General features: G+C 70.1%; 96 protein-coding genes, 2 pseudogenes and 2 riboswitches. Of the genes and pseudogenes, 33 read left to right on the forward strand and 65 right to left on the reverse strand.

Going from position 1 to position 107,331, the window contains the following annotated elements; translation table 11 throughout:
• Positions 1-124: 124 nt before the first annotated feature.
• Positions 125-694, reverse strand: coding sequence for a dienelactone hydrolase family protein (locus tag ACZ7NC_RS31435; protein ID WP_471492916.1), 570 nt, complete (start codon positions 692-694; stop codon positions 125-127).
• Between the two features lie 94 nt (positions 695-788).
• Between ACZ7NC_RS31435 and ACZ7NC_RS31440 the strand changes: the two genes are divergently transcribed.
• Positions 789-1,910, forward strand: a complete 1,122-nt coding sequence (locus ACZ7NC_RS31440) for a mechanosensitive ion channel family protein (protein ID WP_471492918.1) — start codon at positions 789-791, stop codon at positions 1,908-1,910.
• A gap of 5 nt (positions 1,911-1,915) precedes the next feature.
• Here the strand turns inward: ACZ7NC_RS31440 and ACZ7NC_RS31445 are convergent, their stop codons facing one another.
• From ACZ7NC_RS31445 to ACZ7NC_RS31470, 6 genes and pseudogenes are all read right to left on the reverse strand, one after another.
• Entirely contained in the window at positions 1,916-2,659 is a 744-nt protein-coding gene (locus tag ACZ7NC_RS31445) for an SDR family NAD(P)-dependent oxidoreductase (RefSeq protein WP_471492920.1), read from the reverse strand.
• A gap of 37 nt (positions 2,660-2,696) precedes the next feature.
• A complete protein-coding gene (locus tag ACZ7NC_RS31450; RefSeq protein ID WP_471492923.1) occupies positions 2,697-4,283 on the reverse strand; it encodes a Na+/H+ antiporter in 1,587 nt (528 codons plus the stop codon).
• Positions 4,284-4,369: 86 nt separating this feature from the next.
• Positions 4,370-4,850, reverse strand: a pseudogene (locus ACZ7NC_RS31455) (GNAT family N-acetyltransferase).
• On the reverse strand, positions 4,847-5,791 hold the full coding sequence (locus ACZ7NC_RS31460) for an RluA family pseudouridine synthase (RefSeq protein ID WP_471492925.1): 945 nt from the start codon (positions 5,789-5,791) through the stop codon (positions 4,847-4,849). The pseudogene ACZ7NC_RS31455 and the gene ACZ7NC_RS31460 overlap by 4 nt, the downstream one beginning before the upstream one ends.
• Before the next feature lie 43 nt (positions 5,792-5,834).
• Positions 5,835-6,482: a signal peptidase II gene (gene lspA, locus ACZ7NC_RS31465; protein ID WP_471492927.1), complete on the reverse strand. Its 648-nt coding sequence runs from the start codon at positions 6,480-6,482 to the stop codon at positions 5,835-5,837.
• Positions 6,483-6,551: 69 nt separating this feature from the next.
• Positions 6,552-7,844 carry a TraR/DksA family transcriptional regulator gene (locus tag ACZ7NC_RS31470; RefSeq protein WP_471492929.1) on the reverse strand — a complete coding sequence of 431 codons (1,293 nt, stop codon included), beginning with the start codon at positions 7,842-7,844 and terminating at the stop codon, positions 6,552-6,554.
• 602 nt (positions 7,845-8,446) lie between these two features.
• On the opposite strand from ACZ7NC_RS31470, the gene ileS reads away from it, so the two are divergent.
• The gene (gene ileS, locus ACZ7NC_RS31475; protein WP_471492931.1) at positions 8,447-11,593 is read left to right on the forward strand and encodes an isoleucine--tRNA ligase; all 3,147 of its coding nucleotides are present in this window, start codon (positions 8,447-8,449) and stop codon (positions 11,591-11,593) included.
• A 209-nt stretch (positions 11,594-11,802) separates the two neighbouring features.
• Here the strand turns inward: ileS and ACZ7NC_RS31480 are convergent, their stop codons facing one another.
• The 16 genes from ACZ7NC_RS31480 to rsmH form a co-directional block, all read right to left on the reverse strand.
• Complete coding sequence (locus ACZ7NC_RS31480) at positions 11,803-12,945, reverse strand: DivIVA domain-containing protein (RefSeq protein WP_471492934.1); 1,143 nt, start codon at positions 12,943-12,945, stop codon at positions 11,803-11,805.
• 55 nt (positions 12,946-13,000) lie between these two features.
• Positions 13,001-13,288, reverse strand: a complete 288-nt coding sequence (locus tag ACZ7NC_RS31485; RefSeq protein WP_030950525.1) for a YggT family protein — start codon at positions 13,286-13,288, stop codon at positions 13,001-13,003.
• 58 nt (positions 13,289-13,346) lie between these two features.
• Positions 13,347-13,988 (reverse strand): cell division protein SepF, encoded by a 642-nt coding sequence (locus ACZ7NC_RS31490; RefSeq protein ID WP_471492936.1) that lies wholly within the window; start codon positions 13,986-13,988, stop codon positions 13,347-13,349.
• 125 nt (positions 13,989-14,113) lie between these two features.
• On the reverse strand, positions 14,114-14,833 hold the full coding sequence (locus ACZ7NC_RS31495; RefSeq protein WP_471492938.1) for a YggS family pyridoxal phosphate-dependent enzyme: 720 nt from the start codon (positions 14,831-14,833) through the stop codon (positions 14,114-14,116).
• Between the two features lie 6 nt (positions 14,834-14,839).
• Positions 14,840-15,568, reverse strand: coding sequence for a peptidoglycan editing factor PgeF (gene pgeF / locus ACZ7NC_RS31500; RefSeq protein ID WP_471492941.1), 729 nt, complete (start codon positions 15,566-15,568; stop codon positions 14,840-14,842).
• A gap of 10 nt (positions 15,569-15,578) precedes the next feature.
• Entirely contained in the window at positions 15,579-16,775 is a 1,197-nt protein-coding gene (ftsZ, locus tag ACZ7NC_RS31505) for a cell division protein FtsZ (RefSeq protein WP_403455930.1), read from the reverse strand.
• A 287-nt stretch (positions 16,776-17,062) separates the two neighbouring features.
• Positions 17,063-17,860 (reverse strand): cell division protein FtsQ/DivIB, encoded by a 798-nt coding sequence (locus ACZ7NC_RS31510; protein WP_471492943.1) that lies wholly within the window; start codon positions 17,858-17,860, stop codon positions 17,063-17,065.
• Between the two features lie 26 nt (positions 17,861-17,886).
• Positions 17,887-18,978 (reverse strand): undecaprenyldiphospho-muramoylpentapeptide beta-N-acetylglucosaminyltransferase, encoded by a 1,092-nt coding sequence (gene murG, locus ACZ7NC_RS31515; RefSeq protein ID WP_471492946.1) that lies wholly within the window; start codon positions 18,976-18,978, stop codon positions 17,887-17,889.
• Positions 18,979-18,984: 6 nt separating this feature from the next.
• Entirely contained in the window at positions 18,985-20,346 is a 1,362-nt protein-coding gene (gene ftsW, locus ACZ7NC_RS31520) for a putative lipid II flippase FtsW (protein WP_471492948.1), read from the reverse strand.
• A 102-nt stretch (positions 20,347-20,448) separates the two neighbouring features.
• Positions 20,449-21,873: a UDP-N-acetylmuramoyl-L-alanine--D-glutamate ligase gene (gene murD / locus ACZ7NC_RS31525; protein WP_471492951.1), complete on the reverse strand. Its 1,425-nt coding sequence runs from the start codon at positions 21,871-21,873 to the stop codon at positions 20,449-20,451.
• The gene (gene mraY, locus ACZ7NC_RS31530) at positions 21,855-22,928 is read right to left on the reverse strand and encodes a phospho-N-acetylmuramoyl-pentapeptide-transferase (protein ID WP_471492953.1); all 1,074 of its coding nucleotides are present in this window, start codon (positions 22,926-22,928) and stop codon (positions 21,855-21,857) included. Before mraY ends, murD begins: the two co-directional genes overlap by 19 nt.
• Positions 22,925-24,331, reverse strand: coding sequence for a UDP-N-acetylmuramoyl-tripeptide--D-alanyl-D-alanine ligase (locus ACZ7NC_RS31535; RefSeq protein WP_471492955.1), 1,407 nt, complete (start codon positions 24,329-24,331; stop codon positions 22,925-22,927). The genes mraY and ACZ7NC_RS31535 overlap by 4 nt, the downstream gene beginning before the upstream one ends.
• Positions 24,332-24,335: 4 nt before the next feature.
• Positions 24,336-25,865 (reverse strand): UDP-N-acetylmuramoyl-L-alanyl-D-glutamate--2,6-diaminopimelate ligase, encoded by a 1,530-nt coding sequence (locus tag ACZ7NC_RS31540; protein ID WP_471492957.1) that lies wholly within the window; start codon positions 25,863-25,865, stop codon positions 24,336-24,338.
• 172 nt (positions 25,866-26,037) lie between these two features.
• Entirely contained in the window at positions 26,038-28,002 is a 1,965-nt protein-coding gene (locus tag ACZ7NC_RS31545; RefSeq protein ID WP_471492959.1) for a peptidoglycan D,D-transpeptidase FtsI family protein, read from the reverse strand.
• Positions 28,003-28,007: 5 nt separating this feature from the next.
• Positions 28,008-28,610: a cell division protein FtsL gene (gene ftsL, locus ACZ7NC_RS31550; protein WP_471492961.1), complete on the reverse strand. Its 603-nt coding sequence runs from the start codon at positions 28,608-28,610 to the stop codon at positions 28,008-28,010.
• Between the two features lie 78 nt (positions 28,611-28,688).
• Positions 28,689-29,645, reverse strand: coding sequence for a 16S rRNA (cytosine(1402)-N(4))-methyltransferase RsmH (gene rsmH, locus ACZ7NC_RS31555; protein WP_471492963.1), 957 nt, complete (start codon positions 29,643-29,645; stop codon positions 28,689-28,691).
• Positions 29,646-30,060: 415 nt separating this feature from the next.
• Between rsmH and ACZ7NC_RS31560 the strand changes: the two genes are divergently transcribed.
• The 4 genes from ACZ7NC_RS31560 (at position 30,061) to ACZ7NC_RS31575 (ending at position 35,665) form a co-directional block, all read left to right on the forward strand.
• Positions 30,061-30,609: a beta-class carbonic anhydrase gene (locus tag ACZ7NC_RS31560; protein WP_471492965.1), complete on the forward strand. Its 549-nt coding sequence runs from the start codon at positions 30,061-30,063 to the stop codon at positions 30,607-30,609.
• A 258-nt stretch (positions 30,610-30,867) separates the two neighbouring features.
• Complete coding sequence (locus tag ACZ7NC_RS31565; RefSeq protein ID WP_471492967.1) at positions 30,868-31,908, forward strand: AAA family ATPase; 1,041 nt, start codon at positions 30,868-30,870, stop codon at positions 31,906-31,908.
• Positions 31,908-33,281 carry a DUF58 domain-containing protein gene (locus ACZ7NC_RS31570; protein ID WP_471492969.1) on the forward strand — a complete coding sequence of 458 codons (1,374 nt, stop codon included), beginning with the start codon at positions 31,908-31,910 and terminating at the stop codon, positions 33,279-33,281. Before ACZ7NC_RS31565 ends, ACZ7NC_RS31570 begins: the two co-directional genes overlap by 1 nt.
• Positions 33,278-35,665 (forward strand): transglutaminase TgpA family protein, encoded by a 2,388-nt coding sequence (locus ACZ7NC_RS31575; RefSeq protein WP_471492971.1) that lies wholly within the window; start codon positions 33,278-33,280, stop codon positions 35,663-35,665. Before ACZ7NC_RS31570 ends, ACZ7NC_RS31575 begins: the two co-directional genes overlap by 4 nt.
• A gap of 283 nt (positions 35,666-35,948) precedes the next feature.
• Here ACZ7NC_RS31575 and ACZ7NC_RS31580 read toward each other — a convergent pair whose 3' ends face one another.
• The 3 genes from ACZ7NC_RS31580 to ACZ7NC_RS31590 all read right to left on the reverse strand — a co-directional run bounded on the left by ACZ7NC_RS31580 (position 35,949) and on the right by ACZ7NC_RS31590 (position 38,276).
• On the reverse strand, positions 35,949-36,341 hold the full coding sequence (locus ACZ7NC_RS31580; RefSeq protein ID WP_471492973.1) for a DUF3040 domain-containing protein: 393 nt from the start codon (positions 36,339-36,341) through the stop codon (positions 35,949-35,951).
• A 291-nt stretch (positions 36,342-36,632) separates the two neighbouring features.
• Entirely contained in the window at positions 36,633-37,460 is an 828-nt protein-coding gene (locus ACZ7NC_RS31585; protein ID WP_471492975.1) for a methyltransferase, read from the reverse strand.
• 243 nt (positions 37,461-37,703) lie between these two features.
• On the reverse strand, positions 37,704-38,276 hold the full coding sequence (locus ACZ7NC_RS31590; RefSeq protein ID WP_471492977.1) for an SAV_6107 family HEPN domain-containing protein: 573 nt from the start codon (positions 38,274-38,276) through the stop codon (positions 37,704-37,706).
• 183 nt (positions 38,277-38,459) lie between these two features.
• Between ACZ7NC_RS31590 and ACZ7NC_RS31595 the strand changes: the two genes are divergently transcribed.
• The 5 genes from ACZ7NC_RS31595 (at position 38,460) to ACZ7NC_RS31615 (ending at position 44,546) form a co-directional block, all read left to right on the forward strand.
• Positions 38,460-39,245 carry an ATP-binding cassette domain-containing protein gene (locus tag ACZ7NC_RS31595; RefSeq protein WP_471492981.1) on the forward strand — a complete coding sequence of 262 codons (786 nt, stop codon included), beginning with the start codon at positions 38,460-38,462 and terminating at the stop codon, positions 39,243-39,245.
• Complete coding sequence (locus ACZ7NC_RS31600) at positions 39,217-41,301, forward strand: YhgE/Pip family protein (protein ID WP_471492983.1); 2,085 nt, start codon at positions 39,217-39,219, stop codon at positions 41,299-41,301. Before ACZ7NC_RS31595 ends, ACZ7NC_RS31600 begins: the two co-directional genes overlap by 29 nt.
• A gap of 23 nt (positions 41,302-41,324) precedes the next feature.
• Complete coding sequence (locus ACZ7NC_RS31605; protein WP_471492985.1) at positions 41,325-41,954, forward strand: TetR/AcrR family transcriptional regulator; 630 nt, start codon at positions 41,325-41,327, stop codon at positions 41,952-41,954.
• Positions 41,955-42,361: 407 nt separating this feature from the next.
• Positions 42,362-42,976: a DUF4126 domain-containing protein gene (locus tag ACZ7NC_RS31610; RefSeq protein ID WP_471492987.1), complete on the forward strand. Its 615-nt coding sequence runs from the start codon at positions 42,362-42,364 to the stop codon at positions 42,974-42,976.
• A gap of 55 nt (positions 42,977-43,031) precedes the next feature.
• Positions 43,032-44,546: a phytoene desaturase family protein gene (locus ACZ7NC_RS31615; RefSeq protein WP_471492989.1), complete on the forward strand. Its 1,515-nt coding sequence runs from the start codon at positions 43,032-43,034 to the stop codon at positions 44,544-44,546.
• Positions 44,547-44,574: 28 nt separating this feature from the next.
• On the opposite strand, the gene ACZ7NC_RS31620 is transcribed toward ACZ7NC_RS31615, so the two are convergent.
• The 5 genes from ACZ7NC_RS31620 to ACZ7NC_RS31640 all read right to left on the reverse strand — a co-directional run bounded on the left by ACZ7NC_RS31620 (position 44,575) and on the right by ACZ7NC_RS31640 (position 49,275).
• Positions 44,575-45,516, reverse strand: coding sequence for an SCO2102 family sporulation regulator (locus tag ACZ7NC_RS31620; protein ID WP_471492991.1), 942 nt, complete (start codon positions 45,514-45,516; stop codon positions 44,575-44,577).
• A gap of 57 nt (positions 45,517-45,573) precedes the next feature.
• Positions 45,574-46,497, reverse strand: a complete 924-nt coding sequence (metF, locus tag ACZ7NC_RS31625; protein WP_471492993.1) for a methylenetetrahydrofolate reductase [NAD(P)H] — start codon at positions 46,495-46,497, stop codon at positions 45,574-45,576.
• A 195-nt stretch (positions 46,498-46,692) separates the two neighbouring features.
• On the reverse strand, positions 46,693-47,355 hold the full coding sequence (gene thiE / locus ACZ7NC_RS31630; protein WP_471492995.1) for a thiamine phosphate synthase: 663 nt from the start codon (positions 47,353-47,355) through the stop codon (positions 46,693-46,695).
• A 259-nt stretch (positions 47,356-47,614) separates the two neighbouring features.
• Positions 47,615-47,980, reverse strand: a complete 366-nt coding sequence (locus ACZ7NC_RS31635) for an Rv2175c family DNA-binding protein (RefSeq protein ID WP_031483328.1) — start codon at positions 47,978-47,980, stop codon at positions 47,615-47,617.
• A 77-nt stretch (positions 47,981-48,057) separates the two neighbouring features.
• Entirely contained in the window at positions 48,058-49,275 is a 1,218-nt protein-coding gene (locus ACZ7NC_RS31640) for an NAD(P)/FAD-dependent oxidoreductase (RefSeq protein WP_471492998.1), read from the reverse strand.
• Between the two features lie 673 nt (positions 49,276-49,948).
• Here ACZ7NC_RS31640 and ACZ7NC_RS31645 point away from each other — a divergent pair.
• Positions 49,949-51,283: a hypothetical protein gene (locus ACZ7NC_RS31645; protein ID WP_471493000.1), complete on the forward strand. Its 1,335-nt coding sequence runs from the start codon at positions 49,949-49,951 to the stop codon at positions 51,281-51,283.
• Between the two features lie 1,215 nt (positions 51,284-52,498).
• Here the strand turns inward: ACZ7NC_RS31645 and ACZ7NC_RS31650 are convergent.
• Together ACZ7NC_RS31650 and ACZ7NC_RS31655 are read right to left on the reverse strand one after the other, a co-directional pair.
• Positions 52,499-53,749, reverse strand: coding sequence for an XRE family transcriptional regulator (locus tag ACZ7NC_RS31650; RefSeq protein ID WP_471493002.1), 1,251 nt, complete (start codon positions 53,747-53,749; stop codon positions 52,499-52,501).
• 159 nt (positions 53,750-53,908) lie between these two features.
• Positions 53,909-54,244, reverse strand: coding sequence for a GntR family transcriptional regulator (locus ACZ7NC_RS31655; RefSeq protein ID WP_471493004.1), 336 nt, complete (start codon positions 54,242-54,244; stop codon positions 53,909-53,911).
• 210 nt (positions 54,245-54,454) lie between these two features.
• On the opposite strand from ACZ7NC_RS31655, the gene ACZ7NC_RS31660 reads away from it, so the two are divergent.
• The 5 genes from ACZ7NC_RS31660 (at position 54,455) to ACZ7NC_RS31680 (ending at position 60,244) form a co-directional block, all read left to right on the forward strand.
• A complete protein-coding gene (locus tag ACZ7NC_RS31660; RefSeq protein ID WP_471493006.1) occupies positions 54,455-55,597 on the forward strand; it encodes a GntR family transcriptional regulator in 1,143 nt (380 codons plus the stop codon).
• Positions 55,594-56,157, forward strand: coding sequence for an HNH endonuclease (locus tag ACZ7NC_RS31665; RefSeq protein ID WP_471493008.1), 564 nt, complete (start codon positions 55,594-55,596; stop codon positions 56,155-56,157). Before ACZ7NC_RS31660 ends, ACZ7NC_RS31665 begins: the two co-directional genes overlap by 4 nt.
• Positions 56,158-56,204: 47 nt before the next feature.
• On the forward strand, positions 56,205-57,830 hold the full coding sequence (locus tag ACZ7NC_RS31670; RefSeq protein ID WP_471493010.1) for an ATP-binding protein: 1,626 nt from the start codon (positions 56,205-56,207) through the stop codon (positions 57,828-57,830).
• Between the two features lie 251 nt (positions 57,831-58,081).
• The gene (locus tag ACZ7NC_RS31675; protein WP_471493012.1) at positions 58,082-58,321 is read left to right on the forward strand and encodes a helix-turn-helix transcriptional regulator; all 240 of its coding nucleotides are present in this window, start codon (positions 58,082-58,084) and stop codon (positions 58,319-58,321) included.
• A gap of 657 nt (positions 58,322-58,978) precedes the next feature.
• Positions 58,979-60,244, forward strand: coding sequence for a tyrosine-type recombinase/integrase (locus ACZ7NC_RS31680; protein WP_471493014.1), 1,266 nt, complete (start codon positions 58,979-58,981; stop codon positions 60,242-60,244).
• A 92-nt stretch (positions 60,245-60,336) separates the two neighbouring features.
• Here the strand turns inward: ACZ7NC_RS31680 and ACZ7NC_RS31685 are convergent, their stop codons facing one another.
• A complete protein-coding gene (locus ACZ7NC_RS31685) occupies positions 60,337-60,687 on the reverse strand; it encodes an avidin-fold protein (RefSeq protein WP_471493016.1) in 351 nt (116 codons plus the stop codon).
• A gap of 52 nt (positions 60,688-60,739) precedes the next feature.
• Positions 60,740-60,851: riboswitch (TPP riboswitch) on the forward strand.
• Between ACZ7NC_RS31685 and thiO the strand changes: the two genes are divergently transcribed.
• From thiO to ACZ7NC_RS31715, 6 genes are all read left to right on the forward strand, one after another.
• Complete coding sequence (gene thiO / locus ACZ7NC_RS31690; protein WP_471493018.1) at positions 60,849-62,015, forward strand: glycine oxidase ThiO; 1,167 nt, start codon at positions 60,849-60,851, stop codon at positions 62,013-62,015. Its footprint overlaps the riboswitch before it by 3 nt.
• Positions 62,012-62,212, forward strand: a complete 201-nt coding sequence (gene thiS, locus ACZ7NC_RS31695; RefSeq protein ID WP_471493020.1) for a sulfur carrier protein ThiS — start codon at positions 62,012-62,014, stop codon at positions 62,210-62,212. Before thiO ends, thiS begins: the two co-directional genes overlap by 4 nt.
• A gap of 3 nt (positions 62,213-62,215) precedes the next feature.
• A complete protein-coding gene (locus ACZ7NC_RS31700) occupies positions 62,216-63,010 on the forward strand; it encodes a thiazole synthase (RefSeq protein ID WP_471493022.1) in 795 nt (264 codons plus the stop codon).
• A gap of 118 nt (positions 63,011-63,128) precedes the next feature.
• Positions 63,129-65,066 carry a Stk1 family PASTA domain-containing Ser/Thr kinase gene (pknB, locus tag ACZ7NC_RS31705; protein ID WP_471493024.1) on the forward strand — a complete coding sequence of 646 codons (1,938 nt, stop codon included), beginning with the start codon at positions 63,129-63,131 and terminating at the stop codon, positions 65,064-65,066.
• A 57-nt stretch (positions 65,067-65,123) separates the two neighbouring features.
• On the forward strand, positions 65,124-66,017 hold the full coding sequence (locus ACZ7NC_RS31710; RefSeq protein ID WP_471493026.1) for a deoxyribonuclease IV: 894 nt from the start codon (positions 65,124-65,126) through the stop codon (positions 66,015-66,017).
• Positions 66,018-66,126: 109 nt separating this feature from the next.
• Positions 66,127-66,612, forward strand: coding sequence for a DUF4396 domain-containing protein (locus ACZ7NC_RS31715; RefSeq protein WP_471493028.1), 486 nt, complete (start codon positions 66,127-66,129; stop codon positions 66,610-66,612).
• 21 nt (positions 66,613-66,633) lie between these two features.
• On the opposite strand, the gene ACZ7NC_RS31720 is transcribed toward ACZ7NC_RS31715, so the two are convergent.
• Positions 66,634-67,266, reverse strand: coding sequence for a sulfite oxidase-like oxidoreductase (locus ACZ7NC_RS31720; protein ID WP_471493030.1), 633 nt, complete (start codon positions 67,264-67,266; stop codon positions 66,634-66,636).
• A gap of 176 nt (positions 67,267-67,442) precedes the next feature.
• On the opposite strand from ACZ7NC_RS31720, the gene bfr reads away from it, so the two are divergent.
• Positions 67,443-67,919, forward strand: coding sequence for a bacterioferritin (gene bfr / locus ACZ7NC_RS31725; RefSeq protein ID WP_384769993.1), 477 nt, complete (start codon positions 67,443-67,445; stop codon positions 67,917-67,919).
• On the opposite strand, the gene ACZ7NC_RS31730 is transcribed toward bfr, so the two are convergent.
• Together ACZ7NC_RS31730 and ACZ7NC_RS31735 are read right to left on the reverse strand one after the other, a co-directional pair.
• Entirely contained in the window at positions 67,916-68,173 is a 258-nt protein-coding gene (locus ACZ7NC_RS31730; protein WP_471493032.1) for a (2Fe-2S)-binding protein, read from the reverse strand. The genes bfr and ACZ7NC_RS31730 overlap by 4 nt on opposite strands.
• Positions 68,174-68,304: 131 nt before the next feature.
• Complete coding sequence (locus ACZ7NC_RS31735; RefSeq protein ID WP_471493034.1) at positions 68,305-69,657, reverse strand: class II 3-deoxy-7-phosphoheptulonate synthase; 1,353 nt, start codon at positions 69,655-69,657, stop codon at positions 68,305-68,307.
• Between the two features lie 96 nt (positions 69,658-69,753).
• Here ACZ7NC_RS31735 and ACZ7NC_RS31740 point away from each other — a divergent pair, with 96 nt between their 5' ends.
• On the forward strand, positions 69,754-69,810 hold the full coding sequence (locus ACZ7NC_RS31740) for a trp operon leader peptide (RefSeq protein ID WP_443044093.1): 57 nt from the start codon (positions 69,754-69,756) through the stop codon (positions 69,808-69,810).
• Between the two features lie 95 nt (positions 69,811-69,905).
• On the forward strand, positions 69,906-71,786 hold the full coding sequence (locus tag ACZ7NC_RS31745; protein WP_471493036.1) for an anthranilate synthase family protein: 1,881 nt from the start codon (positions 69,906-69,908) through the stop codon (positions 71,784-71,786).
• Here the strand turns inward: ACZ7NC_RS31745 and ACZ7NC_RS31750 are convergent.
• The 5 genes from ACZ7NC_RS31750 to ACZ7NC_RS31770 all read right to left on the reverse strand — a co-directional run bounded on the left by ACZ7NC_RS31750 (position 71,738) and on the right by ACZ7NC_RS31770 (position 76,742).
• Positions 71,738-72,733 carry a 2-hydroxyacid dehydrogenase gene (locus ACZ7NC_RS31750; RefSeq protein ID WP_471493039.1) on the reverse strand — a complete coding sequence of 332 codons (996 nt, stop codon included), beginning with the start codon at positions 72,731-72,733 and terminating at the stop codon, positions 71,738-71,740. The two genes, ACZ7NC_RS31745 and ACZ7NC_RS31750, sit on opposite strands and share 49 nt — an antisense overlap.
• 93 nt (positions 72,734-72,826) lie before the next feature.
• Positions 72,827-73,855, reverse strand: a complete 1,029-nt coding sequence (locus ACZ7NC_RS31755; protein ID WP_471493041.1) for a 6-phosphofructokinase — start codon at positions 73,853-73,855, stop codon at positions 72,827-72,829.
• A gap of 138 nt (positions 73,856-73,993) precedes the next feature.
• Positions 73,994-74,686: a response regulator gene (locus tag ACZ7NC_RS31760; protein WP_471493043.1), complete on the reverse strand. Its 693-nt coding sequence runs from the start codon at positions 74,684-74,686 to the stop codon at positions 73,994-73,996.
• Positions 74,683-75,912 carry a MacS family sensor histidine kinase gene (macS, locus tag ACZ7NC_RS31765; RefSeq protein WP_471493045.1) on the reverse strand — a complete coding sequence of 410 codons (1,230 nt, stop codon included), beginning with the start codon at positions 75,910-75,912 and terminating at the stop codon, positions 74,683-74,685. Before macS ends, ACZ7NC_RS31760 begins: the two co-directional genes overlap by 4 nt.
• A 98-nt stretch (positions 75,913-76,010) precedes the next feature.
• Positions 76,011-76,742: a lysophospholipid acyltransferase family protein gene (locus ACZ7NC_RS31770; RefSeq protein ID WP_471493047.1), complete on the reverse strand. Its 732-nt coding sequence runs from the start codon at positions 76,740-76,742 to the stop codon at positions 76,011-76,013.
• Between the two features lie 191 nt (positions 76,743-76,933).
• On the opposite strand from ACZ7NC_RS31770, the gene ACZ7NC_RS31775 reads away from it, so the two are divergent.
• Together ACZ7NC_RS31775 and ACZ7NC_RS31780 are read left to right on the forward strand one after the other, a co-directional pair.
• On the forward strand, positions 76,934-77,713 hold the full coding sequence (locus tag ACZ7NC_RS31775; RefSeq protein WP_471493048.1) for an alpha/beta hydrolase: 780 nt from the start codon (positions 76,934-76,936) through the stop codon (positions 77,711-77,713).
• Positions 77,706-78,338: a hypothetical protein gene (locus ACZ7NC_RS31780; RefSeq protein ID WP_471493050.1), complete on the forward strand. Its 633-nt coding sequence runs from the start codon at positions 77,706-77,708 to the stop codon at positions 78,336-78,338. The genes ACZ7NC_RS31775 and ACZ7NC_RS31780 overlap by 8 nt, the downstream gene beginning before the upstream one ends.
• A gap of 1 nt (position 78,339) precedes the next feature.
• Here ACZ7NC_RS31780 and ACZ7NC_RS31785 read toward each other — a convergent pair whose 3' ends face one another.
• The 6 genes from ACZ7NC_RS31785 to ACZ7NC_RS31810 all read right to left on the reverse strand — a co-directional run bounded on the left by ACZ7NC_RS31785 (position 78,340) and on the right by ACZ7NC_RS31810 (position 83,548).
• Complete coding sequence (locus tag ACZ7NC_RS31785) at positions 78,340-79,089, reverse strand: endonuclease/exonuclease/phosphatase family protein (RefSeq protein WP_471493052.1); 750 nt, start codon at positions 79,087-79,089, stop codon at positions 78,340-78,342.
• A 139-nt stretch (positions 79,090-79,228) separates the two neighbouring features.
• Positions 79,229-80,182, reverse strand: a complete 954-nt coding sequence (locus ACZ7NC_RS31790; RefSeq protein ID WP_471493054.1) for an ROK family glucokinase — start codon at positions 80,180-80,182, stop codon at positions 79,229-79,231.
• 111 nt (positions 80,183-80,293) lie between these two features.
• Positions 80,294-80,800 carry a DUF5304 domain-containing protein gene (locus ACZ7NC_RS31795; RefSeq protein WP_471493057.1) on the reverse strand — a complete coding sequence of 169 codons (507 nt, stop codon included), beginning with the start codon at positions 80,798-80,800 and terminating at the stop codon, positions 80,294-80,296.
• A gap of 57 nt (positions 80,801-80,857) precedes the next feature.
• Positions 80,858-82,036 carry an ArsA family ATPase gene (locus tag ACZ7NC_RS31800; protein ID WP_471493059.1) on the reverse strand — a complete coding sequence of 393 codons (1,179 nt, stop codon included), beginning with the start codon at positions 82,034-82,036 and terminating at the stop codon, positions 80,858-80,860.
• A gap of 130 nt (positions 82,037-82,166) precedes the next feature.
• Entirely contained in the window at positions 82,167-82,607 is a 441-nt protein-coding gene (locus ACZ7NC_RS31805) for an SRPBCC family protein (protein WP_471493061.1), read from the reverse strand.
• Between the two features lie 143 nt (positions 82,608-82,750).
• Positions 82,751-83,548, reverse strand: a complete 798-nt coding sequence (locus ACZ7NC_RS31810; RefSeq protein ID WP_471493063.1) for a metallophosphoesterase family protein — start codon at positions 83,546-83,548, stop codon at positions 82,751-82,753.
• Between the two features lie 296 nt (positions 83,549-83,844).
• Between ACZ7NC_RS31810 and ACZ7NC_RS31815 the strand changes: the two genes are divergently transcribed.
• Positions 83,845-85,641, forward strand: a complete 1,797-nt coding sequence (locus tag ACZ7NC_RS31815) for an AMP-dependent synthetase/ligase (RefSeq protein ID WP_471493065.1) — start codon at positions 83,845-83,847, stop codon at positions 85,639-85,641.
• A 29-nt stretch (positions 85,642-85,670) separates the two neighbouring features.
• On the opposite strand, the gene ACZ7NC_RS31820 is transcribed toward ACZ7NC_RS31815, so the two are convergent.
• Positions 85,671-87,308, reverse strand: a complete 1,638-nt coding sequence (locus ACZ7NC_RS31820; RefSeq protein WP_471493067.1) for a GMC oxidoreductase — start codon at positions 87,306-87,308, stop codon at positions 85,671-85,673.
• 52 nt (positions 87,309-87,360) lie between these two features.
• Positions 87,361-88,503, reverse strand: a complete 1,143-nt coding sequence (locus ACZ7NC_RS31825) for a glycosyltransferase family 4 protein (protein WP_471493069.1) — start codon at positions 88,501-88,503, stop codon at positions 87,361-87,363.
• A 121-nt stretch (positions 88,504-88,624) separates the two neighbouring features.
• Between ACZ7NC_RS31825 and ACZ7NC_RS31830 the strand changes: the two genes are divergently transcribed.
• On the forward strand, positions 88,625-89,860 hold the full coding sequence (locus ACZ7NC_RS31830; RefSeq protein WP_471493071.1) for a glycosyltransferase 87 family protein: 1,236 nt from the start codon (positions 88,625-88,627) through the stop codon (positions 89,858-89,860).
• 33 nt (positions 89,861-89,893) lie between these two features.
• Here ACZ7NC_RS31830 and ACZ7NC_RS31835 read toward each other — a convergent pair.
• The 6 genes and pseudogenes from ACZ7NC_RS31835 to ACZ7NC_RS31860 all read right to left on the reverse strand — a co-directional run.
• A pseudogene (locus ACZ7NC_RS31835) lies at positions 89,894-90,121 on the reverse strand (MATE family efflux transporter); the annotation flags it as partial.
• 21 nt (positions 90,122-90,142) lie between these two features.
• Positions 90,143-91,336, reverse strand: coding sequence for a hypothetical protein (locus tag ACZ7NC_RS31840; RefSeq protein WP_471493073.1), 1,194 nt, complete (start codon positions 91,334-91,336; stop codon positions 90,143-90,145).
• A gap of 32 nt (positions 91,337-91,368) precedes the next feature.
• Positions 91,369-92,391, reverse strand: coding sequence for a C40 family peptidase (locus tag ACZ7NC_RS31845; RefSeq protein WP_471493075.1), 1,023 nt, complete (start codon positions 92,389-92,391; stop codon positions 91,369-91,371).
• Between the two features lie 243 nt (positions 92,392-92,634).
• A complete protein-coding gene (locus tag ACZ7NC_RS31850; RefSeq protein WP_471493104.1) occupies positions 92,635-93,666 on the reverse strand; it encodes a C40 family peptidase in 1,032 nt (343 codons plus the stop codon).
• 211 nt (positions 93,667-93,877) lie between these two features.
• Positions 93,878-95,221 carry an NYN domain-containing protein gene (locus tag ACZ7NC_RS31855; protein WP_471493077.1) on the reverse strand — a complete coding sequence of 448 codons (1,344 nt, stop codon included), beginning with the start codon at positions 95,219-95,221 and terminating at the stop codon, positions 93,878-93,880.
• 70 nt (positions 95,222-95,291) lie between these two features.
• Positions 95,292-95,531, reverse strand: coding sequence for a hypothetical protein (locus tag ACZ7NC_RS31860; RefSeq protein WP_471493079.1), 240 nt, complete (start codon positions 95,529-95,531; stop codon positions 95,292-95,294).
• A gap of 163 nt (positions 95,532-95,694) precedes the next feature.
• Between ACZ7NC_RS31860 and ACZ7NC_RS31865 the strand changes: the two genes are divergently transcribed.
• Together ACZ7NC_RS31865 and ACZ7NC_RS31870 are read left to right on the forward strand one after the other, a co-directional pair.
• A complete protein-coding gene (locus ACZ7NC_RS31865) occupies positions 95,695-96,462 on the forward strand; it encodes a rhomboid family intramembrane serine protease (RefSeq protein WP_471493082.1) in 768 nt (255 codons plus the stop codon).
• Complete coding sequence (locus ACZ7NC_RS31870) at positions 96,459-96,740, forward strand: Lrp/AsnC family transcriptional regulator (RefSeq protein WP_190070406.1); 282 nt, start codon at positions 96,459-96,461, stop codon at positions 96,738-96,740. The genes ACZ7NC_RS31865 and ACZ7NC_RS31870 overlap by 4 nt, the downstream gene beginning before the upstream one ends.
• Before the next feature lie 302 nt (positions 96,741-97,042).
• Here ACZ7NC_RS31870 and ACZ7NC_RS31875 read toward each other — a convergent pair whose 3' ends face one another.
• The 6 genes from ACZ7NC_RS31875 to ctaE all read right to left on the reverse strand — a co-directional run bounded on the left by ACZ7NC_RS31875 (position 97,043) and on the right by ctaE (position 104,121).
• A complete protein-coding gene (locus tag ACZ7NC_RS31875; RefSeq protein WP_471493084.1) occupies positions 97,043-98,410 on the reverse strand; it encodes an aminotransferase class V-fold PLP-dependent enzyme in 1,368 nt (455 codons plus the stop codon).
• 126 nt (positions 98,411-98,536) lie between these two features.
• Positions 98,537-98,653, reverse strand: a riboswitch (SAM riboswitch).
• 75 nt (positions 98,654-98,728) lie between these two features.
• Positions 98,729-99,793, reverse strand: a complete 1,065-nt coding sequence (trpD, locus tag ACZ7NC_RS31880) for an anthranilate phosphoribosyltransferase (RefSeq protein ID WP_471493086.1) — start codon at positions 99,791-99,793, stop codon at positions 98,729-98,731.
• A gap of 135 nt (positions 99,794-99,928) precedes the next feature.
• Positions 99,929-101,566 carry a cytochrome bc1 complex cytochrome b subunit gene (gene qcrB, locus ACZ7NC_RS31885; protein WP_471493088.1) on the reverse strand — a complete coding sequence of 546 codons (1,638 nt, stop codon included), beginning with the start codon at positions 101,564-101,566 and terminating at the stop codon, positions 99,929-99,931.
• Positions 101,563-102,612: a cytochrome bc1 complex Rieske iron-sulfur subunit gene (qcrA, locus tag ACZ7NC_RS31890; RefSeq protein ID WP_471493090.1), complete on the reverse strand. Its 1,050-nt coding sequence runs from the start codon at positions 102,610-102,612 to the stop codon at positions 101,563-101,565. The genes qcrB and qcrA overlap by 4 nt, the downstream gene beginning before the upstream one ends.
• Complete coding sequence (gene qcrC / locus ACZ7NC_RS31895) at positions 102,609-103,421, reverse strand: cytochrome bc1 complex diheme cytochrome c subunit (protein WP_471493092.1); 813 nt, start codon at positions 103,419-103,421, stop codon at positions 102,609-102,611. Before qcrC ends, qcrA begins: the two co-directional genes overlap by 4 nt.
• Before the next feature lie 79 nt (positions 103,422-103,500).
• Positions 103,501-104,121: an aa3-type cytochrome oxidase subunit III gene (gene ctaE / locus ACZ7NC_RS31900; RefSeq protein ID WP_471493094.1), complete on the reverse strand. Its 621-nt coding sequence runs from the start codon at positions 104,119-104,121 to the stop codon at positions 103,501-103,503.
• A gap of 145 nt (positions 104,122-104,266) precedes the next feature.
• Here ctaE and ACZ7NC_RS31905 point away from each other — a divergent pair, with 145 nt between their 5' ends.
• Positions 104,267-104,668 carry a response regulator gene (locus tag ACZ7NC_RS31905; RefSeq protein WP_471493096.1) on the forward strand — a complete coding sequence of 134 codons (402 nt, stop codon included), beginning with the start codon at positions 104,267-104,269 and terminating at the stop codon, positions 104,666-104,668.
• Between the two features lie 77 nt (positions 104,669-104,745).
• Here ACZ7NC_RS31905 and ACZ7NC_RS31910 read toward each other — a convergent pair whose 3' ends face one another.
• From ACZ7NC_RS31910 to ACZ7NC_RS31920, 3 genes are all read right to left on the reverse strand, one after another.
• On the reverse strand, positions 104,746-105,993 hold the full coding sequence (locus ACZ7NC_RS31910) for a L,D-transpeptidase (RefSeq protein ID WP_471493098.1): 1,248 nt from the start codon (positions 105,991-105,993) through the stop codon (positions 104,746-104,748).
• Positions 105,994-106,123: 130 nt separating this feature from the next.
• The gene (locus ACZ7NC_RS31915; protein ID WP_471493100.1) at positions 106,124-106,522 is read right to left on the reverse strand and encodes a cytochrome c oxidase subunit 4; all 399 of its coding nucleotides are present in this window, start codon (positions 106,520-106,522) and stop codon (positions 106,124-106,126) included.
• Positions 106,519-107,331: cytochrome c oxidase subunit I (locus tag ACZ7NC_RS31920; protein ID WP_471493102.1), on the reverse strand; the 813-nt coding region annotated here is incomplete at its 5' end. The genes ACZ7NC_RS31915 and ACZ7NC_RS31920, both read right to left, overlap by 4 nt.

Raw genomic sequence — 107,331 nt, forward strand, 5'->3', positions numbered from 1 at the left:
GCTGCACGCTCCCCCACGCTCGAACCGGCTTCGCTCGGCTCGCGCGGGGGCACCCCCATCGCCCCCGCTCGGGTCGGTTGAGAGGCGCAGTCTCTTTCAGCCGACCTGATCCAAACGACAGGCCCTAGAGGGACTCCAGGAAGCCGAGCGCCACCCGCCAGGTGGCCTCGGCGGCCTCCTCGTCGTAGTCCGGCAGATCGGGGTCCGTGTAGAGGTGGCCCGCCCCCGCGTATCGGTACACCTCGACATCGGCGCCCGCTCTGCCCATCTGCAGATACCAGGCGCTCAGCCAGTCGTCCGTCTCGAACGGGTCCGGCTCGGCGACATGCAGCTGCCCCGGCAGACCGTCCGCCGAGGCGCTCGCCGCGATGTCCGACGTGCCGTGCAGGAGCAGCAGCCCGCGCGCCTTCTCGTCGCCGAGCGCGAGGGTCTGGGCGACGGACGCGCCGAGCGAGAACCCGGCGTACACAAGGCCTCGCTCCGAGTAGGGCGCGGCGGCGAGCACCGCCCGCTTCAGCAGCTCGTCCTTGCCGATCCGCTCGTTGAACTCCATGCCCTCCTCGACCGTCTCGAACGTGCGCCCCTCGAAGAGGTCCGGCGTCCACACCTCGTGTCCGGCGGCGCGCAGCCGGTCCGCGGCCTGGCGCACCGCCGGCCTGAGTCCGAAGGTCGAGTGAAACAGCATGATGTTCATGAGGCCATGGTGCCAGCCGGGTACGACAGCACAGTGACCACCGCCTCACGGGCGCGGATGTTCATGACCCCCCTCGGGTGGTTACGTTCGGAGGATGGAGAACATACTCCGCCCGCTGATCGTGATCGGCGGCTCGGTCCTGCTCACCCTGATCATCGGGTGGGCCACCGACCGCCTGCTGCGCAAGGTCGACGACCGGCACAGCGAGACCCCGCTGTGGGGTCTGCTGCGCCGCGCCCGGATTCCTTACCAGCTCGTGCTGTGCGCGGCCCTGCTCAGAGGGTCGTACGACGAGGCCCAGGTCCTCCAGGAGTTCCGGGTCGCGATCGGCCGGGTGCTGACGCTGGTGCTGATCGGGGCGGCCGCCTGGCTGGCGATCGGTATCGCCGCGGCGGTCGTGGAGACGACGTACAGCCGCTACGCCCGTGTTCACCGGGACCCCGCCCGGGTGCGCCGGGTGCGCACGCAGGTGACGTTGATCATGCGCGTCGTGTCGGCGGTCGTCGGCGTGGTGGCTGTCGCGGCGATGCTGCTGACGTTCCCGGCGATGCGCGCGGCCGGTGCCTCGCTGCTGGCCTCGGCCGGCATCCTCGGCATCGTCGCCGGTGTCGCCGCGCAGTCCACGCTGAGCAACATGTTCGCCGGGCTGCAGATCGCCTTCGGCGACATGGTGCGCATCGGGGACACGGTCGTGGTGGACGGCGAGTGGGGCACGGTCGAGGAGATCACGCTGACGTTCCTGACCGTGCGGACATGGGACGAGCGCCGGATCACGATGCCTGTGTCGTACTTCACGTCGAAGGCCTTCGAGAACTGGTCGCGCGGCGGCGCCCAGATGACCGGCACCGTCTTCCTCCATGTCGACCACTCGGCCCCGATGGAGGCGATGCGCGAGCAGCTGCGCGACATCCTGCGCGCGTGCCCGGCATGGGACGGCCGCGACTACGGCCTGGTCGTCACCGACTCCACGCCGAGCACCATGGAGGTGCGGGCCCTGGTCACCGCGAAGGACGCGGACGACCTGTGGACGGTACGGGTCGCGGTGCGCGAACAGCTGATCCGCTGGCTGACCGAGAAGCACCCCTACGCGCTGCCGCGCGTCAACGCCACGGACGCGGCCCTGCCGCCGGGCTTCCCCGTCCCCGGGCGTATCCCGACGGCCCGCCGCACCCATCAGCACGACCATCAGCCGGCAGCGCGCCCGGATCGCTCCTGACCGAGTCAGTGACCGCGCTCGGCCCCACCGTTGACCTGGATGATCTGCGAGGTGATGTGCCCGGCGCCGTGGGACGCCAGCCAGTGCAGGGTCGCGGCGACGTCCCCCGGCGCACCGGCCCGCCCGGTCGAGGTCTCCGCGACGAGCCGTGCCCGCCGCTCCTCGTCGATGCCGTCGCCGCCGAAGAACTCGGTGTCCTCGACATAACCGGGCGCGACCACGTTCACGGTGATGCCGCGCGGCCCCAACTGCCGGGCCAGATCATGGGCGTACGGATGCAGCGCGGCCTTGGACGCCGCGTACGCCCCGCTGCCGGACCCCCGGAAGGCGGCGATGGAGCTCAGGAACAGCACCCGCCCGCCGGGGTCGGCGAGCCGGTCCTTCAGGGCCTCGGTGAGCAGGGCCGCCGTCAGGGTGTTGAGGCCGAAGTTGAGGGTCCAGTTGTGCAGGACGACATCGAGGGGCTCGTCGCTGTCCACCTTGGGCTCCAGGTATCCGGAGCCACCCGCGCTGTGGATCAGTACGTCCACGGTGCCGAGCTCCGACGCCACGAACCGCTCCACGCCCCGCACACCGCGCGGCCTGCTCAGATCCGCCGCGTAGATCAGGGCGTCCGGCACGCCGGCCTGCTCCAGCACCTCGGCACGTCTGCCGAGCAGCAGCACCCGGTCCCCGTCCGCCGCGAACAGCTGCGCCGCCGCGAGCCCGATTCCCGTACCGCCTCCACTGATCACCACGTTGCGAGCCATGATCAGATCCTACGAAAGGGGCGCACCGGCAGCGCGATCACCTGAGGCTGCGCACGTCCAAATGCCGCAGCACCCGATCCACCACCTCCGGATCGGCCCCCGCCTCACTGCGCGCCGCCAGCACCTCGTGCCGCGCCGCGCTCAGCATCTCGCCCTGGATCCGCCGCACCCGCTTCAGCCGCCGCACCCGCTGCTGATGGGCCTCCCGACGCTCGTCCTCCCCCATCTCCGGGCTGATCCGCACCCCGATGTCGAACGCCCGCCGGAGCATCTGCTCGGACAACTCCTCCGGCAGGTCCTCGACAGCCTCGATCTCCCGCAGCCTGCGCTTCGCCGCCTTGGCCGCGCGCACCGCAAGCTGCTTCTCGAAATCCTTCTCCCGCTCGCTGTCGGCACGCACCCCGAGCCTTTTCACCAGCCACGGCAAGGTCAGCCCCTGCACCACCAGCGTCGCCATGATCACGCCGAACGCGATGAACACGATCTCGTTCCGGTCGGGGAAGGGGGCGCCCGAGTCGGTCTCCAGGGGGATGGCCAGCGCCAGGGCCACGGACGCCACGCCGCGCATCCCCGACCACCACATCACGACGGTCTCGCGCCAGCTCACCGGGATCTCCTCGTCGACGTCCCGCTTGGCGTGCATCCGCTTGGTGAGCCAGGTGGCCGGCAGCAGCCACAGCAGCCGCACCAGTACGACGACACCGACCACCGTGCCCGCCCAGCCGAGCATCTCCTGCCAGCGCCCGGACGCCGTGCCCACCGCGATGTGCAGTTCGAGCCCGATCAGCCCGAACGCGACGCCGGTGACCAGCGTGTCGACGATGTCCCAGAAGGTGTGCCCGGCGAGCCGTGTCATCACGTCGTCGGCGTCGGTGGCGTACTCGGCGAGGAACAGGGCCGTGACGAGCACGGCGAGCACACCGGAGCCGTGGAGCTCCTCGGCCAGCACGTAGGAGGCGTACGGCACGAGCAGCGAGAGCCCGATCTGCAGGGTCGCGTCCCCCAGAATGTCCATCAGCTTGTTGGCGCCCCACCCGAGGGCGAGCCCGACGGCCAGCGCGACGACGGCCGAGAGAACGAGATCGAGCCCTGCCTCCCACGCGGTGAAGCTGCCGCTCACGGCGGCGGCGATGGCCACGTGGTACAGCACGATGGCCGTCACGTCGTTGAAGAGCCCCTCGCCCTCCAGGATGGACACCAGGCGCCTCGGCAGCCCGAGTTGCCCGGCGACCGCGGTCGCGGCGACCGGATCGGGCGGCGCGACGAGCGCGCCCAGCGCCACGGCGGCGGCGACCGGCAGCCCCGGCACGATGGCATGGGCGACCGCGGCCACGCACAGCGTCGTGACGAACACCAGCGCCACGGCCAGCAGGAAGATGGGCCGCACATTCGCCGCGAACTGCCGCCACGAGGTCCGTCGCACGGCCGCGTACAGCAAGGGCGGCAACAGCAGCGGGAGGATCAGATCCGGCGGCACGTCGACGTTCGGCACGAAGTCGAGCAGCGCGAGGACGATCCCGAGCAGGGTCATCAACACCGGCGCGGGCAACCCGAACCGATCCCCCACCGGGACACTCACCACGGCCCCGAGCAACAGCACGAACAGCAGGGCCAACTGATCCACGGTCAGCGCTCCGGTGACATCGGCATCCACAAGGCAGGCCTCAAGCCTGCCACGCCGCCCTTCTCACCAGCGCCTACGGGCCCCGGCTACAGAGCGCGCCGCATCGCCCGGTGCGGTATCCCGGCGTCGGGGAACTCCGGCCCGTAGGCCACGTATCCCAGCCGCTCGTAGAACCCCAGCGCATGCGTCTGCGCGTGCAGATCCACGGCTGTGAGGCCACGCGCGCGTGCCGCCTCCTCGATCGCCCGCACCAGGGCCGCCCCGACGCCGAGCCCACGCGCTGCCTGGTTCACCGCGAGCCGCCCCAGCGAGCCGACCGACGGATCGCCGTCGACCTTGGCCGCGGCCGCCTCGCCGTACAGCAGCCGCCCGGTCCCGAGCGGCAGCCCGTCCTCCCGGACCGCCAGCACATGCACGGCCTCGGCGTCGTAGGCGTCGTACTCGATCTCCTGCGGGACGCCCTGCTCGACGACGAACCTCCTTGCGCACCGCGAAGCACGCCTCGCGGTCGGCGGGGTCCTCGGCGACCCGCACGGCATACGACGGGACGCTCGACGGGGAGGTCATGCCCACGTCTCCTCGCGGACCTGGTCCAGCGCCTCCTGAAGATCGGCCGGGTAGTCGCTCTCGAACTCGACCCACGTCCCGTCCCCGGGGTGCTCGAAGCCGAGCCGCACGGCGTGCAGCCACTGGCGGGTCAGCCGGAGCCGCTTGGCGAGCGTCGGGTCGGCGCCGTACGTGAGGTCGCCGACGCAGGGGTGGCGGTGGGCGGCCATGTGGACGCGGATCTGGTGGGTGCGGCCCGTCTCCAGCTTCACGTCGAGCAGCGAGGCCGCGCGGAACGCCTCGATGAGGTCGTAGTGCGTGATGGACGGCTTGCCTTCGGCCGTGACCGCCCACTTGTAGTCGTGGTTGGGGTGGCGGCCGATCGGCGCGTCGATGGTGCCGCTGGTCGGGTCGGGGTGGCCCTGGACGAGCGTGTGGTAGCGCTTGTCGACCGTGCGCTCCTTGAACTGGCGCTTGAGCGACGTGTACGCGTATTCGGACTTGGCGACGGCCATCAGTCCCGAGGTGCCCACGTCGAGCCGGTGCACGATGCCCTGGCGCTCGGCGGCCCCGGACGTCGAGATCCGGTACCCGGCGGCGGCCAGCCCGCCGATGACCGTCGGTCCGGACCAGCCGGGGCTCGGGTGCGCCGCGACGCCGACCGGCTTGACGATCACGACCACGTCATCGTCGTCGTGCACGATCTCCATGCCCTCGACCGGCTCGGCGACGATCTGCACCGGCGCGGGCGCGCCCGGCATCTCGACCTCCAGCCAGGCCCCGCCGCGCACCCGCTCGGACTTGCCGACCACGGCGCCGTCGACCTGGACCTTGCCCGCCGCGGCGAGCTCCGCGGCCTTGGTACGGGAGAAGCCGAACATGCGGGAGATGGCGGCGTCGACGCGCTCGCCCTCCAGGCCGTCCGGCACGGGCAGGGTTCGGATCTCGGGAATCGTGCTCACCCGACGAGTATGCCGGACGGGTGAGACAGACCCGACCGCGCGCTCAGTCCTTGTGGACAGTGCCGTCCGGGTCGAGCCCCCGGAACGACAGCAGCACGATCAGGATGCCGCCGCACACGATCGCCGAGTCGGCGAGGTTGAACACCGCGAAGTGCTTGGGCGCGATGAAGTCCACGACCGCGCCCTCGAAAACGCCCGGCGAGCGGAAGATCCGGTCGGTGAGATTGCCGAGCGCGCCGCCGAGCAGCAGGCCGAGCGCGATGGCCCAGGGCAGGCTGTACAGCTTGCGGGCGAGCCGGGCGATCACCACGATCACGGCCGCCGCGATCACCGTGAAGATCACGGTGAAGGCCTCGCCGAAGCCGAAGGCCGCGCCCGCGTTGCGGATCGCCTCGAACTGCAGCCAGTCCCCGATGATCTCGATCGGCGGGTGGTGCTCCAGCGTGGCGACCACGACCATCTTGCTGACCAGGTCGAGGGCATACGCGAACGCGGCAACCCAGAACAGCACGGCGATCCGGCGCTTGCCCCGAGGCCGCTCGGCCGGAGCGCCCTGCGCGGCGTCACCGTCGGCCGACACCGTGGTCCCGGCGTCGCCGGCGGCATGCGCGCCCGCGTCGGACTGCTCCGGCTCGGCTCCCGCCGGCTCTGGGGTATCCGGCGTACCGATGATGCGCTCCGCCTCTGCCACGTGAGTCCCTCAACCTAGTACCTGACTGAGGACGAGAGTACGGCACGTCCCGCGGCACCCGGAGACCGGTCAGTACCGCCGTTCCTGCTTCTGTTTGCACTCCACGCACAGGGTCGCGCGCGGGAAGGCCTGCATACGTGCCTTGCCGATCGGGTTGCCGCAGTTCTCGCACAGTCCGTAGGTGCCCGCGTCGAGCCGCTCCAGGGCCCGCTCGGTCTGGGTGAGCATCTCCTGCGCGTTCGCGGCGAGCGCCAGCTCGTGCTCGCGCGTGATGTTCTTGGCACCGGTGTCGGCCTGGTCGTCGCCCGCGCCGTCCCCGGAGTCCCGCATCAGGCCGACCAGGGACTGCTCGGAGGACGTGATCTCGTCGCGGAGCCGCATCACCTCGGCCATCAGCTCGGCCCGTGCCTCCTCGACCTCCTCCGGGGTCCAGGGGTCCTCACCGGGGCGCACCGCGAGCTCGCCGGGCTCCACCGCCGCGGCGAGGCGTGCCTTGGGAACAGCGGTCTTCGCCGCCGTGGCCGTGCCAGGGGTCTTCTTCGCAACCACCGTCGTGGCTCCCGTCTGCTCCGCGGCCTGCGCCGCGCCCACCTTCTTGACCCTGCTGTCGGCGACCGCACCGGACCCGGCCGCCCCGTGCGCGCCCATGCTCTTTCCGGAGGCGCTCTTCCCGGCCGCGCTCTTCCTGGCCGCGCTCGGTTTGGCGACGCTCTTCTTGGCTGCGCTCGGTTTGGCGACGCCGGCGCCCTGTTCACTTGAGACCCTGTTGCCGGCCGTCTCCTTTCCGACCCGTGCTTTGCCGGCCACGGTCCCGGCCGTCTTCTTGGCAGCGCTCTCCTTGGCCTGCTCGGCCGCCTTGCCCTTGGCAGCGCTCCCAGCGCCCTTGGACGCAGCCGCCTTCTTGGCCGCGGCCTTCTCGACTCCGCCCTTCACAGCGCTGCCCTTCTGAGCACCGCTCTCCTCAGCGCCGCCTTTCTGAGCACCGCCTTTCTGAGCACCGCCCTTCCTGGCAGCGGTTTCCTTGGGAGCGCTCTTCGATACGGCAGCCTTCTTCTTCCCGGCCCCCTTGGGCGCCTCTGCCACCACCTCGGCAGCGACCGCTTTCTTCCCAGCCGCCTTCCCGGCAAGCTTCCCGGCCGCCTGCGCGCCTTCCTCCTTCTTCGCGGCCTTCCGCGCAGCCGTCCCGCCCCCGGCGGCCGCCTGGACCGTCTTCACCGGCTTCCCGCCCCGCGCCCCCTCAGTACCCCCCTGCGTGCCCTTCTTCGCGCCCGCATCCTTGGCCGCCCCGCCGGAAGCATCCGCACGCGCATGTGTGGACCTGCTCGACGCCGACTGCCGTACGGCGGTCTTCTTCGCCACCATGCCGCGGCCCCTTCACATATTGTGATCTTGCTCGCGAATCGTGCTGGGACGATAAATCGACTTGAGTCCCGCGGCAACGGGGCACACCGCCCGATTCGCCCGCCTCGCGCATGTCGCGCGGCAGACCTGCATGCGTTGTGCCCAGCTCCCCGCCGGGTATGCCGCCAAGCTGAACGTCCCAGAATCCGAACAGGCGTACCGCACCATTCGGGTCACCGCAGCCCGAAGCCGCGCCCCGCCCCACGCCCCGGAAATCCGGTCGGCCGCTGTCCGTGCGGCGCCGTACACTGGGCGGAGCGAAAAGCGTGGATGGGGACGAGTAGCGACGTACGCAGCCCATAGCGACCCGGGGACGGTGGAAGCCCGGGGGCGAGCGCGACGTGAAGATCACCCCGGAGCCGTCGGAAGAAAGCCGCAGCTGAACAGCAGCGGTCAGTAGAACCGGCATCGCGACCCCAATGAGGGGGCTCATCGGCGCACACCCCGCGCCGGAGGGCCAAGGAGGGTGGTACCGCGGGAGCGCGCCGAAACCGGCGTAGGGAATGACTCGGCTCTCGTCCCTCCGGACGGAAGGCAGCAAGTCCGCCGGAGGAAGCTCGCTGATGACAACGCCGACGTACCGCCAGGTGCCCGCCCAGGTCGACCTGCCCGCCCTCGAGCACGCGGTGCTCGACTTCTGGCGCGAGCAGAAGATCTTCGCCAAGAGCCTGGAGCAGTCCGAGGGCCGCCCCGAGTGGGTGTTCTACGAGGGCCCGCCCACCGCCAACGGCATGCCCGGCGCCCACCACATCGAGGCCCGCGTCTTCAAGGACGTCTTCCCCCGCTTCCGCACCATGCGCGGCTACCACGTGGCCCGCAAGGCCGGCTGGGACTGCCACGGCCTGCCGGTGGAGCTGGCGGTCGAGAAGGAGCTCGGCTTCTCCGGCAAGAAGGACATCGAGGCGTACGGCATCGCCGAGTTCAACGCCAAGTGCCGCGAGTCCGTGCTGCGCCACACCGACGCCTTCTCCGACCTGACGACGCGCATGGGCTACTGGGTCGACCTCGACGACGCCTACGTCACGATGGAGCCCGAGTACATCGAGTCCGTCTGGTGGTCGCTGAAGGAGATCTTCAACAAGGGCCTGCTGGTCCAGGACCACCGCGTCGCCCCCTGGTGCCCGCGCTGCGGCACCGGCCTGTCCGACCACGAGCTGGCGCAGGGCTACGAGACGGTCGTCGACCCCTCGGTGTACGTCCGCTTCCCGCTCACCTCCGGTCCGCTCGGCGGCGAGGCCGCGCTCCTGGTGTGGACGACCACGCCCTGGACGCTCGTCTCCAACACGGCCGTGGCCGCGCACCCCGAGGTCACCTACGTCGTCGCGAGCAACGGCGAGGAGAAGCTCGTCGTCGCCGAACCGCTCGTCGCCAAGGCCCTCGGCGAGGGCTGGGAGACCACGGGCCAGTCCTTCACCGGCGCCGAGATGGAGCGCTGGACATATCAGCGCCCCTTCGAGCTGGTCGAGTTCCCGGAGACCGAGGGCGGCACCCACTACGTGGTCAACGCCGAGTACGTCACCACCGAGGACGGTACGGGTCTGGTCCACCAGTCCCCCGCCTTCGGTGAGGACGACCTCAAGGTCTGCCGCGCGTACGGCCTGCCCGTGGTGAACCCGGTCCGCCCCGACGGCACCTTCGACGAGGACGTCCCGCTGGTCGGCGGCGTCTTCTTCAAGAAGGCGGACGAAAAGCTCACCGAGGACCTCCAGCAGCGCGGTCTGCTCTTCAAGCACATCCCGTACGAGCACAGCTACCCGCACTGCTGGCGCTGCCACACCGCGCTGCTGTACTACGCGCAGCCGTCCTGGTACATCCGCACCACCGCGATCAAGGACCGTCTCCTCCAGGAGAACGAGGACACCAACTGGTTCCCGGAGACGGTCAAGCACGGCCGCTACGGCGACTGGCTGAACAACAACATCGACTGGGCGCTGTCCCGCAACCGCTACTGGGGCACCCCGCTGCCGATCTGGCGCTGCGAGGACGACCACCTCACGGTCGTCGGCTCCCGCGCGGAGCTCACCGAGCTGACCGGCACCGACCAGTCGGGCCTCGACCCGCACCGCCCGTTCATCGATGACGTCACCTTCGCCTGCCCGCAGTGCGCCAAGACGGCCACGCGCGTACCGGAGGTCATCGACGCCTGGTACGACTCGGGTTCGATGCCGTTCGCGCAGTGGGGCTACCCGTACAAGAACAAGGAGCTGTTCGAGGCCCGCTACCCGGCGCAGTTCATCTGCGAGGCCATCGACCAGACCCGCGGCTGGTTCTACACGCTGATGGCGATCGGCACGCTGGTCTTCGACAAGTCGTCGTACGAGAACGTCGTCTGCCTCGGTCACATCCTTGCCGAGGACGGGCGCAAGATGTCCAAGCACCTGGGCAACATCCTGCAGCCGATCCCGCTGATGGATCAGCACGGCGCGGACGCGGTGCGCTGGTTCATGGCGGCCGGCGGCTCCCCGTGGGCGGCACGCCGTGTGGGCCACGGCACGATCCAGGAGGTGGTGCGCAAGACCCTCCTCACCTACTGGAACACGGTCGCCTTCCAGGCCCTGTACGCCCGTACGTCGAACTGGGCGCCGTCCGCGGCCGACCCGGCCCCGGCCGACCGCCCGGTCCTGGACCGCTGGCTGCTGTCCGAACTGCACGCGCTGGTCGACCAGATGACCCAGTCCCTGGACGCATACGACACCCAGCGCGCCGGCAAGCTGCTCTCGGCGTTCGTCGACGACCTGTCGAACTGGTACGTCCGCCGCTCGCGGCGCCGCTTCTGGCAGGGCGACAAGGCGGCGCTGCGCACGCTGCACGAGGTCGTCGAGACGGTCACGAAGCTGATGGCCCCGCTGACCCCGTTCATCACCGAGCGGGTGTGGCAGGACCTGATCGTCCCCGTGACCCCCGGCGCCCCGGAGTCGGTCCATCTCGCCTCCTGGCCGGAGGCGGACCTGACGGCGATCGACCCGGAGCTGTCGAAGCAGATGGTCCTGGTCCGCCGGCTGGTCGAGCTGGGCCGCGCCACGCGCGCGGAGTCGGGCGTGAAGACCCGCCAGCCGCTGTCCCGGGCGCTCATCGCCGCGGCGGGCTTCGCCGCCCTCGACCGTGAGCTGCACACGCAGATCACGGAGGAGCTGAATGTGAGCTCGCTCGCGTCCCTCTCCGAGGTCGGCGGCAGCCTGGTGGACACCACGGCCAAGGCCAACTTCCGCGCCCTGGGCAAGCGGTTCGGCAAGCGCGTCCAGGACGTGGCGAAGGCCGTCGCGAACGCCGACGCGGCGGCGCTGTCCCTGGCCCTGCGCGAGGGCACGGCGTCGGTGGAGGTCGACGGTGAGACGGTCACCCTCGCCCCGGACGAGGTGATCATCACGGAGACCCCGCGCGAGGGCTGGTCCGTGGCCTCGGACTCCGGCGCGACGGTCGCCCTCGACCTGGAGATCACGGAGGAGCTCCGCCGGGCGGGCCTCGCCCGTGACGCGATCCGCCTGATCCAGGAGGCCCGCAAGAACAGCGGCCTGGACGTGGCCGACCGGATCGCCCTGCGCTGGACGGCGACGGATCCCGCGACCATCGCGGCCCTGAGCGAGCACACCGAGCTCATCGCCGACGAGGTCCTGGCGACGGACTTCGCCCAGGGCGAGGCGGACGACAGCTACGGCTCCCCGTTCACGGACGAGGGCCTGACCCTGACGTTCCGCCTGCGCAAGCAGTAGCGAGCCTCAGCCGGACGACCGAAGGCCCGGGACCACCAAAGAATCTTGGTGGTCCCGGGCCTTCGGCGTTGCGTACGTCGGACACCGCACCCAACGCCGAACAAACACCGCAAACCTCGTGAACACGCGTAGCAAAAGGACGGGGCCCCGGATCAAAATCCGGGGCCCCGCCCTGAACGCTGCCGACGCCTATGGCGTACTACCAACCGTCAGTTGTCGTCCTCGTCGATGAGGAACCCGCGCATCGGCGACGGGGCCTGGCCCATGGGGCCGGGGCCCTGCGGCCGGACCGGTGCCATCGGCTGGGTCATCGCCGGCGACATCTGCTGCTGACCGCCGTAGGACGGAGCAGCCGGAGACGGGGCGCCGCCCATCGTCTGGTTGCCGCCGTACGACGGGGCACTCGCGCCGGCCGGTGCCATGGAAGGCGCCGGGGACGGCGGGAGGGACGCGGTGGCCGGGGTGCGCGGCGGGGCGAGCGAGTCGTCCGACTGGGTCTCCAGCTGGCGCAGCTGGGACTCCAGGTAGGACTTCAGCCGCGTGCGGTACTCGCGCTCGAAGCCACGCAGGTCCTCGACCTTGCGCTCCAGCGTTGCGCGGGCGGACTCCAGGGAGCCCATCGCGACGCGGTGCTTCTCCTGCGCGTCCCGCTCCAGGGCGTCGGCCTTGGCACGGGCGTCACGCTCAAGACCCTCGGCACGCGAACGCGCCTCGCCGACGATCTTGTTGGCCTCGGAACGGGCCTCGGCGATCGCCTGGTCGGCGGTCTGCTGGGCGAGCGACAGAACGCGCGCGGCGCTGTCGCCACCGGGGCCGCCCTGACCGGGACCACCCATGGGGCCGCCCATCGGACCACCCATCGGGCCGCCCATCTGCTGCATGGGGGGCTGGCCCATCGGCCCCGGACCCTGGCCCATCGGACCGGGACCCTGCGGGCCACCCTGACCGCCGGGACCGGCGGGCAGCTGCGGGGCACCGCTCGGCAGCTGGGGCGGACCACCCATGGGGCCACCCATCTGCTGCTGCGGCGGGCCCGATATCCCAGCGGGGACAGGAGACCCGGGACCGCGCATGCCCTGCGGCATACCGCCCTGCTGGGGCATGCCACCCTGCTGCTGGTCCTGCGGACCGCCGGGCCCCTCCGGAGGCTTGCGCATGTTCTGCTGGTTCTGGGCAGCAGCACGCGTGGCCGCGGCCAGCTTGGCGCGCAGGTCCTCGTTCTCGCGGAGCAGGCGCGTCAGTTCGGCTTCGACCTCATCGAGGAAGGCATCGACCTCGTCCTCGTCATAGCCTTCTCGGAGGCGGACGGTCGTGAACTGCTTGTTCCGCACGTCCTCGGGGGTCAACGGCATCTCTTCACCTCAACGTAGTCGTCGGCAGTCGGCAAGACCGTATCTGTCACATCGTTCACATCGCGCTCCGTACAACGGTGATCAGGATGTAGACGATGATCATCAGTACGAAGAAGGACAGGTCGAGCGCCACGCCCCCGAGACGCAGCGGCGGGATGAACCGCCGCAGAAGCTTCAGCGGTGGATCAGTGACAGTGTAGGTGGCCTCCAGAACGACCACCATCGCCTTGCCGGGTTGCCATGAGCGGGCGAACTGGAAGACGTAGTCCATGACCAACCGGAAGATGAGCACGATGAGGAACACCATCAGCGCGATGTAAAGAACCTGCAAGACCACGCTCATGACTGGTGTTTCCCTCTCCCCTGTTCCCTGTTCCGTGCTGTTCTTCCGGTGGTGCGTCTCAGCTCTGGTTGAAGAACCCGCCCTCTGCGATGCGGGCCTTGTCCTCCGCCGTGACATCGACGTTAGCAGGAGACAACAGGAACACCTTCTGGGTCACCCGCTCGATGCTGCCGTGAAGACCAAACACCAAACCTGCCGCAAAGTCGACAAGTCGCTTCGCGTCTGTGTCATCCATCTCAGTCAGATTCATGATCACCGGGGTGCCCTCACGGAAGTGTTCCCCGATGGTACGGGCCTCGTTGTAGGTCCGCGGGTGAAGTGTGGTGATCCGGTACGGCTCTCGTTCCGACACGACCTTGGGCATGATCACCGGTGCGTTCTTCTCCAGGCTTGCGCGTTCTTGTGTGATGGACGCCACGGGCGCGATGCGCGCCGGGCGGCCGGATTCCGCGGGTAGCGAAGCCGCACGAGCCAGCGGTTCGCGCGGCGCGGGCGGCTGAGCGATTCGCACCTCTTCGTCCCTTTGGGACTGATGTGCGCCGTGTGACTGATGTGACGGCTCGTGCCGTCGGTGGTCCCGCTCGGGCTCCGGGTCCAGTTCGGGCTCGAAGTCGTCATCGGGGTCGAACCCCCGGCCGTCGTACCCATCGTCCTCCACGAGGCCGAGGTAGACCGCCATCTTGCGCATCGCGCCGGCCATGCTCTGAGTCCTCCGCTCTGTGGTGGATCGGCGACTGCCAAGTGCCTGTGATCCACACGGTCGTTACGCCCGCCTTTCGGCGACATTGACCATATTTTCTGCTGTGGTCCGACTTCTTGGCGACGTTACCCGAGCCTGGGGCGGACTCCGAGTACCGCAGTGCCGACGCGCACATGTGTCGCACCCGCCGCCACCGCCTCTTCGAGATCCGCACTCATCCCTGCCGACACCATGTTCGCAGCCGGATGAGCTCGGCGCAGGTCGGTCGACAAATCCATCAACCGCTCGAACGCCGCCTGTTGGCGCCCCGCGTACTCCCCGGCGAGCGGGGCGACGGTCATCAGCCCGTCGAGCCGCAGCCCCGGAGCCGACGCGACGACGTCGGCCAACTCTTCGATGCCGCCGGGCGCCACACCACCCCGTTCGCCCCGCTCGCTCGTTCCCGCGTCCAGGGCCACCTGGATGAGGCAGCCCACCTCACGCTCCTGCCGTACGGCCTCCTTCGACAGGGCCGTCACCAGCCTGGACCGATCGACGGACTGTACGAGGTCCGCGTAACCGACCACGGATCGCACCTTGTTGGTCTGCAGCTGGCCGACGAAGTGCCAGGCGAGGGGCAGATCCGAGCAGGCGGCGGCCTTCGGCGCCGCGTCCTGGTCGCGGTTCTCGGCGACATGGCGCACACCGAGCTCCGACAGGATCCGCACATCGCTCGCCGGGTAGGTCTTGGTGACCACGATGAGGGTCACCTCCTCGCGCTTGCGCCCTGCGGCGACGCACGCGGCGGCGATGCGTTCCTCCACCTTCGCCAGGTTTGTGGCGAGTTCGCCCTTGCGGTCCGTCATGCTCTCTCAGTCCAACCAGACATATCCCGCGAGTCGCCCCGTGCTGCGCTCGCGGCGGTAAGAGAAGTGGTCGCTCGACTCCAGGGTGCAGACCGGGGACTGTGCCCGGTCGTGCACCCCGAGGCGCGCGAGTTGGGCGTGCACGCCGGCGGCCACGTCCACCGCGGGCGTGCCCCAACTCGTCTCGGCGTACGCCGTCGGCTCCACCGCGGCCACCTCGGCGCGCATCGCCTCCGGCACCTCGTAGCACCGGCCGCAGACGGCCGGGCCGGTGCGGGCGACGATCCGGGCCGGGTCGGCGCCGAGTTCGGTCATCGCGCGTAGCGCGGCCGGGACCACCCCGGCGATCATGCCCGGCCGTCCCGCGTGGGCCGCCGCGGCGATCCCGGCGACCGGGTCGGCGAGCAGAACCGGCACGCAGTCGGCCGTGAGAACGGCGAGGGCGAGACCCCGCCGCGCCGTGACGATCGCGTCGACGTCGGGCACCGGACGTTCCCGCCACGGTCCGTCGACCACGACGACGTCGTTGCCGTGCACCTGGTTCATCCAGACGACGTCGCCCGGAGCGAGCCCGAGCGACTTGGCGGCCAGCTCGCGGTTGGTCCGTGCCGTCTCGGGGTCGTCGCCGACCGCACCGCCGAGGTTGAGCTCCTCATACGGAGCGGCGCTCACCCCGCCCCACCTGTCGGTGAAAGCGAAGTGCGCGCCGCTCACGGTGTCGCGCTGTCCTATCACGTCTGAAGGATCACTTAAGGAAGTCCGGGACGTCCAGCTCTTCCGCCGCGCTGTCGGCGTAGGTCCGCGACGGCGGGACCGGCGGGGCGACCGGGATGTCGGCCACCGGCTCCGGCGCGGGCTCCGGCTCCTCCTTCGGCGTGACACTGCCGAGCGAGCCGAAGGACGGGCGGCTCTCGGGCTGCCGTACCGGAGTGGGCTCCTCGCGGCGGGCCGAGGACGAGGTCGAGCCGAGGACGTTGTCCCGGCGGGCCGGCGGCTGGCCGCCGTCGAAGCCGGCCGCGATCACGGTGACCCGGACCTCGTCGCCGAGGGCGTCGTCGATGACCGCGCCGAAGATGATGTTGGCCTCGGGGTGGGCGGCCTCGCTGACCAGCTGGGCGGCCTCGTTGATCTCGAACAGACCGAGGTCGGAGCCACCGGAGATGGAGAGCAGCACGCCCCGGGCCCCGTCGATGGAGGCTTCCAGCAGCGGCGAGGAGATCGCCATCTCGGCCGCGGCCACCGCACGGTCGTCGCCGCGGGCCGAGCCGATGCCCATGAGCGCCGAACCGGCCTCGGACATGACCGACTTGACGTCGGCGAAGTCGAGGTTGATGAGACCAGGGGTGGTGATGAGGTCGGTGATGCCCTGGACACCGGAGAGCAGGACCTGGTCGGCCGACTTGAAGGCGTCGAGTACCGAGACCTGGCGGTCCGAGATGGACAGCAGCCGGTCGTTCGGGATGACGATGAGGGTGTCGACCTCTTCGCGGAGCTCGGCGATGCCGTCCTCGGCCTGGTTGGCGCGGCGCCGTCCCTCGAAGGTGAACGGGCGGGTGACCACACCGATGGTGAGGGCGCCCAGGGAGCGGGCGATGTTGGCCACGACGGGCGCGCCGCCGGTGCCGGTGCCGCCGCCTTCACCGGCCGTCACGAAGACCATGTCGGCCCCCTTGAGGACCTCCTCGATCTCCTCGCGGTGGTCCTCGGCGGCCTTGCGGCCGACGGCCGGGTTGGCTCCGGCGCCGAGTCCGCGGGTGAGTTCACGGCCGACGTCGAGCTTGACGTCGGCGTCGCTCATCAACAGAGCTTGCGCGTCCGTGTTGATGGCGATGAACTCGACGCCCTTGAGACCGACCTCGATCATCCGGTTGATGGCATTGACACCACCGCCGCCGACACCGATGACTTTGATGACTGCGAGGTAGTTCTGCGGTGCTGCCACGTCGAAGGCCTCTCGCCTCGAGTTACGGGTCGTCGGATCGCGGGGAGCGATGTGCTTCGCGAACCGGCGACTGATGCCGAATGGGACGGTCCGTAGCGCCGACCCGAACCCTAACCCTGAAGTTTAGGGTTACCAGTGTGTCTGTTCCTTGAAGTCTTCTGAACAGGACACTAAGTCGACAAGTGGCGCACGTTCAACGAACACGCCGAACCTCCCGTTTTTCTTTTCACCCTATGTGATCAGCCATGTCGCTGCCCAACCAGGGTGCTGGCCTGCGCGAATGTGCGTCAACTCCCCGCTGACGCAGGGGCGGTGGGAACGCTGACGTCGAAGTGCCGCGCATCCGGCGAGGCTTTCATGAGAGCGTTGAGTGCGCGAGCTTTCGCGGCCCCCTTCTCACCGCTTCCCCAGTCGACGGTCGTGCCGCCGCTCAACACCAGCGAGATGTCGTCGTAGGAACGGACCTTGACGACCTGGGTGCCGCGCGCCACGGCTGCCGGAAGTGCGTCGGCGACCCGCACGGCCTCCCGCACCAGACGGGCCTCGCCGAAACGGCGCAGGCTCGCGGCGGCGGAGCTCGACCGGGACACCGTCAATTCCAATGTGGGAACGTCTTTCGGAGCCTCAGAAACTGTGGCGAAACGGACACCTTCATCGTCCACTTCGATGAACTTTCCGCCGTTTTGAACGACCAGAACCGGAGTACGCTCCATCACTTTCAGGCCGATTCCATGGGGCCAGGAGCGGACGACGTCGACCTCGTCAATTCGGGGCAATTTCCGGCGCAGTCGCGCCTCAATCGCATCGGTGTCGACGGAAATCAACGGCGCCCCGACGGGGACGTCGGCCGCCTCCAGGACCTGCTCGGACGTAAGAACCCGCGTCCCGGCCACCGATACGCGCTCCACGCGCAGCCACTGGGAGCCGTACAGCACCCATACGGAGCCTGCGCCGAGGAGTGCAAGGACGACAACAAGAATGATCATCGTACGAAGGCGCGGCAGTCCCAACCTCCGCCGGGCGAGGGGCGGGTCGGACGACTCCTGCTGGCGTTCACCGCGCTCGGCGGTCGTCGGTCCGGCCACGCTCCCTGCCCTCCGTCATACGGTTCCTAACGGCGGTGCGAGGCGATCGCCTCGTACACCATGCCGACGAGCAGGTCGTCGGCGTCCCGGCGGCCGAACTCGCTTGCGGCGCGGGACATCTCGTACAGCCGATGCGGGTCGGCGAGCACGGGCAGTACGTTCTGCTGCACCCACTCGGGCGTCAGTTCCGCGTCGTCGACCAGCAGTCCGCCGCCGGCCTTGACCACCGGCTGGGCGTTCAGCCGCTGTTCGCCGTTGCCGATGGGCAGCGGGACATAGGCGGCCGGGAGTCCGACGGCGGAGAGTTCGGCGACGGTCATCGCACCCGCGCGGCAGAGCATCATGTCGGCCGCGGCGTACGCGAGGTCCATCCGGTCCACGTACGGTACCGGGATGTACGGGGGCATTCCCGGCATCTGGTGTACTTGCGGCAGTTCGTTCTTCGGGCCGACCGCGTGCAGGATCTGGATCCCGGCCTGCTGGAGATAGGGCGCGACCTGCTGGACGACCTCGTTGAGACGGCGGGCGCCCTGCGAGCCGCCGGAGACCAGCAGCGTGGGCAGGTTCGGGTCGAGCCCGAACATCGCGCGGGCCTCGGGGCGGGCGGCGGCCCGGTCGAGGGTGGCGATGGTGCGGCGCAGCGGGATGCCGATGTAACGCGCGCCTCGCAGCTTGCTGTCCGGCGTGGAGACCGCGACCTGGCTGGCGTACCGCGAACCGATCTTGTTGGCCAGGCCCGGCCGGGCGTTGGCCTCGTGGATGATGATCGGCACGCCGAGGCGCTTGGCGGCCAGGTAGCCGGGCAGGGCGACATAGCCGCCGAAGCCGACGACGGCGTCCGCCTTGGTGCGCTCCAGGATCTGCTCGGTCGCCTTGATCGTGCCGCGCAGCCGGCCCGGGACGGTGATCAGCTCGGGGGTGGGCTTGCGCGGCAGCGGGACCGCCGGGATCAGCGCGAGCTCATAACCCCGCTGTGGAACGAGCTTGGTCTCCAGGCCACGCTCCGTGCCCAGGGCCGTGATCCCCACGGTCGGATCCTGCCTGCGCAGGGCGTCCGCGAGGGCGAGCGCGGGCTCGATGTGGCCGGCGGTCCCCCCACCGGCGAGTACGACATGCACCGAAATTCACCGCTCTCCGGACGAGCGCGCCGCAGCGGCACGCCGTCGCATCGTGTTCCATCTCCGAGGCCCCCGGTCTCGCACGGCGCCTCCCGCACGCTTTCTACCAAAGCGGGGTTGCCGCACGGAAAGCGCTGCCCGCGCAGCGGGCTCATCGCGTGCGAAGGCGATCAGCAGCCCGATGGCGAACATGGTCGGCAGCAGGGCTGACCCTCCGTACGAGAACAGCGGGAGGGGGACTCCGGCGATCGGCAGCAGACCGAGCACCGCACCGATGTTGATCACCGCTTGCGCGGTGATCCAGGTGGTCACGCCTCCCGCGGCATATCTCACGAAGGGGTCCTCCGTGCGTCCGGCCACGCGGATACCCGCATAGCCTAGAGCCGCGAAGAGGGCGAGCACCGACAGCGTCCCTGACAGGCCCAGTTCCTCACCGGTGACGGCGAAGATGAAGTCGGTGTGGGCTTCGGGTAGTTGACCCCATTTCTCCACACTCGCACCCAGCCCGGAGCCGAAGATTCCGCCGGACGCGAGCGCGTAGATGCCGTGCACGGCCTGCCAGCAGTCGACGGCGCCGCCGCGCGGCTCGGTCGCGCCCAGGCACTGCAGGCGGGCCATTCGGTTCTGGCTGGTCTTGATCAGGACGAGACCGATCAGACCGGCGACCGACAGCACGCCCACGAACAGCCGGGTCGGTGCCCCCGCCAGCCACAGCAGGCCGAACAGGATCGCCGACAGGATGATCGCCGTACCCATGTCGCCGCCGAGCATGATCAGCCCGAGCAGCATGAAGGCGACCGGCACGAGCGGCACCAGCATGTGCTTCCACTGGGTCAGCAGCTTCTTGTCCTGCTTGCGGGCGATCAGGTCGGCGCCCCACAGCACCAGCGCCAGCTTGCCGAACTCGCTGGGCTGGATCTGGAAGGAGCCGCCGAGGGCGATCCAGTTCTGGTTGCCGTTGACCGCGACTCCTATCCCGGGCACCTGCACCAGCGCCATCAGGAAGACGGCGCCCGCGAGGATCGGGTAGGCCAGCGCCCGGTGCAGCTTCACCGGCATGCGCGAGGCCACGAACAGCAGCACACTGCCGATCACGGCGGCCAGGAGTTGCTTGCGGAAGAAGTACGACCCCGGCTTGGACAGCTGCAGCGCGGTGATCTGGGAGGCCGAGTAGACCATCACCAGACCGAGCACGGTGATCAGCAGGCTGCCGCCGAGGATGAGGTAGTACGCGGTCAGCGGCCGGTCCCACGCCCGGTGCAGACGCGAGTGGAGCCGCTGTACGGCGTTCTCGCGCGCCGGCCCCGCAGTGACGGGCCGGCGAACGGCTCGCTGTACGGGCGGCCGTCCCGTACGGCTACCGGGCATCGGCGCTCACCGCCTCGCCGTGGGCGTGCGAACCGTCCGGCCACATCCGAGTCACGCGTCCCTCCAAGGGTCCCGAAGCACCCGCAGTGGCCGAGACCCGCGTCAGGCGCCCGCGCCGAGTTCGCGAACCGCCTCCGCGAACGCGTCACCGCGCTGGTTGTAGTTGGCGAACATGTCCATCGAGGCACAAGCCGGTGCCAAGAGCACCGTGTCTCCGGCAACAGCGAGTCGCCGGGCCTCCTGGACTGCCGCGAGCATCGCCCCAGTGTCGGTCCGGTCGAGGTCGACGACGGGTACTTCCGGCGCGTGTCGCGCCAGGGCTTCACGGATCAGGCCACGATCGGCGCCGATCAGGACGACCGCGCGCAGCCGCTCGGCCGACTTGGCGACCAGCTCCTCGAAGACGGCACCCTTGGCGAGCCCGCCCGCGATCCACACGATGGACTCGTACGCCGCCAACGACGCTTCCGCCGCGTGCGTGTTGGTGGCCTTGGAGTCGTCGACGTACGCGACCCCGTCCACGTCCGCCACATGCGCGATGCGATGGGCGTCCGGCGTGAAGGCGCGCAGCCCGTCCCGTACGGCGACGGGGGGCACCCCGAAGGCGCGGGCGAGGGCCGCCGCCGCAAGGGCGTTGGCGATGTTGTGCGGGGCCGGCGGGTTGACGTCGGAGACCTCGGCGAGCTCCTGGGCGTTCTTCTGCCGGTTCTCGACGAAGGCGCGGTCGACGAGGATGCCTTCGACAACACCGAGTTGGGACGGGCCCGGGGTGCCCAGCGTGAAGCCGATGGCCCGGCAGCCCTCCTCGACGTCCGCCTCGCGCACCAGGTCCTCGGTGGCCTTGTCGGCGACGTTGTAGACACAGGCGACGCGATTGCCCTCGTAGATACGGCCCTTGTCGCGCGCGTACGCCTCCATGGAGCCGTGCCAGTCGAGGTGGTCGGGCGCGAGGTTCAGCACGGCGGCCGAGTGGGCGCGCAAGCTGGGCGCCCAGTGCAGCTGGTAGCTGGACAACTCGACGGCGAGGACGTCGTACTGCTCCTCGCCGAGCACCGCGTCGAGCAGCGAGACGCCGATGTTGCCGACGGCGGCGGTGCGCAGGCCCGCCGCCTTGAGGATCTCGGCGAGCATCTGGACGGTCGTGGTCTTGCCGTTGGTGCCGGTGACGGCGAGCCAGGGCGCGGCGTCGGGGCCGCGCAGCCGCCAGGCGAGCTCGACGTCGCCCCAGATCTCGACGCCCGCTTCCCGAGCCGCCGCGAACAGTGGCTTGTCCGGCTTCCAGCCGGGCGCGGTGACGATCAGTTCGGTGCCTTCGGACAGGGTCGCCCCGTCGCCGAGGCGGACGGTGATGCCGAGCGCCTCCAGTTCGGCGGCCTGGGCACGCGCGCGTGCGTCGTCGCCGTCGTTGACGACGGTGACGTTCGCGCCGAGGCCGTGCAGCACCTTGGCCGCCGGGATCCCGGAGACGCCGAGTCCGGCGACGGTGACGTTCTTCCCCTGCCAGTCGGTCACTTGTCCGCTGCCCATCCCGCGTAGAAGAGGCCCAGTCCGACGATCACACAGATGCCCTGAATGATCCAGAAGCGGACCACGACGAGCACTTCCGACCAGCCCTTGAGTTCGAAGTGGTGCTGGAGTGGCGCCATGCGGAAGACGCGCTTGCCGGTGAGCCGGAAGGAGCCGACCTGGATGACCACCGACATGGTGATCAGCACGAACAGGCCGCCGAGGATGGCGAGCAGCAGCTCGGTGCGCGAGCAGATGGCGAGACCCGCGAGCGCGCCGCCGAGGGCCAGCGAACCGGTGTCACCCATGAAGATCTTGGCGGGCGAGGTGTTCCACCACAGGAAGCCGAGGCAGGCGCCCATCAGCGCCGAGGAGACGACGGCGAGGTCGAGTGGATCTCGTACCTCGTAACAGGCGCCCGGGTTGGTCAGCGTCTGCGCGTTGGCGCAGGACTCCTGGAACTGCCACACGCCGATGAAGGTGTAGGCGCCGAAGACCAGCACGGAGGCACCGGTGGCGAGGCCGTCCAGACCGTCGGTCAGGTTCACGCCGTTCGACATGGCGAGGATCATGAACAGTGCCCAGACGACGAACAGCACCGGGCCGATGGACCAGCCGAAGTCCTGCACGAAGGAGAGCTTGGTGGAGGCCGGGGTGTTGCCGCGGTTGTCCGCGAACTGCAGCGAGAGCACCGCGAAGGCGATACCGCCGAACAGCTGGCCGGCCATCTTGGCTTTGGCCCGCAGACCCAGCGAGCGGCGCTTGACGATCTTGATGTAGTCGTCCAGGAAGCCGACCAGACCCATGCCGGCCATCAGCCCGATCACCAGGACGCCGGAGAACGTCGGCGGCTTGCCGGTGATCAGCTTGGACAGGAAGTACGCGGCGATCGTCGCCAGGATGAAGGCGATACCGCCCATCGTCGGGGTACCGCGCTTGGCATGGTGCTCGCGCGGGCCGTCGTCACGGATGTACTGGCCGTAGCCCTTGCGGGCCAGCAGCTTGATCAGCAGCGGGGTGCCGACCAGGGTCAGGAAGAGGCCAATGACTCCTGAGAACAGGATCTGATTCATCATCGGGCGGCAACCTCACCCTCGGTACCGCCCGCGAGCAGCGCCTCGGCGACGCCCTCCAGACCGACCGAACGGGACGCCTTCACGAGCACGACGTCCCCCGGGCGCAACTCGCTGCGCAACAGGTCGACCGCCGCCTGTGCGTCGGACACGTGCACCGACTCCTCACCCCACGAACCCTCGTTATATGCGCCCAGTTGCAGCCAGGACGCTTCCCTGCCCCCGACCGCGACGAGCTTGCTGACGTTGAGCCGGACGGCGAGCCGTCCGACCGCGTCGTGCTCGGCGAGCGCCTCGTCCCCGAGCTCGGCCATCTTGCCGAGCACCGCCCACGTACGACGTCCCTTGCCCATGGCCGCCAGCGCCCTGAGGGCGGCCCGCATGGACTCGGGGTTCGCGTTGTAGGCGTCGTTGACGACGGTCACGCCGTCCGGGCGCTCGGTGACCTCCATACGCCAGCGGGAGAGGGAGCCCGCCTCGGAGAGCGCGGTGGCGATCTCACTTGCGGACATGCCCAGCTCATGGGCGACGGCGGCCGCGGCGAGCGCGTTCGACACGTGGTGCTCACCGTACAGGCGCATGGTCACATCGCTGCACCCGGAGGGTGTGTGAAGCATGAAGGAAGGCTGTCCGCTGTCCGTGAGTCGCACGTTCTCGGCGCGTACGTCCGCTTCGCCGGACTCTCCGAAAAGGATCACCTTCGCCTTCGTACGGGACGCCATGGCCCGTACGAGGGGATCGTCGGCGTTGAGGATCGCCGCGCCGTCCTCCGGCAGGCTCTCCACCAACTCGCCCTTGGCCTGCGCGATCTGCTCACGGCCGCCGAACTCGCCGATGTGGGCGGTGCCGACGTTGAGCACGAGGCCGATCTTCGGGGGCGTCAGATCGGCGAGGTAGCGGATGTGGCCGATACCCCGGGCGCCCATCTCCAGGACGAGGAACCTCGTCTCGTCGGTGGCGCTGAGGGCGGTGAGCGGCAGCCCGATCTCGTTGTTGAGCGAGCCCGGCGTCCACACGGTCGGCGCCTTGCGCTGGAGCACCTGGGCGATCAGGTCCTTGGTGCTGGTCTTGCCCGCCGAGCCGGTCAGGGCCACGAGGGTCGCGCCGAGCCGCTGGACGACATGCCGGGCGAGGGCACCGAGGGCCTTCTGGACGTCCGCCACGACGATCGTGGGCACACCCACGGGGCGCGAACCCAGGACGGCGACCGCGCCGGCCGCCACGACGGCCTGAGCGAAGTCGTGGCCGTCCACGCGCTCACCGACGAAGGCGACGAAGAGGCTGCCGGGTCCCACCTCACGGGAGTCCCGGACGACGGATCCGGTGACCTGGACCGACGGATCCGGTATGTCGTGCGTCTGCCCGCCGACGACTTCTGCGATCTCGGCGAGAGAGAGGGCGATCACAAGTTCATCCCTGGGTCTTCTGGATAGCTTCGCGAAGTACCTGGCGGTCGTCGAAGGGACGGACCACTCCGGCGATGTCCTGGCCCTGCTCATGGCCCTTGCCCGCGACCAGCACGGTGTCGCCGGGTTCGGCGCGGGCGACTGCCGCGGCGATCGCGGCGGCCCGGTCCTCGAAGACCTGGACCTCGCCACGCTCGTGCACCGGCACGGACGCCGCGCCCTGGAGCATGGTTGCGAGGATCGCGAGGGGGTCCTCGGAGCGGGGGTTGTCGGAGGTCAGTACGGCGGTGTCGGCGAGCCGGGCCGCGGCGGCGCCCATCGGCTCCCGCTTGGTCTTGTCGCGGTCCCCACCGCAGCCGAGCACCACATGCACCCTGCCCTCGGTGACCTTGCGCAGGGCGCGCAGGACGGATTCGACGGCGTCGGTCTTGTGCGCGTAGTCCACGACCGCGAGATACGGCTGCCCGGCGTCCACGCGCTCCAGACGGCCCGGCACGCCGGGTACGGCCGCGATGCCGTCGGCGGCGGTCTGCGGATCGAGGCCGGCCACGGCCAGGGCGACGACGGCGGCGAGGGTGTTCGCCACGTTGAAGGGGCCCGGCAGCGGGGACCTGGCGCCGATCCGCTCGCCCTTGGGGCCGATCACGGTGAACGTCGAGTCCAGTTGGCCGACCTCGACGTCCTCGGCGCGCCAGTCGGCGTCGGGGTGGCCCTCGGCGGAGAAGGTGACGACCGGGACGGTGGCCTCCTCGGCGAGCCTGCGGCCGTACTCGTCGTCGAGGTTGACGACGCCCAGTCTGCTGCGTTTCGGCGTGAACAGCTGCGCCTTGGCCCGGAAGTAGTCCTCCATGTCGGAGTGGAACTCCATGTGTTCCGGGCTGAGGTTGGTGAACACGGCGATGTCGAAGACACAGCCGTCGACCCTGCCGAGGACCAGCGCGTGGCTGGAGACCTCCATGGCGACCGCGTCGACGCCGCGTTCGCGCATGACGGCGAACAGGGCCTGGAGGTCCGTCGCTTCGGGCGTGGTGCGCTCGGACTTGATGCGCTCGTCGCCGATGCGCATCTCGACCGTGCCGATCAGGCCGGTCGACCGGGACGTCTTCAGGCCGCCCTCGACGAGGTAGGCCGTGGTGGTCTTGCCGGAGGTGCCGGTGATGCCGATCTGGAGCAGATCGCGACCGGGTCGGCCGTAGATCGTGGCCGCCAGTTCGCCCATCCGCCCGCGCGGGTCGTCGACGACCAGGACCGGCAGGCCGGTCTCCGCGGCGCGCTCGGCGCCGGTCGGGTCGGTGAGCACGGCGACCGCGCCGAGGCCGGCGGCCTGCGTGACGAAGTCGGCGCCGTGCAGACGGGCACCCGGGAGGGCGGCGTACAGGTCGCCGGGGCGGACGGCGCGCGAGTCATGGGTGATGCCCGTGACCTCGGCGGAGCCGTCGGCGCCCGCGGGCGCGGGGGCACCCAGCTGGTCGGCGAGCTCCGCGAGGGGTGTGGCGGAGACCTGGGCCGGCCTGGGCGGTCCCGGATATGTCACGGGCTGCCCCTTCTGGGTGGTTTGGGACTGATCAGCGTGTGGCACGGCGGTGAGCGTACCGGGCGCACCCGCGTCAGAGCGAAGTGAGGGGCGGGGCTCGCCCTGGTTCCCGGAGTCGGGGGTGATCGTTGTCACGAGGTGGTTCCTGGCTGCTCGGTGCTGATCAGGGTGGTCAGGGTTTGTAGGCGACCGGGAGCTTGGCGGCCTTGGCCCCGGTCGGGGGGACCTGGAGGGTCTTCAGCGCGAACTCCATCACCTGCTTGTAGATCGGGCCGCAGATCTGGCCACCGAAGTAGTTGCCCTGCGTGGCGTTCTGGATGGCGCAGTAGACCGTGATCCGGGGTTTGTCGGCGGGCGCGAAGCCGGCGAACGACGACGTGTAGCCGCGGTACTTTCCGGTGGCCGGATCCACGCGGTTCGCCGTACCCGTCTTTCCCGCGACCCGGTAGCCGGGGATGCGCGCCTTGGTGCCGGTGCCCTCCCGGTCGTCCACGACCGACTCCAGCATCTGGGCGAGGGTTCTCGCCGTCCTGGCGCTGATCACCCGCGTCTTCTTGGGCTTCGCCGCTTCGGTGAACTGCCCGTCGGGCCCCTCGGTGCCGCGCACGAGCGTGGGTTCGACGCGTACGCCGCCGTTGGCGATCGTCGAGTAGATCGAGGCCGCCTGCATCGCGTTGAGGGACAAGCCCTGGCCGAAAGGAATCGTGTACTGCTGCGACGTCGACCACTTGTCCGGGGCGGCCAGGATGCCGCGGGTCTCGCCCGGGAAGCCGAGGCCGGTGTAGCTGCCGAGGCCGAACTTGCGCAGATAGTCGTAGAGGACCTTGTTGGACTGCCGCTGGGTCTTGCCGAGCTGGCCGGTGGCGAGGATGGTCCCGATGTTGCTGGACTTGGCGAGCACGCCGTTGAGCGTGAGGTACCAGGTGTCGTGGTCGATGTCGTCCTTGAAGAGCCGGTCGCCGCGGTGCAGCCGGTTGGGCACGATGACATGCGTGCCGGGGGTGGCCACGCCCTCCTCCAGTACTGCGGCCATCGACATGACCTTCGCGGTGGAGCCGGGCTCGTAGGCGTCCTGGAGGGCGGCGTTGCCCATGTTGGCGCTGCTGGCCTCGGAGAGGTCGTTCGGGTCGAAGCCGGGCGAGTTGGCCATGGCGAGGATCTCGCCGGTGCGGGTGTCCTGGACGATCACATAGCCGCGGTCCGCCCGGGACTCGGCCACCTGCTCGGTGATCGCGTTCTGCGCGGCCCACTGGATGTCGCGGTCGATGGTGAGTTCTACGTCGCTGCCGGGCACGGCGGGTGTCTCGGTGGAGCCCACGGTGGGGACCTGACGGCCGCCGGACTGGGCGTAGCGGATCTCGCCGTCCTTGCCGGACAGTTCCTTGTTCAGCTGCTGCTCGATCCCGCCGCCGCCCTTGCCGTCGGCGTTGACCCAGCCCAGTATCCCGGCGGCGAGCTCGCCGTTCGGGTACACGCGCTTGCTGCTGGCGACCGACAGGACGCCTCCGAGGACGTTGACCGTGTCCTTGTCCTTCTCGGCCTTGGTGGCCAGCGCGTTCTTCAGGTCCTTGATCTGCTTCCAGACCTGCGGGGTCTGGCGGCTGGCCAGCAGGGTGTAGCGCAGGTTCTTGTTGGCGGGCCGGAGCTTGTTGACGATCGTCTCCTGCTCCTGGCCGAGGATCGGCGCGAGGAGGGCGGCCGCCTGCTCGGGGCCGTCGTCGATCTTCAGCTGCTCACGGGAGAAGAGCGTGGGGTCGGCGGTGATGTCGTACGCGTCCACGCTGGCCGCCAGCTCCACCCCGTTGCGGTCGGTGATGCCGCCGCGCTCGGCGGCCAGGGTGTATCCGACGTAGCGGTTCTTCTCGGCCTTGGCTGCGTAGGTGCTCGCGTCGACGCCCTGCACCTGGAGCAGCCGTACGACGAAGGCGCTCAGGACGAGGGTCAGGGCCAGGCCGACCATCCGCAGCCGGGGGCGGGGGCTGCCGAGCCGGATGGTGCCGGGGGCCCCGGGGCGGGGTCGTGCCGGGCGGCGGGCCGGGCGGGCGCCGGGGCCCGGGCGCCGCTGGGCACCGCCGCCGGAGCGGGCGGGCTTGGCGGGTCCGGGCACGCGGCGGCGCGGCGGTTCCCTGTCGGACACTTCCGTCACCTGCCAGGGGTCGGGTACGTGGAGGACTGGGCGGACGGGTCGGACTGCTGGACGGGGGGCTCGTACTCGGGCGCGGACGGGGACGTGCCCTGGACGGCCGACGGCTGGGCCGCGTCCGTGGTGGTCGCGGAGGTCGGCGTGGTGGACGTCGGGCTGGGTGCCGTCAGTGTCTCGGGCTCGCCTGCGAGGGCTTCGGGGGCGAGGACGAGGGGGTTGCGCCCGAGGATCTGCCCGGTGGGCGCGGCGCTGGGGACGCCCTTGACCGTGCCGTCCGGGTCGAGGAAGGCGGGGTCGCCGCCGGGGACCATGCCCAGTTCGCGGGCGCGGCGCTGGAGGGCGTCGGGTGCGGAGTAGGCGTCGATGTCCCGCTGGAGGGACTGTTCCTCGTCGGTGAGGGACTTCGTCCCCCGCTTGATGTCGTCGAGCCGGAACGCGCCCTCGCTGAGGGCCGAGTTCAGCACGAGGAGCCCGATGAGGCCGCCTCCGAGCAGCAGGACGACGAGGAGGACGAAGGGGGCACGGGCGGCCTGTCCGGCGCCCGGAGGGAACAGCCGCGCGAGCCTGGCGGCCCGACCTCTCAGTTCGGGTTTCCTACTCACTCACCCTCCCCCGAGTCCGGTTCTCCAACTCACGGGTCCGGATCCCGGACCGGGACGCCCGCCCATGCCTCACGTCCCTCATTCGATGGACTCCCTGATGCGCTCGGCACCGCGCAGGCGCGCCGGTGCCGCGCGCCGGTTCTCGGCGACCTCTTCCTCCGTGGGAAGTTCGGCACCGCGCGTCAGCAGCTTGAGCCGGGGCTGGTACTGCTCGGGGACGACGGGCAGTCCGGGCGGTGCGGTGTTGGCGGCGCCGGCCGCGAACACCTGCTTGACCAGCCGGTCCTCCAGCGAGTGGTACGACAGCACGGCGATCCGCCCACCGACGTCGAGGGCCGCCACGGCGGCCGGGATCGCCCGCTCCAGCACGGAGAGCTCGCCGTTGACCTCGATGCGCAGCGCCTGGAAGGTGCGCTTGGCCGGATTGCCGCCGGTGCGCTTGGCGGCCTGCGGGAGCGCGTCGCGGATCAGCTCGACCAGCCGGGCGCTGTTGCTGAAGGGTTCCTTCTCGCGTTCCCGGACGATCGCCGAGACGATCCGCTTGGCCTGCTTCTCCTCGCCGTACGCGCGCAGGATGCGGACCAGCTCACCGGGCGGGTAGGTGTTGAGGACCTCGGCGGCACTCATGCCGGTGGTCTGGTCCATACGCATGTCGAGCGGGGCGTCCTGGGCGTACGCGAACCCGCGGTCGGCCTCGTCGAGTTGCATGGAGGAGACGCCCAGGTCGAACAGGACGCCCTGCACGCGCGCGAGGCCGAGCCTTGCCAGGACGTCCGGGAGCTCGTCGTAGACGGCGTGCACGAGGGTCGCGCGTTCTCCGTACGGGGCGAGCCGCTCGCCGGACAGGCGCAGGGCCTCCTTGTCGCGGTCGAGGGCGACGAGCCGGGCCTCGGGGAACTGATGGAGGAGCGCCTCGCTGTGGCCGCCGAGGCCGAGCGTGCAGTCGACGACGACCGCTCCCGGCCGCCGAAGGGCGGGGGCCAACAGGTCCAGGCACCGCTGGAGCATCACCGGGACATGTCGACTGTGACTCAAGGGGCCCTCTCTGATCCGGCGCCTGCGCACCGCCGGGTCCCCGCCCGCTCGTGAAGGGGAGGCCTGCCGGCGCCGGAAGCGTCAGCCGACCGGGAGCGGGAGGAGGCCGAGCCGTACGTACGCGCCGCGCACGCGGGGAGATCTCCGGAAAAATCGCCGGGGTCTCCGGGGAAAACAGTCCAGCAGGGAGTCTCGCCTCCCGCTTCGCGTCACTTTAGTCCACGGTGTCGCGCGGTCAATCAACCGGCCTGCGCGTCGCCGCTTCGGGTTCCGCCGGAGTCGTCCGGCGCCGAAAATGGCTCCTATGGGCGTAGTCACGCCACCCCTGTGGGTTAACTCACAACAAGCCTCGATGGCGTTCTTTGTCCCCTCTCACAACAGGACCGGTCTGGACGTGACCAGTAACGTCATGGGTATGACGACTTCTGCATCGGTTCCCGCAGGCCCCGACAGCGCGATAGTCGACCGCGGCACGGTCACCGACCGTCTCGTCGACGCCAACGAGCGCTATGCCGCCGCCTTCACCGACCCGGGCATGGACGCCCGTCCCGTCCTGCACGTAGCCGTCGTGGCCTGCATGGACGCGCGCCTCGACCTGCACGCCGCGCTCGGTCTGGAGCTCGGTGACTGCCACACCATCCGCAACGCCGGCGGGGTCGTCACGGACGACGTGATCCGCTCGCTGACGATCAGCCAGCACAAGCTCGGCACCCGCAGCGTCGTCCTGATCCACCACACCGGCTGCGGTCTGGAGAGCATCACCGAGGACTTCCGCAACGAGCTGGAGCTGGAGGTCGGCCAGCGTCCCGCGTGGGCGGTGGAGGCCTTCCGGGACGTCGACCAGGACGTACGGCAGTCGATGCAGCGCGTGCGCACCTCGCCGTTCCTGCTGCACACCGACGACGTGCGGGGCTTCGTCTTCGACGTGAAGACGGGCCTGCTGCGCGAGATCGACCCCGCGTAACGGCGCCACGAATCCCGCGTGACCTTCCGCCGTACCTGTCGTTTCGCTGTCAATGTGCGCTCGGGCGTGCCCAAAAGGCCGTAAGACGCGACATAACGCGGGCAGTTGTCCACAGGCGAGTGACACGAATCGGTAACGGCAGCAAGAATGCCAGTGTGGCAACACGCGGAACGTTTCACGCGTGCTGTCCGTGTTCCAGGGGTGGGCCGGTCCGCGTGACATGCGTCGGCCCGGAAAGAACGGGCCGAGGAGGGCCGGGTGACGACCTATGACGATCGAGCGAGCCTCACTGATCTGACCGCGACTGTGGAGCGGATCCGCAGTTCCGTGGAGGGTGTGATCGAGGGCAAGCCCGAGGTCGTACGGCTTTCGCTGACCGTACTGCTCGCAGAGGGACATCTTCTGATCGAGGATGTTCCGGGCGTGGGCAAGACCATGCTCGCGAAGGCTCTGGCGCGGTCCATCGACTGCTCGGTGCGACGCATCCAGTTCACGCCGGACCTGCTGCCGTCGGACATCACGGGTGTGTCCATCTGGGACCAGCAGCGCAAGGACTTCGAGTTCAAGCCCGGCGCGATCTTCGCGCAGATCGTGATCGGCGACGAGATCAACCGCGCCTCGCCGAAGACGCAGTCCGCGCTGCTGGAGTCCATGGAGGAGCGCCAGGTCACGATCGACGGGCAGACCTACGAGCTGCCGAGCCCCTTCATGGTGGTGGCCACGCAGAACCCGGTCGAGATGGAGGGCACCTACCCGCTGCCCGAGGCCCAGCGCGACCGCTTCATGGCCCGTGTCTCCGTCGGCTACCCCAGCGTGGAGGCCGAGCTGCAGATGCTGGACGTGCACGGCGGTGCCTCACCGCTGGAGGACATGCAGCCGGTGGCGCACGCGCACGACATCGTGAAGCTGATCGACGCGGTGCGCGGTGTGCACGTCGCCGAGCCGGTCCGCCGGTACGCGGTGGAGCTGGTCGCGGCCACGCGCACCCACCCCGACCTCAGACTCGGCGCCTCCCCGCGCGCGACGCTGCATCTGCTGCGCGCGGCGAAGGCGTCGGCCGCCCTCAGCGGCCGGGAGTACGCGCTCCCGGACGACGTGCAGGCCCTCGCCGTGGCCGTCCTGGCGCACCGCCTGCTGCCCACCGCGCAGGCCCAGCTGAACCGCCGCACGTCCGAGCAGGTCGTCCAGGAGATCCTCCAGCGCACCTCGCTGCCCGCCGCGCCGCAGCAGCAGAGCGGCTTCGGTGGCCTCGGCCGCGGCACCGCGGCATACGGCCAGCAGCCGCCGCGGAGGCTGTGATGACCTCCGGCAGTACGGGCCAGGCGGAGGCGGACCGGGGCGACCAGAGCGGGATCCGCACGGCACTGGCCGGGCTGACCACGCGCGGCCGCTCCTTCCTGGCCGCCGGCATCGCGGCCGCCATCTGCGCCTATGTCCTCGGCCAGAGCGACCTGCTGCGCGTGGGCCTGCTGCTCGCGGTGCTCCCACTGGTCTGCGCGACGGTCCTGTACCGCACCCGCTACCGGGTCGCGGGCAGCCGCCGGCTCTCCCCCGCGCGCGTGCCCGCCGGCAGCGAGGCCCGCGTGCATCTGCGGATGGACAACGTCTCCCGGCTGCCCACGGGCCTGCTGATGCTCCAGGACCGGGTGCCGTACGTCCTCGGCCCGCGCCCCCGCTTCGTGCTTGACCGGGTCGAGCCGGGCGGCCGCCGCGACGTGTCCTACCGGGTGCGCTCCGACCTGCGCGGCCGCTATCCGCTGGGACCGTTGCAGCTGCGCCTGAGCGACCCGTTCGGCATGTGCGAGCTGACCCGCTCCTTCTCGACGTACGACACCCTCACGGTCATCCCGCGCATGGAGCCGCTGCCGCCGGTGCGCTTCAGCGGCGAGGCGAAGGGGTACGGCGACGGCCGGCAGCGTTCGCTGGCGCTGGCCGGCGAGGACGACGTGATCCCGCGCGGCTATCGCTACGGCGACGACCTGCGCCGCGTCCACTGGCGCTCCACCGCCCGCTACGGCGAGCTGATGGTGCGCCGCGAGGAGCAGCCGCAGCGCTCCCGCTGCACGGTGCTGCTGGACACCCGGGGCACGGCCTTCCGGGGCGCCGGCCCGGACTCGGCCTTCGAGTGGGCCGTCTCGGGTACGGCGTCCGCGCTGGTCCACATGCTGGAGCGGGGCTTCTCCGTCCGGCTGCTGACCGACACCGGCAGCTCGGTGCCCGGCGAGGGCACCGACGGGTTCGCGGGCGCGAGCCAGGAGTCGGCGGACGCGGCCGGGCTGATGATGGACACCCTCGCGGTGATCGACCACTCCGACGGTACGGGCCTGTCGCGGGCGTACGACGTGCTGCGCGGCGGCAACGAGGGGCTGCTGGTCGCCTTCTTCGGCGACCTCGACGAGGAGCAGGCGACCGTGGCCGCCAAGATGCGTCAGCGCAGCGGCGGCGCGGTGGCGTTCGTGCTGGACAGCGGGGCCTGGGTGCGGGAACCGACCGATGTGCCGGGCGCGTTGGACAGAAACGAAGAGCGGCTTCGGCTGCTGCGGGAGGCGGGCTGGACGGCCCTGAGCGTGCCGCGGGGCGCTTCGCTGGACGAGCTGTGGCGCCGGGCCGACCGAGCGCGTACGGACGCCGCGGCGGCCGGGGGCGTGCGCGGCGAGGGGGGAGCGGCATGAGCGGGCGGACACGGATGGCGCTGTGCGCCGCGGCGGCCACCCTGATGGCCGCGTGCGCCCTGCTGCCACTGGTCTCCCCGATCACCTGGCTGATGCAGGCGATCTTCCTGCTGGCGATCCAGACCGGCGTGGGCATGGCGACCCGGCGGGTGCCGCTGGCCCGGCCGCTGACGGTGGCGGCGCAGGCCCTGGTCGCGCTGATGCTGCTGACCCTGACCTTCGCCAACCAGCAGGCGATCATCGGTGTGATCCCCGGTCCTGAGGCGTTCGCCCACTTCGGCGATCTGTTGCAGAGCGGCGCGGACGACGTCAGCCGGTACTCGATCCCGGCGCCGCTGTCGGACGGCATCCGGCTGATGCTCATCGGCGGCGTCCTGATCATCGGCCTGGCGGTGGACACCCTCGCGGTGACGTTCCGCAGCGCCGCGCCGGCGGGGCTGCCGCTGCTGGCGCTGTACTCGGTGGCCGCGGGGCTGTCGGACGGCGGCGCGGACTGGCTGTGGTTCCTGGTCGCCGCCATGGGCTATCTGATGCTGCTGCTGGCCGAGGGCCGCGACCGGCTCTCGCAGTGGGGCCGGGTCTTCGGCGGGGCGCCCAGGACGCCGGGCGTGGAGCCGAGCGCTGCGGTGGCCCCGGTCCGCACCGGGCGGCGCATCGGCGTGGTCGCGCTGGGCATCGCCCTGGCGGTGCCGCTCGCCCTGCCCTCGATGAACGGCGGCCTGCTGGACGCCGCGGGCACCGGGGTGGGCCCCGGCAGCGGGAACGGCGGCACCATATCCGCGGTGAATCCGCTGGTGTCGCTGCGCGACAGTCTGAACGTGGACGAGGACCGCGAGGTCCTGTCCCTGAAGACCAACACCTCGGACCTGTCGAACCTGTACCTGCGGATCGTGTCCCTGGACGACTTCGACGGCACCACCTGGCAGCCCTCCAAGCGCAATATCGAGGCCGTGCCGGACAAGTTCCCCACCCCCTTCGGCCTCGGCCCCGACGTCCGGCGCGCGGAGATCGAGACGACCGTCGCGGCCGCCGACTGGTACGCCCAGAACTGGCTGCCGATGCCGTACCCGCCGAGCGGCGTGGACGTCGACGGCAAGTGGCGGTACGAACCGCTGGGCATGACGGTCGTGGGCGACCGCCGCCAGACCACTCGCGGGGTGACGTACACCGTGCGCAGCCTCGAAGTGCAGCCGACGGCGGAGCAGCTCGCGGGTGCGCCTGAGCCGCCGGCCGCGCTGAAGCGTGAGTTCACCAAGCTGCCCGACTCGCTGCCCGCGGTGGTCGCCCGGACCGCGCGCGAGGTCACCGAGGGCTCGACCAGTCACTACGACCAGGCGGTCAAGCTTCAGGAGTACTTCGCCAGCACGGGCGGGTTCCAGTACGACACCAACGTGAAGGTCGGCAGCGGCCCCCGGGCCATCGCCAACTTCCTGCGGGACAAGCAGGGCTTCTGCGTCCACTTCTCCTTCGCGATGGCGGCGATGGCCCGCTCGCTGGACATCCCGGCCCGGGTCGCGGTGGGCTTCGCGCCCGGCACCCCGCAGGGCGACAACTCGGTCTCGGTCGGACTGCGGGACGCGCACGCCTGGCCCGAGCTGTACTTCGAGGGCGTGGGCTGGACCCGTTTCGAGCCGACGCCGACCCGTGGCTCGGTGCCGTCGTACACCCAGTCGGACACGCCCGGCTCCACGCTCCCGGACGTGGCGCGGCCCTCGCAGTCGACGAGCGCGGGACCGTCCGCGACTCCCTCGACGAGCGAGAGCTGCGCGGGGCAGAAGCCGGAGCTGTGCGCCAGCGAGTCCCCCGAGGCCGCGATCGCCGCCGGCGGCGACGGCCCGAAGTGGTACGTCCTCCTCGCGTGGGTGCTCGGCGGGGCCGCGGCGCTGCTGATCCCGTTGGCGCCGATGCTGTGGCGGCTGCGGGCAAGAGCCGTACGGCTGGGAGCGCATGGCCGCACGGAGTCGGAGGTATCGCTCCACACACTGGCGGTCTGGCAGGAACTGACGGACACCGCCTGGGACTTCGGCATCCCGCCGGACGACTCCCACACGCCTCGCAAGACGGCCGCCCGCATCGTCCGCCTGGGCCACCTCGACCCACCGGCCGCGGCGTCGGTCCACCGGGTCGCCGACGCGGTGGAACAGGTCCTCTACGCCCCGAGCCCCCGGCCGACGGCCGGCCTCGCGGAGGACGTGCGCCGCGTCCGGTCCGACCTCCGGTCCAAGTCCGGCTGGACGACGAACCTGCGCGCCAGGCTGGCCCCACGGTCCAGTGCTCGGGTGGTGTGGGCGGTGACCGACTCGTGGACCAACCTCAAACGGCGCGCCGCCGCGGCCAGACCGACCCTGCGCAGGCCCTCGGCACCCGGACAACACCAGGGGTGACGGTTCGCCGAAGCAGAGCCGAGGGCTGGTGCCTGGCGCCGGACGGTTCCGAAGCCCGCTTGCCAGGGCCTGCACGGTCCAGTGCGCGAGGGGTGTGGGCGGTGACCGACTCGTGGACCCACCTCAAACGGCGCGCCGCCGCGGCCCGACCGACCCTGCGCAGGCCCTCGGCACCCGGACAACACCAGGGTGACGGCCCGGTCACGCCTGGGAGGACATGCGTAAGGGGGTGGCCACCGACCGGTGGTCACCCCCTGCGTCTGCCTAGGAGCTGCTCGTCGAGCTAATGGCCGCCCTGTTCGTCACGGCGGCGCTGCCAGCGCTGTTCGATACGGTCCATCAGGGAGCGCTTCTGACGGGGCTGGCGGCGGGCCTGTGGGCCGCCGGTGGGCTGCTCGCCCGGCTTGGGGGCCTTGCGCCAGCCGGTCACCGCGAGTACCGCACAGCCCAGCATGACGAGGAAGCCCACCACGCTTAGCCACACCTGCTTGGCGACCATTCCAGCCATGAGGAGCGCGATACCTACGAGGAAGCCCGCGACCGCCTGGTAGACCCGTCGCCGGGTGTACGTACGCAGCCCGCTTCCCTCAAGCGCTGTCGCGAACTTGGGATCTTCGGCGTACAGCGCTCGCTCCATCTGCTCGAGCATTCGCTGCTCGTGCTCCGAGAGCGGCACGGAGTCCTCCTCATCGTGCAGTCGCCGGGGCGACCCGGGGGGTCCCTTCAGGATAGGCAGGGAATCGCCCCCGTGAAACCCGCCCCTCTACGCCAATTGGCCAACCGGGCTCCGGCATGGACGCCCCGGCTCGCTGAGATCTTCATTCCCCAGCGGCCGACCCGTCATGCCGGAACGGTCTCCCTCGATCATACGGCGACGCGCGCCCGATCGGGGGGCCTGTGGTGTACTCCATGTGCAGCCAAGTCCCTGATCAAGGCGCTTCCCTGCGGCATGCTCACAGCTAGCGGCTCAGCCCTCCGGGGTCTCTCCCGTCTCGCCGAGCACATGGAGCTGGGTGGCCACCGAGTGGAAGGCGGAGAGCTCGGCCGCCGCCTCCTCCAGCTTCAGCAGCGCCTCCAGCGCCCCGGGCTCGGTGTCCACGAGCACCCCGGGAACCAGGTCGGCGAAGACCCGCACCCCGTGCACGGCACCGACCCTCAGCCCGGCCCGCTCGACCAGCCCGGTGAGCTGCTCGGCGGTGAAACGGCGCGGCATGGGGTCACCCTGCCCCCACCGGCCGTCCGGGTCCTGGAGGGCCTGCTTGGCTTCCTTGAAGTGGCCGGCAAGGGCCCGCGCCAGCACGGCACCGCCTAGGCCGGCGGCGAGCAGGCTGAGGACGCCTTCGGGGCGCAGAGCGGCCACGGCGTTGCGGAGGCCCTCGGCGGGGTCGTCGACGTACTCCAGGACGCCATGGCACAGCACGACGTCGTACCCGCCGCGCTCGACCACGTCGAACAGGCCGTGGGCATCGCCCTGCACCCCCTGCACCCGGTCGGCGACCTCGGCCTCGGCGGCGCGTCGCTCCAGTGCGAAGAGTGCGTTCGGGCTGGGGTCGACGACGGTGACGCGGTGGCCGAGGCGGGCCAGGGGCACGGCAAAGTTGCCGCTGCCGCCACCGGTGTCGAGGACGTCCAGCGCCTGGCGACCCGTGGCCTTCACGCGGCGGTCCAGGGCGTCCTGGAGGACCTCCCAGACCACGGCGGTACGAAGCGCCGCGCGGGGCCGAGAGGTCTCGGAGCGCAGCGACGCCGTCTGAGGGTGGTGGTGGGAGACGGGCGGGCGCATCGGGTCCGACACGGCGTTTGACTCCTCGGCGCGGCACCGCCGTCTGCACGGCGGAGCGAACGGGCTGCCTTCCCGGGCCGGGTCACGGGGACGGGAAGGCTTCAGGCGCCCTCCACCCTATTGCCTGCGACGTCCCACCCGGTCATCGCGGTGCCACGCGACGCCGTCCGTCTCGCACGGCGGACAGCAGAGCGGCGATCAGGGGCCGCGACCAGGCGTCGCCCCCCGGTGCGGCACGGCGCCGGCCGGTCCCCGTCAGCCCGCGTCCGGCATGTCGTCGCGCCGATGAGCCGCGCTGCCCGCCTCCTCCGCGTCCGCGTCCGGGCGCGGCTGGGGCAGGACCGGCTGGAGCACCAGCATCCGCTCGACGAGGCGCAGGAACATCGCCACGTCGCGTATCAGGTCGTCGGCGTCCCGGCGGCTGGCCGCGCCCTGGATACCCGCCTCGGCCCGGGCGCGGCGCCGGGCGCCCGAGGCGAACAGGGCGCTCCACTCGGCGAGTTCGGGCGCGATCTCGGGGAGCACTTCCCAAGCGCTCCTGATGCGGGCCCGCCGCCTGGACGTGGGCTCCGGGCGCCCGCGCGCGGCGAGCACGGCGGCGGCGGTGCGCAGGGCGGCCAGATGGGCGGTGGCATAGCGCTCGTTCGGCGTTTCCAGAACGGTGGCCTCGTCCAGTCCGGCACGGGCCTGGGCGAGCAGGTCGAGGGCGGCGGGCGGGGCCGTGGTCCGGCGGAGCACGGGGTGCACATCGCTCGCCGGGCCGGTCAGTGAGGGGGCAGGGCCGGTGGCGCGGCGCCGGCGGGCGGCTGCTGCGTGATAGCTGGCCATGACGAACCTCCTGTCGTCTGTGTGACGGCATGCCCGATACGGGATGCCGTATGTGCCCATCGTGAGGTATGGCACTGACAATCCGTTCTGACCTGCGCCTTTGCTTCGATCGAGAGTTCGGGCTAGATTTTGCACTGACCAGTCAGTTCAAATTTCATTTCACATTGGGGAATGGGGGCAGGGATGGGGGGAACCGTGACCGGAGTCGGCGTCACGGCCCTGGGCCTCGGGCTCGAAGGGCCCCGCGGATGGGCGTTCCGCGGGGTCTCCTTCGAGGCGGAGCCCGGCTCGCTGATCACGATCGAGGGGCCGTCCGGCACCGGCCGTACGTGCCTGCTGCTGGCCCTCACGGGCCGGATGAAGCCCACTGAGGGCACCGCCGCCGTGGGCGGGGCGGCACTGCCCAAGCGCATGGCGGCGGTCCGGCGCGTCAGCGCCCTGGCCCATGTCCCGGGTGTGACCGACCTGGACCCGGCCCTGACCGTCGCCGAGCACCTTCACGAACGGGCGCTGCTCCAGCGGCGGTTCGGTGATTCGCTGCGCGGGCTCATGCGCCCGCGTGCCGAGCGGAAGGCGGAGGAACAGCTTCGGATCCACGCGGCGCTGAAGGCCGCGGGCCTCGACCGGGAGTCGCTGCCCAAGGGCTCCCGTACGGCCGTACGGGATCTGGAGCGTTCGGAGGCGCTGCGGCTGTCCGTCGCGCTGGCCCTGATCGGGCGCCCCCGGCTGCTCGGTGTCGACGACACCGACCTCAAGCTCTCGGACGCCGAACGAGCCGAGGTCTGGGCGCTGTTGAAGTCGATCGCCGAGGCCGGGACCACGGTCGTGGCGGTGTGCAGCGAGGCCCCGGACGGCACGGTCAAGGTGTCCACGCAGGCGGCGACCGACGACACCGATGAGACGCAGGACGACCCGGATTCCGACGGAAAGGAGGCCGCCGATGCGCTCGCCGAGGCTGGCCGCGCTTGAGCTGAGGCGCTTCGGCCGGGGGAAGCTGCCGCGTGCCGCGCTGGTCGCGCTGCTGGTGCTGCCCCTGCTGTACGGCGCCCTTTACCTGTGGTCGTTCTGGGACCCGTACGGCCGTCTCGACCGGATCCCCGTGGCGCTCGTGAACGACGACAAGGGGGCGGCCGTAGGGGGCAGGAAGCTCACGGCCGGCGACGACATCACCAAGGGGCTGCTCGAGAGCGATGTCTTCGACTGGCGCGAGGTCAGTGCCGCCGAGGCCAAGAAGGGCGTCGAGAACGGCACTTACTACCTGTCGCTGACCATGCCGTCCGACTTCAGCGAGCGGATCGCCTCCAGCGCGGGTGACGTGCCGGAGACGGGCGCCCTTCAGGTGCGTACGAACGACGCGAACAACTACATCGTCGGGCAGATCTCGCGGACGGTCTTCAGCGAGGTGCGTGAGGCCGCGTCCACGAAGGCGTCGCGGTCGTTCCTGGACCGGATCTTCGTGTCGTTCTCCGACATCCACGGCGCGACGGTCAAGGCCGCGAACGGCGCCGACCGGCTCGAAGGCGGCATCGGGAAGGCGGAGAAGGGCTCCAAGGACCTCGCCGACGGGCTGAAGGACGCCAAGGAGGGCAGCGGCAAGCTGTCGACCGGCTTGAAGAAGCTCAACAAGGGCGCGGGCGATCTGGAGGACGGCTCCAAGCGGGTCGCGGAGGGCACGCAGACCCTCGCCGACAAGGTCAACGGCGTCGACGCCAAGATCGGCCCGCTCCTGAAGGACAACGAGAAGACCATCGGCGACACCGCCCAGCTGGTCGCCGACTCCTCCGCAGCGATCCGCAACAACCTCGACGACCTGGTGGAGCGCGCTCCGGCCGCCGCCAAGGGCGCCCATACGGCGTCCGACGCGCTGAACCTGATCTACAAGGCGCGCTGCGAGGACGCCGTACTGCCCGACCCGGCCTGCTCCGACCTGAAGAAGGCGAAGCAGTCGGCCGCGGACGTGGCGACGATCGCCGACGACCTCAACACACTGATCGCCGACCAGCACGGCGACCTGAAGAAGCTCGACAAGCACCTCGCCACCCTCCAGAAGCAGGCCCAGTCGCTCGCCGACCGCGCGCCGCGCCTCTCCGAGGACCTCGACGACGCCGTCACCCGGGTCAACAAGCTGAACCAGGGAGCCGCGAGGGTCGCCGCGGGCGCCAAGAAGCTGCACTCGGGGCTGGGCGGCGCCCGGACCGGTGCGGCCGCCCTGGACACCGGTGTGGGCAAGCTGAGGACCGGCGCGTACGACCTCAACGGCGGCATCTACAAGCTCGTCGACGGCTCCGGGAAGCTCTCGGACGGGCTGCACGACGGAGCGGGGCGCATCCCCGACTACGACAAGAAGGACCGCGACCAGCGCACCGAGGTCATGGCCGACCCGGTTCAGCTCCTGTCCAAGGACATGCACAAGGCGCCCAACTACGGCACCGGATTCGCCCCGTACTTCATCCCGCTGTCCCTGTGGGTGGGCGCGATGGTGGCGTACATGCTGATCACGCCGATGAACCGGCGCGCGCTCGCCGCGGGCGCCCCGGCGTGGCGGATCGCACTGGCCGGATGGCTGCCCGTGGTGGCGATCGGGGTGCTCCAGACGGTGGCCCTGATGTCGGTGCTGCACTGGGCGGTCGGGCTCCAGATGGCGCGGGCGGCCGGGACGGTGGGCTTCCTGTTCCTGGTGACGGCGTGCTTCGCGGCGATCGTGCAGTGGCTCAACGCGCGCTTCGGTGCGGCGGGCCGGATCCTCGTCCTGGCGTTGCTGATGCTCCAGTTGACCTCCGCGGGCGGCACCTACCCCGTGCAGACCAGTCCGGGCTTCTTCAACGCGCTGCACCCCTTCCTCCCGATGAGCTACGTCGTGGAGGCCCTCAGGAGGCTCATCACGGGCGGCGGTCTGGGACCGGTGTGGCACGCGTGCGTGGTGCTCGTCGCCTTCACCGCGGGCGCGCTCGCGCTGACCGCGCTGTCGGCCCGTCGCCGCCAGGTGTGGACGCTCGACCGGCTGCACCCGGAGCTGAGCCTGTGAGCGCGCGCGGGACAATCAGGCGCATGGAAAGCAGCAACGCCGCGTCGGGCGGCAGCACACGCCGTGAGGCCACCCGGCAGAAGCTCTACGAGGCGGCCGTCACGCTCATCGCCGAGCAGGGCTTCTCCGCCACCACCGTCGACGAGATCGCCGAGCGGGCCGGGGTGGCGAAGGGCACGGTCTACTACAACTTCGCGAGCAAGTCGGTCCTCTTCGAGGAGCTGCTGCGGCACGGAGTGGGCCTTCTCACCGCCTCCCTGCGCGAGGCCGCCGAACAGACCGCCCGGGACGGCGGCGGCAAGGTGGACGCCCTGGACGCGATGATCCGCGCCGGGCTGGTCTTCATCGACCGCTACCCGTCCTTCACCCAGCTCTACGTCGCCGAGCTGTGGCGGACGAACCGGGCCTGGCAGTCCACGCTGATGGTGGTCCGGCAGCAGGCCGTGGCGGTCGTCGAGGGCGTGCTGCGCGAGGGCGTGGAGAGCGGTGAGTTCAGCGAGGAGATCGACATCCCGCTGACCGCCGCCGCCCTGGTCGGCATGGTCCTGGTGGCCGCGCTGGACTGGCAGTCCTTCCAGCCGGAACGCTCCCTGGACGACGTGCACGCGGCGCTGTCGCGGCTGTTGCAGGGCCGGGTGAGCGGACGCCCCTGAGGCGTCCGGCGCACATACACACACGAAAGCGCCGGTTCGATGTGGCCGCGTCCCCCGCGGGCCACCTCGAACCGGCGCCCTCTCGTGCTCCCCCGTTTCCCCCGTACTCCCCCGGGCCCCCCGTTCCCCCGTGTCCCCCTGGACCCCCGTTCGGTCGTTCCCCCGGGTCCCCCGGTCTCACTTCCGCCGACGCCGGGCCGGCGGAAGGAGCGGATCCGGGGACGCTCCGTTCCGGCGCCCCGTGTCGCCGGTGCGGAGCCGATCCCCTTCTCCGTGGCTCCACTCTCTCGTTCACGCAGGTCGCGCCCCATCCGCGCGCGTACTCATCTCACCGGCTAGGTACGGGTACTCAGAGCTGCGTACGCACCCCCAAGACCCTGCGTCGCCGACTGGTTACGATCGCCCCCGTGTCTGTACTCCCCTTGGTGTTCACAAGCGGCTGGGCCAGCGGCATCAACGCCTACGCCGTGGTGCTGCTGCTCGGCATATTCGGTGCGACGGGGCTGAGCGACGAGGTGCCCGAGGCGCTGCAGCGGCCCGACGTCCTGATCGCGGCCGGCGTGCTGTTCCTCTGCGAGGCCGTCGCCGACAAGATCCCGTACGTCGACTCGGCGTGGGACTCGGTCCACACGGTGATCCGGCCGGTGGCGGGCGCGGTCGTCGCCGCGCTGCTCGCCGGGCAGAGCGGGTCGGTGCCGGAGCTGGCGGCGGGGGCGGTCGGCGGTTCCACGGCGCTGGTGAGCCACCTGGTGAAGGCCGGGACGCGGATGGCGGTCAACACCTCGCCCGAGCCGTTCAGCAACGTCGTGGTGAGCATCGCCGAGGATCTCGGGGTGGCCGCGATCATCACCCTCGCGATCTTCCATCCCGTGGCGGCGGCCGTGGTCGCGGGTGCCCTGTTGTTCGCCGGGCTGTTCCTGCTCTGCTTCCTGGTGTCGCGGATCCGTCGCTTCCTGCGCCGCAGGGCCGAGCGGCGGGCGGAGAAACGGCTCGCCCAGGCGGTGACGCAGCGGCCCGGCTGAGCCGTATTGCGAGGTCAGTGCGCCGTTGTCAGTGCCGGCCGATAAAGTCCCACGCATGGCAAGGATTGCGGTGATCGGCGCCGGGATGGGCGCCATGGCGGCCGCTGCCCGGCTGGCGGTCGCGGGCCACCGGGTGGCGGTGTACGAGCGCACGGAGACGTACGGCGGAGCGGTGCGCCGCTTCGAGCGCGACGGCTTCGGCTTCGACACGGGCCCGGGGCTGCTCCCGCTCCCCGCCGTGTACCGCGACCTGTTCATCAAGACCGGCAAGGAGCCGCTGGAGGCGTGCGTCGAGCTGGTCCAGGTCGACCCGTCCGCGCGGCACGTCTTCGCGGACGGCACCGAGGTCTCGCTGCCGAACGCCTCGCGCGCGGGTGTCGTGGCCGCCCTGGACGAGGCCCTGGGCGCCGGCACGGGCGGTCGCTGGGGTGACTTCCTGGTCCGCGCCCGCGAGGCCTGGGACCGCACCCGCAGACCGCTGCTGGAAGAGCCCCTGTGGCCGAACTGGCAGGTGCTGGCCGAGCGCGAGCCCTATCCGTCGGTCCCCCACAAGCGACTCCTGCGCACCCGCCGGGCCGGCACGCTCGCCGAGGTCGGCGCCTGGGAGCTGCGCGACCCCCGGCTCATCGCCCTGCTGGAGAGCCACGCGCTGGCGTACGGCCTGGACCCCGGCGCGGCCCCGGCGAGCGCGGCGGTACTGCCGTACCTGGAGCATGCCTTCGGGACCTGGTATGTGCGGGGCGGCATACGGGAGTTGGCGCGGGCGGTGTACGAGCGGTGCGTGGCCAGGAAGGTCGAGTTCGGCTTCGGTGCCGAGGTCGCCGGGATCCTGGAGAAGGACGGCCGGGCGGCGGGGGTGGAGCTCGCCGACGGGACAGTGGCGGAGGCCGACTTCGTGGTCTCCGGCGTCGCACCGGGAGTCCTGGGCCGCCTCGTCCGGGGAACGGCGATCCGAGGCGAGGGCGAGGTCGCGCCCCAGCACGCGGCGGCGAGCCGTCTGACGGTCCTGCTGGCGCTGCGAGGCGGCCGGCCCGAGGGCACGGCTCACCGCACGGTGGTGCATGCGCGGGACCGCCAGAGCGAGCTGGACGCCCTGTTCGGCGGCTCCGGCGACATGACCACAGGCAGCACGGTCACGGTTCTTCGGCCCGACGACCCGGCGCTGGTTCCGGACGCCGGCCATGAGGCGATCACCCTCACCGCGACGGTGCCGGCGCAGCCCGACGCGGGCCCGGCGGAGCCGGAGATCCTCATTCGGCACGCGCAACACCTGATCGACGTCGCCGAGCGTGCCGTGCCGGACCTGCGCGAGCGACTTCTCTGGCACGAGGCGCGCACCCCGGCCGATATCGCGGAGGCGACCGGCGCGGAGGGCGGGGCGGTTCCGGCACCGGCGCTGGCCGCGGCCGAGGGGCGTCTGCTGCACCCGTCCAACAGCACCGCCATATCCGGCCTGTTCACGGTGGGCGGCTGGTCCCACCCCGGTGGCGGGCTCCCGCACGCAGGGATGTCGGGCGCGCTGGTGGCCGGACTGATCGTGGAAGGACCGGAGTTCCGGGGCTCTCAGTGATCCCGCTCGCCGAGGCCGTCAGAGACCTTCAGAAACGGTACTGCTCGTCGTACCCCTGCTCCTGCTGCGGGCCGTTGCCCTGGTACGGGTACTGCTGCTCCGGCGGGAGTTCGCCGCCGTACGCCTCGTCGGTGCGCTGCTGCGGGACCCAGACGCCGCCGGGCGGGGTCGTCTCGCCGTAGGTGCCGGTGGCGTACTGGTCCTGGCCGTAGCCCTGCTGACCGTACTGCTGCTGGCCGTAGGCGTCGTACGAGGCGCCGCCGTAGGTCTGGGTGCCGATGTACGGGTCGGAGTAGGCGGCGTACTGCTCCTGGCCATTGGGGTCGTAGGCGTACTGCTGCTGGTCGTAGCCGGCGTAGGCGTCGTACGCGTAGCCCTGGTCGGCCGTGGCGTACTGGTCCTGGGGCTGGCCGGCGGCCGCGTAGTTCTGGTCGGCGGCGGCGTAGGCGGCGCCGTTGTATATGCCGTAGGAGCCGGTGTCCTCCGGCATGGGCTGCGGCTCGTAGACGGCGGTCCTCTCCGCTGCCGAGGGCTGCGCGCGCGTGGGGGTGAAGACGTCGTCGCGGTCGTAGTCGTCGCCGTAGCCGTCCGGGCCGTACTGGGCTTCGCCGCCCGCGAATCCGCCCTCGGACGCCTCCAGGTCGGAGACCTCCAGGGTCGGCTCCTGGCGCTCCGGCTCGTCGCGGCGGCGCTTGCTGCCGAGGGGGCCCAGCGCGGGCGCGGAGACCGCCCAGCCGGCCGAGAAGCCGCGGCGGAACGACAGCGTGACGTAGGTCTGGCCGATCGCGAACGCCGCCGCGCCCAGCCCGATGACGATGACGGACGGGATCAGCACCCCGACCACGACGCCGAGGAAGCCGGCGAAGGCGAGCAGCCGCCAGCGCAGCCTCGCCTTGTACTGCAGCAGCACCTCGCCGAGCAGCCACAGCGCGACGACGCCGAACGCGATGTAGAGGACCGTCCAGCCCATGTACGCCCCTCTCCCATTGGCCGCCTACGCAGTGTGACGTATGCCAGGACGACCGGTCTAGGCCTGCGGTGGGTGGTGCAGGCCCAGGTTCTCGTAGATTTCCAGCGTAGCCGTGGAGTTGTTGAGCGTGATGAAGTGCAGTCCGGGCACTTCCTCGGCCAGCAGCCGAGCGCAGAACTCCGTGGCGAACTCGATGCCAATGGAGCGTACAGCGGTCGGATCGTCCTTTGCTGTGAGGATCCGCTCTTTCAGGGCGGCCGGGAAGGCGGCGTTGGTGAGGGACGGGATCCGTTCCAGTGTCCTCGTGCTGGCGATCGGCATGATCTCCGGGATGATCGGGGTGTCACAGCCGGCGGCCGACACCCGGTCGCGCAGCCTCAGATAGTCCTCCGGTTCGAAGAACATCTGTGTGATCGCGTAGTCCGCGCCCGCGCGGCACTTGTCGACGAAGTGCCCGACGTCGGTCTCCCAGTCGGCGGAGCGCGGGTGCATCGCGGGGAAGGCCGCGACGCCCACACAGAAGTCGCCGGACGCCTTGATCAGCTCGACGAGCTCGGCGGCGTAGGTGAGGCCCTGCGGGTGCCGCACCCAGTCGCCCAGCGGGTCGCCGGGCGGGTCGCCGCGCAGCGCCAGCATGTTCCGGATCCCGGCGTCGGCGTACTGGCCGATGATGTTGCGCAGGTCGGCCACCGAGTGGTCGACGGCGGTGAGGTGGGCGATGGGCGTGAGCGTGGTGTCCGAGGCGATGGCCTTGGTCGCCTTGACCGTCCCGGCGCGGGTGGAGCCGCCCGCGCCGTAGGTCACGGAGACGAAGTCGGGTCCGACGGCCTCGACCCGGCGCAGGGCGTTCCACAGGTTCCGCTCGCCCTTCGGGGTCTTGGGGGCGTAGAACTCGAAGGAATACGTCGTCTTGCCGGTCGCGAGCATGTCGCGCACGGTACGAGCGTGGTCCGACCTGATGGATGCGGTGCCGAGGGCCATACTCGCAGGTTAGCCAGGGGTCCTCGGTCCCCCAACCGGACACCGGACATTTGCCCGATTTGTCGGCCTGTTGTCCACTCCTTGGACAAACAGGGGCCGAACCGGGCGCCAAATTCACCGGAACACTGCCGCCGTGACCACTGGATGAGACGCGCGGTCGGACGGCCCCGTACGGCGCGGCCGTCCGAGCTGGAGCTACCCCTGCCGCAGCCGCTTCGCGAACTCGGCCGCCGCGGCACCCGGGTCCGTGGCCTCCGTGATCGCCCGTACGACGACGACGCGGCGGGCGCCCGCCTCCAGCACCTGGTCGAGGTTGCCGAGGTCGATGCCGCCGATGGCGAACCAGGGGCGGTCCGTCGCGAGGGCGGCGGTGTGCCGGACCAGGTCCAGGCCGGGGGCGTGGCGGCCGGGCTTGGTGGGGGTGGGCCAGCAGGGGCCGGTGCAGAAGTAGTCGACGCCGTCCTGGGCGGCGGCCGCGTCGGCCTCGGCGTCGGCGTGTGTGGAGCGGCCGATCAGGATGTCGTCCCCGAGGAGGGCACGGGCGGCGGGGACCGGGAGGTCGCCCTGGCCCAGGTGCAGGACGTCGGCGCCCGCGGCGTGCGCCACGTCGGCACGGTCGTTGACCGCGAGGAGCTTGCCGTGCCGGGCGCAGGCGTCGGCGAAGACCCTCAGGTGCTCCAGTTCCTCGGCCGCCTCCATGCCCTTGTCCCGCAACTGCACGATGTCGACCCCACCGGCCAGCACGGCGTCCAGGAACTCCGCGAGGTCGCCCTGCCGCTTGCGGGCGTCGGTGCAGAGGTAGAGCCGGGCGTCGGCGAGCTGACTGCGGACGCTGCCTGCGGTGACGGTGTCGGACATGCGGTGTGCCCCCTGTGGTCGGGTTGCCGGGCGGGTGTGTCGGGCGGGTGCCGGACGGTGGCACGGTAGCCGGAGCTGAGCGCGCGGACGGCACCTGCCGGCGGCTGCGGCGGTGCCGTCTGTGATGGCGTACGGGCCGGGTCGCGGGACCCGGCGACCCGGCGCGGCGGGCGTTCCGCACCCGGCCGCAGCCGACCGTGGCCGTGGCCCGCAGGCCCCGGCCCGTACACCGGACGATATTCGGACTCGCTGGTTCGGATCAGACGGCGAGCGCCTGGGCGCGGCGCTTCACCTCCGTGCCGCGGTTCTCACTGAGGGCCTGCGCGGGGGTGCCGGGCAGGCTCTCGTCGGGGGTGAAGAGCCACTCCAGCATCTCTTCGTCCGTGAAGCCGTCGTCCCGCAGCAGTGTCAGGGTCCCGGACAGGCCCTTGACGACCTTGTCCCCGTCGATGAAGGCGGCGGGGACGTGCAGCGCGCGGTTCTCACCACGGCGTACGGCGATGAGCTGGCCCTCCTTGACCAGCTGCCGTACGCGGGTCACCTCGACATCGAGCATCTCTGCGATGTCGGGCAGGGTGAGCCAGGCGGGGACGAGAGCATCGATCTTTGCGTCAATCTCGGTCACGGAAACTAGCCTGCCATCTGCCACTGACAGTCGGAAGTCAGGCCGGTCCACCCGGGAGGCGCTGTCGCCTCAACGCGCTACGCCGTCGCCGCCTTCAGCGGCCTCGCCGGGTCCGCCATCAGCCGCGCGTTCATCGGCGTGCCCGACTCGATCAGCCGTCGCCCCTGCGCGAGGTCCCTCGGACGGCCCACCGCCAGGAGGGCGACGAGGCGGTCGTCCCGCAGCCAGCAGACCGTCCATGCCGGGCCCGACGGGTCGCCGCGCCACAGGGTCGCGTCGGCGGCGGCGTGGTGGCCGGCGTACTGGACGAAGCGGCCGAACTGCTCGGACCAGAAGTACGGCACGGGGTCGTAGACGGCGGAGGTCTCGCCGAGGATGTTCGCGGCGACCGTGCGCGGGCCCTGGAGGGCGTTGTCCCAGTGGTGGACCAGCAGCCGCTCGCCGTACCGTCCCGAGGGGAAGGACGCGCAGTCGCCGACCGCGTAGACGTCCGGCACGGACGTGCGCAGCCGGTCGTCGGCGACGACCTCGCCGTACGCGCCGAGCTCGATGCCGGAGCCGGTCAGCCAGGCCGTGGCGGGCCGGGCCCCGATGCCGACCACGACGGCGCCGGCACGCAGCCACGTGCCGTCGTCGAGGATCACCGCGCCGGGCTCGACGCGCTCCACGCGCGCGTGCGTGCGCAGCACCGTCCCGCTCTCCTCGTACCAGGCGGTCATCGGCGCGGCCACCTCGGCGGGCAGCGCACCCGCGAGCGGCCGGTCGGCGGCCTCGACGACCGTCACCGCGCAGCCCGCCTCGCGTGCGGCCGTGGCGAACTCCGCGCCGATCCAGCCGGCCCCGACGACCACGATGTCGTGCTGCCGGGCGAGCACCGGCCGCAGCCGCTCGGCATCGTCCAGGGTGCGCAGCAGATGCACGCCGGGGACGCCCTCCGCGCCCGGCAGCCGGATCGGTTCGGCGCCGGTGGCGAGCACGAGGACGTCGTACGGGACGGGCCCGGCCTCGGTGTCCAGTTCGTGGTCGGCGACGCGCACGCCCAGCACCTCGCGCCCCAGCCGGAGCTCGATGCCGAGCGCCTCGAAGTCGACGTCGAAGGCGGAGCCCTCGGCCTTGCCGAGCAGTACGGCCTTGGACAGCGGCGGCCGGTCGTACGGCTGGTGGGGCTCGGCGCCGATCAGGGTGACGGTGCCGGTGAAGCCCTGTTCGCGCAGGGCGACCGCCGTCTGCACACCGGCCATGCCGGCGCCGGCGACGACCACTCTCCGCTGCGACTGCGTCGTCTGCTCGCTCACCTGATCACCATAGACTCGTGATGGGTACTGCTTACCTGCAAATGGGCTACGCGATGCCCCCGTAACCAGGGATGCAGCACTCGTCGCCTGTCGTCGTCTGTCGTCGTCGGCCACCCTCGGACGGCCCACAGACGGCCCAGCCTCGGCCTCGAAGAGCCTCTAGTGCTGAGGTTGTCCCGCTAATGCAGGAGCTTGCCCCACGAGGAGGCCCCGTACGTGATCCACCGGGGCGTCCGCACGAAGCCCCCCTTGATCACTACGAGGGGCCCGACCTCGTGATGATGCGCGGCAAGAACCCACCTCCCTGCCCGACGCGCACCCCGATGCCGGGCCCCTGGGGTACGTGGATCCCCACCGCGAACTTTGGCAAGGACGCCTCAAGATGCCGCCGTAGGCTCGGGTTCAAGAACGGAAACCCGTAGCTACTTGACGGCTCAATCGCTCAGCTATAGCTACTCGCCCCTTCTGCACCGTCGACGCACCAGTAACACTATTCCCTTCAGATATACGACTCGATTAGTACACCCAGACACCTGGACATACCTCTACATGGCGCTACATTCATCCAAGGGAAAAAACTGGCGTTCGGCACGCATGGGCCCATGCGGCTAAAACAGTCCGCTCCGGACCGCCCACCGGGGTCGGGGTTGATTCGAGAAAGCAGGAGACAGCCATGTCAGTCACCGCCACCACGGCCCTTCAGAACAAGCTCCTCAAGATCCTCACCGCCGACGGAGGGGTCCCCCGTGGAGCATTCATATCCTTCGTGGGTGGCGGATTGCCGATCATTCCGTCGCAAATGAGTTGGGCAACCATACAACCTCCCTACTCGGGTGACGCGAACGCGGACGCGGCCAAGGAATTCGCCCAACAAGTCAACACGATCCCTATCGCTGCGGACAACTGGTACGCCGGGTCCGACGACATGGCGTTCGCGTATCGGAGCATATGGCTAAAGGACGCACGAGTCGCGGGAGTGAAACTCACTGACGCCCAAAAAAAGGAGCTGGACGAGGCGCAAGCCTACGTCGACGCACACATCGACGAGTACCTGGAATACCAGAGTGAACACGGAAATGCACTCATGGACCTCCAGTGCGCCCTTCAAACGCCAAGGTCAACACCAGGGTGGCTACAGGCCGTCACCACGGCCCGCAGGGCTGCCAATACGGCACGGGAAGTGTTCTTGGCGAAAGGACACAAGTCTCAGTACGAAAGCGCTCGGGCGACCGTGGAGTATTACGCTCGGCTCGGACTCAGGACCACGATGGATGGACTCATCACCACATATGACGATGTCCTGGGAGAGAACGAGACGAGCACAGGGCGCCACTTTGTCCCGGTCGGCATCCACCCCGCGAACATCTTTGACGCAGGCCAGACATGGCCTAAGTTCAAACTAGTACAATCAGAGTACTCGCGGTTCACGACAAACAGCAGCACAAGCTACAGTGCCGGAGCAAATTTCAGCTACTTGTTCTGGACAGCAAAGGCAGACTTCGAGTGGGGACAGGAGAGCGCCGTCGAGGACTTCCATTCGGAAAATCTCGAAGTGGAATTCGAGCTCGCCCGTATACGTTTGGACCGCTCCCAGTGGTTTAACAGTTTCCTGTTAATGAGCCGGGCCTGGTGGTGGGAAGGAGCCACCAAGAGTCGACCTGATGCGGGTGCCATCCTGTTCTCTGACGGGGCAGCCCCGCCTCTGACTCGGGGCCAGTGGCAGATGATTCCGACCGAGATGATCGTCGCACGAAACCTTACGGTGACGACCAAAGGATTCAACTTGAGTAGTTCGTCCTTCGCCACGAAGGCCAAAATCGACGCCAACGCAGGCTTCTGGATCTTCAAGACTCAGGGAAAATTCTCAAAGACATCAGACCGCAAGTACACGCATGCGTTCAGCGCGGAGGACACGATGACCTCCACGCAGCCGCTCGTCGTGGCGTTCATATGCCAGCTGATGCCCAAGGAACCGAACGCGGACCCGGCGCTATTGCCGGATTTGTAGGCCTAAAGGTTTTCCCGTATGGGGGCCGGAATCGTGCCGCTCGGCGCCTCTGAAAGAGGCGCCGGCCGGATCGCTATCGGGCCTGGGCGGCTTGTCGCTTGTCTTGTCGCTTGTCGGCTCGCAGGTCAGAGCCTGCTTCGACTCCCGCGCAGTGCGGCCCTGCCTCCCCACGACAAGCGACAAGCTACAAGACAAGCGGGCGTCGGCAAGGCACTGTTGACGGCCTCCCGGGGGAAGAGCATGAAGGAGCGGCCTACGGCCGCGTGTTCCCTGGCCGCTCGCTACGCTCGCGCGCCAACCGTCGTCAGAGCGAAGGCCGTGAGCCCCCCCCCAGGACGCCTGGACCCCCTTGCGCGAGGTGGAAGACTTCCGCAGGCGCGAACGGCCGCCCATGACCCCACGGAGGCGCTGTGACGCGGCAGTTCGCGTCTCCCTACGCGCGCGTGCGCGTAGGGCCCCCTGCCCGGAACCCGTGGAAACTTGGAAACTCGCAGGTCAGAGATGGTTGCAGGTGGTCAACCGGCATCATCGACGCAACCCGTGGCAGCAACCACCCCAAATCGGGCGGGATTTCAGCCCGGCACACCGCGCCGTACAAGCAAGAGGAGCACCACTCTCCGCCCGGGGTGCTCCTCTTGCTCGTACGGAGGACGGCAATTCAGGGGCGGCGGACCTGCCCGCCCGCCTGGAATGCCATCCGGGGGCCTTCCAAGAGGCGGTCGGCAGGCTTGGGTGACCATCGCCGAGCCCCTCCCGCTCTGTGCGGCTCACCACGGCTTTTCAGGAGGTGCAGACGGCTGTGCGCACCACGATCCCCCTCCTGAAGAGCCGCCCTTCACTCTCTTACTAGAGAGTTGAGGGAAGATAGCGTCCGCAGCGTCCGTCGGGCATTGCTCACCCCCTCTGTCCTGCACTGTTCCTGCGGACGCTAAACAAAACACTTAGCGTCCGCTAGCGTCCACAGCGTCCGGTCACGCAAAGTTACTAAGAGCGCGTTTGCGCAGGTCAGGGCGGCTCTTAGACGGGGGCAGGTTATGGACGCTGTGGACGCTGAGTCCTTCGGAATGCCGAAGAGGCCACCCCTGCGGCGGGGTGGCCTCTTCGTTTTTCGCTACGAGCCCGGCGGAAGCGCGCGATGGCGCTCGGGAGCTCCGGCGGCCGTCGCGCGCGAGCGCAGCGAGCTGCCAAGGGTCGTGCGGCCGTAGGCCGTTCCGTCTATTGCTGTGGCAGAAAGCCGGGCGCTGTCTGCCCCAACTCGTGCAGGTGGGCGAGGTAGCCCTGAGCAGCGGGCTCGGAGGCGTACCGGCGCCGCATTTCGGCCGCCAATTCGCGGCTGGTCATGATTAGCGATGGAACCGACCGGCGGTCACCTTCAAGAGCGCGCTCCCCCATGATCAGCGCCTGCTCAAGGTCGCCTTCCCGCGCGGCTGTCACACCGAGCGTGACGCGTGCTTCCGCGTTGCGCATGGGTGAGCGTTCCATGCCGTCGAAGTCCGTTCCTGCTCGCAGGACTTCCTCAGCCAGCGTCCGAGCCAGCTTGTCCTCTCCCACCAGGCGGTAGCAGTCCATCGAGTAGAAGTCGAACTTCGCCGGGTCCACTACGAAGTGGTTATCCAAGTTCTCCGGGTGCGGCATGCCTTCAAGCAGGTTGCGCCCCCTGTCGAGCGCCACCTCAACTCGCCGCCGGTCCCCGAGTCGGGCCCACGCCTTAGCCTCCTGCGCGGCAAGCTGCACGGCTACACCCTGATGCGAAGCCAGCTCGGTTCCGGCCTGCGCCGCGGCGATGACCCCGCGATAGTCCCCCGTGGTGAGCGCGAACCAGGCTCGCATCTCGTGCGCCCATCCGGCGATTTCCGCGTGGTCCGCCTCTGTTGCCAGCGATAGAGCGGCCTGCCGCGTCGACTCGGCAGCGTGCCGGGCGCCCGTGTCGTACTCCACGCACCCGACAAGGAGCGCGAGCCATCCCGATAGGGCAAGCACCTCGCGGTGCTGCGAGAGCGTGAGGCTCTTCGAATGCAGCTCTACAACGCGTCGCAACCACTGTCGCCCCTCGATGAGGAGCTGTTCGCTCGGCATGAACGGGTACTCCGAGCACAGCCGGTCCGTTGTGATCCGCAGGGCATCGAGCGTGGCCGCGTCTACGTCGGACCGGTTGAGGCGGCTCACGATCTCCAGCGTCTCCATACCGCTCGCGGCCAGGATCTCCCTGTCCCCATCCCGACGCGCCGGCGCGGGGAAGAGCGCGTGCGTCACGGTACCGAACACCGCCGCGATGAGCGGCCGATAGAACTCGTTGGGGATCTGTCCGGACTCCCACCGCTTCCACTGCCGGATCAGGCTGTCATCCGCGGGGAGCTCTTCCTTCGCGTGGGCCCGGAGAGCCCTCACCGCGTCTCGCTGGGACCAGTCGCGAGCCGCCCGCTCGGCCGCGATGCGCCGAGCCCATGCGGGCCTGTCGTCGCTCATACGTCCTCCTCCGAGTGCCTACCCGCTGAGTCTTGCCCCTCGCCCCCAGGGACAGGGAAGGGGACACCGAGGTGACACCGGACATGTCCCCAGCTCACGCGTCTGCCCCCTCGGTGTCACTTACGCCACACGCTCCGTTCCTCGCATGCTGGTTGCAGATCACGCGCCACTTACGGTGGAGCGCTCTTCGAGTGCTTCCACCCGTTCAGCCAACGCCTGAATCAGGGAGCGGATTTCATTGATCTCGTCGCGTACGTCGTTTTGCGGAGCTGCCCCGTCACCGACGAAGTTACCGAGGTTCCCGGCCGACACGACCAGCCCCTCGGACCGGAGCACGGCCAGCCCGTTTTGGATGGTCTGGCTCGCGTACCCGAAACGGTCGATGAGCTCTCGCTGTGACGGGAGCCTGTCACCGGGCTTCATCCGCTTGATGTCCTCGCGAAGCGCGTCCGCGACCTGCACCGCTTTGGGCTTGGGCCCTCCTGTGACAGTCATGCCCTGAGCGTACCCACCACAGCGAACTAGTGCACACCACTCCACAGGGGTTGTGCACCACAGCAGACTAGTGCAAGCTAGTCAGCAAGCGGGGCGCTCCGAGTAGGGAGTGATTTCCGCGAAAAGTCCTGGTCACGCCAGGAAAAGCAAGGAGCGGCCTCCACCGCCAAGCAGATAGCCGCTCCCTGACCCTCAAGGGGTACATCCATCATGCCTGGAACCATCGCGGAACGTAGGGCCGAGCAGGGCACGCGCCAGGGCAATGGTCCCGGTGGCCGACGGCTGCGTCAGGGGGAGGACATCCCGCTGACGGCTGAGCAGTCGCAGCGTCTCGGCTCCCTCTACGAGCGGTACGGCAGCTACCTGGTCTTCTACGCGAAGCGCAAGCTTGTCGGCTACGGCTTCAGCGTCGCGGCCAGCGAAACGCTGGCGGAGGACATCGCACAGTGCACCTGGATTGAGGTGTCCCGGACGGGCGCAAAGGACCTGCTGGCCCCCGAGCCGCTGAGCGAGAGCGACGCGCGAGCCTTCCTGTGCGTGCGTGTGCAGAACCGGCTCGGCAAGTACTTCAAGCGGTCGTCGTCGTACGAGCGGCCGATGGACTTCAGTGACCCGATCACCGCCTATGTCCTGGCCCCGATGGTGGAGGAGCAGCAGGCGCAGCCCCTTGCTGAGCCGTCGGAGGAGCTGTTGCGGCTGCTGGCCGACCTGCCGGAGCGGGAGCGTGAGGCGCTGCTATTGCGGCTGGACGGCTGCTCGAAGGTCGTCGTGGCGTCGCGTCTGGGGTGCAGCCTGCACACCGGTGACCGGCTGGTCGAAACGGCCCTGCTGCGGGTTCAGATGTGCCACCCGGAGATGGCACGCGAGGCGATTGCGCTGGAGTCCCTTCCGGCCTGGCAGCGTGAGGCGCTGGCCACGCTGGATGACACCCGGCGTCGGGCGCTGCTGCGCATCGGTGACTTCCCGCGTCAGGTGCTGCTGATGCATCTGGCCGAAGGGCTGGACAGCAAGCAGATCGCTGCCCGGCTCGGGGTCGACCGTCTGGCCATCATGGGCGCTTACAGCGCCGCTTCTTCGCTCAAGGTGGCGGGGCAGCTCACCATGCATGGCACGTTCCGTGAGAAGGGGGCCGCCGCCCGCACCCTGGCGGCAACGCTGCGCGGCGAGGTGGAGGCGCTGAAGCCGGGCGAGCGGGTACCGGCGGAGCGCGACCTTGCCGCCCGCTTCCGGTGCTCTGCGAAGACCGTCCGCGCGGCCATGAACATGCTGCGCGCTGAGGGTCTGGTCACCCTGATCCGCCCGTACGGGCTGTTCCGCGCGACGGCCGCCCGGGACCTGGCGGTTGCGGCGTGAGCCACCGTGCGCCGCACCTGAACGCGCACCGGCGGCGAGCCCGTAAGCAGCGGCTCGCCGCCCGCGACGGCGCGCAGTGCTACTACTGCCGCCGCCCCTTCCGGGAGCTCCGGGACGCCACCGTGGACCACATCGCCCCGGTGAGCCTCTGGCGCTCATGGTCGGTGTCCTCGCTCGTGCTGGCCTGCCGACCGTGCAACGACGCCAAGGCCGACCGCTTCCCGCTCTCCCTCGCCCTGGTCCTGCTGGCGTGGACCGACCCGATCGCGCCGATCGTCCGCCCGGCCGACTGGCCTCTGTTGGCCCGACTCGCCGCTGTTCACGAGTCGGCTCTGACCAGCGTGACGACGCCCGTCACACCCGACGTCACGTCCCGACCGACCCCTAACACGAGAGATGACGAATTGGCGGATAGCGAGATGAATCGGTCTATGGCTGACCTCGTGAAATCGACCCAGCATGGCCCCGTGCGGCAGTCGATCGTGCGGCCGGACTGCCTGCGCACACCCCGGCCGGTGCGGGCGTGCGTGGGCCCGACCGGAGAGGCGGTGTTCGCGTGAACACGATGAACGGCCGCGTGAACGGATCGGCCCGACCAGTGAACACGGTGAACACCACTGTGAACGAGTCGGCCGACTCCGTGAACACCCGCACGCACCACAAGAGTCGACCCACGGCCGACCCGACCCGATCGACCAGCCGTCGACCCGACCACGGCGACGATGGGGGCAAGAAACCTCCGGCCGCCGCGCGGATCGTGGCCATGGCGCGCGAGCAGTACCGGTTCGTGATGTCTCCCGACGGCCGCCCGTACGCGGTCGCCCTGGAAGGCCCGAACATCGCGCTGCCGCTACGGAACAAGGGCGGACTACGCCAGCGTCTGGCCCGGCAGTTCGCCGACGCCTACCCCGGCGAGGTGGCCTCACAGTCCGCACTCGCCGATGCCATGACCGTCCTGGAAGGCATCGCGGAGGACACCGACCCCGAACCGGTGCACCTACGGGTGGGACGGGACCCCGCCGGCGCCATCGTGGTCGACCTCGGCAGCGCCGACGGCCGCGCGGTCGTGGTCACCGCAACCGGCTGGAACATCGTCGACCGCGCCCCGGTGCTCTTCCGCCGCTCCGGTGCCATGGCCCCGATGCCCGCCCCCGTGCTGGACGGCGACGGACTGGCCAAGCTGCACGCGCTACTGAACATGGACGAGTCGTCGTTTCACCAGCTCGTAGCGTGGCTCGTCGCGGCCTGGATCCCAGACATCCCGCACCCCGCCGTGGTCTGCAAGGGCGAGCAGGGCACGGGCAAGTCCAAGGCCGCGCAGATGTTCATCAACCTCATCGACCCGTCCCCGGCCGCCAAGCGCAGCCAGCCCCGCGACGAAAAGGCGTGGTCGCGCCAGGCGTTCAGCTCATGGGCCCTGTGCCTGGACAACGTCTCCACGATCCCGCCGTGGCTGTCGGACACCCTGTGCAAGGCCGTGACCGGTGACGGAGTCGTCGACCGCGCCCTCTACACCGACGACGACGTCGTGGTGCTCACCTTCAAGCGCGTGCTGGCCCTGACCACCATCGACGCGGGAGCTCTCGCCGGGGACCTCGCCGAACGGGTCCTCATGCTCGACTTGCAGCTCATCGACTCCGACCGGCGCCGCTCCGAAGAGGAGTTGGACGCCACCTTCGATGCGGTACGGCCTGCCGTGCTCGGGGCCCTGTTCGACGTGCTGGCCTGCGTGCTCGCGGTGCTCCCCGGGGTGCGGCTGGAGTCCATGCCGCGCATGGCCGACTTCGCCCGCGTCCTCGCGGCCGTCGACCAGACGCAGGGCTGGAACACCCTGGATGACTACCTGGCCACGTCGGCGAACGTCGCCACGGACGCGATGGAAGGCGACCCGTTCGCCATGGCCATCGCCCACCTGGTCGAACAGGCGGGCACCTGGCAGGGCACCGCAGCCCAGTTGCTCGAAGCGCTGCCCGCGCCGCTGGTCCGGCCGCCGAACTGGCCCAAGGACGCCACCCGCGCGAGCGGACGCGTCAAGCGCCTCGCCCCGCTGCTGCGCTCCATCGGCATCACGGTGGACGACACGCAACGTAGCCGCGACCGGCACCGCCACCGACTCCTCACTTTGTCCCGCGCGCCCGACGAAGACAAGTCAGCGTCCGCACCCGAACAAGCCTCTCTCTGGCCGGAGGTGGCCCCGACGGGGCACGGCAGAACCCCGCCTGAACAGCCATGACGTAGCCGGAAGACCCGCCGGGCCGGGCCGCACACCAGCGGCCCGGACACGTCGAACCTGCGGACGCTATAGCCGTCCAGCGTCCGCAGCGTCCACTCCAGCGTCCGCACCTCTCGCCCCCGCTGGCCTGCGATGACGCGGCCGTGCGGACGCTAGGAAGCTGCGGACGCTGAAATACAGCAACTCTCTAGGACGGCAACCGGCACCACTCCCACGCACCGCCCCAAGGGACACGAGGAGTCACCAAAGCCATGGCACGCCAAGAGCCGACCGACCCGCGCGCCCTCCTGCGTGGCGGCCTCCCGGACCGCTACCTCACCCCCGAGGACCTGGTCACCATGTTCAGCCTCCCGAGCGTCGAGACCGTCTACCAGTGGCGACGCAAGCGCATCGGTCCGCCCGGCTTCCGCGTCGGCCGCTACATCCGCTTCAACCCGGCCGCCGTCCAGGCGTGGGAAGCCGAGCGCACCGCCCTGGACGACGCAGCCTGAGCGCGCGGCTGCGCGGCAGACGCGCGGCATCAACCGCGCGGCGCGCGGCCACTGCGCGGAACGAACCGCGCGCCGCGCGGCAGGGGAGGCAGCACCCGCCGGGCCGGGGAAGCGGGGAGAACTCCCCAACCGCCTCCCCGGACCGGACCCCCGCACTGAACAGTGCAAACGGCGGTTCGGGGAGGCGGGGAGGCGCCGCCGACAGCACTCCGAAAACCGCCCCGGGAAGCCCCTCGGAGCCTCTGCCTCTGCCTCCCCGCCAGCCCTCCGGCGGACACCGGAAGCGGCAGGGAGGAACGGCCCACCGGCTCAGGGAGGCAGGGAGAACTCCCTGACTGCCTCCCTGGCCCACATCCCTCTACCTGATCAGCGCAAATGCCCCCTCAGGGAGGCAGGGAGGCACGCGCCGGCACCCCCCAAAAAAACCCCTCCGGAAGGCGCCCGAGACCCCCTGTCTCAGCCTCCCTGAAGCACCGCCCGGCGGTGCTACCGGTAGCAGCCCCACCCGATACCGGTAGCACCCCCGCTAGCAGCCCAAACCCCCGGTGATCAGGCCCGTAGCGAGTAGCGGGCCTGGCCCAGCACACCCCAAAACCGGCCCGACGGACGCCACCAAGGCCCCGCCGCGCCCTGCTACCGAGAAGGGAGTCAGCCCACATGGCTGGCCACATCCAAGACCGCTGGTACAAGACCGAGACCGACACCGACGGCAAGACCGTCCGCGTCAAGACCGACCGACACGGCACGGGCATGCGCTACCGGGCCCGGTACGTCAGTCCCGATGGCTCGGAGAAGTCCAAGAGCTTCCCCGATGGACAGAAGCGCATCGCCGAGAAGTGGCTCTCTCAGATTGAGGCCGATATGACGCGCGGCCAGTACATCGACCCGCGCGCCAGTCGGACCACGTTCCAGCAGTACGCGGAACGCTGGATCGCGGCCCAGACCACGGACGTGGCAACCCGCACGGCCGTCGGGACGCGGCTACGCCTGCACGCCTTCCCGTACATCGGCTCCCGTCCGCTCGGCTCGTTCCATCCCGAGCACATCCGAGTGTGGTCCCACACTCTTGAATCGGCTGGGCTGGCCACGTCGTACCGACGGGCCATCTTCGGCAACGTCTCGTCCGTCTTCAGGGCTGCCGTGGACGATCGACTCATTGCTAGGAACCCCTGCCGCGCCGGGTCGGTCAGGGCCCCGAAGCCCGCTGCTGGCCGCGTACGGCCGTGGAGTGTTGACCGTGTGTTCGCCATGCGTGCAGCGCTCCCGGAACGCTTCCGGGCAACCGCCGACGTCGGGGGAGGCTGCGGATTGCGGCAGGGCGAAATCTTCGGCCTGCCGGTCGATGAGGTGGACTTTTTCACGGGTTGGCTGCACGTGGGTTACCAGGTGAAGCCGATCAATAAGCATCTGGTCTTCGCGCCGCCGAAGGGCGGAAAGGTCCGTGACGCGCCTCTCCCCCAGGAGGTCAGCGCCGCCCTTGCTGCCCACATCAAGCGATACCCGCCCGTAGACGTCACCCTGCCGTGGCGCACTCTGGACGGCCCCCTGGTGACGAAGAAGCTGATCTTCACCAACGAGGACGGTTCGGCGTTGCACCGGAACGCCTTCAACCTGAGCGTCTGGAAGCCTGCTCTCGTGGCCGCAGGGGTCATCCCAGAGCCTGAGCGGGGCAAGCGGGCCCAAGCGTCGCGCGAGGACGGCATGCACGCGCTGAGGCACTTCTACGCCTCCGTGCTGTTGGACGCGGGAGAGAGCATCAAGGCTCTGAGTCAGTACCTCGGGCACAGTGATCCGGGATTCACGCTGAAGGTCTACACACACCTCATGCCGAGCAGCGAAAGCCGCACCCGGTCAGCCGTGGACGGCATGTATGCAGCAGCCGGGAAAGCTCACGACGGCCCAGGGACGGCCCAGGCGGCCTGAGCGACGCTGCTACCGGCGGCAAAACCGCTGGTAGCAGTGCGTTCGGCGTAGCTCCGTCAATAGATCACCATAGACAACTGACAATCCGTCAGTCAGGAGTCGTGCTCCGTGACCTGCTCCACAACGCTGGTGCCGCTGCCCGCCTGCGACTCCCACTCCCAGCTCTCCTCCAGCCGTACCCGCCCGTCGGCCAGCTCGACCACCGTGGACACACAGTGCCCCGACGACGTCGTCCCGTCCCGCTTGAGCTGCACGTACCGGAAGTCCAGCCGGTCGCCTTCCCTTGTGCCCACCAGGTACCCACGTACGACATCGCCGCCCGCGTACTCGGCCCGGATCTCGCCGTCCTTCTCGTGGTACGTGAAGCGGGTGCGGGTACCCACCTGACCTGGGGCTTGGTCCGCGACCGGGGCGAGGACCAGACCGTCGAGCGAGCGGGCCATGGGGTGAGGCTCCCTTACTGAGACTTATGGCGGCGGGCTAGGGTGGCCAACGTAGAGCACTCGCGGGAGCCCGGACGCACCGGGCTGAGAGGGAGGCTGGCGGCCTCCGACCGTACGAACCTGATCCGGGTCATGCCGGCGAAGGGAGGGGCTGGACGCCCATGTCGCGTACGCGAACTTCAGACGTCCTCGTCGTCGGGGGCGGAATCATCGGCCTGGTCACGGCGTGGCGGGCCGCGCAGCGCGGGTTCACGACGGCCGTCGTGGACCCCGAGCCGGGCGGCGGCGCCGCCCAGGTGGCCGCGGGGATGCTGGCCGCCGTCACGGAACTGCACTACGGCGAGCAGACCCTGCTGGGCCTGAACCTCGCCTCGGCCCGCCGCTACCCGGACTTCGCGGCCGAGCTCACCGACCTCACCGGCCACGACCTCGGCTACCGCCGGTGCGGCACGCTCGCCGTCGCGCTGGACGCCGACGACCGCGCGCATCTGCGCGAACTGCATGCCCTGCAGCGGCAGTCGGGGCTGGATTCGGAGTGGCTGTCGGGGCGGGAGTGCCGGCGCCTGGAGCCGATGCTCGCGCCCGGGGTGCGCGGCGGGCTGCGGGTCGACGGCGACCACCAGATCGACCCCCGGCGGCTGACGGGAGCCCTGGTGGCGGCGTGCGAGCGGGCCGGTGTGGTCTTCCACCGCACCTGGGCCGAGCGCCTCGACGTCGTACGGGACCGGGCTGCCGGTGTCACCACGACGGACGGCACCGAGCTGGGCGCGGACCAGGTGGTCCTCGCGGGCGGCAGCCTCAGCGGGCGGTTCGCGGGCGTCCCCGACGACGTACTGCCGCCGGTGCGGCCCGTGAAGGGGCAGGTGCTGCGACTGACCGTGCCGAAGCGGTACGCGCCGTTCCTGAGCCGGACCGTGCGGGCCGTGGTGCGCGGCAGCCAGGTGTATCTGGTGCCGCGCGAGAGCGGGGAGCTGGTCGTCGGGGCGACGAGCGAGGAGCTGGGCTGGGACACGACAGTGACCGCGGGTGGGGTGTACGAACTGCTGCGCGACGCCCATGAGCTGGTGCCGGGCATCACGGAACTGCCGCTCACCGAGACGCGGGCCGGTCTGCGCCCCGGCTCCCCCGACAACGCGCCGCTGCTCGGGCCGACCGAGCTGGCGGGGCTGTCGCTGGCCACCGGGCACTACCGCAACGGCGTGCTGCTCACGCCCGTCACCGGGGACGCCATGGCGCACGTCCTGGCCACCGGCGAACTCCCGGACGAGGCCCGTCCGTTCACGCCCCGGCGCTTCGGCGCCGCCGCCCTCACGGAGCAGCCGGCATGAACATCTCCCTCAACGGGGAGCGGCGAGAGCTCGCTCCCGGTACGGCGCTCGACGTCGCCGTACGGATGCTCACCGCGGCACCCTCCGGAGTGGCCGCCGCCCTCAACGAAACCGTCGTCCCGCGCGCGCAGTGGCCGTCGACGCCCCTCTGCGAGGGCGATCGCGTCGAGGTCCTCACCGCCGTCCAAGGAGGCTGACCCATGGCCGACGATCCCTTTGTCATCGGCGGTGCGTCCTTCACGTCCCGTCTGATCATGGGCACGGGCGGGGCGCCCAGCCTGGAAGTGCTGGAGCGGGCGCTTGTGGCGTCCGGGACGGAGCTGACGACGGTCGCGATGCGACGGGTGAACCCGTCGGTGCACGGGTCGGTGCTGTCGGTGCTGGAGAAGCTCGGGATCCGGGTGCTGCCGAACACCGCGGGGTGCTTCACCGCGGGTGAGGCGGTGCTGACGGCCCGCCTCGCGCGTGAGGCGCTCGGCACCGAGCTGATCAAGCTGGAGGTCATCGCCGACGAGCGGACGCTGCTGCCGGATCCGATCGAGTTGCTGGACGCCGCCGAGACGCTGGTGGACGACGGTTTCACCGTGCTGCCGTACACCAATGACGACCCTGTGCTGGCGCGGAAGCTGGAGGACGTCGGCTGTGCGGCGATCATGCCGCTCGGCTCCCCGATCGGGTCGGGGCTCGGCATCCGCAATCCGCACAACTTCCAGCTGATCGTGGAGCACGCGCGCGTGCCGGTGATTCTGGACGCGGGTGCCGGTACGGCGTCGGACGCGGCGCTCGCGATGGAGCTGGGGTGCGCGGGCGTGATGCTCGCCTCGGCGGTGACGCGGGCGCAGGAGCCGGTGCTGATGGCCGACGCGATGCGGCACGCGGTGGAGGCGGGGCGGCTGGCCCGGCTGGCGGGACGGATTCCGCGACGGCACTTCGCGGAGGCGTCGTCGCCGGTCGAGGGCATCGCACGGCTGGACCCGGAACGTCCCGCGTTCTGAACGCACGTTCGACAAAGCTCTTCGATCAATGAGTCGTCCGTCACAGGTCGGCTCCAGTACCGCCCCGATCCCGGCGGGACCGGACGGTGTGTCGGTGTCGGCTCGTACACTCACCTGCGTGGATACGACCCTTCAGGACCCTCTGGTCGGGCAGGTGCTCGACGGCCGGTATCGCGTGGACGCGCGGATCGCGGTCGGCGGGATGGCCACGGTCTACCGGGCCCTGGACACCCGCCTCGACCGCGTGCTCGCGCTCAAGGTGATGCACCCGGCGCTGGCGGTGGACGGGGCCTTCGTCGACCGGTTCATCCGGGAGGCGAAGTCCGTCGCCCGGCTGGCGCACCCGAACGTGGTGCAGGTCTTCGACCAGGGCACCGACGGGTCGTACGTCTATCTCGCCATGGAGTACGTCGCGGGCTGCACCCTGCGCGACGTACTGCGCGACCGCGGGGCGCTGCAGCCGCGGGCCGCCCTGGACATCCTGGAGCCGGTGCTCGCCGCGCTCGGTGCCGCGCACCGGGCCGGGTTCGTGCACCGCGACATGAAGCCGGAGAACGTCCTCATAGGGGACGACGGCCGGGTCAAGGTCGCCGACTTCGGGCTCGTGCGGTCTGTGGACACCGTGACCAGCACCACCGGCGCGGTGCTCGGCACCGTCTCGTATCTCGCGCCGGAGCAGATAGAGCAGCCCGGCGCGGCTGACGCCCGTGTCGACGTGTACGCGTGCGGTGTCGTCCTGTACGAGATGCTCACGGGCGACAAGCCGCACGACGGGGACTCCCCCGCGGTGGTGCTCTACAAGCACCTTCACGAGGACGTCCCGCCGCCCTCGGCCGCCGTGCCGGGGCTGGCGTACGAGCTCGACGAGCTGGTCGCGTCGGCCACCGCCCGTAACCCGGACATCCGCCCGTACGACGCCGTGGCACTGCTCGCGCAGGTCCGGGACACGCGCGCCGCGCTGAGCACGGACCAGCTGGACGCGGTGCCGCCACAGGCGCTGTCGGCGGAGCACAGCAACGCCGACGACCGTACGAGCGTGATCCCCCGCGCGCTGAACATCCAGCGACCGCTGCCCGTGAACGAGGACGAGCGGGAGCGAGAGGCCGTCTTCAACAGAACCAGCCGACTGGAGTCGCCGCCTCCGCCGCCCCGGCGCCGGTCGCGCACCTCGCGTGCGCCGCGCGGTCCGCTCGTCGTCGTCGCCGTGCTGCTGGCGCTCGGCCTGGGCGTCGGCATCTGGTACATCAACTCCGGCCAGTTCACCCAGGTCCCGCCGCTGCTGTCCAAGACCGAGGCGCAGGCCCGGGACCGGCTGGAGGAGGCCGGGCTCGACGTCGGCAAGGTGGAGCGGTCCTACAGCGACACCGTCAAGCGCGGCAGCGTCATCAGCACGGACCCGGTGACCGGCGCCCGCATACGGCACAACGACTCCGTGTCGCTGGTCATCTCGGCGGGACCGGAGACCGTGAAGGTGCCCGACCTCCAGGGCTACCCGCTGGCCAAGGCGAGGAGCGAGCTGAAGGAGAGCGGTCTCCAACCGGGCATGGTGACCCGGGAGTTCAGCGACGACGTCACCCGTGGCTCGGTGATCTCCTCGGACCCCGGCGACGGCACCAAGGTCCACTCCGGCTCCGCGGTCACGCTGACCGTGAGCAAGGGCAGCCCGGTGGACGTCCCGGACGTCACCGGCGACGACCCGGCCGACGCCAGGGCCGAGCTGGAGGAGGCCGGCCTGAAGGTGAAGGTCGCCGCCGCGCGGGTCAACTCCGAGTTCGACGCGGGCCAGGTCGCCCAGCAGTCGCCGACGGAGGGCAGGCAGGCCGCCGAGGGCGACACCGTGACGCTCACGCTGTCCAAGGGCCCCGAGATGATCGAGGTCCCGGACGTGGTCGGCGACAGCGTCGACGACGCCAGGGCCGAGCTGGAGGCCGCCGGCTTCGAGGTCGAGGAGGACCGCGGTCTGCTCGGCCTGTTCGGCGACACGGTCAAGAAGCAGTCCGTGAAGGGCGGGAAGCCGGCGCCGAAGGGGTCGACGATCACGATCACCATCCGGTGACGTGGGCCGGCTCCGGCCGGTGATCGGGCGGGCCGGACCGCATGACACCCTGATCGGGTGAGAAGTCAGCAGTCCGGCACCGCCCTGACGGGCCCCTCCCGCAACCCCGTCGGCGGCCATGTCCCCGTGGCCGGCGGCCTCAGCTTCGTCGGGCTCACCTACGCCCACGACCTCAAGGCCGAGACCGTCCAGGTCTTCGTCGCCAATCCGCGCGGCTGGGCCACGCCCGCCGGGAATCCCCGGCAGGACGAGGAGTTCCGCGCGGTGTGCGAGGCCGAGTCGATCCCGGCTTATGTGCACGCGCCGTACCTGATCAACTTCGGCTCGCACACCGCGGCGACCGTCGAGAAGTCGGTGGAGTCACTGCGTCACTCGCTGCGACGAGGGCGGGAGATCGGCGCGCTCGGCGTGGTCGTGCACACGGGCAGCGCGACCGGCGGCCGGGAACGGTCGGTGGCCCTGAAGCAGGTACGGGAGCAGATGCTGCCGCTGCTGGACGAGCTGACCCATGACGACGACCCGTTCCTGCTCCTTGAGTCGACGGCGGGCCAGGGTTTCTCGCTGTGCTCGCGCACCTGGGACTTCGGGCCGTACTTCGAGGCGCTGGACGCCCATCCGAAGCTGGGCGTGTGCCTGGACACCTGCCACATCTTCGCCGCCGGGCACGACCTGACCGGCCCGTCCGGTATGCACCAGACGCTGGACCTGCTGGTGGACACCGTCGGCGAGGGCCGGCTGAAGCTGATCCACGCCAATGACTCCAAGGACGTCGTCGGCGCCCACAAGGACCGGCACGAGAACATCGGCGCGGGCCACATCGGCGAGGACCCGTTCCGGGCGCTGATGACCCACCCGGCCACCGAGGGCGTACCGCTGATCATCGAGACACCCGGCGGGAAGGAAGGGCACGCGGCGGACGTGGAGCGGCTGAAGAAGCTTCGCGACGCATAGCCCGCGCCGTTATGCGCGAGGAGTGAGGAGTGAGGAATGAGGAATACCCCAGGGGGGTATACGGTTTCTTGCTCGGTGCGGGAACCGTGACCTGACATTGGGGGCACTCATGCAGCACGAAGCACATACGGCACACGGTCACCATCACGAGGCGGCCGCCACCAGCAGCTGGGCGATGGCCGCCCAGGCCACACTGCACTGCCTGACCGGCTGCGCCATCGGCGAGGTGCTGGGCATGGTGATCGGCACCGCGTTCGGCTGGGGCACCCTGGCGACCCTGATCCTGGCGATCGTCCTGGCGTTCTTCTTCGGCTACGCGCTCACCCTGCGCGGAGTCCTGAAGGCGGGCGTCGACCTGCGCGCCGCGCTCAGGGTGGCGCTGGCGGCGGACACCCTGTCCATCGCGGTGATGGAGCTGGTCGACAACGGTGTGATCGTGCTGTGGCCGGGCGCCATGGACGCCGGGCTCACCGACCCGCTGTTCTGGTGGGTGCTGGCCATCGCGCTGGCCGTCGCCTTCGTCCTGACCACGCCGGTCAACAAGTGGATGATCGGCCGCGGCAAGGGACATGCGGTGGTGCACCAGTACCACTGACGACCGCGCGGGGAGCAGGAGTCAGAGCTCGGGGCCGTCCCCGGGCTCCTCCTGGTACGAGTACCGCTGTTCCTTCCAGGGATCGCCGATGTTGTGATAGCCGCGCTCCTCCCAGAAGCCGCGGCGGTCGGCGGTCATGTACTCCACGCCGCGGACCCACTTGGGTCCCTTCCAGGCGTACAGATGGGGGACGACCAGACGGAGGGGGAAGCCGTGCTCGGCCGTCAGCAGTTCGCCGTCCTTGTGGGTGGCGAAGATCGCGCGCTCGGAGGCGAAGTCCTCCAGGCGGAGGTTGGAGCTGAAGCCGTACTCCGCCCAGACCATCACATGGGTGACGGCCGGCGCGGGCGGGGCGATCTCCAGGATCGTACGGGCCGGGATGCCGCCCCACTCCGCGCCGAGCATGCTGAACTTCGTGACGCAGTGCAGATCGGCGACGACGGTGGTGTACGGCAGGGCCGCGAACTCCTCGTGGGTCCAGCAGTGCTTCTCACCGTCGGCGGTGGCCCCGAACACCCTGAACTCCCAGCGTTCGGGACGGAACTTCGGAACCGGTCCGTAGTGCGTCACCGGCCAGCCGCGCTGCACCCGCTGCCCCGGCGGAAGCTCGGAGTGTGCTGCTGCTCCAGTTTCGCGCTCCACCGGGTGACCCATGACTCCATCCTGACAGACCCGAAGCAGTGCGCCTGACCTCACCTTCCGCAATTCATTGCAAACTGGACTAAGCATGCACTTACTTACTAAGTGAAGACTTACTGGACGATCTTCGTTGCCGGTGCAATCATGCGGCGCAACCTGGCAGTTCCCCCGCTTGGAAGGAGCCCGAAGCGATGCAGGGCGACCCCGAGGTCCTCGAATTCCTGAATGAGCAGCTCACCGGTGAGCTCACCGCGATCAACCAGTACTGGCTGCACTACCGGATCCAGGACAACAAAGGCTGGACGAAGCTCGCCAAGTACACGCGTGAAGAGTCCATCGACGAGATGAAGCACGCGGACAAGCTCACCGAGCGCATCCTCATGCTGGACGGCCTGCCCAACTACCAGCGGCTGTTCCATGTGCGGGTCGGCCAGACGGTCACGGAGATGTTCCAGGCCGACCGGCAGGTCGAGGTCGAGGCGATCGACCGCCTCAAGCGCGGCATCGAGGTCATGCGGACCAAGGGCGACATCACCTCGGCGAACATCTTCGAGTCGATCCTCGAGGACGAGGAGCACCACATCGACTACCTGGACACCCAGCTGGAACTCATCGACAAGCTCGGCGAGGCGCTCTACCTCGCGCAGCAGATCGAGCAGCCGAGCTAGGCAGCGTCCGCCAGATCGGTCCGCATCGGCTTGCCCTGGTCGGCCGGCTCGCGGCGAGGGCATGCGTCCCTGCCCAGGAGTGCCTGGATGCGGCGTACACACGACCCGCAGTCCGTGCCCGCCTTGCAGGCCGAAGCTATCTGGCGAGGAGTGCAGGCGCCGCCCTCCGCGTGCTTCTTCACCTGCTGCTCGGTGATGCCGAAGCAACTGCAGACGTACACGCGGTTCACCTCCCGGCGGGATCGATGTGCCATCCCCTTGATCGGTGAGGCAAACCTAACCTTACCCGGCTCGCAGCAACGGTAAAAGTGCTGTGGGGCGTGGATCGAATGTGATCCGCGCCCCACTCCACGCCCCACTCATGCCCCTGTAACAGGCAACCCCGTCACTGGTCCCTGTACATCTCCGCGACAAGGAATGCCAGGTCGAGGGACTGGCTGCGGTTGAGCCGCGGGTCGCAGGCCGTCTCGTAGCGCTGGTGCAGATCGTCGACGAAGATCTCGTCGCCGCCGCCCACGCACTCGGTGACATCGTCACCGGTGAGCTCGACGTGGATGCCGCCCGGGTGGGTGCCGAGGCCCTTGTGGACCTCGAAGAAGCCCTTGACCTCGTCGAGCACGTCGTCGAAACGGCGGGTCTTGTGACCGGAGGCCGCCTCGAAGGTGTTGCCGTGCATCGGGTCGGTCACCCAGGCCACCGTGGCGCCGGAGGCCGTGACCTTCTCGACCAGCTCGGGAAGCCGGTCGCGGATCTTGTCGGCGCCCATGCGGACGATGAAGGTCAGCCGGCCCGGCTCGCGCTCGGGGTCGAGGCGGTCGATGTACTGCAGCGCCTCCTCGGCCGTCGTCGTCGGGCCGAGCTTGATGCCGATCGGGTTGCGGATCCGCGAGGCGAACTCGATGTGCGCGTGGTCCAGCTGCCGGGTGCGCTCACCGATCCACACCATGTGCGCCGAGACGTCGTACAGCTGCCCGGTGCGGGAGTCGACCCTGGTCAGCGCGGACTCGTAGTCGAGCAGCAGCGCCTCGTGCGAGGAGTAGAACTCGACCGTCTTGAACTCCTCCGGGTCGGCCCCGCAGGCGTGCATGAAGTTCAGCGCCTGGTCGATCTCGCGGGCCAGCTGCTCGTAGCGCTGACCGGACGGGGACGACTTCACGAAGTCCTGGTTCCAGGCGTGCACCTGGCGCAGATCGGCGTAGCCGCCGGTGGTGAAGGCGCGCACCAGGTTGAGCGTGGAGGCGGAGGCGTTGTACATCCGCTTCAGGCGCTCGGGGTCCGGGACGCGGGCGACCTCGTTGAAGTCGAAGCCGTTGACCGAGTCGCCGCGGTACGTCGGCAGGGTCACGCCGTCGCGGGTCTCGGTGCCCTTGGAGCGCGGCTTGGAGTACTGGCCGGCGATGCGGCCGACCTTCACGACCGGCACCGAGGCGGCGTACGTCAGCACGGCGCCCATCTGGAGCAGGGTCTTGAGCTTGTTGCGGATGTGGTCGGCGGACACCGCGTCGAATGCCTCGGCGCAGTCGCCGCCCTGGAGGAGGAACGCCTCTCCCTTGGCGACGGCCGCCATCCGGGCGCGCAGCTGGTCGCACTCGCCCGCGAAGACGAGCGGCGGATACGACTCGAGGTCCGCAACGACTGCGCGCAGAGCCTCGGTGTCGGGGTACTCGGGCTGCTGCGCCGCGGGCAGGTGTCGCCAGGTGTTGCCAGCACTCGCGCTGGTCTTAGCGTTCACGGTCACGACCTCAACATTACGGGGTCGTGTCGGGCGTCCTGCCCCATGCCCAGCAATTGAGACACGAGGTACACGACTCGGACATGCGGTAGGGTGCCTCGCATGTTCGCGCACTCGACCCAGAACTGGTGGTGGACCGCTGATCCGGCGGCCCACTGACTGCGCGTACGACACACTTCGCGAAGGCCGCCCGAGGGGCGGCCTTCGGCGTTTCCCGGGGTCCGTTCCTCACCGACATCGACGGAAGAGGAACCATGGACCTGGCACAGCTCCTGCACGACCGCCGCCCTTTCGCGCTGCTGCGCCGCCGTACCCCGGGCCACGACCACGACCTGATCGAGGTCCTGGTCGGCCCGGTCGCCACGTACGACCGCCTCGCCGACCTCCCCGACGAGGGCCTGGCGCTCGTCCCCTTCCGCCAGATCCGCGAGCGCGGCTTCGACGTCCGCGACGACGGCACGCCCCTGACGGTGCTGACCCCCGAGGAGTCGTACAACATCCCGCTGGCCGAGGCCCTGGAGCAGCTCCCGGCCCACGACGTGCGCGTCGAGGGGGGTGGCTTCGACGTCGGCGACGAGGAGTACGCGGAGATCGTCGGGCGGGTGCTGCGGGACGAGATCGGGCGGGGCGAGGGCGCGAACTTCGTGATCCGGCGGACGTACGAGGGTGAGATCGCCGGGTTCGGACGCGCCGACGCGCTGGCACTGTTCCGGCGGCTGCTGGAGGGTGAGCGAGGGGCGTACTGGACGTTCGTCGTGCACACCGGCGAGCGCACGTTGGTCGGGGCGAGCCCCGAGGTGCACGTCCGGATGTCCGGCGGCACCGTCGTCATGAACCCGATCAGCGGGACGTACCGTTACCCCGCCGAGGGCCCGACGCCCGAGCATCTGCTCGGCTTCCTCGCCGACGGCAAGGAGATCGAGGAGCTGTCGATGGTCGTCGACGAGGAGCTCAAGATGATGTGCACCGTCGGCGACATGGGCGGGGTCGTCGTCGGGCCGCGGCTGAAGGAGATGGCGCACCTCGCGCACACCGAGTACGAGCTGCGTGGGAAGTCCTCGCTGGATGTGCGGGAGGTCCTGAAGGAGACGATGTTCGCGGCCACCGTCACCGGCTCGCCGGTGCAGAACGCCTGCCGGGTGATCGAGCGGTACGAGGCCCGCGGGCGCGGCTACTACGCCGGTGCGCTGGCTCTCATCGGCCGGGACTCCGGAGGTGCCCAGACCCTCGACTCCCCCATCCTCATCCGCACCGCCGACATCGACGCCGGCGGCGGGCTGCGGGTGCCGGTCGGCGCCACGCTGGTGCGCGGCTCGGACCCCGGTAGCGAGGTCGCGGAGACGCACGCCAAGGCGGCGGGGGTACTGGCGGCCCTGGGCGTACGACCGTCCCGGCCCCGTGCGGACCATGCGCGCGCATGTCTCGCCGACGACCCACGCGTGCGTGCCGCGCTCGACGGGCGCCGGGCCTCGCTGGCCCCCTTCTGGCTGCGGATGCAGGAGCGGTCCGCGGAGCTGGGCGGACATGCCCTGGTCGTCGACGGTGAGGACACCTTCACGGCGATGCTGGCCCATGTGCTTCGGTCGACCGGCCTGGAGGTGACCGTCCGGCGCTACGACGAGCCCGGGCTGCGGGAGGCCGTGCTCGCGCACGCGGGGCCGGTGGTGCTGGGCCCCGGGCCGGGTGACCCCCGCGACCTGACCGACCCGAAGATGCGCCTGCTGCGCGACCTCACCGCCGAGGTCCTTCGTGACCACCCGCACGGCGTCCTCGGCGTCTGCCTCGGCCATGAGCTGATCGCGGCCGAGCTGGGGCTGGACATCGTGCGCAAGGAAGTGCCGTACCAGGGCGCGCAGACCACGATCGACCTGTTCGGGCGGCCGGAGACGGTCGGCTTCTACAACAGCTTCGTGGCGCGCTGCGACGACGACGCACGGCAGGAGCTCGCCGCGCACGGTGTCGAGGTCAGCCGGGCGGACAACGGGGAGGTGCATGCCGTGCACGGGCTGGGCTTCGCCGGTGTGCAGTTCCACCCGGAGTCGGTTCTGACGCTGAACGGCGCCGCCGTCGTACGCGATCTCATGGGTCAGTTGCGCGGGACCAGCACGTTCTCGGAGCGGCGGCCCGCGGTGTAGTCGAGGACGTTTCGCAGCGTGGTCTCGACGATCTGGCCGACGGCGTCCTCGGTGTAGTACGCCTGGTGCGAGGTGACCAGGACGTTCGGGAAGGTGACGAGACGGGCCAGGGTGTCGTCCTCGATCGCCTGGAGGGACTTGTCGAGGAAGAAGAGCCCGGCCTCCGCCTCGTACACATCGAGGCCGACGCCCGTGAAGCGGCCCTCGCGCAGCTCGGCGACGAGGGCCGCGGTGTCGATGAGGCCGCCCCGGCTGGAGTTGACCAGGATCGCGTCGTCCTTCATCGCCTTCAGGGCGTCCGCGTCGATCAGCCGGCTGGTCTCCGGCATCAGCGGAACGTGCAGGCTGACCAGGTCGGACTCGGCGAGCAGGCGGTCCTTGGGGACGTACTGCATGCCGAGTTGCATACAGGCGGGGTTCTCGGCGATGTCCCAGCCGAGCAGCTTCATGCCGAAGCCATGGGCGATGCGGGCGAAGGCCTCGCCTATCTTTCCGGTGCCGAGGACCCCGGCGGTGCGGCCGTGCATGTCGCGGCCCATCAGGCCGTCGAGACGGAAGTCGAAGTCACGCGTGCGCGTGGAGGCGCGCACGACACGGCGGTTGACCGCCATGGCGAGCGTCCAGGCGAACTCGGCCACGGAGTACGGCGAGTAGTACGAGACCCGGGCGACGGTCATGGCGAGGCGCTCGGCGACCTTGAGGTCGATGTTGTTGAAACCCGTGGAGCGCTGGGCGACCATCCTGGTGCCGCCGGCCGCCAGGGTCCCCAGGACGCGTTCGCCGAGGTCGCAGTTGACGCTGGTGCAGACGATCTCGTGGCCCATGGCGATGGGTGCGGTGTCCTCGTTGAGGAAGACGTCCAGGCAGCGGACCTCGTGGTGGCCCTGGAAGGCCCGCTCGATCAGCGGCCTCTCGTCCGCCTGCACGCCGAAGGCGAGAATCTCCAAGGCTGCTCCCGTTTCATAGGGGCTATGGGCCGAATATACGGCCCACAGCCCCGTGTCGCCGGGCGGAAAGCAGCCGCCGTGAAGGCTCCGGGTTCAGCCGAAGAAGACCCCGACCTCCTCGTACAGCTTCGGGTCCACCGTCTTCAGTTTGGCCGTGGCCTCCGCGATCGGGACGCGGACGATGTCCGTGCCGCGCAGGGCGACCATCTTGCCGAAGTCGCCGTCACGGACCGCCTCGATGGCGTGCAGCCCGAAACGGGTGGCGAGGAAGCGGTCGAAGGCGCTGGGGGTGCCACCGCGCTGGATGTGCCCGAGGACCGTCGTACGGGCTTCCTTGCCCGTGCGCTTCTCGATCTCCTTGGCCAGCCATTCGCCGACCCCGGACAGCCGGACATGTCCGAAGGAGTCCAGTGACTGGTCCTTGAGGACCATGTCGCCGTCCTTGGGCATCGCGCCTTCGGCGACGACCACGATCGGGGCGTACGACGCCTTGAAGCGCGAGGTGATCCAGGCGCAGACCTTGTCGACGTCGAAGCGCTGCTCGGGGATGAGGATGACGTTGGCGCCGCCGGCCAGCCCGGAGTGGATGGCGATCCAGCCGGCGTGCCGGCCCATCACCTCGCAGACCAGGACCCGCATATGGGACTCGGCGGTGGTGTGCAGCCGGTCGATGGCCTCCGTCGCGATGCCGACGGCGGTGTCGAAGCCGAAGGTGTAGTCGGTGGCGGACAGGTCGTTGTCGATCGTCTTCGGCACGCCGACACAGGGCACGCCGTACTCGTCGGACAGTCGGGCGGCGACGCCGAGGGTGTCCTCGCCGCCGATGGCGATGAGCGCCTGGACCTCCTGCTTGGCGAGGTTGTCCTTGATGCGCCGGATGCCGTCCTCCTGCTTGAGGGGGTTGGTGCGCGAGGAGCCGAGGATGGTGCCGCCACGGGGCAGGATGCCGCGCACGGCGGGGATGTCGAGACGGACGGTGTCGTTCTCGAGCGGACCTCGCCAGCCGTCCCGGAAGCCGACGAAGTCATAGCCGTACTCCTGAACGCCCTTGCGGACGACGGCCCGGATGACGGCGTTGAGACCGGGGCAGTCGCCGCCTCCGGTCAGTACTCCGACCCGCATGGAAATGTCCCTTCGCCGCGGTTGCCTGGTGAGGCCACGCTAATGGTGAGCCACGTCACAGCGGGATGGGTCGGACCGGCAATTCCGGTGAACCGCCGGGTGTTCGGGTTTACGCGCCGTCAAGCGGACGGCGGTGGATCACTCGTCGTCGAGCCCGCGCTCGATCGCGTACCGCACCAACTCCACGCGGTTGTGCAGCTGGAGCTTGCCGAGGGTGTTCTGTACGTGGTTCTGGACCGTGCGGTGGGAGATGACCAGGCGTTCGGCGATCTGCTTGTAGCTCAGGCCCTTGGCGACGAGCCGCAGCACCTCGGTCTCGCGGTCGGTGAGCTGCGGGGCGCCCGGCTGGTCGGTGCCGTGGGCGGCGGGCGCCGGGTCGGAGGCGAGGCGGCGGTACTCGCCGAGGACCAGACCGGCCAGGCCCGGCGTGAACACCGGGTCGCCGACGGCGGTACGGCGCACCGCGTCCAGCAGTTCCTCCGTGGACGCCGACTTCAGCAGATAGCCGGTCGCGCCGGACTTCACGGCCTCCAGGACGTCGGCGTGCTCGCCGCTCGCGGACAGGACGAGGACGCGCAGGGCCGGGTTGTGGCCGACGAGTTCCTTGCAGACCTGGACGCCGGGCTTGGCGGGCAGGTTGAGGTCGAGCACCAGGACGTCGGGGGCGGCGGCCTTGGCGCGGCGTACGGCCTGGTCGCCGTCGCCCGCGGTGGCGACCACCTCGAAGCCGGACTCGGCGAGGTCACGGGCGACCGCGTCGCGCCACATGGGGTGGTCGTCGACCACCATGACCCTGATCAGACCCTGCTGTCCGTTGGCGGTGTCCGTCATCGCTGCTCGGCCTTCCCCCGTGAAGCGCTGCTGTCCTTCGGTGCTTTCAGTTCCACTTCGGTGCCCTGCCCCGGTACCGAGATCAGCTCGGCGCTGCCGCCGAGGTCCCGCAGCCGTCCCCGGATCGACAGGGCGACGCCGAGCCGTCCCTCGCCCTCGGCCTGCGCGAGCCGGCCCTCGGGGATGCCGGGCCCGTCGTCCCGTACGGTGACGATCACCCCGTCGGGCTCGTCCTCGACGAGGATCCACGCGCGGGCGTCCTCCCCCGCGTGCCTGCGCACGTTGTCCAGCGCGGCCCCCACGGCGGCGGCCAGCTCCCGCGCGGCGACCGGGGCCAGCGGGACCGGCGCACCCGGCTCGGCGAGGCTGACCTTCGCGCCGACGAAGGGGGCGAGCAGCGCCCGCAGATCGACGGGACCACCGGCGTCGTCGGGCTCCTCCACGGCGCGTACGACGGCTCCTTCGGCGGCGTCCTCCGACACCCGCGAGACGGGTACCAGTCCGCCCGAGACCAGCGTGCGCAGCGCCACCTCCTGATCGCCGGCCATCCGGCCGAGCTCGGCCGCCTCGCCGCCGATGACGGCGCCGCGCCGCTGCACCATCGCCAGCACCTGCAGGACGCTGTCGTGGATGTCCCGGGCGAGGCGCTCGCGTTCGCGGGTCGCCGCCTCGATCTCCAGGGCGCGGGCGAGGGTGCGCTCGGAGGCGCGGGCGACCTCGACGACGTAGCCGATGGCGATGGAGGCGATCCAGACCAGCAGCACCATGTGGACGGTGTCGCGGGTCGGTACGCCGGAGCGGTGGATCAGGTTGGCGGCGGCGACCAGCGTGGAGGCGAAGGCCGCCCAGCGCCAGCCGCCCTTGATGGCGAACGCCAGCACGGCGCCCGCCGTCCATATCGACGGCAGGGTCGGGGCCCCGGCGTCGATCCGCGCGGGTGTCTCGGCGAGCCGGGTGAGCAGGATGCCGACCAGGGCGATGGTGAGGTCCGCGACCAGGAAGCGCTTGGTGCAGCTCGCGGCGTTCGCGACCCTCGGCAGGGTGGCCAGCGTCCAGACGGCCAGTACGGCGAAGTAGGGGATGGCCACCCAGGGGTGGGCGATCTCGTCGTAGGCGCTGGTGAAGAGCCCGATGGCGTACACCATGGTCAGTACCCGGTAACCGGCGAGCGCTCGCCACAGCGGCTGCTCGACGGACATGCGCATGACCCGCTCACGCTCGGCCACGCCCCCACCCCCCTTGTTGTCGGATCGCCCCGGCCAAGACTGCCCTGTCCCGGCCCGGACCGCTCCGCCTCGCCCGCCTGCTTCTGCCGCCGGGCCCGCTACTTCTCCTGCTGAGCCTTCTTCGCCTGTTCCTTCTCCGCCTTCGCCGCGTCCGCGATCTGACGCTTGGCGGCGGTCGCGTAGATGTCGACGTACTCCTGGCCGGAGAGCTTCATGATCTCGTACATGACCTCGTCGGTCACCGCGCGGAGCACGAAGCGGTCGTGCTCCATGCCCTGGTACCGGCTGAAGTCCAGGGGCTTGCCGATCCGGATGCCCGGGCGCATCAGCTTGGGCATGACCTTCCCCGGCGGCTGGATCTTCTCCGTGTCGATCATGGCGACCGGAAGGACCGGCGCTCCGGTGGCGAGCGCCACGCGCGCGAGGCCGCCGGGCTTGCCCCGGTAGAGCCGGCCGTCGGGCGAGCGGGTGCCCTCGGGATAGATGCCGAACAGCTCGCCGCGCTCCAGGACCCCGATGCCGCTCTTGACGGCGGCCTCACCCGCGCCGCGCGCTCCGGAGCGGTCCACGGGCAGCTGGCCGACGCCCTTGAAGAAGGCGGCCGTCAATCTGCCCTTGACGCCAGGGGTGGTGAAGTACTCGGCCTTCGCGATGAAGGTCACCTTGCGGTCGAGGACCGCGGGCAGGAAGAACGAGTCGGAGAACGAGAGGTGGTTGCTCGCCAGGATCGCGGGGCCCTCGGCGGGGACGTTCTCCAGGCCTTCCACCCAGGGCCTGAAGGCGACCTTCAGCGGTCCCCCGATGGTCACCTTCATCGCGCCGTACAACAACCGAGTGCCTCCTGTTTGTGTCGCTCAGACCTTAACCCGGAGCGCTGTCAATGAGCCCGACGGCCCTGGTCGGTGTCAGTGCGGTCGCGTACGGTGAAGCACACCTGCTGTTTCGGTGTGCGGCTCCGCCGCGTGGGTTCATGTCGTCGCACCCGTCCATGTCGTCCCTCTCACGAACGGGAGACCGTAAGGTGCCGGTCCTTCCTGGAGCCGAGCCGTACCGCCACGAGGGCGGGGAGGTCGGGGTCCTCCTGTGCCACGGCTTCACCGGTTCCCCGCAGTCGCTGCGCCCCTGGGCGGAGTATCTCGCCGAGCGCGGGCTCACCGTCTCGCTGCCGCTGCTGCCGGGACACGGCACGCGCTGGGAGGACATGCGGCTCACCGGCTGGCAGGACTGGTACGCCGAGGTGGACCGCGAGCTGCGCAACCTGCGCGACCGCTGCGAGCGGGTCCTCGTGGCCGGCCTGGCCATGGGCGGCGCCCTGGCCCTGCGGCTCGCCGCGAAGCACGGCGAGGATGTGGCAGGCGTCCTGGTCGTCAACCCGGCGAACAAGGTGCACGGACTGTCCGCGTACGCCCTTCCGGTCACCCGCCACTTCGTCCGTACGGCGTCCGGGAGCGTCGGCGACATCGCCAAGGAGGGCGGCGTCGAGATCGGGTACGACCGGGTGCCGCTGCACGCGGCCCACTCCCTGCGGAACTTCTTCCGGCAGCTCGACGGCGAACTGCCGCAGGTCACCCAGCCGCTGCTGCTTCTGCGCAGCCGGCAGGACCACACCGTGCCGGCGGTGGATTCGGAGCGGATCCTGAGCCGGGTGTCGTCCACGGACGTAACGGAGATCGTGCTGGAACAGAGTTATCACGTGGCGACGTTGGACCATGACGCGGACCGGATCTTCGAGGAGAGCCTCGGATTCATCGGCCGGGTCGCGACCGGCGTCGGCAGAGAAGGGACGACTGCACGTGGCTGAGCACGACTCCGACCGCGAGAGGCGCGAGGACCGCGAGGATCGCGAGCCGGAAGAGCAGCACGTCCCGTTCGACGAGGACGCAGCCTGGGCCGCGATCGTCGCCGGGTACGGCGACGAACCCACGGACCCGCCGGGCGTGAAGCCGTTCAAGTCGGTCGAGGACCTGGCGTTGCTCGAATCCGACGCGAACGACGGGACGACCGGCGGGACGGACCCGGAGCCTGAGGCCGAGAAGAGCGAGCAGGGCGAGAAGGGCGACGAGCCCGGCGAGGGCAAGCCGCCCAAGCCGCTCGGCAGCTCGGTGTCCTTCGCGCCCGGCATCGGTCCCCGCGACTACAGCGCGCCCGAGCCGTCCGAGGACGACTTCGACGCCGAGGACGAGGGCCACTTCGTCCCGCCGGAGCCACCGCCCCTGCCCACCGCCGACGCGACCGCGAAGTTCGCCTGGCTCGCGGTGATCGGCGGGCCGATCCTGCTGCTGCTCGCCGTCGTGCTGGGCTGGGACATGACGTGGTGGCTGGCCACGCTCGGCATCGGCGGCTTCCTGGGCGGGTTCGCCACGCTGGTGATGCGGATGAAGGCGGACGACGAGGACGACGATCCGGGGCGGGGCGCGGTCGTCTGACCTACTGAGCTGCGGGAATTCTGAGGGCGGCCAGGACCGGAAGGTGGTCCGTGGCCGCCCTCAGGTCTGTCTGCGTGATGCCGGGATGCCCGAGCGGGACTCCGCAGCCGAGCACATCGATGCCCTTGGTGGCGAAGATCGCGTCGATGCGCTGGTGGGGGTCGAGCGGGGTCGAGGTGTACTCGCTGCCCCAGGGGGCGGTGGCCCAGCAGTCCTGGAGGCTGTCGGCGAGGCGGCGGAAGGTGCGTCCGGTGGGGCGGTCGTTGAGGTCGCCGCCGGCGATCGCGTGCTCCACGCCCATGCCGGACAGGCGGTCCAGCAGCATGCCGCCCTGTTCGTAGCGCTCGTCCTTCTGCAGGGAGAGATGGCAGGAGAGCACGCCGAGGCGGGCGCCGCCGAAGCGGAGCACCGCCGTGGCGAAGCCGCGCCTGTGGAGTCCGGGGGTGAGCGGGAGGAGTACGTCCTCCGTTCGCTCCACGGTGGCCCTGAGATCGCACAGGATCGCGGGGCCCGCGGCCGTGCCGCCGCCGGTGAGGATGACGAGGTTCGCGGCGCCGGCCAGGCGGGCGAGTTTCTTGCGCCAGCGGAAGAAACGGGGTGCTTCCTGGATCAGGACCAGGTCGGGAGCGCAGGCCGTGATGACACGGGCGAGGGCGTCGGTGTCGTCGCGCATGGAGCGGATGTTGTAGCTCATGACGCGGATGAGGGCTGAACCGTCGGGCTCTGTGCGGGAGTCAGGGAGCAGCGACATGTCGATCAATGTACGCCTACGACCTCGGGGCGCGAGGTTTGTGTGCGACTGCCGGTAGTGGGTGGCTGGTCGCGCCCACGCGGCGAAGCCGCATGGTGACAGAGCCCCGCGCCCCTCAGGTACATGCACGCGCCGTCACTTACATGATCGGGTCCGGCTCCCTCGCCAGGTCCGCCGCGCCCACCAGGCCCGCCTCGTTGCCCAGTTGGGCGGCGATGACGTCGGCCACCGGGCGCCAGTTGCCGCCCACCAGCCAGCGCTTGTAGGACTTGCGGATGGGGTCGAGGACCAGTTCGCCCTCGTCCGAGAGGCCGCCGCCGACGATGAAGGCGGAGGGGTCGAAGAGGGAGGCCAGGTCGGCGAGGCCGGCGCCGGCCCAGCGGGCGAGTTCGCGGTAGGAGTCGACGGCGACCGGGTCGCCCTGGCGGGCGGCCATGGAGATGTGCTTGCCCTCGATGCCCTCGGGGCTGCCGTCGCCCAGGCCGAGCAGGATCTCGGCGTTCTCCGGGGTGGCGTTGGCGCGCTGCTTGGCGTATCTGACCAGGGCGCGGCCGGAGGCGTACTGCTCCCAGCAGCCCTGTGAGCCACAGCCGCACATCAGCCCGTCCGGGACCATCCGGATGTGGCCGAACTCCGCGGCGACGCCGTAGTGCCCGCGGCGCAGCTTGTTGCCGATGATGATGCCGCCGCCGAGGCCGGTACCCAGCGTGATGCAGATGACGTTGCGGTGGCCCTTGCCGGCGCCGAACTTGTACTCGCCCCACGCGGCCGCGTTGGCGTCGTTCTCCACGACGACGGGGAGGCCGACGCGGGCCTCGACCTTCTCCTTGAGCGGCTCGTTGCGCCAGTCGATGTTCGGCGCGAAGTAGACCTCAGAGCGCTGCCGGTTCACATAACCGGCCGCGCCGATGCCCACGCCGACGATCTGGTGCCCGGCGCGCGCTCCCTCGACGGCGGAGGCGATGGCGTCCACGATCCCGTCGGGCGTGCCCGGGGTCGGCACCTTGTGGGTCGAGAGGATGTTGCCTTCCTCGTCGACCACACCGGCCGCGATCTTGGTACCGCCGATGTCGACGCCGATGGTGAGTCCCATGAATCCCTCAGTTTCGGTCGAGCCCCGCTACGGCCAACCGTACCCGAGGCCCTGGGGCCGGGTTCCCGTTGTCCGCCCGGCGGACGGGCTCGGGGAGGGCGTCGTGCCGCGTCAGTCCAAGTCGATGCGCTGACCGGGGCCGGTGCCTTCGCCCGGGTCGCGCTTGTCGTCGTCGAGCTCGTCCAGTTCCTGGGCGTCGTTCGGGCCGCTCGTCCAGCGCCGTTCCTGGTTCTGGACCGCGGAGCGGTAGGCGGCGAGGAGTTCGGTGCCGGCCGCGGCGAGGTGGTCGAAGACGTCCGGGTTGCGGTCGATGACGGGCTCGACGGCGGCCTTGGCCTGCTCCACGACCTGCTTGACCACCTGCTGGGCGGCGGGTCCCGCGACCGCGCCGAGCAGCGGGGACTGGATGGTCGACAGCTTGTCCGCGACCGCGTCGACGAGCTTGCGCAGTTCCTCGGCGGCCGAGCCGGGCGGCGCCCCGTACTGGGTGCGGCGGCGGGCCTTCTCCTCCGCGAGGTCCTCGGCGCACGCCGTCGCCCAGGCGTCGGCGTCGGTCGCCCGTACCTCGTCGACGCCCTCTTGCTGGGTGGCCTCGGACGGGGGGAGCTCTTCGCTCATGACGGACTCCTGACTACGGTTCGTCTCTACGACGTTACCCGAACGGGCGTATCTGCTTCACCGGGTCCGAGGCCACAGGGCCGGATCCGGCGCGAACCGGATCCGCAGCTCGCCGTCGCGCAGCGCGGCCCCGTCCACGGCGCACCGGCGCAGGGCGGACGGCAGGGGCACGATACGACGGAACTGCCCGGCGGTGACGACGAGTTCGTCGCCGCGCCGGATGAGGTCGAGTTCGTCGCGTGCGGCGCCGGGCAGCGGGACGTGCCAGACCAGGACGCCGTCCTCGGCGAGCCGGTCGGTGACGGGCCACTCGACGGTGGACGGCGTGCCGTTGACGGCGGGCACGGCGAGCGCGGCGAGGTCGTCGGCGCCGCGCGGGTCCTGCCCGAGGTGGGCGACGCCCCGGACGTCGTAGCCGTCCGCCCGCCACTCCTCCAGGACCTTGCGCTGCTGGGCCACGGGCCCGGCGAGCCAGCTGCCGGCCGCCGCCTCCGTCTCCGGCAGGACGCGGTTGGCGATCAGCAGCTCGGGGCGCAGACCGCGCAGGGCGAGGGCGAGGCCGGCGGCGCGCACGGCGTCGGCACCGCCCGGTCCGGGTTCGGCGACCAGCCGTACGACGGTGTGGCGGTCGGCGACGACGGCCTCCACGGCGGCGAGCTCGATGTCCCAGCGGGCGGTGGTCTCGTACAGCCACTCCGCGGGCATCGGTACGCCGGCCAGCCGGCCGAGGACGGGCCGCAGCGCACGGGCCGCCTGCCGCTCGGGCGGCAGCAGCCGGCGCAGATAGCGGCGCAGTTCCTCGGGGAGGGAGAGCAGGGCGAGGGCGTGCGGGGTGGCGGGCAGGTCGACGACGAGGAGGTCGTGGGCCTCGGCGAGGGCGGCGTCCCGCAGGGCCCGCAGCAGCGCGAGTTCCTCGGCGCCGGGGAGGGGGGTGACCTCCTCCGGGTCGAGCCGGGAGGCGCCGAGGAGGTCGAGGGCGGAGGTGGCGCGCTCCTGGAAGGCGGCGAGGTCGTCCCGGAATCCGGTGGCCGCGTCGGGGCGCCAGGCGGTGAGGTTCTCGGTGACCCGGGTGGGGGCCGGTCCCGTGCGCACGCCGAGTGCCGTGCCCAGGGTGTCGGTGCGGTCGGCGCTGAGGACGATGGTGCGGGTGCCCTCACGGGCGGCGGCGAGCGCGGTGGCGGCGGCGACGGTGGTACGGCCGCTGCCGCCGGGGCCCGTGATCAGGATGGTGCGCATGGGGGTGAACCGTAACGGACGTCGGAGTTCGGGCCGATTTCGCGTCGCCCGGCGGCATGGCAGGCGGGCCCGACGGACAGGCGGGTGGAGATCGCGTACCGCGTACCCCCGCCCACCCGCGGCGAACCGCCTACTTGCCCGACTCCACCCGCTTCTTCAGTCCCGCCAGCGCCCGGTCGATGATGACCTTCTCGGCCTTGCGCTTGATCATGCCCAGCATCGGGATCTTGACGTCGACCGTCAGCTGGTACGTGACCTCGGTCGAGCCCGCGCCCGCCGGCTTGAGGAGGTACGAGCCGTCCAGGGAGCGCAGCATCTGGGACTTCACCAGGGTCCAGGAGACCTCGTGCTGACCGGTCCAGGTGTACGCCAGCACCTGGTCGTCCTTGATCGCCCCGGCGTCCATGACCAGCCGGACCTGCTCGGCACGGCCCTGGTCGTCGGTCTTGAGGACCTCCGCCTCCTTCACCTCGCCGGTCCAGTCCGGGTAGCGGGCGAAGTCGGCGATCACCCCCATCACATCGGCCGGTGCCGCCTCGATCGTGATGCTCGAGCTGGTGTGTTCCGCCATCGCCGTGGCTCCTCCAGATGCGGGCCGGTATGAAGTCGTGGTGCGCACGCGTGCGCAGCGTGAAGGCTACCGCGCGTCCGACCGGCCGACTTCACCCCCACCTGCGCCATCGCCGCGAAAGCGCGCACGGCATCCGAATTCGCTCACCATTCCAGCGCCCACGGCTTCCCCGAGCCCGCGAAGTGCCCCACGTTCACGCACTCCGTCGCCCCGATCCGCATCCGCCGCACCAGTGGCTGATGGACATGCCCGAACAGGGAGTAACGAGGACGCGTCCGGCGAATCGCCTCCAGCAGCGCCTTGCTTCCCCGCTCGAAGCGCCGCGCGACCGTGTCGTAGACGAGCTCCGGGACCTCCGGCGGGATGTGCGTGCACAGCACGTCCACCTCCCCCACGGCCTCGATCTTCGCCGCGTACTCCTCGTCACTGATCTCGTACGGCGTGCGCATGGGCGTGCGCAGCCCGCCGCCGACGAAGCCGAAGGTCCAGCCGCCGATCTCGGCCCGCTCCCCGTCCAGCACGGTCGTGCCCGGCCCGGCGTACTCCGGCCACAGAGGCGGCATGTCGACATTGCCGTAGGTGGCGTACGTCGGCGTCGGGAACGCCGCGAAGAGCTCGGCGTACTGCTTGCGCACCGCCTTCTCGATCGCGGCCCGTCGGTCCGAGCCGATCCCGGCCCACAGCTGCGCCCCGAACTCCCGGGCCTCCTCGAAGCGCCGGGCGGTGCGCAGTTCCACGATGCGGTCGGCGTTCGCCACCCCGAACAGGTCGGGGAAGATGCCGCGCGAGTGGTCGGCGTAGTCCAGGAACAGCACCAGGTCGCCCAGGCAGATCAGGGCGTCCGCGCCCTCGCCTGCCCTGGCCAGGTCGCGGGCGTTGCCGTGTACATCGCTGACCACGTGGACGCGCGTCCTGCGGTTTCCCGTCGGTGTCGGTGCCATGGCGATCAAGGGTAGGCGTGTGCGGCATACGTGAACAGTGGCAGCGGAACCGATGGTTACTGGCCAGTCGTCAGACCGCTCGACTACTGTGCGCGCAGAAACACCAATCCGTGTGACGCAGCGAACATCTCGCCGGGCCCCCCTGTCGAAGAAGCCATACCGGCGGGTAACGTCCGGTCGGTCCAGTCGTGCTCTGGATTTCAACATGTGAATTCCCGAGCACTTGCCCGAGCCTTGGACCGCACCGTCGCATCACACAACGTCGTGGCGCCGGCGCCCTATGAGGAGCAGCAGTCTTGCGCGAGTTCAGCCTTCCGGCTTTGTACGAGGTCCCTGCGGACGGCAATCTGACCGACATCGTCCGCAGAAACGCCGCGCAGCACCCGGACGTGGCCGTCATCGCCCGCAAGGTCGGCGGTGCCTGGCAGGACGTCACGGCCACCACCTTCCTCGCCGAGGTGCGCGCGGCCGCCAAGGGGCTCATCGCCGCCGGTGTCCAGCCGGGCGACCGGGTCGGCCTGATGTCCCGCACCCGCTACGAGTGGACCCTGCTCGACTTCGCGATCTGGTCGGCGGGCGCGGTCACCGTGCCGGTGTACGAGACCAGCTCGCCGGAGCAGGTGCAGTGGATACTCGGTGACTCGGGCGCGACCGCCATGATCACGGAGCTGGACGGTCACACGGCCGCCGTCGAGTCGGTGCGCGACCGGCTGCCCGCCCTCAAGCACGTCTGGCAGATCGAGGCCGGTGGCATCGAGGAGCTGGGCCGGCTCGGGCAGGACATCAGCGACGCGGCGGTCGAGGAGCGCAGCTCGCTGGCGAAGGCCGACGACCCGGCGACCATCGTGTACACCTCGGGCACCACCGGCCGCCCCAAGGGCTGTGTGCTGACCCACCGCAGCTTCTTCGCCGAGTGCGGCAACATCGTCGAGCGTCTGCGGCCCCTGTTCCGCACCGGCGAGTGCTCGGTCCTGCTCTTCCTGCCGCTGGCGCACGTCTTCGGACGGCTGGTGCAGGTCGCGCCGATGATGGCGCCGATCAAGCTGGGCAATGTCCCGGACATCAAGAACCTCACCGACGAGCTGGCCGCGTTCCGGCCGACGCTGATCCTGGGCGTGCCGCGCGTCTTCGAGAAGGTCTACAACTCGGCGCGCGCCAAGGCGCAGGCGGACGGCAAGGGCAAGATCTTCGACAAGGCGGCGGACACGGCGATCGCCTACAGCAAGGCGCTGGACACCCCGTCCGGCCCGGCCGTCGGTCTGAAGATCAAGCACAAGGTCTTCGACAAGCTGGTCTACAGCAAGCTGCGCGCGGTGCTCGGCGGCAGGGGTGAGTACGCCATCTCCGGCGGCGCCCCGCTGGGCGAGCGGCTCGGGCACTTCTTCCGCGGCATCGGCTTCACGGTCCTGGAGGGCTACGGCCTGACCGAGTCCTGTGCCGCGACCGCGTTCAACCCCTGGGACCGGCAGAAGATCGGCACGGTCGGTCAGCCGCTGCCGGGTTCCGTGGTGCGGATCGCGGACGACGGGGAGGTGCTGCTGCACGGCGAGCACCTGTTCAAGGAGTACTGGAACAACCCGGGCGCGACCGAGGAGGCGCTGGCCGACGGCTGGTTCCACACCGGTGACATCGGCACCCTCGACGAGGACGGCTACCTCAGGATCACCGGCCGCAAGAAGGAGATCATCGTCACCGCGGGCGGCAAGAACGTCGCCCCGGCCGTGATCGAGGACCGTATCCGGGCGCACGCGCTGGTCGCGGAGTGCATGGTGGTCGGCGACGGGCGGCCGTTCGTGGGCGCGCTGGTCACCATCGACGAGGAGTTCCTGGAGCGCTGGTGCTCCGAGCACGGCAAGCCGGTGGGCTCCACCGCGGCGTCGCTGCGCGAGGACACGGACCTGCTGGCCGCGATCCAGTCGGCGGTCGACGACGGCAACGCCGCGGTGTCGAAGGCGGAATCGGTGCGGAAGTTCCGCATTCTTCCCTCCCAGTTCACGGAGGACTCGGGCCATCTGACGCCGTCGCTGAAGCTCAAGCGCAACGTCGTGGCGAAGGACTACGCGGACGAGATCGAGGCGATCTACCAGAAGTAGTACCGCCCTTCATCAGGCGGTACGACGGCTCATGGCGCGGTGTCCTCCACGAGGACCCGCGCCATGGTGCGTTCGGCGAGCGCGGTGATCGTCACGAACGGGTTCACCCCGATCGACCCGGGCACCAGCGAGCCGTCCGTGACGTACAGCCGCGAATACCCCTTCACCCGGCCGTAGTCGTCGGTCGCCTTCCCCAGCACACAGCCGCCCAGCGGGTGGTACGTGAAGTCGTCGGCGAAGACCTTGTTGGACGAGCCGAACAGGTCGTACCGGTAGATCGTGGCGTTCGCCCGGTTGATCCGGTCGAACAGCTTCTTCGCCATGCCCACCGACACCGCACTCTGCGCGGCACTCCACCCGAGCCGCACCGCACCGCTGCCCGAGTCGTACGAGAACGACGCGCGCTCCGGGTTCTTGGTGATCGCCAGATAGAGGCTGACCCAGTGCTCCAGTCCGGTGGGCAGGGGAGCGATCTCGGCGAAGACGGGGTTGGCCGCGTTGGCCCAGTCGTCGATGCCCATGACCGGCATGGTCGACTGGTTCGCCCCGACCGTGTCCCACAGGTGGTTGGCCCGCCCCAGCATCACGTTGCCGTTGGTTCCCCACCCCGTGCCGACGTTCGCGTCCAGGGCGGGCAGGGTGCCCGACTCCCTTGCGCGGACGAGGAGTTCGGTGGTGCCGACGCTGCCGCCGCCGAGGAAGAGATACGTACAGCCGTACTGCTTGGTCTCCACGACGGTGCCGGTGTCGTCGATCCGGTCGACGGTCAGGACGTACGTCCCGTCGGCGGCCCGGCTGATCGACCTCACCTTCTCCAGGGTGTGGATGGTGACGTTCCCGGTGCCCAGCGCCGAGGCGAGATACGTCTTGTCGAGGCTGCGCTTGCCGTGGTTGTTGCCGTAGATGACCTCGCCGGCGAGCGCGGACCTGGTCGCGGTGCCGGCCGCCTCGCGCTGCATGTACCCGAAGTCGTAGACGTTGGGCACGAACGTGGTCCGCAGGCCGGCGTTGCTCGCGTGCTTGCGGGAGATCCGGGTGAAGCGGTACCACTCGGTCGACTCGAACCACGCGGGATCGACGGTGTTGACGCCGAGCATGGAGCGGGCGCGCGGGAAGTACGTGTCGTACATCTCCGCGGAGTCCACGGTCGGGAACTGCTCGGCGAAGTAGGACCGGAGCGGGGTGACCGCCATGCCGCCGTTGACCAGGGAGCCGCCGCCGACGCCCCGGCCGACGTAGACGGACATGTGGTCGTAGTGGACGCGGTCGAGGACTCCCGGGTACGCGCTGATGTCCTTGTTGACCACGTCCAGCCACAGGAAGGTGGCGAGCGGGGCCTCGGTGCGGGTGCGGAACCACATGGAGCGCCGGTCGGGGGCGCTGGTGGAGCAGAAGACCTTGCCGTCGGGGCCGTTGGTGTTCCACAGGCGGCCCATCTCCAGGACGAGGGTGCGGATGCCGGCCTCGCCGAGGCGGAGGGCGGCTACGGCGCCGCCGTAGCCGGAGCCGATCACGATGGCGGGCGCGTTGTCGACGGCGGCCGGTTCCACGGCGGACGCCGACTTGGGACCGATGCGGGTGAGACCGGAGGCGGCGGCCGTCTGGAGGGCCACCATCCCGAGGATTTGACGTCTTGTCAGCTGACGCTGCATCAGTTTTACTGTCATGTGCGCAGCATGTGCGGATTTTCGCGTTCCGCCTAGAGTGCGCGAACCCCGCTCACAGCAAAGCTTTGAGCTTCTCCGCCAGCAGGTCCCAGCGCCACTTCTCCTCGACCCACTCCCGGCCCCGCTCCCCCATCCTGCGGCGCAGCTCGGCGTCGCCGAGGAGGGCGACGACGCGCTCGGCGGTCTCCTCGGCGGAGCCGCCCCGCACCACCCAGCCGGTCTCCCCGTCGAGCACCGCGTCCGGCGCCCCGCCCGAGTCGCCGGCGACGACCGGCAGCCCGGTCGCCGATGCCTCCAGGTAGACGATGCCGAGGCCCTCGACGTCGAGGCCGCCCCGGCGGGTCCGGCACGGCATCGCGAAGACGTCGCCGGCGCCGAAGTGCGCGGGCAGCTCGGACCAGGGCACGGCGCCGGTGAAGCGGACGGAGCCGGCCACCCGGGTTTCGGCCGCCAGCTTGCGCAGCTCGTTCTCGTACGGCCCGCCGCCGACGATCAGCAGCACGGCCTCCGGCTCGGCGGCCAGAATGCGGGGCATGGCCAGGATCAGCGTGTCCTGCCCCTTGCGCGGCACCAGCCGGGACACGCACACGATCACCGGCCGGTCGGTCAGCCCGAGCCGCGCCCGCACCTCGTCACCGCCCGACTCCGGATGGAACGTCTTCTCGTCGACCCCCGGCGGCAGCTGCACCATCCGCGAGGCCGCGTCCGGCGTCAGCGCGGTCGCGATCCGCGAGCGCGTGTACTCGCCGAGGTAGGTGATCGTGTCCGTCGTCTCCCCGATCCGCCCCAGCAGCTGCCGGGCCGCGGGCAGCTGGGCCCACCCGGCTTCGTGACCGTGGGTCGTGGCCACGAGCCGCTCGGCGCCCGCCTTCCGCAGCGCGGGGGCCATCAGGCCGAGCGGGGCCGCCGCCCCGAACCACACCGACGTACAGCCGTGCTCGCGCAACAGCCCGACCGCCCGCCGGGTCGCCCCGGGCGTCGGCAGCAGCATCGTCGTACGGTCCCGTACGACCGTGAAGGGCTGCTCGGCGTCGAAGGCGGCCGTGGCCTCGACACCCTCGCGGCCCCGCTTCCAGGTGGAGGCGTAGACGACCAGCCGCTCCGGGTCGAGCCGCAGCGCCATGTTGTGCAGAAACGCCTGGATGCCGCCGGGACGGGGCGGGAAGTCGTTGGTCACGATCAGGGTCTTGTGCATCGCCGCCGACCTTACCGAAGCCGCTGTCCACAGCCGGGGCCCGGCCACGCCTGTGGCCCGCACACAGCCGGACACGACATCATGTTCCATTCAAGGCGGGAAGCGAACGGCAGGGGATCCAGTGGAGACGACGGACACGCGGCGGTCCTTGGCGTGGCTTCTGGGCGTCTGGACTCTGACCAGGGTGGTCCTGCTGCTGTTCGTGTTCAAGGTGTACGTCTTCCCCGGGCCGGACGTGACCAGCGACGTGTCGGTGATCTACCAGGGCTGGTACGACGTACTGCGCACCGGAACGTTCCCGCTGGACGACGTCACCTGGCAGTACCCGCCCGCCGCGGCACTGCCGATCCTCTCCCCCGCGCTGGTGTTCTGGCTGGACTACCCGTCCGCCTTCTTCGTCCTGGCCTTCACCGCCGACCTGGCGGTCCTGCTGCTCCTGCTGTACGCGGGCCTGCGCACCGGCCGCACCCTGCGCGGGGCCTGGGTGTGGGTGGCGGGCGTACCGCTGCTCGGACCGACCGTGTACGCGCGCTACGACGTGATGGTCACCGCCGTCGCCGTGGCCGCGCTGCTCGCCGGCACCCGGCGCCCCCGGCTGATGGGCACGCTGGCGGCCTTCGGCGCGATGCTCAAGGTGTGGCCGGTACTGCTGCTACTCGCGGCCCGCGGACGCGCCGCCTGGGGCTGGGCCGCGCTGACCGCCGGCGCCCTGTCCGCGGCGTTCGCCCTCGCCATGCCCGGCGCCTTCGCCTTCCTGACCTTCCAGCGGGACCGGGGCACCGAGGTGGAGTCGCTGGGCGCGCTGGTCTTCCATGTGGCCCGGCAGTACGGCTGGGACGGCCAGGTGCTCCTGAACTACGGCTCGGTGGAGTTCCTCGGCCCGTACGTCGACGTCGTCAGCACGGCCGCCCTCGCGCTGAGCGGGCTCGCCTTCGGCTGGCTGCTGCTGTGGCGGCTGAGGGCGCGGCGGTTCGAGGCGCCCACGCTCGCGGACGCGGCCTTCGTGGCGGTGCTGATGTTCACGACGACGAGCCGGGTGATCAGCCCGCAGTACATGGTGTGGCTGGTCGGCCTCGCGGCCGTGTGCCTGTGCTTCCGGGAGAGCCGTATGAGGATCCCCGTGGCCCTGGTCCTCGCGGCATCGCTGATGACGGTCCTGGAGTTCCCGGTGTGGTTCTCCCACGTCGTCGCCAGCGACGCCCTCGGCGTCACCCTGCTGCTCCTGCGCAACGGCCTGCTGGTCGTCGCCACCCTCCTCGCGGCCCGCGAACTGTGGCGCGCGACGGCGATCCGAGCGACCCCCGCCCCCGTACCGGCTCAGCCCACCCGCGCCAAGGAAACGTCCCTGCCCTCCTGACGCCGGACCCGCCGAACCGCTGCGAGCACCGCCCTGTACGGCCGTACCGAGCACGGTCACCCTGAGCAGCACCGGCGCTCCCCCGCTCCCCTCGAAGACCCCGCCCAGCGCGATGAAGCACCCCATCAACAGCAGATACGGCCCGACACCGCGCAGAAACAGCACACCGCCGTGGGCCACGGCGGGCCCCGCGCCGAACGCGGCCATGATCCACGGGGCGGCGGCACCCAGCACAACGGCCGCCACGAGCCCGGCGCTGCCCGCCAACAGCAAGGGGCTCGATCAGCCGAGCTGAGCCGGCAGATACTCCCGCCACTCCTGTGTGAAGTCCTCCAGCGAAGTCCCCAGTACGTCCTTCAGCGCGGCCTCGACCGCGCCCGCCCTGCGGTCGTGGGCGCCCACGGCACGGTAGAACTCGGCGAGTCTGACCTCGCCCCAGCGGTTCGCGATCATGCGGCAGGCCATCCAGCCGCCCTCGTAGGCCTGGGCCAGCCTGGTGGTGTCGCCCGTGAAGCCGAAGTCGGCGTCGGTCGGGAGGCTCTCGGGTGTGCGGCCTTCGGACACCGCGCGGCGCAGCTCGGGGGCGGCCTGGGAGGGCGAGCGGCCGCTGCCGAGGTAGCCGACCCAGTCGGCGTAGCCCTCGGAGAGCCACAGCGGGGTGGCGGGGGTGGTGTGGGCGCGGGTGGCGACGTGGGTGGTCTCGTGGGTGAGGACCACCTGCTTGCCGGGGTCGCCGAGGACGCCGTACGCCTCGGGGTTGAGGATGATCCGGTCCGCGGGGGCGCCCGCGGGGGCGCCGGTCTCGCCGGTGGTGACCGCGGCGATCCCGCGGTAGGAGGACGCGGGCGCGCCGAGCAGCCCCGCCATGGCGGTCAGCGACCTCGGTACGAGGACGACGACATGCCGGGCCCAGTCGGGGCCCCACGCCTGGGCCACGGCCGGCACCGCGTGGTCGGCCAGCTCCACGTACGACCGCAGCTGGGCGGTGGACTGCCCGACGCCCATGACGAGGCTGTCGTCGCCGCGCTGGACGCTCACCTCGCCCTGGTCCCACAGCTGCTGGGCGGAGCCCTTCGCGGGGCGCTCCGACTCGACGTACCAGTGGCCCGCCGCGTCCAGCCCGAGGCGCAGGGTGCGGCCGGCCCGGACGGGAGATCGGTCGTAGCCCTGGACGCGATAGCGGAGTTCGGCGTCGGCGAGGGCGGTGCCGCCGGTGCGGCGCAGGCCGGTCAGCCGGTACGACCAGTCGGCGAGGGGCACCGCGCGCAGATTGCCGAACCGGTCCCGCGCGCCCGTGCGCAGATACGCCGCCTCGTCGTGGTCGAGAATCGCCGCGGCCCGCCGGTCGAGCAGGCTCTGTACGTCGGCCTTGGCGCCGTCGGTCGTGGGCCGCCCGCCGCAGCCCACCAGAGAGATGAGCAGCAGACAGAGCGCCACCACGACTCGCGTTCCCGACGCCCGCCCTCGACCAGCCACTTTCCGATCGTACGGCGGCTCGGGCGCGAAGGTCAGACCCTGGTGACCGTCGCCCCGGGGATCATGCCCACCGGGTCGTAGCGCACGGGTGCGCCGGGGTAGGGCGCGTGGATCACCTGGCCGTTGCCCATGTACATCCCGACATGGCTGGCGTCGGAGCGGTAGGTGACGACGTCGCCGGGCTGGGCCTCGGAGAGCGGGACCTGCCGGCCCGCGTACCGCTGGCCCTGCGAGGTGCGCGGCAGGGAGACTCCGGCCTGGGCGTACGACCACTGGATCAGGCCCGAACAGTCGAAGCCGGAGGGCCCGTTGGCGCCCCAGATGTACGGCCGGCCCAGCGCGGACTGCGCGGCGGCGACGGCCGCTGCCGCGCGGCCCGAGGCCGGGATGCCGCTCCCGAAGCCCTCGAAGCCCGGCATGTCGGCGCGACCGGAGCGGGAGGCGCGGTCGTAGGCGGCGCGGTCGCTGTCGGTGAGGGAGTTGAGGAGCATGCGGGCCTCGGCGAGCTTGCGCTCCACGGTCCGCTTGTGGGCGGCGACGGCCTTGCGGCTCTTCTCCAGCTCCAGGAGCTTGCCGGCCGCCTCGCCGCGCTCCTGGGCGAGTTCGCGCATGGCGCCCTGGAGCTTCCTGAGCTGGCCGGCCTGGTGCGCGCTGATCCGGGCGAGCGCGGCGGCCTTGTCGAGGTAGTCCTCGGGGTCGTCGGAGAGCAGCAGGGCGAGCGAGGGGTCGAGGCCGCCGGAGCGGTACTGGGCGCCGGCCAGCGAACCGAGCACGTCCCGCATGGAGTTGATGTCCTCCTGCTGCCGGGCGATCCGGTCCTGCGCCCTGCCGACCTGCTCACGGAGCTTGTCGGCACGCTCGTCGGCCTGGTTGTAGGCCTCGGTGGCCTTCTCGGCCTCCTCGTAGAGGCGGTCCACCTTGGCCCGGGTGTCGTCCTGTGGCGCGGCCGTGGCCGGTGTGACCCCGAGGGCCGCGGCGGCGGCCGACATGACGCAGAGCGCTGCGTTGGCGCCCCGGTCGAATCCGGGCGATGCAAGGCGACGATGGGACCCCACGGGAAGCCGCACTCCTTCCGCTGGCGGACAGGGACTTTCCCCGGCAGCCGAAACACCGGCGACGGGGAAACGCGGCAGACAGTAGCTCCGTGCGGGGGCGGCGACCAACGACCGCGCCGGGCACGCAAAGTGACGCCCCGCCTCTGACGCAGGTCATGGGCGGGGCGTGGGGTCAGTCGGCGGTGCCGTAATTCGCTCGTTCGGGCGGCACTCTGTGTTGATCTTGCGGGCGCGAGGCCTGGGTCAGATGCGGACGCCGAACTGGAACGGCATGTTGTTGATCGACTCGTAGCGGACGACCGTGCCGGTGCGCGGGGCGTGGATGATCTGGCCGTTGCCCGCGTAGAGGCCGACGTGGTGCAGGTCGCCGTAGAAGAGGACCAGGTCGCCGACCTTGAGCTCGCTCATCGACAGGTGCGTACCGGCGTTGGCCTGGGCCTGCGAGGTGCGCGGGATGGAGACGCCGGCCTGGGCGTACGCCCAGGAGGTCAGGCCCGAGCAGTCGTAGGAGGCGGTGCCGGTGGCGCCGTAGACGTAGGGCTTGCCGAGCTGGCTCTGGGCGGCCTGGAAGGCGGCCATGGCGCGGCCGGAGGCGGAGCCGGTGTTGCCGAGGTCGACGCGGTCGGCGGAGGAGCGGCTGGCGCGGGCCTCCTGGGCGGCCAGGGCGGCCTTCTCGGCGGCCGTCAGGCTGTTGAGGAGCTTCTGCGCCTCGGCGAGCTTGGCCTGGACTTCCTTCTTCTTCTTGCCCAGTTCGGTGCGGGTGGAGGAGAGGTCCTTGAGCTTCTCGGCGGCCTCGGCTCGCTGCTGGGCGAGCTCGCGCTGCTTCTCCTGGACCTTCTTCAGCGAGTCGACCTGCTGAGCGCTCAGCTGGTCCATCGTGGAGGCCTTGTCCAGGTAGTCGTCCGGGTCGGACGACAGGAACAGCTGGATCGAGGAGTCGATGCTGCCCGTGCGGTACTGGGAGGCGGCCGCGAGGCCCATCGAGTCACGCAGCTCGTTCAGGTCTTCCTGACCGCGGGCCACGTTGTCCTGGATGGTGGAGATCTCCTTCTGGAGCTTCTCCTGCTTCTCCTTGGCACCGTTGTACTTCTCGGTGGCCTGCTCGGCCTGCTCGTAGAGCTTGTCGACCTTGGCCTGGACCTCGTCCTTGCTCGGCTTCTCGCTGGGGGCCGCGTTGGCCGCCTGCGAACTGATGGCCACGGCAGCAGCCGCCGCGGTGGTCAGCACGGTCACGCGTGCTCGGCTCGGCTGCTTGGGTCGACGGTGGGACGCCACTGAGGTGAAACCCTTCTTGTGAGTGATCACCCGCTCGGAGGTTCGACGCCAGACCCTAGTGACCCGGTTGTGATCAGATCAAATCCTCACACGAAAAATCTCGTCACACACATCATTCTTTACACACAACTCACATGCGGTGACGCGAGCTTGACGCTACGTTGCGTGACGACCGGGCCAATTCGGGCATTGCGCCTGTACGTTGGCGTTTTCAGGACAGTCGCTTGAGAAGCACCGCAGAAGCCACCGGCCGTGCTCCGGCCCGCGCCACCCCGTCGGCGACCTCACGGTCGGTCGAGGCGACGATGACCGGACGGCCCGGCGGCTCGGCGCGCACCAGCTGGCGGATCAACTCGTCCGCGGTCACACCCGGCTTGGAGAACAGCACCCGCACCCCGCGCGGCGGCGCCAGCAGCACCGGCGCGGCCAGCTCGGCCCCGTCGAAGACACAGGTCACCTCGGCGCCGGTCTGCGCGGCGAGCTGGGAGAGCTGGCCGAGCAGCCTGAGGCGCTGCTTCTCCAGCGGCATCTGGGGATAGCCGGTCTTGGTGACGTTGTAGCCGTCGACCACCAAGTGCGCCTGCGGCAGGGCGAGGAGCTGGTCGAGGATCGCGGGGTCGTTCTCGGACAGCGCTCGGGCGGCGATGTCCTTCGGGGTCATTCGTCCCGGTTCGACCGCGTCCACGGTCTCGGCGGGCCGCACGGAGACCGGCGGCAACGCCAGCTCCCGGCGCAGCCCTTGAGCGGCGTCCAAGAGGGTGTCCAGGAGCAGTCGTACGCGCATGTCCTCGACGCTGCGCCCCTCGCGTGCCGCTCTGCGCGTGGCCTCCACGGCCGCCTCGGCCTCTCCGAGCCGCGCCTTGAGCCGCCGGGTCTCGCTCTCGGCCGCGGAGAGCTGGGTCTGCCCCTCGGCGCGCACGCTCTCGATCTCGGCCTGGATCTTGCGCAGGGCGGCCTCGCCGCGCTTGACGTCACTGACGGCGGAGCGCAGCTTTCGGTGAAGCGATTCGGCTTCCTTCTTGGCCGAGTCCAGCTCGGTGCGCAGCCGCTCGGTCTCGTGCCGGGTGTGCTCGCGGGCCTGGGCGAGCTCCTCGCGCAGCCGCTCCAGCTCGGCCCGGGTCTCCTCGTCGGCCCGCTCGGCGTCGGCTCGCTGGGCCTCCTCGCCGGCCGCGGTGACCAGCTTGACCCAGCCGGTGGGCCGCAGAACATAGGCCGCGGCCGCCACGTCGAGCGGATCCGCGGCCGGGGGCGCCGAACCTGAGTCGAGGGCGCCGGTGAGCTCCGGCTGGGCCTCTCTGAGCTTCTCGCCGATACGCTGGCGGAACAGCGGATCGGTCTCCAGCGCGGCGGCCATCGCGTTGCCGGCGAACTTGGCCCGCCGGTTCGGCGCGAATCTGGCGTACTGCCGAAGCTGCGCGGGCAGTTCGCCGACGGTCAGGCCGCCGAAGCCGTCGGACACGATCTGTACGACCTTGCGCCGCACACCGTCGGGCAGCGGACGGTCGAGCACCTCGGCGGCGCCGTCGCCCGGCCCCCCGCCTTGTGTCTCCACCATCCCTCACACCCCAATATCTGTGCGGGGCCCTCCACCCTCTCGACTTCGCTCGAGCGGGGGACCCCCATCGTCAGGAGCCGGCGCCCGGCCTGTCCACGAGTTCCACCTTGTCGACCGCGTTGCACCAGCGGCAGCGCACCGATTCGATCGTCTCACTGAGCACCTCGCGCTCCTCGATCTTGGGCTCACCGGCCAGATCGAGGTGCATGTACTCCACCACCTTGGACGAGCGCGTCACATCGAAACGCGTGAGGTTGCCGCAGAGGGTGCAACGCCACCGCGTCGTGGCGGTCGGCAGGGGAACCGTCATCGTGACTGCGCTCTTTTCTTCCAGGCCTTCTATTGTCGGTGACGCGCCGTGCCCGGTGCGTGTGGCTCGTAACCCTACGGCCTGGCGGGTACTCGTCGCCCGTCCGTACCCGGCGGCGAGGCGGTCTGTGCGGCTGCGTCCCGTTACGTCATGCTCTGTATTCATGATCGGCAACTGGCGCGTGGCGCGTTTCGGAGCTCGGTTCGGCAGAGCGGGCCGGTCGGTCCGTTCCGCCCTCAGCTCCTCGGCGCCGGTGACGTACGGGCTGATCGGCCTGTGCTGCCTGTTGTTCCTGGTGGGACCGGCGGCGGGGCTCAATCCGGGGTACGGCTCGGGCGAGGGGCTGCTGGCCGCGCAGCGGGCCTACTTCCACCGCTGGGGCGTGGTGCCCGAGGAGCTGTTCCAGGGCTCGCCCCGGGCCGCCCTCACTCCCGCGACGGCCCTCTTCGTGCACGGCAGCTGGGTGCACCTGCTCGGCAACATGCTCTTCCTTTATGTGTTCGGCGTGATGACCGAGGAACGGATGGGCCGCGTCCAGTTCACCCTCTTCTACCTGGGCTGCGGCTATCTGGCCCTGCTGGGCTACGCCGCCGCCAACGACGACTCCACCCAGTCCCTGGTCGGCGCGTCGGGGGCGATCTCGGCTGTCCTCGGCGCTCTTCTGTTCCTCTTCCCCGGAGCGCGGGTGACAAGCCTGCTGCCGTTCCTGCTGTTCCTGCCGCTGCGCTTCCCGGCCTGGGTCGTGCTGCCCTTCTGGGTGGCCCTCCAGTGGGTGGCGGCGGGGCGGGCTGCCCAGGGGCCGGGGGTGGCGTATCTGGCGCATCTGGTGGGCTTCGGGCTGGGCTTCGGCTACGCGTGGGCCCGGTTCGGGCGGCCGACTAGAGTGAAACCCGCCCCAGCTCCGGCCCCCGAGGGAGAGAACCAGCCGTGATCACCGCGATCGTCCTGATCAAGACCAGCGTGGACCGGATCCCCGAGATCGCGGAACGGATCGCTTCGCTGGAGAGCGTGACCGAGGTCTTCTCCGTCACCGGCACCTACGACCTGATCGCGATGGTGCGCGTGAAGGAGCACGAGGACCTGGCCGAGGTCATCCCCGGACGGATCAGCAAGATCCCCGGCGTCGAGGCGACGGACACCCACGTGGCGTTCCGTACGTACTCCCAGCACGACATCGAGGCCGCCTTCGCCATCGGCCTGGACAGCTGAGCCCGGTGGTGCCGGGTCCGACGGGCCCGCGCCGCACCCCACACGGCCGTACGGCGGATCCTGATCGACCGCGGCGACTCCGGTACGTCCGCCGGGGGGCGCCTGGGCGCTCCAGACCATCGGCGCCCGGACGCCGCTCGGCTTCGAGCTCCCGTACGGCGGCCGCGAGCTGACGCGGGTCCGGCCCGGACCCGAGGCGCGGGAGGCGGAGCTGCCCGTCGTCTGCAACCCGTACGACGTGCTGTGACACCGACCTGAAGCCCGCCTCGCCCGCGCCGCCTTGCCGGGGCCCGGCTAGCGGCTCACGCGGAGGTGTCCGGTACGCAACGGCCGTCCTCGGTGCGGTAGTTCCACCGGGCGCCGTCCGTGACGAGCTCCTTCACGGCGTTCACGAACCGCTCGACGTGCTCGTCGGGCGTACCGGCCCCGAAGCTCACCCGGATGGCGTTGAGGGACTTCTCGCCCGGCGCGGCCTCGGGGGCGCCGCACTCGCCCTGGGCCTGCGGGTCGCTGCCCAGCAGCGTCCGCACCAGCGGGTGGGCGCAGAACAGCCCGTCCCGCACCCCGATGCCGTACTCGGCGGAGAGGGCGGCGGCGAAGTGGGAGCTGTTCCAGCCCTCGACGACGAAGGAGAGGACGCCGACGCGGGGGGCGTCGTCGCCGAACAGGGAGAGGATCCTGACCTCGGGAACCTCGGCGAGACCCGCGCTCACCTTCTCGATCAGGTACTGCTCGCGGGCGACCAGGCTGTCGAAGCCGGCCTCGGTGAGGGCCTTGCAGGCGGAGGCGATGGAGTAGGCGCCGATGACGTTCGGGGAGCCGGCCTCGTGGCGGGCGGCGCTGTCGTGCCAGTCGACGTCCACTCCCCCGTCCTCACGCCGGGTGACCTTGCGGCTGGCACCGCCGCCCGCGAGGTACGGCTCCGCCTCGCGCAGCCAGTCGGCGCGGCCGGCGAGGACTCCGGAGCCGAAGGGGGCGTACAGCTTGTGCCCGGAGAAGGCGACCCAGTCGACATCCAGGTCACGGACGCTCACCGGGTGGTGCGGGGCGAGCTGGGCGGCGTCGAGCACGATCCGGGCGCCGTGGGCGTGCGCGGCCGCCGCCAGCTCCCGTACGGGCCACAGCTCGCCGGTGACGTTCGAGGCGCCGGTGACACAGACCAGGGCCGGCCCGTAGGGGTCACGGTCGGCGAGGGCGCGCTCCAGGGTCTCGACGGCCTGGCGGGCGGTGCGGGGCGCGTTGAGGTAGGTGACGCGGGCGTCCCGCCAGGGCAGCAGAGAGGCGTGGTGCTCGGTCTCGAAGACGAAGACCTGGCAGTCGGCGGGGAGGGCGGCGGCGAGGAGGTTGAGCGAGTCGGTGGTGGACCGGGTGAAGACCAGCTGGTCGTCGTCGCGGCAGTCCAGGAACTCGGCGACCGTCCTGCGGGCGTTCTCGAACAGGTCGGTGGAGAGCTGGGAGAGGTACCCGGCACCTCGGTGGACGCTGCCGTAGTACGGCGCGTAGGCGGCGACGTCGTCCCAGACGTGCTGGAGGGCGGGGGCGCTGGCGGCGTAGTCGAGCGCGGCGTACGTGACCTCGCCGCCCGTGACGAGCGGGACGGTGACATCACTTCCCAGAACCGGCAAAGGGGCACAAATGTTCTGGACGGAGGCAGCGGTGGAGACAGACATGGGGGGACTCCCGTGAGATGAGAGAAGAAAGTGAAGGAGGGTGTGCGGAGGCGGGGCTCGGCGGCCCTATCGCATTCGCTTGCTCACGAGAGACTCCTCGACGACCAGGACCCCTGGCTCGCGAGGGGTCCGCGCTTGCCGTAGACCTCACTGCCTACGGCCTGGTCTTCACCCGGGGCACCCCGCCACGGACGGAGGGTTGCCGGACAGTCGGCCGGGGCCTCATGACTGTCACTCATGACCTGGTACAGGAACGTACGTTAGATGATCGTCGCCCCGCAACCCGTGTCCGGATCGCGGGACGACATCCGGTGAACGCTACGCGTTGCTCGCGGACACCCATCGGTCGAGCGTCCGCTTCGCCTCGCCCGAGTCGATCGACTCCGCCGCCTTCGCCATTCCGGCGCGAATCTGCTCGGTGAGCGGGGCGTCCGTGGGGTTCAGCGCCACCAGGGCGGCGGCCGCGTTGAGCACTACGGCATCCCGTACGGGCCCCGTCTCGCCGTTCAGCAGGCGCAGCGCCACATCGGCGTTGTACGAGGCGTCCGCGCCCCGCAGCGCCTCCACCGGCACCAGCTCGATGCCGACGTCGCGCGGGTCGAAGGTCTCCTCGGTGACCTTGCCGTCACGTACGACCCACACCCGGGAGGTGGCCGTGGTGGTGAGCTCGTCGAGGCCGTCGTCGCCGCGGAACACCAGCGAGGAGTTGCCGCGCTCGGCGAAGACGCCCGCGACGATCGGCGCCATGCGCGGGTCCGCCACGCCGACCGCCTGCGCCTTCACCTTCGCCGGGTTGGTCAGCGGACCGAGCACGTTGAAGGTCGTCCGGATGCCCAACTGGCCGCGCGCCGCCGCCACATGCCGCAGCGCGGGATGGAACTTCACCGCGAAGCAGAAGGTGATCCCGGCCTCCTCGGCGACCTCGGCCACCCGCGGCGTGGACAGCTCCAGGTTGACGCCGAGCTTCTCCAGGACATCGGAGGCGCCCGACGCCGACGACGCCGCCCGGTTGCCGTGCTTGACGACCTTCGCGCCCGTGCCGGCGATGACGATCGCCGACATGGTGGAGATGTTGACGGTCTTCGCGCCGTCGCCGCCGGTGCCGACGATGTCGACGGTCCGGCCCGGCACCTCGATCACGTTGGCGTGCTCGTACATCGTCCGGACGAGCCCGGTGATCTCCTCCACCGTCTCGCCCTTGGCCCGCAGTGCCACGACGAAGCCGGCGATCTGCGCGTCCGTCGCCTCGCCGCGCATGATGAGGTCCATCGCCCACGCGGTGTCGTCGGCGGCCAGGTCGGAGCCGTTCAGCAGGCCGTTCAGCAACAGGGGCCAGGAGCGGCCCGCCGCGGTGTTGCCTCCAGCGGGGGTCACAGCGCTCATAAGCCGCTCCAGGGTCAGGTGTCCCGCACTACGGGACATGAGTCTCAACGAGGTCCACCCTATCCAGCCACGGGGCACGGAGAAGGGCCCCGTCCGTACAACGGACGGGGCCCTCAACCGTGGCGTGGCAGGCGATCAGTGGTGGCCGTGGCCGCTCGTGATCTCCTTGTACTCCTCGACGGTCGGCTTGGGGATCTGGCCGTCCTCGCCGAAGTACGACTTGCTGAGCTTGGCGCGCAGCTTCTCGGAGCCCTTCACCTTGCGCTCGACGCCGTTCTCGTCGACCGTCGGGCCGATCTCGGCCGGCTTGTACTGCTCGTGCGCGGTGAGCGTGTACAGCGCGTCCTGGCTGAGCGGCTCGTGGATCTCGATGAACTCACCGTGCGGCAGGCGCTTGATGATGCCCGACTCGCGGCCGTGCAGCACCTTGTCCTTGTCCCGGCGCTGCAGGCCGAGGCAGATCCGCTTGGTGATGATGAACGCGATGACCGGTCCGGCGAAGAACCCGATCCGGACGAACCAGGTGACCGCGTTGATCGACAGGTGGAAGTGGGTGGCCCACAGGTCGTTGCCACCGCCGACCAGGCCGATCATGTACACCGTGACCCAGGCGACGCCGAACGCGGTACGCGTCGGGGCGTTGCGCGGGCGGTCCAGGATGTGGTGCTCGCGCTTGTCGCCGGTGACCCAGGACTCGATGAACGGGTAGACCGCGATCGCCATCAGCACCAGGCCGAAGAGCACCAGCGGGATGAACACACCCAGGACGAGCGTGTGACCCCAGAAGTTGACCTCCCAGCCCGGCATGTACCGGACCAGACCCTCGGCGAAGCCCATGTACCAGTCGGGCTGGGCGCCCGTGGACACCTGGTCCGGCCGATAGGGGCCCATGGCCCAGATCGGGTTGATCTGCGCGACCGCCGCGATCACCGCGATGACACCGAAGACCAGGAAGAAGAAGCCTCCGGCCTTGGCCATGTAGACCGGCAGCAGCGGCATGCCGACGACGTTCTTGTTGGTCTTTCCGGGGCCCGCGAACTGCGTGTGCTTGTGGTAGAAGACCAGGATCAGGTGGCCGACCACCAGACCGAGCATGATGCCCGGCAGCAGCAGGATGTGGATCGAGTAGAAGCGGGCCACGAAGTCGACGCCCGGGAACTCGCCGCCGAAGAGGAAGAACGAGATGTACGTGCCGACGATCGGCATGGACAGGATCGCGCCCTCGGTGAAGCGGACACCGGTGCCGGAGAGCAGGTCGTCCGGGAGCGAGTAGCCGGTGAAACCGGTGAACATGCCCAGGACGAACAGCAGGAAGCCGAACAGCCAGTTGATCTCACGCGGCTTGCGGAACGCGCCCGTGAAGAACACGCGCATCATGTGCACGAACATGCCGGCGAGGAAGATCAGCGCCGCCCAGTGGTGGATCTGCCGGATGAGCAGACCACCACGCACGTCGAAGGAGATGTGCAGCGTCGAGCTGAACGCCTCCGACATGAGTTGTCCCTGCAGCGGGACGTAGCTGCCGTGGTACTCCACCTCGTTCATCGACGGGTGGAAGAACAGCGTCAGGTACACACCCGTGAGGATGATGATGATGAAGCTGTAGAGGCAGACCTCGCCCAACATGAACGACCAGTGGTCGGGGAAGATCTTGCGCATGTTGGTCTTGGCCAGGGAGTAGATCCCCAGCCGGCCGTCCGCCCAGTCGGCGACGCGCTCGCCGGCCGGTGCCTTCCCGCGCGAGCGGGACTCAGTGGTCTCTGTGGTGCTCATCCGCGCTCCCAGAATGCAGGACCGACGGGCTCATCGAAGTCGCCGAGCGCCTCGAGGTAGCCCTCGTCGTTCACGCCGATCCGCAGCTGCGGCAGGGCGTGACCAGCGGGACCGAAGATCACTCGGGCACCGTCGGAGAGGTCGAAGGTGGACTGGTGGCAGGGGCAGAGCACGTGGTGCGTCTGCTGCTCGTACAGGGAGATCGGGCAACCGACGTGGGTGCAGATCTTCGAGTACGCGACGATGCCCTGGTAGGACCAGTCGAGCTCTTGCTTGTCCTTGATGTCGTCGGGCTGGAGCCGGACGATCATCAGGGCGGCCTTGGCGATCTCGTTCTGGAAGTCGTGGTCGTGCTCCTCCAGGCCCTCCGGCTTGGCGAAGGTGAGGGAGCCGACCGCGACGTCCGAGGGACGCAGCGGCTCGTTGGTGTTCATGTTGACGAGCAGCTTGCCCTTGGACCACAGCGTGTGGCGCAGCTTGGTCCCGGGCAGCGGGCCGAGGTCACGCAGCAGGACGACGCCGGAGAGCGGGAACAGGGCCAGCGCGCCGAACATCGTGTTGCGGATCAGCTTGCGGCGACCCAGCGCGGACTCCTTGGCGCCCTGCTTGAAGTCGGCCATGACCTTGGCCTTGACCTCGGGCTCCGCCGCGATCGCGTGCCGGTCGTCCGCGACCTCCACGTCGGACATCAGGGTGCGGGCCCAGTGGACCGCGCCCGCGCCGATGCAGAACAGCGCCGCGCCGAGGGTCAGACCCAGCGCGAAGTTCAGCGCGTTGAGGTGACCGACCGGGAAGACGAAGATCGACTTGTCGTGCGGGATCGCGACGTACGAGGCGATGAAGCCGACGGTGGCCAGCATCGACACCGTGAACAGCAGGGCGACCGCGCGCTCGGACCGCCTGGCGGCCCGCTCGTCGATGTCCTGGATCCGGTGCTCGTGGGGCGGCAGGCCGGGGTCGGCGAAGGGGTGCTTCTCGTCGGCTACCGCTACGCGGGCGTCCTGCTCAGCGGGCAGGTTCTCTTCTGGAATGTCTTGGCTACTCATGACTTCTTGGCCTTTGCGGTCCGAGCGGCGACCCAGATGGCGACCGCGATCAGAGCGCCGAGACCGAAGACCCAGGCGAAGAGGCCCTCGGTGACCGGCCCGAGGCCGCCCAGCTCCAGACCACCCGGGTTGACCGTCTCGTCGCTGTTGACCGCGTGCAGGTACGCGATGATGTCCTTCTTGTTCTGCTCCGACAGCGTGGTGTCGGGGAAGGACGGCATGTTCTGCGGGCCGGTCTGCATGGCCTCGTAGATGTGCTTGGGGTCGACGCCCTCGAGGCTCGGTGCGTACTTGCCCTTCGTCAGCGCGCCGCCCTTGCCGGTGAAGTTGTGGCACTGGGCGCAGTTGTTGCGGAAGAGCTCGCCGCCCTTGCCGATGTCCGCGCCCTCGGGGCCGTACTGCTCCTCGGTCGGGACGGACGGACCGGCACCCAGCGAGGCGATGTACGCGGCGAGCTGGTCGATCTCGGCCTGCGAGTAGATGTTCTTCTTCGCCGGGACCTGGGCGCCCTGGGAGGTGGCGGCCGGCATACGGCCGGTCGAGACCTGGAAATCGACGGCGGCGGCGCCGACGCCCACCAGGCTCGGACCGTCGGAGGTGCCCTGACCACCGGTTCCGTGGCAGCTGGCGCAGCCGACGGTGTAGAGCTTCTTGCCCTCTTCAATCGTGAGGGACTGGGCGGTTTCCTCGGCCTGCGCCTTGCCCGTGGGTGCGAACAAGGCATACACCCCCCCTGTGCACGCCAGGGCGAGGAGTAGGACGACGACCGCCGCCAGCGGATGGCGTCGTCGTGCGGAGAGCTTTTTCACGGATTACCCCGGTGTCAGGATCTTCTGCGTCGATGCTTCTGGGATGTGCGTTTTGGGAACGCGCGCGGGATCGGCCCGGCTACTTGATCATGTAGATCGTGGCGAAGAGGCCGATCCAGACGACATCGACGAAGTGCCAGTAGTAGGACACGACGATCGCGGCGGTCGCCTGCTCGTGCGTGAACCTCTTCGCCGCATATGTGCGGCCGAGGACCAGCAGGAAGGCGATGAGTCCGCCCGTCACGTGCAGGCCGTGGAAGCCGGTGGTCAGGTAGAAGACCGAGCCGTACGGGTCGGAGGAGAGCGAGAGCCCGTCCTTCTTGACCAGCTCGGTGTACTCGAACACCTGACCGCCGATGAAGATCGCACCCATGATGAAGGTGACGATGAACCAGCCCCGGAGCTTCTTCACGTCACCGCGCTCGGCGGCGAAGACGCCGAGCTGGCAGGTGAGAGAGGAGAGCACCAGGATCGTGGTGTTCGTCGCCGAGAACGGGAAGTTCAAGGCCTCGGCCTTCTCACTCCAGAACTCGGGACCCGTCACCGATCGCAGGGTGAAGTACATCGCGAAGAGGGCCGCGAAGAACATCAGCTCGGAACTCAACCAGATGATGGTTCCGACGCTGGTGAGGTTCGGCCGGTTGACCGACGGGTGCGCGTGCCCGGTTTCTACTGTCGTTGCTGTCGCCACGACCGACATTATGTCGGTCGCTTATCCCGCCCTCACTCCGGGGGGTGCCGTTCGGAGTGTCTTGGCCGTTCATACCGGTGTTGACGTGGTGTTCAAGGGAGTAGCATCCGGCCCAACGGGCCTGTCCTTACGACGCCGACGTCACGGAGGAACAATGCAGCCGACCGCCACGGTGCTGGTCTACAGCGACGACTCCAACACCCGCGAGCAGGTGAGGTTGGCCACCGGGCGCCGGCCCGCTCCGGATGTGCCGGTGGTGCAGTTCCTGGAGTGTGCGACGCCTGCCGCTGTCATCAAGGAGCTGGACAAGGGCGGGATCGACGTCTGTGTGCTGGACGGTGAGGCCGTGCCCATGGGAGGCATGGGGGTCTGCCGGCAGATCAAGGACGAGGTGTTCAACTGCCCGCCGGTGCTGTTGCTCATCGGGCGGCCGCAGGACGCGTGGCTGGCCACCTGGAGCCGGGCCGAGGCGGCTGTGACGCTGCCTGTGGAGCCGGTGGAGTTCGCGGCGGCGCTCGCCTCTCTGCTGCGGACGAAGAGGCTTCAGAGCGCCTGAGAGTTGGGCGTTCCGCAGGTGGTTCGGCGGCTTGCGGGTCGTGGGGGCATTGAACACACCCCGCGCCCCCGGGCCGCTCAGACCGCCCTTGGCCTCAGCCGAGCCGCCTCTTCCGGTCGTGGTCCGTCCGGCGTGCCGGCCACCAGGGCGCTGCCGCCCCGCCACTTCGACCAGTTGAGGTTCCAGTCGCCGAAGCCGTTGCCGAAGGGGGCCATGGTGTCGCCGTTGGAGTTCACCACCTGCACGATGTCCCCCTCGCTGATGGTGTCGTAGAACCACGCGGCGTTGGCGGAGCTCATGCCGGTGCAGCCGTGGCTGACGTTGGCGTAGCCCTGGGAGCCGGCCGACCAGGGGGCGGCATGGACGTACTCGCCGCTGTTGGTGACCCTGACGGAGTCGTGCACGATCAGGTCGTAGAAGTCCGAGGAACCTATGCTGGCGCTGGTCATGCGAACGGTACCTTCTTTGGCCAGTACGACCTTGACGCCGTTGCGGGTGTCGTAACCGGGCTTGCCGGTGGTGACCGGGATCTCCCTGATGACCTCGCCGTTCTTGGACACGGTCATCACGTGCGCCGCGGCGTCGGTGACGGCGATGACCTGGTCGCCGGTGGTGAGGGTCAAGGGTTTGGCCTTGCCGCCCCAGACGCGGTCGCTGATCTTGATGCCCTCCAGGTTGCTGCGGGCCTGGATGGTCGCTCCGGCGGGCCAGTACTCCTTGGGGCGGTAGTGGAGTTCCTTGTCGTCCACCCAGTGCCAGGCGCCGTCCACGGCCGGTATGGAGTCGACCCTGAGGGCCCGCTCGACTATTGCGCGCTGGTTCTTGGTCTTGACCGGTCGGCTCAGTTCGGCCGTGACGGGCTGGCCGACGCCGTACTTGCCCGCCTTGGGGCCGAACTTCACCGTCAGGTGCTTCTTGGATGTCGGCTTGCTGGTGTCGAAGGTGAGGACCTTGCGGCCGGGGGCCCCGTCCTCGTCCTCGGTGCTCACGCGCACCGTGTAACGGGCGTTGGCGGCGAGCGGAGAGGTGCTGTGCCACCGGGTGCCGTCGGCGGAGAGTTCGCCCGCGACATAGCGTCCTGCGGCATCCCTGGCGGTGACGTCCGTGATGCGGCCGTCGGAGTCCGCCGCGGTGACCTCCAGGGGCTTGTCGGGGTCGGCCTTCTCGCCGTCTCCCGGGCCGTTGAAGGCGATCTGGCCCGCCGCGTCGTACGGCTCGGCGGACAGCGGGTTGCCGTCGCTGCTGCAGCCGGCGGCGCTGGCGCCGAGTGCGATCAGCAGGAGCGTGCAGCCTATGACGGTGCTCGTGGGCGTTGGTTTGCTCATGGCTTCACGCTAGGAAGCAGCGTAAATGGCGGCGCGCCGGGTAACCCGTACGGGTGACACCGATTACTGCAAAAGCGGGAGCCCGGACACTCCTGACGGAGTGTCCGGGCTCCTGTGAGCTCAGCTCGTGTTACTGGGTGCGGTTCTCACCGCGGTAGTACTCGAAGACCCAGCCCCAGATGCCGACCAGGATCAGCGGCGCCGAGAAGTACATCAGCCACCAGCCGATCGCGATCGACAGGAAGGCGAGGGCGCCTCCGATCGCGAGGGAGAGCGGCTGCCAGCTGTGCGGGCTGAAGAACCCGACCTCGCCGGCGTCGTCCGCGACGTCCGCTTCCTTGTTGTCCTGTGCGCCCGCGTCGACCCGCCGGGCGGTGAAGCCCAGGTAGAAGCCGATCATGATGCACAGAGCGAAGGCCAGGAAGAGGGCCGTGGTACCGGCCGGCTCCTTCGACCAGACGCCGTAGACGACCGCCATGGCGAGGATGAAGACGCTCAGCCAGGTGAACATCGTGCCCTGAGTCTTCACTTGCCGACCTCCTTGCCACCAGCCAGAGCCTTGTCACCGTGAGGCGCGTTCTCGAGCTGGTCGAGCGCCGCGATCTCAGGGTGATGCAGGTCGAACGCCGGGGATTCGGAACGGATCCGCGGCAGAGTGAGGAAGTTGTGCCGCGGCGGCGGGCAGGACGTGGCCCACTCCAGCGAGCGGCCGTAGCCCCACGGGTCGTCGACCTCGATCTTCTTGCCGTACTTCGCGGTCTTCCACACGTTGTAGAAGAAGGGCAGCAGCGACGCGCCGAGCACGAACGAGCTGATCGTCGAGATCGTGTTCAGAGCGGTGAAGCCGTCGGCCGCGAGGTAGTCGGCGTAACGACGCGGCATGCCCTCGGCGCCCAGCCAGTGCTGGACCAGGAAGGTGCCGTGGAAGCCGACGAACAGCGTCCAGAAGGTCATCTTGCCGAGCCGCTCGTCGAGCATCTTGCCGGTCATCTTCGGCCACCAGAAGTGGAAGCCGGAGAACATCGCGAAGACGACGGTGCCGAAGACGACGTAGTGGAAGTGCGCCACCACGAAGTACGAGTCGGACACGTGGAAGTCCATCGGCGGCGAGGCCAGGATGACACCGGTCAGACCACCGAACGTGAAGGTGATCAGGAAGCCGGTCGCCCAGAGCATCGGTGTCTCGAAGGACAACGAGCCCTTCCACATCGTTCCGATCCAGTTGAAGAACTTCACGCCGGTTGGTACGGCGATGAGGAACGTCATGAAGGAGAAGAACGGCAGCAGGACGCCTCCGGTGACGTACATGTGGTGCGCCCACACCGTCACGGACAGACC

The sequence above is a fragment of the Streptomyces sp. NPDC111802 genome, assembly GCF_055634335.1.

Excerpts from the sequence above, each read along its gene's own strand:
- bfr (WP_384769993.1), top strand. The coding sequence starts at position 67,443 with ATGCAGGGCGACCCCGAGGTCCTCGAATTCCTGAATGAGCAGCTCACC.
- ACZ7NC_RS31445 (WP_471492920.1), bottom strand. The coding sequence starts at position 2,659 with ATGGCTCGCAACGTGGTGATCAGTGGAGGCGGTACGGGAATCGGGCTC.
- ACZ7NC_RS31855 (WP_471493077.1), bottom strand. The coding sequence starts at position 95,221 with ATGGTGGAGACACAAGGCGGGGGGCCGGGCGACGGCGCCGCCGAGGTG.
- ACZ7NC_RS31865 (WP_471493082.1), top strand. The coding sequence starts at position 95,695 with ATGATCGGCAACTGGCGCGTGGCGCGTTTCGGAGCTCGGTTCGGCAGA.
- ACZ7NC_RS31660 (WP_471493006.1), top strand. The coding sequence starts at position 54,455 with ATGCCTGGAACCATCGCGGAACGTAGGGCCGAGCAGGGCACGCGCCAG.
- ACZ7NC_RS31490 (WP_471492936.1), bottom strand. The coding sequence starts at position 13,988 with ATGGCCGGCGCGATGCGCAAGATGGCGGTCTACCTCGGCCTCGTGGAG.
- ACZ7NC_RS31760 (WP_471493043.1), bottom strand. The coding sequence starts at position 74,686 with ATGACGGACACCGCCAACGGACAGCAGGGTCTGATCAGGGTCATGGTG.
- murD (WP_471492951.1), bottom strand. The coding sequence starts at position 21,873 with ATGGGCAGCGGACAAGTGACCGACTGGCAGGGGAAGAACGTCACCGTC.
- ACZ7NC_RS31560 (WP_471492965.1), top strand. The coding sequence starts at position 30,061 with ATGACGACTTCTGCATCGGTTCCCGCAGGCCCCGACAGCGCGATAGTC.
- ACZ7NC_RS31905 (WP_471493096.1), top strand. The coding sequence starts at position 104,267 with ATGCAGCCGACCGCCACGGTGCTGGTCTACAGCGACGACTCCAACACC.
- ACZ7NC_RS31755 (WP_471493041.1), bottom strand. The coding sequence starts at position 73,855 with ATGCGGGTCGGAGTACTGACCGGAGGCGGCGACTGCCCCGGTCTCAAC.
- mraY (WP_471492953.1), bottom strand. The coding sequence starts at position 22,928 with ATGATGAATCAGATCCTGTTCTCAGGAGTCATTGGCCTCTTCCTGACC.
- ACZ7NC_RS31745 (WP_471493036.1), top strand. The coding sequence starts at position 69,906 with ATGGACCTGGCACAGCTCCTGCACGACCGCCGCCCTTTCGCGCTGCTG.
- ACZ7NC_RS31600 (WP_471492983.1), top strand. The coding sequence starts at position 39,217 with ATGCGCTCGCCGAGGCTGGCCGCGCTTGAGCTGAGGCGCTTCGGCCGG.
- ACZ7NC_RS31785 (WP_471493052.1), bottom strand. The coding sequence starts at position 79,089 with ATGTCGCTGCTCCCTGACTCCCGCACAGAGCCCGACGGTTCAGCCCTC.
- ACZ7NC_RS31680 (WP_471493014.1), top strand. The coding sequence starts at position 58,979 with ATGGCTGGCCACATCCAAGACCGCTGGTACAAGACCGAGACCGACACC.
- thiE (WP_471492995.1), bottom strand. The coding sequence starts at position 47,355 with ATGTCCGACACCGTCACCGCAGGCAGCGTCCGCAGTCAGCTCGCCGAC.
- ACZ7NC_RS31820 (WP_471493067.1), bottom strand. The coding sequence starts at position 87,308 with ATGACAGTAAAACTGATGCAGCGTCAGCTGACAAGACGTCAAATCCTC.
- ACZ7NC_RS31570 (WP_471492969.1), top strand. The coding sequence starts at position 31,908 with ATGACCTCCGGCAGTACGGGCCAGGCGGAGGCGGACCGGGGCGACCAG.
- ACZ7NC_RS31910 (WP_471493098.1), bottom strand. The coding sequence starts at position 105,993 with ATGAGCAAACCAACGCCCACGAGCACCGTCATAGGCTGCACGCTCCTG.
- ACZ7NC_RS31685 (WP_471493016.1), bottom strand. The coding sequence starts at position 60,687 with ATGGCCCGCTCGCTCGACGGTCTGGTCCTCGCCCCGGTCGCGGACCAA.
- ileS (WP_471492931.1), top strand. The coding sequence starts at position 8,447 with ATGACAACGCCGACGTACCGCCAGGTGCCCGCCCAGGTCGACCTGCCC.
- ACZ7NC_RS31620 (WP_471492991.1), bottom strand. The coding sequence starts at position 45,516 with ATGGGCTGGACGGTCCTCTACATCGCGTTCGGCGTCGTCGCGCTGTGG.
- ACZ7NC_RS31790 (WP_471493054.1), bottom strand. The coding sequence starts at position 80,182 with ATGGGACTCACCATCGGCGTCGACATCGGCGGTACCAAGATCGCGGCC.
- qcrB (WP_471493088.1), bottom strand. The coding sequence starts at position 101,566 with ATGAGCACCACAGAGACCACTGAGTCCCGCTCGCGCGGGAAGGCACCG.
- metF (WP_471492993.1), bottom strand. The coding sequence starts at position 46,497 with ATGGCCCTCGGCACCGCATCCATCAGGTCGGACCACGCTCGTACCGTG.
- ACZ7NC_RS31875 (WP_471493084.1), bottom strand. The coding sequence starts at position 98,410 with ATGTCTGTCTCCACCGCTGCCTCCGTCCAGAACATTTGTGCCCCTTTG.
- ACZ7NC_RS31645 (WP_471493000.1), top strand. The coding sequence starts at position 49,949 with ATGTCAGTCACCGCCACCACGGCCCTTCAGAACAAGCTCCTCAAGATC.
- ACZ7NC_RS31810 (WP_471493063.1), bottom strand. The coding sequence starts at position 83,548 with ATGGCACCGACACCGACGGGAAACCGCAGGACGCGCGTCCACGTGGTC.
- ACZ7NC_RS31800 (WP_471493059.1), bottom strand. The coding sequence starts at position 82,036 with ATGCGCACCATCCTGATCACGGGCCCCGGCGGCAGCGGCCGTACCACC.
- ACZ7NC_RS31435 (WP_471492916.1), bottom strand. The coding sequence starts at position 694 with ATGAACATCATGCTGTTTCACTCGACCTTCGGACTCAGGCCGGCGGTG.
- ftsW (WP_471492948.1), bottom strand. The coding sequence starts at position 20,346 with ATGCCCGGTAGCCGTACGGGACGGCCGCCCGTACAGCGAGCCGTTCGC.
- ACZ7NC_RS31860 (WP_471493079.1), bottom strand. The coding sequence starts at position 95,531 with ATGACGGTTCCCCTGCCGACCGCCACGACGCGGTGGCGTTGCACCCTC.
- ACZ7NC_RS31715 (WP_471493028.1), top strand. The coding sequence starts at position 66,127 with ATGCAGCACGAAGCACATACGGCACACGGTCACCATCACGAGGCGGCC.
- ACZ7NC_RS31700 (WP_471493022.1), top strand. The coding sequence starts at position 62,216 with ATGGCCGACGATCCCTTTGTCATCGGCGGTGCGTCCTTCACGTCCCGT.
- ACZ7NC_RS31795 (WP_471493057.1), bottom strand. The coding sequence starts at position 80,800 with ATGAGCGAAGAGCTCCCCCCGTCCGAGGCCACCCAGCAAGAGGGCGTC.
- ACZ7NC_RS31615 (WP_471492989.1), top strand. The coding sequence starts at position 43,032 with ATGGCAAGGATTGCGGTGATCGGCGCCGGGATGGGCGCCATGGCGGCC.
- ACZ7NC_RS31485 (WP_030950525.1), bottom strand. The coding sequence starts at position 13,288 with ATGAGCGTGGTCTTGCAGGTTCTTTACATCGCGCTGATGGTGTTCCTC.
- ACZ7NC_RS31825 (WP_471493069.1), bottom strand. The coding sequence starts at position 88,503 with ATGCACAAGACCCTGATCGTGACCAACGACTTCCCGCCCCGTCCCGGC.
- thiO (WP_471493018.1), top strand. The coding sequence starts at position 60,849 with ATGTCGCGTACGCGAACTTCAGACGTCCTCGTCGTCGGGGGCGGAATC.
- qcrA (WP_471493090.1), bottom strand. The coding sequence starts at position 102,612 with ATGAGTAGCCAAGACATTCCAGAAGAGAACCTGCCCGCTGAGCAGGAC.
- thiS (WP_471493020.1), top strand. The coding sequence starts at position 62,012 with ATGAACATCTCCCTCAACGGGGAGCGGCGAGAGCTCGCTCCCGGTACG.
- ACZ7NC_RS31595 (WP_471492981.1), top strand. The coding sequence starts at position 38,460 with ATGGGGGGAACCGTGACCGGAGTCGGCGTCACGGCCCTGGGCCTCGGG.
- trpD (WP_471493086.1), bottom strand. The coding sequence starts at position 99,793 with ATGAGCGCTGTGACCCCCGCTGGAGGCAACACCGCGGCGGGCCGCTCC.
- ACZ7NC_RS31675 (WP_471493012.1), top strand. The coding sequence starts at position 58,082 with ATGGCACGCCAAGAGCCGACCGACCCGCGCGCCCTCCTGCGTGGCGGC.
- ACZ7NC_RS31805 (WP_471493061.1), bottom strand. The coding sequence starts at position 82,607 with ATGGCGGAACACACCAGCTCGAGCATCACGATCGAGGCGGCACCGGCC.
- ACZ7NC_RS31720 (WP_471493030.1), bottom strand. The coding sequence starts at position 67,266 with ATGGGTCACCCGGTGGAGCGCGAAACTGGAGCAGCAGCACACTCCGAG.
- ACZ7NC_RS31590 (WP_471492977.1), bottom strand. The coding sequence starts at position 38,276 with ATGGCCAGCTATCACGCAGCAGCCGCCCGCCGGCGCCGCGCCACCGGC.
- ACZ7NC_RS31575 (WP_471492971.1), top strand. The coding sequence starts at position 33,278 with ATGAGCGGGCGGACACGGATGGCGCTGTGCGCCGCGGCGGCCACCCTG.
- ACZ7NC_RS31470 (WP_471492929.1), bottom strand. The coding sequence starts at position 7,844 with ATGGTGGCGAAGAAGACCGCCGTACGGCAGTCGGCGTCGAGCAGGTCC.
- ACZ7NC_RS31495 (WP_471492938.1), bottom strand. The coding sequence starts at position 14,833 with ATGACGGACCGCAAGGGCGAACTCGCCACAAACCTGGCGAAGGTGGAG.
- ACZ7NC_RS31650 (WP_471493002.1), bottom strand. The coding sequence starts at position 53,749 with ATGAGCGACGACAGGCCCGCATGGGCTCGGCGCATCGCGGCCGAGCGG.
- ctaE (WP_471493094.1), bottom strand. The coding sequence starts at position 104,121 with ATGTCGGTCGTGGCGACAGCAACGACAGTAGAAACCGGGCACGCGCAC.
- ACZ7NC_RS31605 (WP_471492985.1), top strand. The coding sequence starts at position 41,325 with ATGGAAAGCAGCAACGCCGCGTCGGGCGGCAGCACACGCCGTGAGGCC.
- ACZ7NC_RS31730 (WP_471493032.1), bottom strand. The coding sequence starts at position 68,173 with ATGGCACATCGATCCCGCCGGGAGGTGAACCGCGTGTACGTCTGCAGT.
- ACZ7NC_RS31655 (WP_471493004.1), bottom strand. The coding sequence starts at position 54,244 with ATGACTGTCACAGGAGGGCCCAAGCCCAAAGCGGTGCAGGTCGCGGAC.
- ACZ7NC_RS31480 (WP_471492934.1), bottom strand. The coding sequence starts at position 12,945 with ATGCCGTTGACCCCCGAGGACGTGCGGAACAAGCAGTTCACGACCGTC.
- ACZ7NC_RS31440 (WP_471492918.1), top strand. The coding sequence starts at position 789 with ATGGAGAACATACTCCGCCCGCTGATCGTGATCGGCGGCTCGGTCCTG.